The organism is Sphingobacterium alimentarium (genome assembly GCF_004342685.1).
Lineage (GTDB): Bacteria > Bacteroidota > Bacteroidia > Sphingobacteriales > Sphingobacteriaceae > Sphingobacterium > Sphingobacterium alimentarium.
The window spans coordinates 57672-173014 of sequence record NZ_SMBZ01000002.1; the positions used below are offsets into that span (position 1 = coordinate 57672).

A 115343-nucleotide genomic window follows, 5' to 3' on the forward strand; every position below is an offset into this window, starting at 1 on the left:
ATCCGTAGGTATCAATGCGATTCTGACATCGCTATTGTATAAAAAGCATCCTGCCGAACTAAAATTCGTACTTGTCGATCCTAAGAAAGTGGAGCTTTCGCTTTTCAAAAAAGTAGAAAGACATTTCTTGGCGAAACTGCCAGGTGAAGAAGATGCAATTATTACGGACACCAAGAAAGTAATCAATACTTTGAATTCGTTGTGTATTGAGATGGATCAACGTTATGATTTATTGAAAAACGCACAAGTTCGTAATTTAAAAGAATATAATTCAAAATTTGTCAATAGAAGATTAAACCCTGAGGAGGGTCATCGATTCTTACCTTTTATAGTTCTTATTGTTGATGAGTTTGCAGATTTAATGATGACAGCGGGCAAAGAGGTCGAAACACCGATAGCTCGTCTCGCACAATTGGCGCGTGCCGTGGGTATTCACTTAGTCATTGCGACGCAACGTCCTTCGGTAAATATTATCACAGGTACGATCAAAGCCAATTTCCCTGCACGTCTAGCATTCCGTGTGCTATCTAAGATAGACTCGCGGACCATCCTAGACACAGGAGGTGCTGATCAGCTAATTGGTCGTGGAGATATGCTTTTGGCATCCGGGTCCGATCTAATCCGTATTCAGTGTGCCTTTGTCGATACTCCTGAAGTAGAAGGAATATCCGATTTCATAGGCGGACAGCGTGGATATCCATCCGCCTTCCTGCTGCCTGAATATGTGGATGAGTCGGGCGAAGGTTCGGGATCAAGTGACTTTGATCTTTCGGATAGAGACCAACTTTTTGAAGAAGCTGCACGTCTTATCGTTATGCATCAACAAGGCTCTACATCTCTTATTCAGCGTAAACTGAAATTGGGATACAATAGAGCCGGAAGAATCATCGATCAACTGGAGGCTGCTGGTATAGTAGGTCCATTTGAAGGTAGTAAAGCAAGAGAAGTTTTATACCCCGATGAGTATTCTTTGGAACAGTTTTTAGAAACGTTAAGAAAGGAAAATTAGAATGAAAAAACTTTTATTATCATTTATCTTTATCGGTGGATCGATTGGAGCTTTTGCGCAAACAGATGCCGCTGCCAAGAAAATTTTGAATGATGTATCGCGCAAATACAATTCTTATCAGACTATTCAGTCTGATTTCACTTTGAGCATCCAAGATGCCAATAAGAAGACACATACCACCAAAGGGCTCATGTTATTCAATAAGCCTAAAAATCAATATGTAATTTCATTGCCGGAGCAGGAAGTAATATCTGATGGCAAGTCGGTGTGGAATATCTCCAAGGATATCAAAGAGGTGCAGATCTCCGAGAACGAAAATAATTCCAGTGCAATTGGTCCGAGCAATTTATTTACGTTCTATCAAAAAGGATATAAATATGTGCTTATGCCCGACGAAAAGATCATTCGTCAAGATAAGCCAGAAATGGCAAAAGTCATAGAGCTAACACCAGAAGATACAAAAACGAATTACTTCAAGATTAAGTTGAGAATAAACAAAAATAATCACATTCAAGACGTGACGATTTTTGACAAATCAAGCAATAGATACACGTATACTATTCATACCTTATATCTGGGCAAGAAGTTCAGTCCGCAGCTCTTTACCTTCTCCAAAGAGAAGTATAAGGATTACGAGATTGTAGATTTAAGATAAAAAAGAAAAAAGAACTAGTTTACGCGAGGGCACTGAAAAACTATCCAATAAAAAAGGGCTTATGAATTTTTATACTCATAAGCCCTTATCCTTTGTTTATTTGAATGCATTTAGCAACAACTCTTCAAATAAGAGATTCTCAATGGGTTAAATATGTGCTTTTTCCCTTTTTTTGATACTCAAATTTTTGAAGAGGACTTTTTCAGTGCCCTCGTTTACGCTAGTTCTTTTTTTTGCGTCGAGAATGACAGCTGTTATCAAGGCTATTGCAGTCTTTGATATTCAATACATACAATAGTTCAATAGTTCGTATAAAAAACAAGGGGCTTTCCAAAATGGAAAGCCCCTTGTTTTTTATAAAGAGAAGAAGATTAATCTTCTTCTTTAGAAGCTAATAATTGATCGTATTCCTCGCGAGAACCTACGATAATATTGCTGTATGAACGTAAACCTGTACCTGAAGGAATCAAGTGACCTACGATTACATTCTCTTTCAATCCTAATAAGTCATCACGCTTACCTGCGATAGCTGCCTCATTCAATACTTTAGTAGTCTCTTGGAAAGAAGCTGCTGAGATGAATGATTTAGTACCTAATGAAGCTCTTGTGATACCTTGAAGCATAGGGCTTGAAGTAGCTGGAACAGCATCTCTTACTTGTACAAGTTTCAAATCTTGACGTTTCAAGTTGGAGTTTTCTTCACGTAATCCACGTAAAGTAACAATCTGACCTGGACGTAATACATTTGAATCACCTGCGTCTACAACTACCTTCTTATCAAACAATGAATCGTTTTCTTCCATGAAGTCCCATTTGTTCACTGCTTCTTTTTCTAAGAAACGAGTATCTCCTGGATCTTCGATGTGAACTTTTTGCATCATTTGGTGTACAATAGTTTCGAAGTGCTTATCGTTGATTTTTACACCTTGAAGACGGTAAACCTCTTGAATACCATTTACGATATATTCTTGTACAGCAGCCGGACCTTTGATAGATAAAATATCACCAGGAGCGATTTGACCATCTGACAATGGCATACCTGCTTTTACGAAGTCATTATCTTGTACTAAGATATGCTTAGAAAGTGGAACCAAGTATTTTTTCACTTGACCGTCACGAGACTCGATAGAGATCTCACGGTTACCACGTTTCACACCACCTAATGTTACAACACCATCGATTTCAGTTACTACAGCTGGATTTGAAGGGTTACGAGCCTCGAACAACTCAGTTACACGAGGAAGACCACCTGTGATATCTCGTGTCTTACCTGTAGAACGAGGGATCTTAACAAGGATAGCACCTTCTTTCAATTTTTGACCATCTGAAACAGCAACGTGAGCTCCTACTGGAATGTTGTATGAACGAATTACCTCACCTTTATTGTCAAGGACTTTAATAGTAGGGTTTTTCGTTTTATCACGTGTTTCGATAATAACTTTTTCTTTGTGACCTGTTTGCTCATCAGATTCTTCACGGAAAGTAACGCCTTCGATGATCGCATCGAATTCTACTTTACCCGCAAATTCAGAGATGATCACTGCATTATATGGATCCCAGTCAACAAGTTTAGTACCTTTTTCAACTTTCTCACCTTCTTTCACGTATAAATTCGATCCGTAAGGAATGATTTGTTGGTAAAGAACTTTACCGTTGTTAACGATTTTGATCTCACCTGAACGACCTAATACAATGTTGAAAGGACCTTCTTCACCTTCTTTTTCTACTGTACGTACATTTTCGAACTCTATAGTACCTTCGTATTTAGCAATGATTGCTGAATCAGAAGCGATGTTAGAAGCCGTACCACCCACGTGGAACGTACGAAGTGTCAACTGTGTACCTGGCTCACCGATAGATTGTGCTGCGATTACACCGACAGCTTCACCTAATTGAACACGTTTACCAGATGCCAAGTTACGACCGTAACAACAAGCACATACACCACGTTTAGACTCACAAGTCAATACCGAACGAATTTCTAAACCTTCGATACCCGCTTCGTCAATAGTTTGAGCTACTTCTTCTGTAATATCATCGTTAGCTGCTACGATTAATTCGTTAGTCTCTGGGTGGTACACATCATTCAATGGTGTACGACCTAAGATACGATCGTATAATGGCTCAACGATATCATCATTATCTTTTAATGCTGTTGTATAGATACCTCTTAAACCTCCACAGTCAAAATCAACAACGATCATGTCTTGAGCTACGTCATGTAAACGACGAGTCAAATAACCCGCATCGGCTGTTTTCAACGCTGTATCGGCAAGACCTTTACGCGCACCGTGGGTAGAGATAAAGTATTCTAATACGGATAGACCTTCTTTGAAGTTGGATAAAATCGGGTTTTCGATAATCTCACCACCTGATGAACCAGATTTTTGAGGCTTAGCCATCAAACCACGCATACCAGCCAACTGACGAATTTGCTCTTTCGAACCACGAGCACCTGAATCCAACATCATATAAACGGAGTTGAAACCTTGGTTATCATTCGAAAGAATATCCATTACGTGTGATGTCAACTTATTGTTGATACGTGTCCAGATATCAATGATTTGGTTGTAACGCTCGTTGTTCGTAATGAAACCCATGTTATAGTTATTCATCACATCTTCTACTTCAGCAGTAGCTTGAGCAATCAAATCAGTTTTAGCAGCTGGAATTTGAACGTCTTGCAAGTTGAACGATAAACCGCCTTTGAATGCTGTTTGGAAACCTAATTCCTTCATATCATCCAAGAATTGAGCAGCACGCGCCATACCTGTATTCTTCACGATTTCACCGATTACATTACGTAATGATTTTTTCGTTAAGATTTCGTTGATATAACCAACTTCTTCTGGTACGATTTGGTTGAAAATTACACGACCTACAGTAGTTTCGATAATTTTTTGAACCAACTCACCGTTTTCATTCAAGTCTTTAGTTCTTACTTTGATCCAAGAGTGAAGATCTACTTGTTTCTCATTCAAGGCAATGATTACCTCTTCTGGAGAATAGAAAGTACTTCCCTCCCCTTTCATCTTACGGTTTTCATCCGATTTGCGGCCTTTAGTGATATAGTAAAGACCCAATACCATATCTTGAGATGGTACTGTAACTGGAGAACCGTTAGCCGGGTTAAGGATATTGTGTGCCGCCAACATTAATATCTGGGCTTCCAAAATTGCAGCATTACCTAAAGGTAAGTGAACTGCCATCTGGTCACCGTCAAAATCGGCGTTGAATGCTGTACACACTAATGGGTGTAATTGAATCGCTTTACCTTCTACTAATGTAGGTTGGAAAGCTTGGATACCCAAACGGTGAAGCGTAGGAGCACGGTTAAGTAATACCGGGTGGCCTTTTAATACATTCTCCAGGATATCCCATACGATAGGATCTTTACGATCTACGATTTTCTTAGCCGATTTTACAGTTTTTACAACACCACGCTCAATCATCTTACGAATGATGAATGGTTTGTAAAGCTCTGCAGCCATATCTTTAGGTAGACCACACTCATGTAATTTCAAGTGAGGACCTACAACAATTACCGAACGAGCAGAGTAGTCAACACGTTTACCCAATAAGTTTTGACGGAAACGACCTTGTTTACCTTTCAAAATATCAGATAATGACTTCAACGCACGGTTACCTTCTGTTTTCACAGCGTTAACTTTACGTGAGTTGTCAAACAACGAGTCAACAGCCTCTTGAAGCATACGTTTTTCGTTACGTAAGATTACTTCAGGAGCTTTGATTTCGATCAAACGTTTCAAACGGTTGTTACGGATAATCACACGACGGTATAAGTCATTCAAATCCGAAGTAGCGAAACGACCACCATCCAAAGGCACTAAAGGACGTAACTCTGGTGGAATAATAGGAACAATCTTAACAATCATCCATTCTGGTCTGTTTTCGATACGTGTATTAGCACCACGGAATGCTTCTACAACGTGAAGACGCTTTAAAGCTTCGTTTTTACGTTGTTGAGAAGTTTCATTAGCCGCTTGGTGACGTAAATCGTATGATAACTGATCTAAATCTAAACGTTTTAATAATTCTTCTAACGCCTCAGCACCCATTTTAGCAACGAATTTTTGAGGATCGTTATCGTCTAAGTATTGGTTTTCTTTTGGTAAAGTATCTAAGATGTCTAAATACTCTTCTTCTGTCAAAAAATCCATGTAAGAAATACCATCATCTTCTTTGATACCCGCTTGGATAACTACGTATCTCTCGTAGTAGATGATCATATCTAATTTCTTAGTAGGAAGACCCAATAAGTAACCGATTTTATTAGGAAGAGAACGGAAGTACCAGATGTGTGCTACAGGAACTACCAAAGAGATGTGTCCCATACGCTCACGACGTACTTTTTTCTCAGTAACTTCAACACCACAACGGTCACACACGATACCTTTATAACGGATACGCTTGTATTTACCACAGTGACATTCGTAATCCTTTACAGGACCGAAGATACGTTCACAGAATAAACCATCACGCTCAGGTTTGTATGTACGATAGTTGATCGTTTCTGGTTTAGTAACCTCACCGCTTGAACGCTCCAAGATAGTCTCTGGAGAAGCTAAGCTAATCGTGATTGAAGTAAAGTTACTTTTAATTTTATTATCTTTTTTGTAAGACATACGTTGTATAACTTAAAGATGTATGTTAGAGCATAAGAGGCTCATCACCTCCTATGCTTGAATATTACTTGATTAATCTAATGTGATATCTAAACCTAAACCACGCAATTCGTGTACTAATACGTTGAATGATTCAGGAACTGATGGTGTTGGTAAGTTGTTACCTTTTACGATAGCTTCGTAAGTTTTAGCACGACCTACTACATCATCCGATTTCACAGTTAAGATCTCTTGTAAGATGTTAGATGCACCGAATGCCTCAAGCGCCCAAACCTCCATCTCACCGAAACGTTGACCACCGAATTGAGCTTTACCACCCAATGGTTGTTGTGTAATCAAGGAGTAAGGACCGATAGAACGAGCGTGCATTTTGTCATCTACCATGTGACCTAATTTCAACATATAGATAACACCTACTGTTGTCGGTTGGTCAAAACGCTCACCTGTCAAACCATTGTACAAGTATGTACGACCAGACTTAGGTAATCCTGCTTTCTCTACCCACTCTTCTACTTGATCCATTTCTGCACCGTCAAAGATTGGTGTTGCGAACTTCATTCCTAATTTTTGACCAGCCCATCCAAGAACTGTTTCATAAATCTGACCTAAGTTCATACGTGATGGTACCCCTAGAGGGTTCAATACGATATCCACTGGAGTACCGTCTTCTAAGAATGGCATATCTTCATCACGTACGATACGTGCTACGATACCTTTGTTACCGTGACGACCCGCCATCTTATCACCTACTTTCAACTTACGTTTCTTAGCGACATAAACTTTAGCCATCTGTACGATACCAGAAGGAAGTTCATCACCTACAGACACCGCAAATTTCTCGCGTTTGAAAGCTCCTAGCTCTTCGTTCAACTTGATGTTGTAGTGGTGAAGAGCTAATTTGATCAACTCGTTTTTATCTTCGTCTGTAGTCCATCCAAACGGATTAATGTTTGCATAGTCTAAGTCAGTTAAGATTTTTTGAGTGAATTTAGCACCTTTAGCTACCAACAATTCTTTGTATACATTGTAGACACCTTGGCTAGTTTTACCATTCACGATAGTGAATAACTTCTCTACCAAACGCTCTTTCAATACTCTCACATTCTTATCATGTGCTACTTCTAATTTTTCTAAAGCTTTTCTTTCGACTTCTTTAGACATTTTCTTAGCACGTGAGAACAATTTCGTATCGATAACCACACCTTTGATGGAAGGAGGAGTTTTCAAAGAAGCATCTTTTACGTCACCCGCTTTGTCACCAAAGATGGCACGTAATAATTTCTCCTCTGGAGATGGGTCAGATTCACCTTTAGGTGTGATTTTACCAATTAAGATATCACCTTCACCTACTTCTGCACCGACACGGATAATACCGTTCTCATCCAAATCCTTAGTTGCTTCTTCGGATACGTTAGGTATATCAGCAGTCAATTCCTCTTCACCACGTTTTGTATCACGCACTTCCAATTCGAACTCTTCGATGTGAAGAGAAGTGAAAATATCTTGAGACACTACACGCTCAGAAATTACAATCGCATCCTCAAAGTTGTATCCTTGCCAAGGCATGAATGCTACTTTCAAGTTACGACCCAATGCCAATTCACCATCTTCAGTTGCATAACCTTCACATAATACCTGACCTTTAGTCACTCGTTGACCTTTCTTAACGATTGGCTTCAAGTTGATACATGTATTTTGGTTGGTTTTCTTGAATTTGATTAATCTATATGTTTTGATATCATCATCAAATGATACTAAACGCTCATCTTCATTACGTTCGTAACGGATTTTGATTTCTTCAGCATCAACGTACTCTACCACACCATTACCTTCAGCATTGATCAAAGTACGTGAGTCAGAAGCTACACGACCTTCCAAACCAGTACCTACGATAGGTGCTTGAGGGCGTAACAATGGCACCGCTTGGCGCTGCATGTTGGATCCCATCAATGCACGGTTGGCATCATCATGCTCCAAGAAAGGAATCAATGAAGCCGCGATAGAAGTAATTTGGTTAGGAGCAACGTCCATATAATCCAATTTCTCAGGCTCGATAATCGGGAAGTCACCCTCGTATCTTGCTTTTACTTTTGGATCTTCGAAGTTACCTTTATCGTCATAATAAGCATTTGCTTGCGCAATTGTCTTACTATCTTCATCCTCCGCTGATAAATAAACAACAGGCTCATCAACGACTACTTTACCATCTCTTACTTTACGGTAAGGAGTCTCGATAAATCCTAAGTTATTAATTTTAGCATGTACTGCTAAAGATGAAATCAAACCAATATTTGGTCCCTCTGGAGTTTCGATAGTACACAAACGACCGTAGTGCGTATAGTGAACGTCACGAACCTCGAAACCAGCACGCTCACGTGATAGACCACCTGGACCTAACGCCGATAGACGACGTTTGTGCGTGATCTCAGCCAATGGATTCGTTTGGTCCATAAACTGAGAAAGTTGGTTTGTTCCGAAGAACGAGTTAATTACTGATGATAATGTACGTGCATTGATCAAATCAGTAGGGGTGAATACTTCGTTGTCACGAATGTTCATACGCTCACGAATAGTACGTGCCATACGAGCCAAACCTACACCGAATTGAGCATACAACTGTTCACCAACAGTACGTACGCGACGATTTGACAAGTGGTCAATATCATCCACCTCAGCTTTAGAATTGATCAAGTTGATCAAATACTTCACAATAGCGATGATATCTTGACGAGTCAAGACTTTAGTTTCAGAATCTGTATCTAACTTCAATTTACGATTAATACGGTAACGACCTACATCACCTAAATCATAACGTTTGTCTGAGAAGAATAAACGATCGATGATACCACGAGCAGTTTCCTCATCAGGTGGTTCAGCGTTACGTAATTGACGATAGATGTGCTCCACCGCTTCTTTCTCGGAGTTAGAAGTATCCTTCTGTAAAGTGTTATATATAATGGAATAGTCCGCATTGTTAGACTCATCTTCTTTTGCTAAGATAATCGACTTAACACCAGCTTCGATGATCAAATCAATGTGGTCTTCTTCTAATACAGTTTCACGTTCAAGGATAATTTCGTTACGATCGATAGATACTACTTCACCAGTATCCTCATCTACGAAATCCTCCGTCCATTTATTCAATACCCTTGCCGCCAAACGACGACCTACGAATTTCTTTAATCCAGATTTACTAACTTTTACTTCATCCGCTAGATCGAACAATTCTAAGATATCCTTATCCGAATCATAACCGATAGCACGTAACAAGGTAGTAACTGGGAATTTTTTCTTACGGTCGATATATGCATACATCACGTTGTTCACGTCAGTAGCAAATTCGATCCAAGATCCTTTAAAAGGAATTACCCTTGCAGAATAAAGTTTTGTACCATTTGTGTGTCTACTCTGACCAAAGAAAACGCCAGGAGAACGGTGTAGCTGAGATACGATTACACGCTCGGCACCATTGATAACGAAAGTACCCTTTGGTGTCATGTATGGAATTGTACCTAAGTATACATCTTGTACGATAGTTTCGAAATCTTCGTGTTCTTCGTCATTACAAGACAACTTCAATTTTGCTTTCAAAGGCACGCTATACGTTAAGCCACGCTCAATACATTCTTGGATATCATAGCGAGGTGGATCAATGAAATAATCCAAAAACTCTAGCACGAAAATGTTTCTTGAATCAGAAATAGGGAAGTTTTCCGCGAAAACCTTGTACAACCCTTCCTGATGGCGGTTATCAGAAGTAGTTTCTAATTGAAAAAACTCCCTGAAAGACTCCAATTGCACATCCAAGAAATCCGGGTAATCGATTACCTTTTTACTTGTAGCAAAATTTACTCTTTCGTTTTGAATATTATTGTTTGCCAAGGGAATAAGATTTTAGTTTAAAAAAACTGAACTTAAATTTTTGCTGTTTGTGAGTGCTCATACATGCGACAGCATACACATGAAAAGCTTATTATATATTAAAACGGGAATAGACTCTGATAAAATATCAGAGTCTAATCTCGTTTTGGTGGTATTTGAAATTATTTAATCTCAACTACAGCACCAGCTTCTTCTAATTGTTTTTTCAAAGCTTCAGCTTCGTCTTTAGAAACACCAGCTTTCAATTCTTTAGGAGCACCGTCCACTAAATCTTTAGCTTCTTTCAATCCTAAACCAGCTAAGTCTTTTACTAATTTAACTACAGCTAATTTTTGACCACCAGCTTCTTTCAAGATAACGTCAAATGAAGTTTTCTCTTCAGCAGCAGCAGCGCCACCTTCAGCTGGAGCAGCAGCAACTGCAACAGCAGCAGCAGCAGGCTCGATACCGTACTCGTCTTTTAAGATATCAGCTAGTTCTTTAACTTCTTTTACTGTTAAGTTAACTAACTGTTCAGCAAGTTGTTTTAAATCTGCCATTTTATTTTGATTTTTGAATGTTCTTTTAAAAAATATTGTTAATTAAACTACGATTTTTTTTATCTAGAAGGTTTTCGTTAACCTCTTTGTTCTAAAGCTTTTAATACGCCAGAGATTGTATTTCCACCCGATGAAAGAGCAGAGATAACATTTTTCGCTGGAGATTGAAGTGCCGCGATAACGTCTGCTATAAGCTCTTCTTTCGATTTAAGACTTACTAATGCATTCAATTGATCATCACCAACAAAAGCTGTCTCTTGAATATAAGCTGCTTTTAATACTGGCTTGTCACCTGCTTTACGTAATTCTTTAATCAATTTCGCTGGAGCATTACCTGACTCAGAGAATAATAATGTAGAAGCACCTTTCAATACACCTACTAATTCTTCTGATTCGATACCTGCTTCGATTAGGGCTTTCTCAATTAAAGTGTTTTTAGCCACTTGCATGATAATACCTGCGTCGAAACATTTACGGCGAATTCCGTTGATTTTTTCAACAGTTAAATCAGCAGTATCAGTAATATAGAAGTTACCGTAAGATTTAATCTGCTCTGCTAAAGCTTGAACAATTTCTTGTTTTTCTTCTTTTCTCATGATTAAATACCTGCTACTGATTTAGTTTCTACATGAATACCCGGACTCATTGTTGATGAGATATGGATACTCTTGAAGTATGTTCCCTTAGCTGCTGAAGGTTTTAATTTTGAGATTACTTGCAATACTTCTAATGCATTCTCATAAATCTTCTCCGCCGGGAAAGACACTTTTCCTACTGAAGTATGGATGATACCTGTTTTGTCAACTTTAAAATCGATCTTACCGCCTTTTACGTCTGTTACAGCTTTACCTACTTCTGTAGTTACTGTACCAGTCTTAGGATTTGGCATTAAGTTTCTTGGACCTAAAATACGACCCAATTTACCTACTTTAGCCATTACCGAAGGCATAGTGATGATAATGTCAACGTCAGTCCAACCACCTTCAATCTTGCTGATGTACTCATCTAGACCTACGTAATCTGCACCTGCTGCTTTAGCTTCTTCTTCCTTGTCAGGAGTTACTAATGCTAAAACGCGAACAGTCTTACCAGTTCCGTGAGGTAATGTCGCAATACCACGAACCATCTGATTCGCTTTACGTGGATCTACGCCCAAACGTACGTCGATATCCACTGAAGCATCAAATTTAGTTGTAGTAATCTCTTTAACTAATGCCGCAGCATCCGCTAAAGTATACGCTTTACCAGCTTCAATTTTGGATAGTGCCGCTTTTTGATTTTTTGTTAATCTAGCCACTTTCTTAAACTGATTTCGTTAATTAATTTTTCCAAGGAGCGTCACCTGCAACAGTGATACCCATACTACGAGCCGTTCCAGCCACCATACTCATTGCCGCTTCAACAGTGAATGCATTCAAATCTGTCATTTTATCTTTAGCGATCGTCTCCACTTGCTCCCATGTAATAGAAGCAACTTTCTTACGATTTGGCTCGCCTGATCCACTTTTCAATTTAGCAGCATCTTTTAATTGAACTGCTACTGGTGGAGTTTTAATGATAAAATCAAATGATTTATCAGCATAAACAGTGATAACAACGGGCAATACTTGTCCTGGTTTGTCTTGCGTACGAGCATTGAACTGCTTACAGAAATCCATGATATTCACACCTTTAGCACCTAAAGCAGGTCCTACTGGAGGAGATGGATTTGCTGCACCGCCCTTTACTTGTAATTTTACTAACGCACTGACTTCTTTTGCCATTTTGTTTTGAATTTAATTTGTTAAATGTTTGTTAGTAAGTTGGAAGCAATAACGTAACATTTACTTTTTCGTCAGCTACTAAACTAGAGTTTTCGCAACTAAACGAGGTGCAAAGATAATAAGAATATTTGAATCACAAAATAGTACAGCATAAATATTTTTTTATTCAAATAAATCCTAGGTCCTACACCCTCACAGTTTCAGACGAATATTGATTTTCGACAGGCCCACGGCCAGCCAAAGCATCACATATGACCATACTAATGATCCTACAATACACCAAATAGGATTACCCAAATATTTGTAGAAAAATATGGGCAGACCATAGGTCCAAATAATTAAATAGACTATATCCGGAAGAATGTATGTCGTTAAGGAATTCTGTCCAGCACGCTCAAACAACTTCAGCCCGCTATAATTTTGTTTGACATCTACGATATAATAAAATAAAGCAAACAACAGTAAGCTAATCCCTGTACAGATCAATCCCCAGCTTGGCGTTGCATAGATCTTTGATATAACAAACCAATTGCGTAATAAAAAACCTATGACTAGGCATAAAATACCTAACACAATTACATTGCGCAAAAGAACGGTTGGAAGAGTTTTTGCTTTTTTGATTAATAAACCAACAAGAACACCCATCAGTACAATAAATGGAATATTACCTTCGATAATAACATTAAATACAGGCATCAGAAAATCCACAAAACCTAGAAGCTTTGCACAATAAAGAATATTAAGACCTAGAAAAAACACAACCAGAATACCACACTTAAATAGACTATCTCTACACCAGAGACTCGCCAATGCTCCAACGAGATACCCCCAGCCTATCAGTCCCAATATACCCCACCATCCACGTTGCATCCAACCGACCTCCTCTATTGTTCCTGACCGGAAAAACAGCAGCACACCTGCTAAGAGCACTATACCTATCCCTTGGAGTATGGTAAATAGCTTATTATACTTCTCACTCCTGGGATATTGATTCCATACCAAAAAAATTACCACAAACAACAACAGTGCCCAAGCAAACTTGCTCACACCTACTACTTCGACATTCAAGGATCCCTTATTGAATAAGAGCAAGCTGATTAGGATCAAACTACCTGCCCGCAACAGTATATGTCTGGTAATTACAGATAAGGACTCACCTATCTTCTGACGATTAGCAATAGCAAAGGGAATAGAAATTCCGACCATAAACAAAAAGCCCGGAAAGACCCAATCTGCCAAGCCCATTCCGTCCTCATGCGCCTCTGTATGCAGGAGCCATTTCGGTACACCGGGAATATAGAGATCGTTAACAAACAACATCAAAAAAAGGGTAAAACCCCGCATCATATCAATGGAAAGCAAACGTGTCTTAGGAGAACTCATGCAACTGGATAATTTAGGTTGGGTAAATATACTCATTCCCATTATAAATGAGAAAGGCTTCTTATTTGGAATAAGAAGCCTTGTGTATTTTTATAAATAGTATTTATGTTATTCTTTTTCTACTTGCATGTAGTTTAGCTCAAGTGGAGTCTTACGACCGAAAACCTTAACCATTACCGTTAATTTTTTCTTATCCTCGTGTACTTCTTCGATTTCACCTGTGAAACCGTTGAAAGGACCGTCAGTTACTTTCACCGATTCTCCTACATAATAAGCAACGTTGATAGACTCACCTTGCTCGGCCATCTCATCGACCTTACCTAAGATTCTATTTACCTCCGCTGGACGCAAAGGAATGGCTACGCCTGATTTATCACCTAAGAAACCTATTACACTATTCAAATTTTTGATAGCGTGCTCGATCTCTCCATCCAATGCAGCTTCAATCAACACATATCCAGGATAGTAGTTACGCTCTTTAGCTACTTTCTTACCGTCGCGCATTTGGTAATACTTCTCCATGGGAATTAAAACCTGAGGTACTAAATTTTGGATACCTAATCTGTTTACTTCCGCTTCAATATATTGCTTTACCTTCTTCTCTTTACCACTTACAGCACGTACTACGTACCATTTTAAACTTTGATCAGCCATAATATCTTTTGAGATAAAACTTTAGTTAGTTCCGTAAAATAACTCCAATACATTACTTGAAGCCTTGTCCATTACCAATATTAATAAAGCTATGATCAACGAAGCTACAAGTACTACTATTGCATGATTTTGCAACTGAGCCCAAGTAGGCCAGGTAACCTTCTCAGTAATCTCTTGATAAGACTCTTTAAAAAAATCAAGTACTTTAGCCATTGTATGATTATTTATTTAAGTTATTTAGCACGGGCACCAGGACTCGAACCCAGACCAAAGGTTTTGGAGACCTTCGTTCTACCTTTAAACTATGCCCGTGTATTTCTTATTTTGTGATGCAAATATAGTGTTCTAAGTGCATTAGACCAAATATTTTTTGCTTTTTTTTATTGTATAAAGAACAGTATTTGTCTTGAAAAAAATAAGCTAATCAGCATCAGCTAATTAGCTTATTTTATATTTTATTATTTAATCAATAAAGACTAGATAATTTCAGTTACCTGACCAGCACCTACTGTACGACCACCTTCACGGATAGCGAAACGTAGACCTTTTTCCATTGCGATTGCGTTAATCAATTTAACAGTGATTGTAACGTTATCACCTGGCATAACCATTTCAGTACCTTCTGGTAAAGAGATTTCACCTGTTACGTCAGTTGTACGGAAATAGAATTGAGGACGGTATTTGTTGAAGAATGGCGTGTGACGACCACCTTCTGCTTTTGATAATACGTAAACCTCAGCTTTGAAGTGATCGTGAGGAGTTACTGTACCTGGTTTAACGATAACCATACCACGTTTGATATCAGTTTTCTCAATACCACGTAACAATAAACCTACGTTATCACCAGCCTCACCGTAATCTAAGATTTTACGGAACATCTCAACACCAGTTACTGTAGATTTTAAGTTCTCAGCACCCATACCTAAGATTTCAACTGGATCACCAGAGTTGATTACACCTCTTTCGATACGACCTGTAGCAACTGTACCACGACCAGTGATTGAGAATACGTCCTCGATAGGCATCAAGAAAGGTAAGTCAGTCAAACGTGGAGGAATTGGAATGTAGTTATCTACAGCATCCATTAATTCCATGATTTTTTCAACCCACTCAGGCTCACCATTCAATGCACCTAAAGCAGAACCTTTGATTACAGGAATATCATCACCTGGGAATTCGTAGAATGATAATAATTCACGAACTTCCATTTCAACTAAGTCTAATAATTCTGGATCATCAACTAAGTCAGTTTTGTTCATGAATACTACTAACGCAGGAACACCTACTTGGCGAGCCAATAAGATGTGCTCACGAGTTTGAGGCATAGGACCATCAGTAGCAGCAACTACGATGATAGCACCGTCCATCTGAGCAGCACCAGTTACCATGTTTTTCACGTAATCGGCGTGACCTGGACAGTCAACGTGTGCATAGTGACGGTTAGCTGTTGAATACTCAACGTGCGCTGTGTTAATAGTGATACCACGTTCTTTTTCTTCAGGAGCAGAGTCAATTGAATCAAATGAACGAGCTTCTGATAAACCTTTATCAGCTAATACTTTAGTGATAGCTGCAGTTGTAGTAGTTTTACCGTGGTCAACGTGACCGATTGTACCTATGTTTAAGTGCGGTTTACTACGGTCAAATTTCTCTTTTGCCATGTTTATGCGAATTAGTAATTATTAAATATTTCTTATTAAATTCTTTACAAAAATAATAAACTTATTGTATCGAGCCAAAGATGGGATTTGAACCCACGACCTCTTCCTTACCAAGGAAGTGCTCTACCCCTGAGCTACTTCGGCTTTTATAAAAGCTTATTTACGGAATTATGCCTCCACCTTACACATTTTGACCATGAAAGATAGAGACTGAAAAACCTTGAAAATTAAGAGCGGAAGACGAGGTTCGAACTCGCGACCTATAGCTTGGAAGGCTATCGCTCTACCAACTGAGCTACTTCCGCTTTTGTTTACAATCTCAATTTTTTATGACTTAAATTGTAAACAACAATTTAGTGTGGAGGGAGAAGGATTCGAACCTTCGAAGCCGAAGCAACGGATTTACAGTCCGTCCCATTTGACCGCTCTGGAACCCCTCCAGACCTGTGATGTCTCACATTTGAGCCTCCTATCGGAATCGAACCAATGACCTACTGATTACAAGTCAGTTGCTCTACCAGCTGAGCTAAGGAGGCTTTTATTTCTTTGTCTTATCAAACTCTCGAAGAACATCTACTCTCCCGGAGTAGCTGGTGCAAAGATAGAAAAATTCATTTCAAATTTGCAAGAGAATTTATTAAAAACTTTTTCTTACTTATTTCTTAAAGAACACAACCAAAAAACCCCGTTAATCTGACCGATACTGTTCGTTTTTGATGATGCAAAGATAGACACAGGATTTACATTTCAAAAATATTTACTTAAAAAAATACACCTCTAAAAGTCATTAACCTGATATGCAGAACAATAATTTTTTGACAATAAATAAATCAGCCCGGTTAAAATGTTTTAATTTATATTTGAAACGTTGATTTTTAGCAAATGTTATATGAAAAAAGTTTTAATATTTTTTTTTAGCACAATCCTACTATTGCCCGCACAAGCGCAGCAATCCGATAATTTAATCCAAAAAATCATCAAAAAAGCATTTTCTACGGAGAAAGACAGCACACGTAAAGCCAGCTTTTTCATACTTCCCGCCTTTGCTTACGCACAAGAGACAGGAGCCGAATTCGGTGTCGCTGCCACCTACGACTTCTATCTCGACAAACAAGATATAAACAGCCGTACCTCCAACATCACCCTCATCAGCACCATTACCACCAAAAGCCAAAAGAAAATAAATCTCAATGCCGACCTTTGGACTAAAAACAATGATTACCACGTCTTATTGGAATTGCGTGCGCGGGACTGGCCCTTTAATTTTTATGGCTTAGGTAACGAAACTTGGAAAGCCGACGAAGATTATCTAGACCAAACCTTATATAGAGCCAAGGTAGATGTGGAGAAAAGAGTTATACCAAATCTGTATCTTGGGGTGAATGCCAGCTATGACAATTACAAAATCAAAGACGTAGAAGCTGGAGGCATATTCGAATCCCACAGTATCTTGGGCAAAACGGGAGGCCAATACATGACTTTCGGAGTTTCCGCTTTATATGATACGCGCGATGTGACTACTTACACCAATAAAGGAATCTATAGCCGACTCAAATATGCATTGGCTCCTGACCTATTTAGCGAAACAGATTTTACAGGATCATTATTTGAAGCAGATGTAAGAGCGTTTCATCCTTTGCACGAAAAGATCAATCTTGCGGCACAGGCGGTATACCGAGGCACATATGGTACGCAAACACCTTTCTATGCTATGCGCGACTTAGGAGGGGACATGACTATGCGCGGTTATTACCTCGGACGCTACAAAGACAAAAATTACTTCGCGACGCAAGCCGAGTTGCGCTACCGTTTTCACCCGCGATTTGGCATCATGGGTTTCCTCGGTACAGGCACCACTTTTTCCGAACAGCACAAAGCGCGTTTTGTGCCGACATATGGAGGAGGATTCCGCTACTTCTACAGCATACAGCATAGCAGCAGCATCCGATTAGACTATGCATTTGGCGAAAAGAGAGCCGGCGAGGAAAGACAATCTGGATTTTACCTAAGTATAAGCGAAGCTTTTTAGAATTTAATACAATCTGTAAGGATAACGCAATTTAAAGGTTTCTTTGGGTTGTTCGGTCCGCTTGCACAGCACCCCAAATTCAAAGAAGTCAATCAGCACAATGAATCGTTGGTCAGCCTGCATAGCAGCCCAAAGGTTCTCCGCTTCTCCCCTATGTACATCTTTCAAAAAAATCATAAAGTAATCTTCTTGCAGTACGGCTATTTCATCTACCGATATATCCTTTAAGCTTAACACCAGAAAATCTTCTTTCTGCTTATGCAATTGCTGCATATAGTACCACTGTATATCATCTATCAACGAAAAGCTGCGCGAAATGTTCTTATTATAAATTAACTCATCAGCAAGTGTATACACAAAAGGCGAATGGGTCCCATGTCTACTATTGGCCGTCAAATAATGAGCTAGTTTTTTAAGCAAATAAAACATGGAAGCAAAAATACAAATATTGTCATGCTTGATTCAAAAACCGCATATTGTTTTTTAAGTTAATCTATTTTATTAAATTTATATAATGAATGAACAAGAACTTAAAGCGATAATATCCCTCTTAGATGATCCAGATATGGAGATTTTCAACCATGTTGAGCAGCAGCTTATTACTTTTGGTCCGGAAGTTATTCCTCAATTGGAAGCGTCTTGGGAGTCTTCGTTTGACCCATTATCCCAAACAAGGATTGAAAATATCATTCATAAAATCCAATTTGATCAAATCAAAAACGATTTACAATTATGGGATTTAAAAAACAGTGAAGACTTATTGGACGGACTGCTGATCGTCAATCGATATCAATATCCTAACCTGGACGAAAGTAATGTATTCCTGACCTTGGCTGACCTCAAGAGAAATGCGTGGTTTCAGCTCATGTATGATATGAGCCCCGTAGAAAAGGTAAAATTACTCAACAACATCCTTTTTAGAGAGTATGGCCTTTCAGGCAACACAACAAATTATCACGACCCTCAAAACTCATTCATTCATAAAGTGCTGGAGAGCAAACGCGGTAATCCCATTTCGCTTTCGTGCATCTATAGTATCATTGCCCAGCAATTGGATATACCGATCTATGGCGTCAATCTGCCCAAGCATTTCATCACTGCATATGTGGAAGACCTAAGTCAGCCACCATTGTTCTATATCAACCCTTTCAATAGAGGGCAGATCATGCATGAGAATGATATATATTCCTTCTTGAAACAATTGGATCTGCCACTGAGCGAAGAATATACGATGCCATGTACGAATAAAGCCATTATCAAACGCGTGCTTCGCAATTTAATAATGGCTTATGATAATATGGGAAATCCTCAGAAAAAGGAGGAAATCGATATCTTGTTAAAAATTATAGAAGAATAATCTAATTCCGCGAATCCAAAGATAATCCGGCAGGGGTTGCACCATTCAAATTAAGTGATTTATTCGGCGCCACATTACCTTCGTCTGTAATTTCAAAGCGCAGGACCAACTTGGCTTGTGAATCTGCTACATATATATACTTCCCATCCTCGAGTGGATCGATAGCGATATCCATCGGTCGCGTGAGGTTTGTTGCTACACCGCTAATCACACGAGTAGGTACAATATTTTTATTAGATACATGCGATGAAAAATTCTCAAAAATCAAAATACGACCATCACCAACAGCACTTCCGGTACCCTCGTAGTCTGTCAATACCATTATATCCTTTATTTTGGAATACGCCATGCCACGTAGATTTCTCGATCCGGTCACGGTCAGTGTGTATGATGGTGTGATATTCAGAATAGAGTCCGTTTTTTCTACAAATTGATTGGTCATATTATTAAACACGACTAAACCGCCTTCATTACCCGTCTTCACCATTAAAACATCCTTCTCATCAATATACATCCCCCATGGAACGAAATTTAAGGGCACTCTAAAGTTTGGAACTTTAAATCCTCCTGAGTTCCGTGGATTCAGAAAAACGAATAAATCGCCGAATTGATTCCCAGCACCTTGATTCAAGGCCAGCAAAAATTCAGAACTTGCATTAATACCACTATTGACGATGGTGTGAAACAATCCACGTACGTTATCAAATTTTCTGTTTGCTAGCCTGCCAGATGGTGAGACTACCCCGGCATCATTAATACGCAACACGTGGATAGCTGTATCATTCAATCCTGGCGTGTTGATACCAGCCTGAAATAGTGCACCACTATTCAACGGTGAAAAATGAATAGTGCGTCCTCCCCGCACGGTAGAGCCATAAGATGTTAGCGCAGCAAATGAATTCTCACTAGCAGCAGAGTCAATTACCCAGATGTTATTAACCTGCGTAGCGGCCCCCGGCTCATAATCCGAAGTCGACACATATAATCTGGAGATAATTTTATTTGGATTCACAGCAGGCTCATCGTCGTCACGCTGACAAGAAGCGAAACCTATGAATAATAAGGGTACAATATAGAATAAAATATTTCTGCACATATAATTAACCTAAGTTCAATGAATACAAATGTATAATTTTTGCGTGTAACAATTCATACGAAAATACTAATCTAAACGCGACAATATTGAAATAACTTTTAAAAGCCATAAGATTTCCGTAAAATTGCAAAGGAATATCATAATCGATATGGATACTAAAAAAGAATTAGTAAGAGAAAAACTGGAACTTCCTAACGAAGGCAAAAAATTGCTTTTGCACTCCTGCTGTGCCCCCTGTGCGGGCGAGGTGATGGAGGCTTTAATCTCTTCGGATATAGATTTCACCATATACTTCTACAATCCGAACATACATCCACGCAAGGAATATGACATCCGTAAAGAAGAAAACATACGTTTTGCGGAGAAACACAATATTCCTTTTATAGATGCAGACTATGATGTGGATCATTGGTTCGAATTGGCCAAAGGTATGGAGCACGAGCCTGAAAGAGGAAGCAGATGCACAATGTGCTTTGATATGCGCTTCGAGAAAACAGCAGAGTATGCTGCAGCCAACGGATTTGACGTAATATCGAGCTCATTAGGTATTTCAAGATGGAAAAACATGGAGCAAATCAATGACTGTGGTCTGCGTGCTGCTTCGCGTCACCCTAATATGGAATATTGGACATTCAACTGGCGCAAAAAAGGAGGTTCTTCTCGCATGCTTGAAATCAGCAAGAGAGAGAAATTCTATATGCAAGAGTACTGTGGCTGTGCATATTCCCTTCGCGACACCAATAAGTGGCGTATGGCAAATGGCCGTGATAAAATCGAATTGGGTGTCAAATATTATGGGGATGAAGAATAATTATTTCATAAAATAATTGCATCCTTAAATTTAAAACATTAATTTTGCAGGCTCAAATACAAGATTGTGAAGTATCTAAAACAATATAGAATTCCCTTTTCGGGACTAGCGGCGGGAAAACACGATTTTGAGTTTGAGATAAACGATAAGTTCTTTGACTGCTACGAGCATTCATTAGTAAAAAAGGGTGAATTGACAGCAAAAGTATCTCTTCAAAAACAAGAGGGTATGCTAATTGTCAATTTTGACATCAACGGTACGATCAAACTTACTTGCGATGTATGCTTAGCCGAATTCGACGCCCCAGTTTCATTTCAAGAACGCTTGATAGTGAAATTTGTAAATGAAGAATGGGACCAAGAGACAGATGAGGTTATTATCTTGAACAAGACAGATCACGAGCTAGATATAGCGACGCTGTTGTACGAGTACATCAATGTTCAAGTACCTTATTACGCTAAGTGTTCTGAGCAAGGTGTAAACATCACCTGCGATCCTGAAATGCTGGCAAAAATCAGTACAGAAGAAGATACTCAATCGGATATTGAGACAGAAAACATTGACCCGCGTTGGGCAGCACTAAAGAATATTAAAAACAATTAAAAAACATAATACGAGATGGCACATCCAAAACGTAAAACTTCGAAATCAAGAAGAGACAAAAGAAGAACGCACTATAAGGCTGAGAGACCTACATTGACAGTATGTAAAGAAACAGGTGCTGTACACGTACCACACAAAGCGTACGAAGTTGATGGCAACTTATATTACAACGGTAAATTAATCGTTGAAAGCGCTACAGCTGTCTAAAAATATCTTTAGATAAAACATCCCAAATTAAGTGAAAAATTTATTTTTTTGCTTTACTTTGGGATGTTTTTGCGTATTATTGAAGTAGAAAAATAATAACGGATGAAGATAGGATTAGACGTTCTTGGAGGGGATTATGCCCCTAAATCAACTATTTTAGGTGCTATTGAAGCACAAAAAAGTCTTTCGGGAGACCAACGATTAGTTTTGTTTGGAGACCAAGAAGACACCATTAAACGCATAGCAGAGGCCGGAGCAGATCCTTCATTATTTGATTATGTACATGCTCCCGAAGTAATCTCTATGCACGAGCATCCCACCAAAGCTATTACACAAAAACCTAACTCGAGCATAGCTAAAGGTTTTGAACACCTTAAAAATGGTGAAATAGACTCTTTTTCGTCCGCAGGTAATACAGGTGCTATGCTGGTCGGCGCCATGTTCAGCGTGAAAACAATTCCAGGAGTGATACGTCCTGCTATTGCCACGAATGTTCCCAAACTCAAAGAAAGCTTCGGTATTCTTTTGGATGTAGGCGCGAATGCTGACTGCAAGCCCGAAATGTTAAACCAATTTGCACTACTGGGAAGTCTGTATGCCGAATACGTATACGGCATCGAAAATCCAAAAGTCGGATTATTAAATATCGGCGAAGAAGAAGAAAAAGGTAATGCTCTTACCATCTCAACCTACCCTTTACTCAAATCTAACCCTAAAATTAATTTCATAGGCAATGCCGAAGGCCGCGATTTATTTTCGGATCATGCTGATGTATACGTCTGTGATGGATATACCGGCAATGTGGTTCTAAAATTAGCCGAATCATTTTATGTAGTTACTTTGAAAAAAGGTTTTAAAGATGATTTCTTTGATAGATTCAACTATGAGCAATATGGTGGAAGCCCGATCCTAGGTGTAAATGCACCTGTAATTATAGGTCATGGTATCTCCTCGCCTCTTGCAATTAAAAATATGGTATTACTATCTAAAGGTATGATCGAATCGAAATTTATCGATAAGATGAAAACTGCTTTTAACTAACATTATATGTCTAAAATTCACGCAGCTATAACGGCGGTAAACGGATATGTTCCTGATTACATATTAACAAACAAGGAACTCGAAACAATGGTAGATACGAATGACGAATGGATCGTCACTCGTACTGGTATTAAAGAACGTCGTATCCTAAAAGGAGAAGGATTAGCTACCTCAGATCTTGCTGTACCTGCAGTAAAAGGTCTACTTGAAAAGAGAGGTATTTCCGCAGATGAAATTGAATTAATCATCTTCTGCACCAGTACTCCAGATATGTTGTTTCCAGCAACGGCAAACATTCTAGCAGACAAAATTGGCGCTACAAAAGCCTACGGATATGACTTGCAAGCCGCATGTTCAGGCTTTTTATTTGGCTTGACGACAGGCGTACAATTCATCGAATCAGGCAAGCACAAGAAAGTACTTGTAGTGGGCGCAGACAAGATGTCTTCAGTAGTAAACTACGAAGACAGAAATACTTGCATCCTATTTGGTGATGGATGTGGAGTTGTATTGTTAGAGCCGAATGAAGAAGGTTACGGTATACAAGATACTTTATTAAAAACAGATGGTTCAGGCGGACAGTTCCTTAATATAAAAGGTGGTGGCTCGTTAAATCCTGCTTCCCATGCGACGGTAGATGCTGGATTGCACTACGCATACCAAGAAGGACGTACTGTTTTCAAATTTGCTGTTACAAACATGGCAGATGTGGCACACGAAATCATGGTACGCAATGATCTTACAGCAGATGATGTAGCCTGGTTAGTACCACACCAAGCCAACAAAAGAATCATCGACGCTACAGCAGAGCGTGCAGGATTACCAGAAGATAAAGTAATGGTAAATATCCATAAATATGGCAATACCACGAGTGCAACTATCCCAATGTGTCTTTGGGAATGGGAAAATCAGCTTAAAAAAGGTGACAATTTAATATTGGCAGCTTTTGGTGGTGGATTTACTTGGGGGTCTGTTTATTTGAAATGGGCTTACTAGCATACATCATTTTTTACTATATTTACCGACTAATTTCTAATTAATAATTAACATTTTGAAAAAACCTACTATCATGAGTATGGACATTAAACAAATTCAAGACTTGATTAAATTCGTATCCAAATCAGGTGTGAATGAAGTATCGATCGAGGAAAAAGATTTCAAAATCACGATAAAGACAAATCAAGAACCAACCTATGTAACGGCAAGCATTCCAGCAGCTATTCCTGCTACAGCGCCTGTACAAGCGGTTCCTGCACAACCAGCAGCGGTATCTACACCTGCGGCTCCAGCGGCAGCAGATGACGAGTCTAAATTCATCACTGTGAAATCACCAATGATTGGTACTTTCTACCGTTCACCAGGTCCAGACAAAGGTTCATTTGTCAACGTAGGTGATGAGATTTCGGCAGGTAAAGTGTTGTGTATAATCGAAGCAATGAAATTATTCAACGAGATTGAATCTGAAGTATCTGGTAAAATCGTTAAAATATTAGTGAACGACGCACAACCAGTGGAATACGATCAGCCATTATTCTTAGTTGATCCAAGCTAATCTCTAGCTGCTTAGGCAGCTTTTTGAGTTTAATAGTACTAGCTGTCATCACCTAGTACATTGGTATAATTAGTCATTCATTATGTTCAAAAAAATATTAATAGCCAACAGAGGAGAAATCGCTTTACGTATCATCCGCACATGTCGCGAGATGGGCATCAAAAGTGTAGCGGTATACTCTACTGCTGATAAAGACAGTTTGCACGTACGCTTTGCAGACGAAGCGGTATGTATCGGTCCTCCGGCAAGTAAAGATTCTTATTTAAATATCCCTAATATCATTGCTGCTGCTGAATTAACCAATGCAGACGCAATACATCCAGGCTATGGTTTCCTTTCGGAGAATGCTAAATTCTCGGCTATCTGTGCTGAATATGGTATCAAATTCATTGGTGCTACAGCCAATCAGATAGAACGTATGGGAGACAAAGCATCGGCTAAAGAAACAATGAAAAAAGCAGGTGTCCCTACGGTACCTGGCTCAGAGGGTCTTATCCCAGATGTAAAAACGGGAATCAAATTAGCCAATGAAATCGGTTATCCAGTGATCATCAAGGCCACTGCAGGTGGTGGTGGTCGTGGTATGCGTATCATTTGGAAAGATGAAGAATTCGAACCTAATTGGGATTCTGCGCGCCAAGAGGCTGCTGCAGCATTTGGCAATGATGGTATATATCTTGAAAAATTCGTTGAAGAACCTCGTCATATCGAGATCCAAGTAATCGGTGATCAATATGGTAAAGTATGTCACCTTTCGGAGCGTGACTGTTCTATACAACGTCGTCATCAAAAATTAGTGGAAGAAGCACCATCGCCATTTATCACGCCAGAATTGCGCGCGAAAATGGGTGAGGCTGCTATCAAAGGTGCAGCTGCCGTGAATTACGAAGGTGCTGGTACTATTGAATTTTTGGTGGACAAGCACCGCAACTTCTACTTCATGGAGATGAATACACGTATCCAAGTAGAACACCCTGTGACGGAAGAAGTCATCAATTTTGATCTTATCAAAGAGCAAATCAAGGTGGCTGCAGGTATTCCGATCTCCGGTAAAAGTTACGAGCCGACTATGCACGCCATAGAATGCCGTATCAATGCCGAAGATCCATTCAACAATTTCCGTCCTTCACCAGGAAGAATCACCAATTTCCATTCACCAGGAGGTCACGGTGTACGGGTAGATACGCACGTATATGCTGGATATACAATTCCACCAAACTACGATTCGATGATCGCTAAACTAATCTGTGTAGCGCAGACTCGCGAAGAGGCTATTGCAACCATGGAAAGAGCATTAAGCGAATTCGTGATTGAAGGTGTGAAAACAACGATCCCATTACACTTAAGGTTGATGCGTGATCCGAACTTCAGAGCAGGTAACTTTACAACAAAATTCATGGAAAGTTTCGATCTTTCGGAATATCCGGAAGAAGAAGCGTAAAAATTTTGTGTTGATATTTAATTAATACCATTCTTATCCCAAAGAATGGTATTTTTGATTTCCGTTACTTATAATTGCATATGTCAAATAAAAAACTCATTGAGGCTATAAAGAATAAAGGAAAAAGTATTGAGGCAGAAATGTCTTTCTTTGAACATCTCGAAGTATTGAGATGGCACATCATCCGCTCGGTCATAGCTATATTCGTATTTGCACTCCTTGCTTTCTCATTTTATGATTTTGTCTTTAATCAGATAATCATGGGACCCAAAAATCTAGATTTTTGGACGTATAGAATGATGTGTAAAGTAGGTGATCTGCTTAATCTTGATGGTTTTTGTGTCGAGCGCATTCCTTTCAATATTATCAATACGGAGCTGGCGGGTCAGTTTATGTTACAGATCAACTCCTGTCTGCTGATGGCTGTAGCTATGGGATTCCCTTATTTATTATTTGAGATATGGTTATTTATTAAACCTGCATTGACAGATATTGAACGTAAATCAGCAAGCGGTTTTGTTTTTTACGCAACGATATTATTCGTTTTAGGGGCATTATTCGGTTACTATATCGTAGTTCCTCTATCAGTGAATTTTTTGGCAAATGTGTCCTTAAGTGAAGAAATCACCAATCAAATTACGATAGATTCCTATTTGTCGACTATTGCGACATTGACTTTGGGTTGTGGTATTATATTTTTACTACCAATCCTTATCTTTATCCTATCAAAATTGGGATTGATGACGCCACAGTTTATGCGTGCCAGTAGACGATATGCTGTCGTGATTATCCTTATTATCGCAGCTATCATCACGCCAACTGCAGATGTGATTACGTTATTAACAGTGAGTGCGCCGATGTTTATCCTCTACGAACTGAGTATCTCGGTATCGGCAAATGTACACCGCAAAAAACTGGCTAAAGAAAAAGAATTTTACAACAACTAATATTTTATAATATGAAAATTGCAATCGGTAGTGATCACGCGGGCTTTGATTACAAAACCACATTAGTGGAATATTTGAGGGAATTGGGACATGAGGTTCAAGATTTCGGTCCAGTATCAGCGGATTCTGTGGATTACCCTGATTTTGCACATCCTGTTGCTTCTTCGGTAGAATCTCAAGAGAACGAATTGGGAGTCTTGATTTGTGGCAGTGCAAATGGTGTGGCTATCACAGCCAACAAGCATCAAGGTATCCGTGCGGCTATTGCTTGGCAAAACGAAATCGCTGCTTTGGCGCGCCAGCATAATGATGCGAATGTATTGTGTATCCCTGCTCGTTTCATTGATTTGGATTTAGCAAAAAAAATCACACAGACATTTACTACAACAAATTTTGAAGGTGGCAGACATGCTACTCGTGTAAATAAAATTGCTTGTAATTAATTATTATATATACCTATTATGAAAAAAATCTTTTCGTTATTATTCATCTTGCCATTGGCATACAGCTGTACGGTAGCACAAAATCCGTCGAAGTATGCTAATATCATCACGGAGCAATCCTCAAAAGATCATTTGACTATCCTAGCGAGCAAAGAATTCGCTGGAAGAGGAACAAATCAAGAAGGTGGTAAAAAAACTGTTAAATACTTAGCAGAACAATTTGAGTCTTTCGGCCTTAAGCCAGTAGTGAACGGCAGCTATTACCAACCTGTTGCTTTAATGCAGGTCGCTTACAAAGTAGACTCTTTCCAATTGGCGGGTCAATCTTTAATCAATGGCCAAGATTTCTATATACAAGGAGATAATACCAATGCGACTTTTCATGGAGAGGAAATTGTCTTCGTGGGTTACGGTATCCAAGACGAGAAATTCAACGAGCTTAAAAATACAGACCTAACGGGCAAAATAGTGCTTGTTATCAATGAAGGTGAGCCAAAAGATGCGGATGGCAAATCTCTTATCACCGGCACAACAGATAAGTCTACTTGGTCTACAAGTCGATTCAAAAGAATTCAAGAATTGACAAAACTCAATCCAAAATTAATCTTGGCAGTCAATTCGCAAAATGAAGCGATGATCACACGCATGAATAATCGTGGAATGATGGGACGCGTAGCTTTGGACAGAGGCAATGCCGCTCCAAATCAAAGACAATCGGTGCCTGTAGTGCATATCAAAAAATCTATTGCAGATCAATTATTAGCGAAAGTAAACACTAGTTTTGATCAATTTATCGCAACAAAATCTGCAGCACCATCAACTGCTAAAGTTATTAAATCAGCATTGCATGCATCTATGGGTGTGAAGCAAGAAAAATTCACTGACCCTAATGTTGTTGGTTTCTTAGAAGGATCTGACTTAAAAGACGAAATTATCGTCGTATGTGGTCACTGGGATCATGATGGAATATTGCCAGATGGAACTTATTTTCCAGGTGCCGATGATAATGGTTCTGGAACTGTTGCTGTCGTAGAATTAGCTAAAGCTTTTGCTCAAGCAAAAAAAGACGGTAAAGGTCCACGTCGTAGCATTTTGTTTATCGCATTAGCAGCAGAAGAAAAAGGATTATTAGGCTCGCAATTTTATGTAGAGAACCCAATCTTTCCTTTAGCACAAACTGTTGCTTGTATAAATATCGATATGATTGGTCGTATTGATGACAAACACTTGAATGGCGATCACAATTATATCCACGTAATCGGTGTAAACAAGTTAAGCACAGACTTAAAGCCTATCGTAGAAAAAGCGAATGCTGAAATCAAAATGAAATTAGACTATGACTATGATCATCCTGAGGAGCCAATGCGTCTGTACTACCGTTCGGATCATTACAATTTCGCGAAGAATGGAATCCCTTCTTTATTCTTTTTCTCAGGCTTACACCCACATTACCACACACCAGAAGATACAATCGATAAGATTGACTTCACTATGATGACAAAACGTGAGAAGCTAATTTTCAACACAACATGGGAAATTGCTAATCGTGATAAAAAACCCGTAGTCGACATGCCTCTTGAAGATGCACAAGGCACAGGAAGATAATACATATAAAAAAAGCTAGCGAATATTGAGGGCACTGAAAAAGTCCTCTTCAAAAATTTGAGTATCAAAAAAAGGGAAAAAGCACATATTTTAGCCCATTGAGAATCTCTTATTTGAAGAGTTGTTGCTAAATGCATTCAAATAAACAAAGGATAAGGGCTTATGAGTATAAAAATTCATAAGCCCTTTTTTATTGGATAGTTTTTCAGTGCCCTCCGAATATTGCTAGCTTTTTTATTTATAGCTTCACCTGAATGGTATCCCGGTAAATAATCTGACGCTGTTCATTCTCATACTCTAAGAAGTAGCGATTGGGCGGTAACTTCACCTTGACTATGCTATCCTTACTTTTTGCATCCAATATATGGAAGTAATTGATTCCCGTTTGCGTCTCATACTGGGCAAATAGCTTCAGAAAGATTTTACCTTGGTTATAATCTAATCCCTCGGGGACTTTTATATCCGTATCTGCAATTGTGTCAGATATATTCTCAGCGATTAACCAATTATCTCTATACTGCTTTTTCGAATCTTGAAGGTTTGAAGTATTGATTTTGGCCAAATATTCCAACTTACAAAACCGACAATTTTGATGCTCTTCCTTGTTAATGTAATACACGAGGCTCAAAGTCTTTTTCCCTTTCTCAAATGGAATCACCACATGCCGAATGTCCAATTGACCTAACACATAATCTTTCTCCAGATAAAATTGCTCATCATTCACTTCCCGACGTTCAAATTCTTCTGTGCGCGGTAAAGGCTTATTATGAACCAAAGCCAATAGATTATAATGAGGAAGACCAGAGGGAACCGCAGAAAACAAGACTTTTGAACCTTTAGATTTTAAACCAGTTTTCTTCAGAACTTCTACATCATTTTCATAAAAATCATGTAGTCTAACTCCGGTACGCTCACCATCCTGATGAGGGTAGAAATTCATATAGGTCCAGACATTCAGCTTTAGCGAATGATTAAAATATTCATCAACATCATTTACAAATACACTTTCTTTCGCAAACTTATAGGATGAACATCCTGATAATACACAACAGAACAATAAAACAAAGCAATACTTCATCGTTACCTTTTAGTCAAATCCAAACGAATCGGTAAAGCATATGCCACCCTTACAGGCTTTCCATTTTGTATACCTGGAGACCATTTTTTTGAAGTTTTTAAAACTTCTACAGCAGCCTCACCTGTGCCATGCCCTAAATCCCGTGTGGCCTTGATATCGCTAAGCGCGCCATCTTTCTCCACAACAAACGTAACGGTAACCGTTCCCTTAACTTCTGCATCAATAGCGGCTTTAGGATACTTATAATTATCAGCGACCCATTTACGGTAAGCAACTAACCCACCTGGTGGCTCAGGCTGAATTTCAGCTTGAGAAAAGGTTTCTTTCTTTTCCTTATCGTCAAGTATTAATTGACCACCACTTTTACCACGAATCGTATCTTTTGCGATGTCTTGTGTATAATCCGAGACTCTATCCATGCCTACTAAATTTATTCGTATTGGCATTTCAAAAGCAAAACGAACTTTGCGACCATTTTGAATAGCAGGCGACCACTTAGGTGCTTTTTTTAGAACATTTACAGCAGCTTCACCTGTACCATGGCCGATATCTTGTACAGCTTTAATATCTGACAATGAACCATCCTTTTCTACTACAAACCGCACCCTAATCGTTCCTTTAGCACCTGCATCAATAGCAGCTTGGGGATATTGATAATTATCACCAATCCATTTGCGAAAAACACTCATCCCTCCTGCAGGTTCAGGCAATATTTCTGTCTGTTTGAAAATTTCATTTCCACCTTCTTTTATTGTGTCCTGCGCTATTGCGTTACTACTATGTTCAGCATTTTGATAAATATTCGATTGAGAAGTATTTTCATTATCAACTGCTAATTTTAAATCCTCCATTTTTGATTCCACATTAGCGACTACTCCTTTTGCTCTAGAAGTATTAAATACAACAGTAGACAATCCAACAATTAGTGCCGCAGGGACAATTCCCAAATACAGAAAACGTTTATTTTTTGATGATTTATTTTTAAATAACATCATGATTCTTTTCTTTAAAAATGATTGATTGGAAAACTCATGCACCAGTACATTTTGGGGTACTTTCATCGCATGGGCTACTAATAACTCGGCATAAGCTACTTTATCTTCCGAACTCAATTCGTCTTCAATACATTCATGCTGGAATTTGATTTCTTTTACCAAACGGTAGACGATAGGATTAAACCAATTGAACGCTTTAAACAGTTCCATAAAAACAACATCATAACTATGTCCTTGTTCCATATGGATTTGTTCATGACGTTCTACACTCGCATATTGCTTTATCTCTTTTCCTAAGAATATTTTGTTGAAGAAGGAAAACCCCAAATAATTGGAGTTGCTGCGAAACATCTCCCTTACTTGCCATAATTGCCATCCCAGCAACCCTAAACTTATCAATAGGCCGATGGCATAAATCCATATTAAAAGGTCTAAGAGTACAAGGGACGTGCGCTGTGCAGTGCCCACCACCACAGATACATCTATGATCTCTTCCATATTGACAATCGGAATATATACCTGATCATCAAAATAAGAAGACAAATCAATAAATAATCCTATAGGGATGAGTAAAGCAAAAATCACAGTTCCTAATAAGTACAGCCTATTCCATTGGAAAAATGTCAATTTGCGTAGCGTGAAATAATAGATCATATAGCCTAAGCTTACAGCTACATTGACCAATAGCAGATAAATTACCATAACGAAAGTTTATAAGTAGTTTATAATTTTTTATTTATGCTTATTGATAATATTCAAAATATCATCCAGATCTTTTACATCCAATTTGCTTTCTTCCAGAAAGTAGGAAAGCATCTGCTTGGGTGAATTTTCAAAATATCCACTTAACAGTTTATCAGCGACTACTTTTTTGTAATCTTCCTTGCTGATTGCGGGAATGTATTTGTGACTTTTACCATAAGTTTGATGATTCACAAAACCCTTGGTTTCGAGAATACGTATAATCGTAGAAACAGTATTGTATGCAGGCTTTGGTTCGGGTAATCGGTCGATTACTTCTTTTACGAAGCCCTCGCCCATCTCCCACAGTTCGTGCATAATTTGCTCTTCCGCCTTTGTTAGTTCTTTGATTTCGTCCATGATTCTGTTTATAATAAATAAATGGCACGTCTGCCTATAATCGATTACAAGAACTAATTTAAAACTAAATTTTTAGTTACACAACTATTTCTTTAGTTGACAGAAAAAAAACTAACACGATTACTCCATTCGCCATCTGCGATTGGATTTTTTCTCGGCGTGTTTGGACTTCCGATCGAGGCGCGCTAATATCTTAGAACGCGGTATTTTGGTTGCTACGCGCTTTTTTGAGGGCTTAAGGGATTGTTGCAGGACGTATACCAACTTTTTGAAAGCATTCTCTTTGTTGGCCAATTGACTCCTACTTTCCGAAGACTCTATTTGTAACAATCCATCAGCTTGCAGTCGGTTTTGGAGTTTTTCTTTGAGTAATATTTTTTGTTCTGGATTCAGCAACGAGGAATTTTCAAAATCCCAGAGTAAGGCTACTTTGGATTCTACTTTATTCACATTTTGACCACCAGCACCCGAGGAGCGTGAAGTCTTGTATTTTATTTCTTTTTTTAATTCTTCAGAATAGACAATCATAACATAAAGATTACGTTTTTATTGCAAAACGAATGTAAAACCTTCCTTACCTTTGCTTGTTATAAAATTATAAATAATTCTTCATGAAAATTGGTATTGTTTGTTATCCTACATTTGGTGGTTCTGGCGTTGTAGCGACAGAATTGGGAAAAGGTCTAGCCTCAAAAGGACATGAAGTGCATTTCATCACTTACAACAAGCCTGCACGATTAGATTTCTTTTTAGAAAATTTATATTATCATGAAGTTTCTATTTCGCAATATCCTTTATTTGATTTTCCTCCTTATGAATCCGCGCTGGCTAGCAAGTTGGTAGACGTGGTGCGCTTTGAGGAATTGGATATCCTGCACGTACACTATGCCATTCCCCATGCATCGGCAGCCTATTTAGCCAAACAGATTTTAAAGACTTATGGCATCAATATTCCTGTTGTCACGACCTTGCACGGAACGGATATTACACTAGTAGGCAAAGACAAAACCTTTAAGCCGGTGGTTACTTTTTCAATCAATGAATCAGATGGAGTGACTACAGTATCCGAAAATCTAAAAAGTCAAACTTTAGAATTCTTTGATATTACTCGGGAAATCCAGGTAATTCCCAACTTTATCGACTTAAATCGTTTTGTCAATAAAAATAGATTACATTTCAAAAAAGCTATTGCTCCTGATGATGAACGCATCCTGGTGCATACATCCAATTTCCGTAAGGTAAAAAACACCCAAGATGTGGTGCGTATATTCCATAAGGTATCACAGACAATCCCTAGTAAATTATTGATGGTGGGTGATGGTCCCGAACGCAGTAATGTGGAGGAATTGTCCCGTCAGTTAGGCATTTCGAATTCTGTACGTTTCTTGGGTAAGCAAGATGCTGTAGAAGAAATTCTTTCTGTTTCTGACTTGTTCTTGATGCCATCCTCATCCGAAAGTTTTGGTTTGGCAGCCTTGGAAGCGATGGCTTGTCGCGTTCCAGTCATTTCGTCGAATATAGGGGGCCTTCCGGAGCTGAATGTTCCTGGTGTGACAGGTTTCTTGAGTGACGTAGATGATATTGAAGATATGGCTAAAAATGCCATTTATATCTTAGAAGATTGCGAAAGATTAGAAACATTCAAACAAGCGGCTTACGAGCATGCGAAGAAGTTTGAAATCAGCCAAATTTTGCCTCAATATGAAGAGTATTATCAACGCACGATTGATAACAGCAAAAAATTGTAACTCATGTATGTTGATTAAGTTTGCAACGGCGCTGCATAAATTTAAACATACACATAGATAGCAGGAAAAAAATTATATCTTTGTCTTTTGGAAATCTTCCAAAGAAATAACTATATGAAATATAAACGTATCCTACTCAAACTTAGCGGAGAAGCCCTAATGGGTGAGCAAAATTATGGTATTGACATCAACCGTGTGGCTCAGTACGCTAACGACATCAAAGAAATTCATTCTCAAGGTTTAGAAATTGCAATCGTCATCGGTGGTGGAAATATCTACCGCGGACTAAGTGCAGAAAAAGCGGGAATGGATCGCGTGCAAGCGGATTATATGGGCATGTTGGCCACAGTAATTAACAGTATGGCTTTGCAAGATGCGTTAGAAAAAGTAGGATTGAAAACTCGATTACTTACAGCCATCAAAATGGAACAAATCTGCGAACCGTTTATTCGCCGTAGAGCTGTTAGACATTTGGAAAAAGGTAGAATAGTAATCTTCGGAGCTGGTACGGGTAACCCTTACTTTACGACAGATACTGCAGCTTCACTTCGTGCCATCGAGATTAATGCAGATGCAGTGCTGAAAGGAACGCGTGTAGATGGTATTTATACTGCCGATCCGGAAAAAGATCCTACAGCTACGAAATACGAACATATTTCATTCAACGAAGTATACCAAAAAGGTCTCAATGTCATGGACATGACTGCCTTCACTTTGTGTCAAGAAAATAATCTTCCAATCATTGTTTTCGATATGAACAAACCTGGTAATTTGAAAAAATTGGCCGATGGTGAGCACATTGGTACAGTGGTAAGTTAAGCATAAAACATTAAACATATGAACGAACTGATTTCTATAGAATTGGACGACTGCAAAGAAAAAATGACTAAAGCAGTTGCTCATACCGAGTCAGAACTTACAAAAATCCGTGCTGGTAAAGCGTCACCTTCAATGTTAGACGGCATCCACGTGGATTATTACGGTTCTTCTACTCCACTTTCTCAAGTAGCAAATGTGAATACTACAGATGCGCGTACTATCGTGATTCAGCCTTGGGAAAAATCAATGTTAGGAACAATCGAGAAAGCGATCATTGATTCAAACATCGGATTAAATCCCCAAAATGATGGTGTCATTATTCGTTTGGCTGTTCCTCCTCTTACGGAAGAAAGAAGACGCGATTTAGTGAAAAAAGCGAAAGAAGAAACGGAAAAAGGACGTATTGCGATCCGTAACATCCGTAAAGATGCAAATGAGTCCATCAAAAAATTGAAAAATGATGGTGCTTCAGAAGATGAGATCAAAGTAGGTGAAGCAGAAGTACAAAAATTGACTGACGCGTACATCGCTAAAGTAGATCAGCTAGCAGAATTGAAAGAGAAAGATATTATGACAGTATAAAAGCAGCTGATTGCGCTATAAAAAATAAAAAAGGATTCTTGACAAGAATCCTTTTTATATTTTTGAACAATATGTATATTTAATCAAGGATCTGACGAATAGAAAGGTTCGGCTCAATAAATCCAAGACTTATATTATGCAAAACTCAAGAAGAAAATTTTTAAAACAGGTTGGAATTGGCGCTCTTAGTGCTTATGTAGGCTCATCATTGCTTTCCGCTTGTGATTCAGGCACTAAAGTCGCATCTGCTACAGGCCCAATCAAAAATATTGGTTTGCAAATATTTTCGCTTCGCGATCTGCTTTTCCAGGATCCTAAATTGACCTTAGAAACGGTAAGCAAAATCGGATATTCTCATATTGAAACCTTTGGCGTAGATGTAGCCAACAATGCATTTTGGGGTATAAAAGTTCCCGATCTCAAAAAATTACTCGCAGACAATGGGCTATCGACTCATAGCGGGCACTACGATATGAGTAAATATCTGGATAGAAATAGTACAGAAAAAGAAAGCATCGAAAAGTATATAGAGGTAGCGCAAGCATTGGGTCAAAAGTACGTAATAGCCCCAGTGAATCCTATGCATGATTTGAATAACCTAAAGGTTGAAGATTATCAATATGCTGCGGAGCAATTAAATAAAGCCGGCGAATTGGCCAAACAAGCGGGTATCAAAATCGGTTATCACAATCATTTTTGGGAATTCAGACAATTTGCCAATAATACGCGTGGATTAGATATTATGTTGGCTTTCACGGAGAAAGATTTAGTAGCTTTCGAAATGGATTTATTTTGGATAGAAAAAGCAGGACTTAATCCCCTAACCTATATCGAGAAATATCCGGGAAGATTTGAAATGTGGCATGTCAAAGACATGGACAAGCAGTTTACGAAAACAGTAATAGGTGAGCAATACGATCAAGCACCATTAGATTCCATCTTCAAAGAGGTAAAATATACGGAAGTAGGGACTGGCGCTATAGATTTTGCAAACATTATACAAGCAGCCGAAAAATCAGGACTTGTACACGCTTTTGTGGAGCAGGACGATATTTACCTGCCTAATAAATTTGAAAGCGTAAAGAAAAGCTACGAATACGTACAGAAATACTTAGCAAAATAGAAAAAGGGACCTTAGTGGGGCAGTGCATAGCGGTCCCTTTTTCTATTTAGAATTTCATATTTTCTACTTCTGTCGCGGTCTCCTCCACCTTTTCTTTTAACCCTTTTTTGAAAGTCAAAAGATTGGCAGCGATTTGCTCATCAAAGGTTCCAATAATCTGAGCAGCCAATATGCCGGCATTCTTTGCGGCATTCAGAGCTACTGTTGCTACAGGAATGCCATTAGGCATTTGCAGTATAGACAATATCGAATCCCATCCGTCTATAGAATTGGAAGACCTCACTGGAACACCTATAACAGGCAAATGGGTGATTGATGCCACCATACCTGGTAAATGCGCAGCACCACCAGCACCAGCGATAATCACTTTCAGACCACGCTCGGCAGCTTGCTCTGCATACTCAAACATACGGTGAGGTGTACGGTGAGCAGAAACGATAGTCACTTCGAATGCTACACCTAATTCTTTTAATACATCTACAGCATCCTGCATTACTGGAAGGTCGGATTTGCTTCCCATTATAATGCCGACTTGTACACTTTGTGAACTCATAAACTTCTATGCAATAACTTTTAAAATTTCTTGAACCTTACGGGCATTGCTGATAGCTAGCTCCCTTTCAGGATTAACGATGCATACGTGTCCCATCTTACGGAACGGCTTCGTATACTTCTTACCATATAGATGTATATACACACCATCAATAGCTAACGCCTCCTCTACTCCTTGGTATTTTGCTAATCCTTCATATCCATCCTCACCCAACAAATTGATCATCACGGCATTCGAAATGGCACTGGTATCACCTAATGGTAGATTGAAGATAGCACGTAGATGTTGCGCAAACTGAGAAGTGATATTTCCTTCTATTGTCTGGTGTCCCGAATTGTGCGGTCTTGGAGCCAATTCGTTAACTAGAATTTCGCCCGATTTTGTTAAAAACATTTCCACAGCCAACAGACCTACTATCTGTAGATCATTCGCAATTTTCTTAGCCAATTCTTCGGCTTGCTGTTGGATTTCAAAACTGTAGGTGGATGGAGAAATTAAAAACTCCACGAGATTAGCTTGCGGATTGAATTCCATTTCCACCATAGGAAACGTTTTGATATCACCACGGTCATTTCTCGCCACGATAACAGCTATTTCCTTTTCAAAATCTACTATTTCTTCTATGATCGACGGCTCTGTAAAGGCATTTGGTAGATCATCTTCTGTACGAATCATCTTTACGCCCTTGCCGTCGTACCCATCCTTGCGCAGTTTTTGCACATACGGAATAAGCAGATTAGCGGTTTTCAAGGACTCCGCATTCGAAATAAATTGAAATGCCGAGGTAGGAATATCATTTTGCTTAAAGAATTGCTTTTGTAAACCTTTGTCTTGAATAAGACGGATTACACGAGATTGTGGATATACGATCACACCCTCTTCTTCCAAAGCTTCCAAAGCTTCTACATTTACTTTCTCGATTTCGATCGTGATCATATCCAGGTTTTTACCAAAGTTATAAACCGTATCATAATCACTCAATGAGCCACATTCAAAGTGATTACATAGTTTGCGACACGGTGCATTTTTGTCCGGATCTAGTATATGTACATTCACATTGAAATTGATAGCTTCTTGGATCAGCATACGCCCGAGCTGGCCGCCACCAAGAATCCCTAATTGTAACTCACCATAAAAATCTTTTGCCATATTTATATCTAACTATTAAACAGTTTCCTCAAAATACTTATCGTGAAGAATTTGTTCATTTTCTATTTTCTTTTGTAATTCTAAAAAAGCGCCAATGAGTGCTTCAGGTCGCGGTGGGCAACCTTGCACATACACATCCACTGGAATAATTTTATCTACCCCCTTTACCACATGATAGCCGTGTTGCCAATAAGGTCCTCCACAATTCGAACAGGACCCCATGGAAATCACATAACGTGGCTCCGGCATTTGTTCGTAAAGTCTTCTGATGCGATCTGCCATTTTGAAGGTCACTGTACCCGCAATAATCATTACATCGGATTGACGAGGCGAAGGACGGGGGAACACCCCAAATCGGTCCAGGTCGTAGGTAGATGCCATCGCGCCCATCATCTCAATGGCACAGCAGGCAATACCAAAACTCATAGGCCATAAGGATGATAATCTAGCCCAATTCAACAGGTCGTCAATCTTAGCGATTACGACCCCATCTGATTTAAGTTGTTGCTCTAGATTTGTCATACGTTCGGTTTTTTGAATCGCGGCTTAAAGCCTATTGAAGTTGTGGAGCCAGGAGATACTTTCTTTTCCTCATCATCTACTAAGGAGGATGCTCTATAATCCTTTACAGCATATTCTTTAGCATTCAATGACTGGTAAGCATCCGAAGGAATCCCAATCTGAACAGAAGGTATTGTATGTTTGGGTTTAATCCAGTTCAAATCTCCTCTCACCCATACGTACACCAGCCCCAACACCAAAATAGATAAGAAAACACCCATCTCTACTAAGGTAAACCATCCCCATCTCGCATCCGCAGCAATCAATTCCGACTGACCAAAGACTGTAGCCCATGGAAAGACAAAAATAAGTTCTACATCGAATAACAAGAATACCAATGCAATAACATAAAATCGGGGATTGAACTGCACCCACGCACTTCCTGTGGTTTCTTCACCACATTCGTAAGTACTCAGTTTGATGGGATTAGGTTTGTTGGGCGCAAGGACTTTAGCCAACAACATCGTCACACTAACCAATAGGACTCCTATAATTCCTATAAGGAGAATATTTCCATATGCAGACAGCTGTGTGGGGTGATCGTCCATAGTGCAAAATTAAGAATTAATTCTTTCCTTATAAAATTAAGCAACAAAAATCATTTTTAAAACAAATCCAAGCCGTTTTAGGGGCTTGGATTCTATATTTACATTTCTATTATATCTACTAAAATGGCTTACCAGGCATCTTTGGCATATTGCGCATCATCTTGGCTGCCATCGCAGGATTAGACATCTGCTTCATCACCTTACGCATATCCATGAACTGCTTGATCAGTTTATTCACCTCATCAATATTTGTTCCCGATCCTTTGGCAATACGATTACGGCGACGTTGATCGATCACATCTGGATTTTCTCTTTCGAATGGTGTCATCGAATCAATAATTGCTTCAATAGGTTTGAAAGCATCATCTTCGATTTCAATATCCTTCAACGCTTTACCTGCTCCTGGAATCATTCCGATCAAATCTTTCATGTTACCCATTTTCTTGATTTGCTGAATTTGAGAACGGAAATCGTTGAAGTCAAATTTGTTCTTGCGAATTTTCTTTTGAAGCTCTGCAGCTTGCTTCTCGTCAAATTGCTGTTGTGCACGCTCTACCAAGGAAACCACGTCACCCATACCCAATATACGGGATGCCATACGATCTGGATAGAACACATCCAATGCTTCCATCTTCTCCCCTGTTCCTATGAATTTGATAGGCTTGTTTACAACAGATTTGATCGATAAGGCAGCACCACCACGAGTATCACCATCCAACTTGGTCAATACCACACCTGTGAAATCCAAACGATCGTTGAATGTTTTGGCAGTATTCACCGCATCTTGACCCGTCATAGAATCCACCACGAAGAGAATCTCTTGAGGTTGAGTTGCTTCTTTGACAGCTGTGATCTCATTCATTAATGCCTCATCGATAGCTAGACGACCCGCCGTATCGATGATGATAACATTGTTACCATTTCTTTTACCTTCTTCTACACCCGCTCTAGCAATCGCTATTGGATCTGTAGAATTACGATCGGTATAGACTGGAACACCTACTTGACCTCCTAATACTTCCAATTGATCAATAGCCGCTGGACGATACACGTCACCCGCTACCAACAAAGGTTTTTTACCTTTTTTGTCTTTTAAGAAGTTAGCTAACTTACCAGTAAATGTAGTCTTACCCGCACCATTCAATCCCGCAATAAGGATTACTGTAGGATTGCTGGATAAATCAAGATCTGTAACCGTTCCCCCCATCAATTCGGTCAACTCATCATTCATGATTTTTGTCAACAATTGACCTGGCGAGATACTTGTCAATACATTTTCACCTAAAGCTTTTTGTTTTACATCATCTGTAAAGCTTTTGGCTGTTTTATAATTCACATCGGCGTCTAATAATGCCTTGCGAATCTCTTTCATCGTCTCAGCGACGTTGATTTCCGTAATATTTCCTTGTCCCTTTAATACCTTAAAGGCTCTATCTAATTTATCTTGAAGATTTGAAAACATAGTTAATCTTTTGAAATTCTTATGTTAAGCTACAAAGCTACGAAATTGCCACGAAAGGATATTCATCCAAAATGCAATAACACCAAAAAAAGGGGACAATAATATCCCCTTTTAATTTATAAATGTTCTAATTCGACTAATCTTTGCGTCCAAATAAAATACTTGCATAATATAATAATGTAACCAAAGCAGATAAAGCAGCAATTACATAGGTCATAGCAGCCCACTTTAACGCATCTTTAGCGCCATCATGCTCATAACGGCTGTGGGTGATATTCGCTGAATCTAACCACACTAAAGCACGTTTAGAAGCGTCAAACTCTACCGGTAAGGTAATGAAACTAAATACCGTGGTGACCGCTAAGGCAGCTACACCGATTTGAAGTAATAGATAGTTGTTTGACCAAATAGCCAGCATCACACCTATCATCAGTGTAAAAGATACCACCTTCGACGATACATTTACTAATGGCACCATTGCCGAACGAAACTGCAACCACGAATAAGCTGTAGCATGTTGTATAGCGTGGCCACATTCGTGCGAAGCCACTGCTGCTGCTGCCACACTACGACCGTGATATACTTCAGGGCTCAGATTGACCGTGCGATCAGCTGGATTGTAATGGTCGGTTAATTGACCTTCTACCGAAATAATACGCACATCGTAAATGTTGCTATCATTTAGCATCTTCTGTGCCACTTCGGCACCTGAGAGACCCGATGTCAGCGGCATCTCCGAATATTTCTTAAACTTATTCTTAAACCTTGATTGTACAATCATGCTGATTATACCAATTCCAATTAGCAAAAACCAAATCGTCATATCGTAATTTTATAGTATTTTAAAATGTTATATTAACCATCTATCAAAACCGGTTCCAAACCCAGAATCGGCCGCTGAAGTCTGTCATCTTGACAAATCCCAACTTCAAATATAATAAAATCCGCCAAATATTCCGCAAATCCGGCTTGTCAAAGGTTCAAAAATTAAGTGAACGCATCATTATTGAAATTGAAAAGAAAGATTATTTTCCTCTATCATTTTGCGCAGATTATGCAAAGCATAGCGCATACGCCCTAGAGCCGTATTGATACTGACATTCGAAATCTCCGCGATATCTTTAAAGCTCATCTCACAAAAGTGACGCATAATGAGCACCTCTTTTTGATCATCGGGAAGAAGTTGAATTAATTTTTTGAGGTCTACGTCCATCTGTGTCCGCACCATTTTACGTTCGGTATCATCATCCGCAAAATCCATGACCTCAAAGATATCGTAGCCATCATTGTTTATCACAGTGGGGCCTCGCTTCTCCTTACGAAAGTGATCTATAACCATATTGTAGGCTATACGGATTACCCAAGGTAGGAATTTACCTTCTTCATTGTATCCGCCAGATTTGATCGTATTAATTACCTTGATAAAAGTTTCCTGAAAAATGTCTTCGGCTACGAAATCATCTTTTACACGCATGTATATTGAAGTATATATCTTACTCTTGTAACGATCAATCAATACACTTAAACCGTTTTCATCCCCTGAAGCATACAGATGAATGAGTTGTTCATCGGTCATGTTATTTAAATCTTTCATAACAATTTCCTATTTAAGTTTTAAGTTGCAGCAAAAATTAAATTTAGAGTAAGCGTGTTTCGATAGGCTTTAAAATTTATGTTCTATTTTTTTAATTATTATATCTGTCCGAAGATTCAAACTTCCGGAGACCAAAGTAGATGAAAAAAAAAGTAAATTCAAACTGATTAATTATATTTTAACATTAATTCACAATCGCACTTTTCATAAAAACACAAAAAAAGCTCCAAAGTTTTTCTCTGGAGCCTTAAATTTATTTAATTACAAATGGATTACTTGTACAATGGGAATTTGGCCATCATTTCTTTCACTTTACCGTGAATTTTATCCAATTGTGCTTCATTACCACGATTTTGTAATGCTTCATCAATCAATTCACCGATTTGAATCATCTCTGCCTCTTTCAATCCTCGTGTCGTAATTGCAGCAGTACCAAAACGTACGCCTGAAGTTACGAATGGTGAGCGTGTATCGAATGGCACCATATTTTTGTTTGTCGTGATACCAGCTAGACCCAATACAGCCTCAGCTTCTTTACCTGAGATATCTTTGTTGCGTAAGTCAACCAACATTAAGTGATTGTCTGTACCGCCAGAAATGATTTTATAGTCACGATCTGTGAAGTATTTTGCCAATGCTTGTGCATTTGCACGTACTTGTTTTACGTATGTCAAGTATTCGTCCGTCAAGGCTTCACCGTAAGCAACCGCTTTAGCAGCAATAGTATGCTCTAAAGGACCACCTTGTGTACCTGGGAATACCGCTAGATCCAATAATTGAGTCATCGTACGGATTTCGCCTTTTGGAGTTTTGATACCCCAAGGATTTTCAAAATCTTTGCCCACCATGATCATACCACCACGAGGACCACGTAAAGTCTTGTGTGTCGTTGTAGTCACGATGTGACAGTGAGGAAGAGGATCTGATAATAAACCTTTAGCGATAAGACCTGCAGGGTGAGAGATGTCAGCCAATACTAGCGCACCAATCTCATCAGCTACCTTACGGATACGTGCGTAATCCCAATCGCGTGAGTAAGCAGAAGCACCACAGATGATCATTTTTGGTTTTTCGCGTAATGCTGTTTCCTCCAAGGATTCGTAATCGATAAGTCCAGTATCTTCTTTTACACCATAGAATAAAGGTTGGTAGATTTTACCGGATAAGTTTGCTGGAGAACCATGTGTCAAGTGACCACCATGCGACAAGTCTAAACCTAGAATCTTATCCCCTGGCTTTAATGTTGCTAAAAACACGGCTGCATTTGCTTGTGCTCCAGAGTGTGGTTGCACATTAACCCATTCAGCACCGAATAATTGTTTTGCTCTATCAATAGCAATAGTTTCGATAGTATCCACTACTTCACAACCGCCATAATAGCGTTTTCCTGGAAGTCCTTCTGCATATTTATTTGTCAACACAGAACCCGCAGCTTCCATAACTTGTTTACTTACAAAGTTTTCCGAAGCAATTAATTCGATACCCTCTTCTTGGCGTTTTAGCTCGTCAGCGATAAGATTAAAGATAGCTTGATCTCTTTCCATTATACTTAATTATTGTTGGATGTGCGTAATATTTATTAGTTGCAAATATACGATTATCTTACCTTTTCTTTAAATTGTTTAATACTTCTTTTTCAAAAGAATGAAAGAACCATAAATTCTTCATCAAACGCAGGCAAATCTTTGAAAAAATAAAATTTAATTAGGCAGATAGTTCTTTTTTAAGAATTATTTGCGCAGCTGTGTAGGGATTGGTTTCGAGCTCCGCCATATGCTCTAAGATTAAAGCGATGTAATCATCCACTGCAGCTTCTGGCGATATAGTGTGAGCCGTATTCTTGAATAAAGCTACTGTATCTTCTTTGAGTCTTTGTATAGTCAACCACGCATTGTCCGATACGTACAATTGCTGGGTGAAGTTGTGCTGGAATTCATTTTCTACATCATTAATTAAAGCTTGTTTGTAATGCTGTATCGAAAGGTTGGCATTATGGTTGCGCAACATCACTTCATACGGTGAAATACGATGTGCAAACAGCAGTAATCTTTCGTATGCTGTGAATACAAGTTGCTGTGTATCCTTCATCAATTCTTTGTGCTGATTGTGGTTGTTAAGCCGCAAGACGAGGGATTCAATTTTTGGCCAAACAGTATACACCGCCAATACCAATGCCGCCAATACCCCAAATGCAATAATGAACAACTGCTTAAAAAACTCTAATAATTCCATGTATGTAGTGTTTATATTTTGTCAAAAAATAGAAGGTCTTATTTAAAAGGCTAAAAATATGTAATTTTGTTTAACAAACAATCTGGAAAGGCAATACTATGAATACTGAAAATATAATAACATCGGCTCCTGTTACATTAACGGGAGGCGCAGTTGCAGAATTAAAAAAATTAATTGATCAACAAGAGCTAGGTCCAGACTTTGGTCTACGCCTAGGTGTAGAAGGTGGCGGTTGCTCTGGAATGAGTTATATTTTGGGATTTGACCAAAAGAAAGAAGGTGATTCGGAGTACGAAATCGCAGGCATCCGCATTTTTATGAATAAAGCACATGGCATGTATTTGGCTGGTATGGAAGTGGATTTCAAAAATGGTCTAGATGCGCGTGGCTTTACATTCAATAACCCCAATGCAACTAGCACTTGTGGTTGTGGATCAAGCTTTTCAGCGTAGTTATAATCAAATTAAAAATCATTCAATGGCAAAAAATGAGTTTCGATAAATAATCGAGCTCATTTTTTTTGTAAATATACTTCCCTTCGTATTGTAAAAGAAAGTCTACACCTTTAGCTTAATTAATTTTCACAAAATTAACTTGTAATATATTTACATGAAAATTAATGCAATATTAAATTGAAATTATTTAAAGGAATTTTAATTTATGCAATAGCATTAATATTCTTGGTTTGGCTATTTTTCTATGGTATACCCAACGATTTCCTAATTCAATATCCAATATTATGTGCGCTAGCTGGAGTAATCTGTATCGCTTCCCTTTATTTATTAATGGCGATACTAAAAAGTTTTATCGGACCTCAACCCGAAGTTGATAAAAATACTGAGGTTAAACATCGAAAACTATTATGTTATTTGTTCATTACTCTCTCTCTTGCTGTTCTTTTAATTTCTTTTTTTGGCACCACTATAAGTTTAGTATCAAAAGGTTCCAAATTAAAATCAATAGAATTTGAAGAGAATGGTATTTTTACTACTGGGATTGTAGTTAGTGGGAAAATTTTAAAATCTAGAAAAGGAGATCTTTCAAAACTTACCGTTAAGTATAATGTTGATGGCAAAGAATATATTGAAGACGCTCAAATGCCCGCTTCTAGTGTAGAAGAATATGCCATAGGACAAGAAGTACCGCTCGAATACTCTAGGAGAAAAACCTCACTTATTCAACGTTTTAAATTTACCTAAAAAGAAACTTAGAATTAATGATTTAATCAATGTTTTAGCTTTACAAACCCCCAACGAACCATTAGATCACCTCGATTCAATTTGTCAGAAGTGGACGTTTGAAAATAATAATCCTGACGAACATATCGTTTATAAAAACAACATACAAGAATCAATAATAAAAGTGATTAAAGACAAAGAGTTACAGTACGCTATGTCTGATAAGATTGTAATTCATGACGATTCAGATCTTAAGGAATTAAATTTCCAACCTATTAAAATCACCCCATTAAAGGGAAAATCTTATCAGAACAAAGATTACATCCTAAATATCCAAAAAGAAATGCCAAAACTAGAAGAAGATGAATCTTATAAGATATATTATATTTTCACACTGCTAAAGAAATAATAAATTCAAAACACGAATCTATAATACACGAAAAGCACTTCGCAAAGAAGTGCTTTTCGTGTATTTAGGCAGGAAGTCGTCCCCTTACATATATTCTGCTAGAGTAGCAATCACTATCCCCATAATGGTCACCGTAGATAACACAAACAAGATAACATTCAACCTGCTTTTATTTTGCTTAAAAACAAGTTGAATAAAGGATATCCCGAACGCAACAACCGTAAATAATAAGGATGGAATAGTCAATAGTTCTTGGAAAACACCCACAATCGTACTCAGTATATCTGGAAGGAGGGCATAAAAAAGACTATACAAAATTATGCTTAACAGAAATACTGTGGCAATTATTTGCACCAAGCACAAATACCTTAGATTTTTTGAGGATATCATAAGCAGTTTTCGATTTATTAAAAATAATAAATGATTTGTAGTAAAAAAAAGGATTATCTGGCGGGTATATTTTTCACTTTCCATTTTCCAAGTTAATTGATTAAATTAGCGACCTTTGAAAAAATGATATAAAATACGTGATGTACAAGGAATATAAGCAGTTAAATTTACCGGAAATCGGCAAGCAAGTTTTGAATCGTTGGGGTGCAGAAAACATCTTTGCTAAGAGTATTTCGAACCGTCCTGCAAGCAAACCATACACTTTTTATGAAGGTCCTCCTTCGGCGAATGGTATGCCAGGCATTCACCACGTGATGGCTCGTACGATTAAGGATATTTTCTGTCGTTATAAAACCTTGAAAGGTTACCAAGTAAAGCGTAAGGGAGGTTGGGATACACACGGATTACCTATTGAATTGGCTGTTGAGAAATCTTTAGGTATTACTAAAGAAGATATCGGAACAAAGATTTCGGTAGAAGATTATAATAACGCATGTCGCAAAGAGGTCATGAAATACACAGACGTATGGAATGACTTGACAGAAAAGATGGGCTATTGGGTGGATCTTGAAAATCCATACATTACTTATCAAAATGAATATATTGAGACCTTATGGTTCTTGTTGAAAGACTTATACAAAAAAGGTCTTTTGTACAAAGGATATACTATACAACCCTACTCTCCTGCTGCAGGTACGGGATTGAGTTCGCATGAGCTTAACCAACCTGGCACGTATAAAGATGTAAAAGATACTACTATCGTTGCTGAATTCCGTATCGATAAATCACAGGTACATCCATTGATCAATACGCTCGTGGAAACAGCAGATGAAGATGTAGCTTTTATCGCTTGGACCACTACACCTTGGACATTGCCAAGTAACTCGGCATTAGCTGTAGGACCAAAAATTGAATACGTAAAAGTTAAAACTTTCAACCAATATACAGGCTCACCTGTCTCCGTTGTATTGGCTAAAAACTTAATCAGCAAACATTTCAAAGCTGAAGGTCAAAACGCTTCATTCCAAGATTACAAAGTAGGTGACAAGATCGTGCCTTGGGAACAAGTAGCAGAATTCAGCGGTGCTGAATTGGTTGGCTTACGTTACCATCAATTGTTCCCGTATATTACTTCCGAAGAATTATTGGAAAAAGCGTTCCGTGTAATTCCTGGCGACTTCGTTACGACTGAAGATGGTACGGGTATCGTACACATTGCGCCTACTTATGGTGCCGATGACTTTAGAGTAGCCAAAGAAGCAGGTGTTCCAGCTATTTTGGTAAAAGACGAAAATGGCAAAGAAGTTCCAACAGTAGATCGCACAGGTCGCTTTGTGGAAGAAATTACTGACTTCGCTGGCCGCTTCGTAAAAGAAGAATACTATTCGGCAGAAGAACGTGCTGACAAAGATTTCCGCCCGACGGATGTATTGATTGCTATCAAATTAAAAGAAGACAACAAAGCATTTGACGTTAAAAAATACGAACACACCTACCCACACTGTTGGCGTACTGACAAACCGGTATTATACTATCCATTGGATAGCTGGTTTATCAAAACTACTGCTGTAAAAGAGAAATTGGTGGAATTGAACAAAACGATCAACTGGAAACCAGAATCTACAGGTACTGGTCGTTTTGGCAACTGGTTAGAAAACTTAGTAGACTGGAACTTGTCTCGTTCGAGATATTGGGGTACACCGCTTCCTATCTGGAGAACAGAAGACGAAAACGAAGAAGTCTGTATCGGTTCTATGACAGAATTGAAAGGTTTATTAGAAGCTTCCTTGGCATGTGATATTCTTTCGGCAGAAGAGAAAGCAGTTAACAAAGAGTACTTAGATAAATTCGGATCGGATAAATTAGACCTTCACCGTCCATATGTGGATCACATTGTGTTGGTTTCTGAGTCAGGACAGAAAATGTTCCGTGAGCCAGATCTGATTGACGTATGGTTTGATTCAGGTGCTATGCCATATGCACAATGGGGCTTAGACTACGATAAATTAGCGGCGGGCGATCCTCTTCCATTCAAAGCAGCTTATGATTCGGCTTTCCCAGCGGACTTCATCGCAGAAGGTGTTGACCAAACACGTGGTTGGTTCTTTACATTGCATGCGATCTCGACGATGGTTCGTGGTTCTGTAGCCTTCAAAAATGTAGTTTCTAACGGTCTTGTACTAGACAAAAACGGCAACAAAATGTCCAAGCGTCTAGGCAACGGTGTTGATCCATTCGCTACGATTGAAAAATACTCGGCAGATGCTACCCGTTGGTATATGATCAGCAATGCATCGCCTTGGGACAACTTGAAATTCAACGAAGAAGGTTTGGATGAAGTACGTCGTAAATTCTTCGGTACATTATATAATACATACGCATTCTTCGCGTTGTACGCGAATATTGATAAATTCAGCTACGCTGAACCTGAAATCGCTATCCAAAATCGTCCTGAAATCGACAGATGGATTATTTCTTTATTGAATAGTCTTAGCCAAGAGGTGGATGGATTCTACGCAGATTACGAACCTACGAAAGCGGCTCGTGCTATCCAAAATTTTGTGGATGAGCATCTGAGTAACTGGTACGTACGTTTGTGCCGTCGTCGTTTCTGGAAAGGTGAATATTCTGAAGACAAAATTTCTGCTTACCAGACGTTATATACTTGTTTAGATACGATTGCTAAGTTGATGGCTCCTGTTTCGCCATTCTTTGCCGATCAATTGTATTTGGATTTGAATAATGCGACTAAAAAAGAAAACTTTGAGTCCGTACATTTAGCAGACTTCCCTGCTTACCATGCAGACTTGGTAGACAAGGCGTTAGAAGAAAGAATGGCTCTGGCACAAGATATTTCTTCGCTTACATTATCGCTACGCAAAAAAGTTGGCATAAATGTACGTCAACCATTAAGCAAAATATTGGTTCCTGTATTGGATTCAGCCTTCCAAGAGAAAGTAGAGAAAGTAAAAGATCTAATCTTGTCAGAAACGAATATCAAGGATATAGAATTTATTTCGGACACGACGGGAATTATTAAGAAAAAAATCAAACCAAACTTCAAAGCACTCGGTGCCAAAGTAGGTAAAGATATGAAAGCTGTGAGCACGGCTATCCAAGCATTTGGAGCCGAAGAAATCAGCGCACTAGAGAAAGATGGATCTATAGTGTTAGTAGACACTGGCTATACGATAGGTTTGGAAGATGTAGAAATCATTGCTGAAGACGTAGCAGGATGGCAAGTAGCCAATTTGGGCAACCTGACAGTAGCATTGGATATACAAATCACCGACGAACTAAAACAAGAAGGTATCGCACGCGAACTTATTAACCGTATTCAAAATTTACGCAAGGAAAAGGGATTTGAGGTCACAGACCGCATTCGTGTCCAAGTAAGTAGAAATAATGAGATCGAAGAAGCTGCCAAAAATAATTTATCGTATATTTGCACGGAAATACTAGCTGATTCATTTGATTTTGTGGACGTTGTTCACACCAATGACAACATTGAGATTAATGAGATTAAACTTGAGGTATTAATTGCAAAAAATTAGATTATGGGAGAAAACACAGAAAAAACACGTTACAGCGACGTTGAACTTCAAGAGTTCAAAGGTATTATTCTTGAAAAATTAAGAATTGCCCGCGAAGAGCTTGATGCATTAACCAAAACTTTGAGCGGAGGTAATGCCAACGGCACGGATGATACCGCAGGTACTTATAAAACACTAGAAGATGGTTCAGCTACGCTCGAAAAAGAGCAAACGAACCAATTGGCTGCCCGTCAGAAAAAGTTTATTGACAACTTAGAAGCGGCACTCGTACGTATAGAAAACAAGACTTACGGCATCTGTAGAGAAACGGGTAAATTAATTCAAAAAGAACGTTTGAAAGCTGTACCTCATACCACACTTAGTATAGAGGCTAAAAACAAACAATACTAAACAAACAGAATTTAAAACGAAAAATAGCCTTTGCAATTTTTACTATTGTAAAGGCTATTTTATGAGATTGATATGAAAGGCTACACGAGACCCATTACATTAATTGCGATTATACTACTGATAGACCAAATCTCTAAGTTTTGGGTAAAATTGAATATGACCATTGGTCAAGATTTTAAAGTTTTAGGCGATAAATTCTTGATTCACTTTATTGAGAATCCCGGCATGGCCTATGGCATGGAATTCGGTGGTGAATATGGAAAATTATTCCTGACGCTATTCCGCATTATCGCTGTGGCAGGTATTGGTTATGGATTGCATTATATGATTCAGAACAAATACAACCGTGGCTTTATTTTGAATGTAGCTCTGATTTTTGCAGGTGCGGTGGGTAATATTATCGATTCAGTGTTCTATGGTGTCATCTTTAGCGAGAGCACATATTATACGACTGCAACTTTGTTTCCTGAAGCTGGTGGCTATGCCTCTTTACTTCACGGCAAAGTAGTCGATATGTTATACTTTCCTCTTATCGAAGGAAACTTTCCTGATTGGTTTCCAATCTGGGGAGGTGAGCATTTTTTATTTTTCAGACCCGTATTTAACATTGCTGACTCTGCAATCTCAGTAGGGGTATTTTTGATATTAATCTTCCAGAAAAGATATTTTAAAGAAGAACATAAAGAGAAAGAAACTCCACACAGTGAAATTCTTGAAGATTAGAAATAAAGGGCTAGACATAAAAATCTAGCCCTTTATTTTTATATTTACTTATCCACTTTTACGACAATATGAAAAGACAACTTTTATTTTTTGTACTATTTCTTTCTTTTATAAGTTTCAAGCTTTCAGCGCAAGAAATTGAAATCAATAGACTAAAAAAACACATTTATTTCTTGGCCGATGACAAAATGAAGGGCAGGCCTACAGGCTCACAAGAATTAGCTAAATCCGCAAAATACATCGAAAAAGAATTCAGAAAATACAAGCTTAAGCCATTAGGCACAAAAGGCTATAGACAAAAGTTCGAAGCCAAAGTACGCCGAGTGCCTGTGCCCGATAGCATTCGTCAAACCGAAAATATCATTGGATTTTTGGACAATGGGGCGCCATATACCATTGTCGTAGGTGCACACTATGATCATTTAGGTCATGGTGATTTTGGTGGCACAAGGGACACTTCACATATCGGACTGATTCATAATGGCGCAGATGACAATGCTTCGGGTGTAGCTGGACTATTGGAATTGGCAAGGTATTACAGCAGCAACAAGATCCCAGAAAAATACAACATCCTATTTATCGCGTTTTCGGCAGAAGAATTAGGTTTATTGGGTTCGAGATATTGGACCGAAAACCCTACCCTACCTTTGGACAAAATTCATTGGATGCTCAATATGGACATGATTGGTCGATACAATCCGGATAACGGATTAGCCATCATAGGCTATGGCACGAGTTCAAAATTCCCCGCTATATTTGAAAACATCAGTAGCACGATCAAGTTCAACAAAAGTAAAGATGGGAATGGTGGTTCGGATCAAACCTCTTTTTACAAGAAAAATATTCCGGTTTTATTCTTTCACACGGGCGGACATGATGACTATCACAAAGCGACCGATGATGCGGATAAAATCGATTATGAAGCTTTAAAGGCCATCTTGGAATTGGAAGTAAAAGTGATTAATAATTCCATGTTGCAGGACAAAATGGATTTTATCTGGACTAATTAACTATGCGTGTACTACTTACTGGTTCTAATGGTTTTTTAGGACAAAAATTTTGTGAAAGACTTTCTGAATACAGCCAAATAGAAAGCATACTGGGGCTATCGAAATCCGAAAACCGAAATCCGTATTTGGATGAAAATAGTTTTCTACAAGTGGATTTATTGGATTTTGAAAAATTGGAAGCAATTATAGTAGGCTTCCAACCCACCCACATCTTACATACCGCAGCATTGACCAGCGTCGAAATGTGTGCCGATCAGCCTCATTTGGCCCAGCAAATAAATGTGGAGCTCTCCGCTAAATTGGCTCAAATCTGTAAAGAACAGAACATCCATTTCACCTTTATCTCTACGGACTTTGTCTTTGATGGACAAAATGGTCCATATCAAGAAACGGATCCTGTCAAAGCGACAAATGCCTACGGCCAAAGTAAAATCGACGCAGAAAAGGCTATTTTGACCACCTATCCGGAAGCATCTATATTGAGAACTATACTCGTGTATGGCGCTATTCCGGACAAGAATCGGAATAATCTGGTCTTATGGGCAAAAAAACAATTGGAACGCGGTGAAAAAATCAATGTGGTATCGGACCAATGGCGTATGCCCACATTTGTAGATGACTTGGCCGATGCCTGTTATTTAGCTATGCAGCAGAAAGCATCGGGTATTTTTCATATCTCGGGAAGCGAAATGATGACCGTATGGGAGGCGGTCTACTTAATCGCTGACACGTGGAACTTCGACAAATCCCTCATTCAGCCTATTACTGCAGCCGAAATTGGCCAAGCAGAGAATAGACCGCACAAGACAGGGTTTATTTTAGACAAAGCCAAGACAATACTTAACTACGAGCCAACTTCTTTTGTTGTATCTTTGCAAAAAATTGAAGCGCAATTAAAAAAATATAATAGCTAAATGGAAGCAAAGAAAGCACACGAATCCTATACCGAGATGAACGAATTGGTTCTGCCCAATGACACAAATACATTTGGCAATCTGATGGGAGGACGATTATTATACTGGATGGACATTTGCTCCGCGATGGCAGCACAAAAGCACTGTAGCAATGTGGTGGTAACGGCTTCGGTGGATAATGTATCGTTCAAGCGTTCGATCAAACTCGGTGAAGTGGTCACTATTCAGGCTCAAGTAACCCGTGCTTTCAATACTTCGGTCGAAGTGCGAATGGAAATATTTGCACAAAATTTACCTAAAGGCACAAAAGAAAAAAGTAATGAGGCTTACTACACTTTTGTAGCACTGGACGCTGACGGCAAACCCAAAGCAGTACCTGCACTTATACCCGAAACGGACAAAGAGAAACAATTGTATGATGAAGCGCAGCAACGTCGTGAATTGCGCCTCATATTGGCGGGCAAATTAAAGCCTGAGAACGCCACCGAATTAAGACATGTAGTCGGTCTTTTTGATCATAAAGGATAAACAAAATGGGACTTCTAGCGAAGTCCTGTTTTGTTTATTGAAGTCTGACCATTACGGATTTCGAGGCATCTTTATAAACTGCCCGTATTCCATAATTCTTCGCATCATCCTTCCCTAGATTATACTCCAAACTTCCGTCGACGGAATCGAACTGCTCTAGTCCCGCGCCGGTATCTTTATACAAAATATAATGATTGACTTCTGTACGGGACGGACGGTTCCAGCTCAATAATCGGACTTCGCCTTTGGTAGATATTTTGAATCCCTCCGGAGCTGGTTTTGCTGTAGCATACACAAAAACGGAGAGCGGATAGCTTATTACGGATTGGTGGCCATCGAAGTCAAGAGTAGCCAACGCATATTCATTGTAGGCCGTAACAAATATGACCTCGAAATCAAAACTTCCTAGCTTTTCCAAAAATTGAAAACCATTCAGTTTAGGCATCTCAACATCCAGGAATAACACGTCGATTTCGAGCTCTTTAATTTCAGCTAATGCTAATTCAGGGTTGCTAAAAATCTTTACAACGGAAAGTGATTCGTCTAAACTATTAAGTTTGTGTTCAAGCAAAGAGCTACCTTTGGTTTCATCATCTAGTATGACAGCTCTTATCATAATCGGCTAAGTTTTAATGTACAACTACATAAACTTAAAACTAAGTTAAGAAATTATTGATGACAATTAGCAAGTTCACCCTATTAATGAGTAGGGATACCACAATGAGGAGCGAACAAAAAAAATCCTTAGCTAAAGGGGCTAAGGATTTTATATTTTTAAGAATTACCTAACTCGACAATGCGGTCAAACTCTTCAGGCTTGAGCGGCATTACCGATAGCCGTCCTTGCTTGACCAAAGCGACATCTTGCAGCAGTTCGTCAGCCTTAATTGCTTCCAGTGTTACAGTCTTCTTGAATGTTTCTACCGGAGCCAAGTCTACGACCACCCAGCGTGGATCTTCTGTAGTTGGATCTTGATAAAACTCTTTGACCACTTTCGCTATGCCCACCACTTCTTTGCCTTCATTGCTATGATAGAATAATACCAAATCACCTTCTTTCATAGCTTTGAGATTATTACGTGCCTGAAAATTGCGTACGCCATCCCAAAATGTCTGACCATCTTTATTAAACTGCTCCCAGCTATATTTGAATGGTTCTGATTTTACCAAAAAGTAATTCATATTTACGTTTAAATAGCAAGTTAACCTTGTTGTTCTAACACTTCCATTTTTTCTGCAAAATGCGCACAATAATCACGCAAGTCACCGATTACCTTGTCGGCCATTGGGTCGCCGCCTGAAGCTCTTAAAAAAGAATCTCCCATAGTCTGTAGTGTCTCATAGAAAAAGCGCTTCATCTCATCGTATGGCATATCCTTGGTCCACAAATCTATACGTAATGAGTTTTTGTATTGGGCATCCCACAAGGCTAAGAACATTGCTTTTGCAGGAAGAAATTCATCATTCTGTCCATCTGTAGAGGACCAATTAATCGTTTCCGGAACATTGCTTTCATCCAATGCCACATTTAATTTTATTTCTGCTGTCTTCATTTACTGTATTTTCAATATAATCATCAACATTCCTACAATCAATATAAATGCGATCTGTAGAAACCATATTTTCTTTAAATCTTTAAATAACAATCGAAAAGCGACATCAACGAGGCTGATGACCACGATCCAGACTATTAACCACCCCAAAGAAAAAATCTGCTCCTGATCCATCTGCCATTCGGAAATGACCCAGACCAAAATCACGGCTAATGTGATATTAAGGGGTGTTAGTTTCAATTTTATGAATTTTTAAATTTTTTACCCTTTTTCTTCACTCCATCTTTACCAATAGGAGCTCTTCGTGCTTTGCCTGCCTTTTTCTTTGCATTGATTCTTCGGGTTTCCTCGATCTTCGCCGCATGTTTTTTCTCATGAAAAGCACCTTGATAATCCGGATTGTCCTTTTTCTTCTGGTTGTCTATCTCTCGTGCTATAGCCTGACGTTCTTCAAAAGGAGTTTTTTCAACAAAAACCTCTTCAGGCACTTCCGCCACCGGAATAGACTGGCGAATCAATTTCTCGATCTTAGCGATATAATATAGCTCACTCTCATTGGCAAAAGTAATCGCATCCCCCGTGCTGAAAGCACGTCCAGTACGTCCGATACGGTGTACATAATCTTCGATAATGATAGGCACATCAAAATTAATCACATGACTGACGTTAGAAACATCCAGCCCGCGTGCAGCCACATCTGTCGCTACCAAAAAGCGAATTTCTCCCGATTTGAAAGCATTAATAGAATTTATACGGGTGTTCTGACCTTTATTGGCGTGAATCACACGTACATTCTCTGGCCCATATTTACGTTCGACGAATCCATAGACATTATCTGCCACCTCTTTAGTTTTACAAAAGATAATGACACGATGAAAGATTTCATCATTCTTGAATAAATGCTGTAATAAGTTAATTTTAGTCTTCAGATTAGGCACATGATAAAGCACCTGCGTTACCGTACTAGCTGGAGTAGCTTGCTCCGAGACCTCTATCAATGTAGGGAATGCCAAGAAATCACCGGCTATCTTACGCACCAATTCACTCATAGTAGCCGAAAACAATAGATTTTGGCGCTTACGCGGCACGATTTCTAAAATACGGTGTATCTTAGAAATAAATCCCATATCCATCATTTTGTCGGCCTCATCCATTACGAGGAATTTTAGCGACTTGGTGTTAATATGTCCTTCTAAATATAGTTCCAGAAAACGTCCGGGAGTAGCGACGATAATATCGCAACCTTTTTCAAGTTGCTCCTTTTGTGTTTTTGGTCCTAACCCACCAAAAAGCAACACCGTACGAATATCCAAATACGTGGTGAATTGCTTGATATTTTCATCGATCTGCATAGCCAGCTCGCGCGTCGGAGTAATAATCAATGCACGCGGATCTGTACCTTGAGCATACTTAAGCTTCATCAGCATAGGAAGTACAAATGCCGCCGTCTTTCCAGTACCCGTCTGTGCGATACCCATGACATCTTGGCCAGCCAAGATTGGCGTGATGGCCTTTTTCTGGATTTCAGTAGGTACTTCATACCCAGCTTCGGTTATGGCATTTAATATCTGTTTATTGAATTTGAAGTCTTCGAATGATGCTTGCATTTGACAAAGATAGGCAAAACCTCGGACTATCTTTCCTAAAGAAAATCCGTGAAAAGTAAATATTCATATAACAAATTTTGTTTTACGCTCGATTAAAACCAATTTTGTTTTATTAAATAAAAAATACGATGAAAAAAATAGTATTATTAGTAGTGCTATGTGTGAGTACTCTGGCCACTATGGCAGACGAAGGCATGTGGTTCTTAATGCATCTAAAACGTCTCAATGAGGCTGATATGCAGAAAAAAGGTCTAAAATTGACCGCAGAAGAAATCTATAGTATCAATAACTCCAGCCTGAAAGATGCTATTGTACAATTCAACGGCGGATGTACAGCCGAAATCGTGTCTTCTACAGGGCTGGTATTCACCAACCACCACTGCGGATATGGCGCTATCGCTGAACTTTCCACAAAAGAAAATGACTACTTAACAAATGGTTTCTGGGCAAAGAATCATGCCGAGGAGCTAAAGCCAAAATCGTTGTATGTTCGTTTTTTCGTACGTATGGACGATGTATCCAAACGCATCTTAAGTTTGGTGAATGATAAAATGTCTGAAAAAGAACGTAATACCATCATTCAACAAGAGATTGCAAAAATTGAGAAAGAAAACTCTGAAAACGGAAAGTACGTCGTGAATGTACGCTCTTTCTACAATGGAAATGAATACTACTATTTCGTGTATCAAGACTATCATGATGTACGTTTGGTAGGCACTCCTCCAAATAGTATTGGTAAATTTGGTGGTGACACTGACAACTGGGAGTGGCCGCGTCATACAGGTGACTTTTCTATTTTCCGTGTTTACGCTGATGCCCAAGGTAATCCCGCAGCTTACTCAAAAGCTAACGTACCTTTGAAACCAAAATACCATTTGCCAATCAGCCTAAAAGGAATTAAAGAAGGTGACTTCTCGATGATCTTGGGCTATCCGGGACGCACAAACCGCTGGATGCCTGCTGCCGGTATCGATCAAAACGTGCAGTATGCTTACCCAGCATGGGTGGAAGCTTCCAAAGTAGGTATGGACGCCATGAAACGCCATATGGACAAAGACCAAGCTGTAAACATTAATTATGCATCCAAATACTCAGGCGTAGCCAATTATTGGAAAAACCGTCAAGGTATGATAGATGCACTTACGAAGCACAAAACTTCTGCAACTAAACGTAAAGCAGAAACAAAATTCAATAAATGGGCGAATAAGGCCGCAAATAAAGAACAATATGGTGATGTAATCAAAACCATTAACGACTATTATGCAGCGACCAACCTGAAAGCAAGACACGATAATTACCTTACTGGTATGCTTCGCTCCTCTACTTTCGCAATGCTTCCATATTCATTAGGTAATGGATTGGTACAATATGCACAAGCCAATGAAGCCAAACGCCAGGAGCTTAAACCACGTTTAGAAGCTTTTATCGCGGACAATTACGAAAAGATCTACATCCCACTAGAGATTGATGTATTGGCTGAAGAATTGAATCTGTATTCGAATAAAGCAGGTGACAATATTGCTCCATATATCGCTGAATTAGCCAAACAAAATAATAATCAGTTTTCTGGTACAATTAAAGCGGCATTTGAAACAAGTGTATATGGCTCTAAAGAAAAATTAGCGGCATTCTTAGCAAATCCAAATGCTGATAAGATTCAGAATGACCCATTATTCAAAATTTCTAAAGCTGTAGCTGACAAATATCGTGAAAAATCAGAAGCTGATCAGTTAGCCGATGACAATTTCCAAGCTGCACACCGTAAATACATCGCAGGATTCTTAGCGCAAAATCCAAAGGCTAAATATTATCCAGATGCTAATAGTACTTTGAGATTGACGTATGGTACTATCCGTGCATTGCCAAAAGACCCACGAAATGACGCTAAAATCAACAATTACACGACATTAGATGGTACGATTGCGAAGTACAAACCGAATGATGAGGAATTCGATCTTCCAAAAAAACTAATGGAACTGCACGAAAAGAAAGATTATGGTATATATGCGGACAAAGCTGGTTACATGCCTGTAAATTTCCTTTCGGATCAAGATATCACAGGAGGTAACTCTGGGTCGCCTGTATTGAATGCAAACGGAGAATTAATAGGTCTTGCTTTTGATGGAAATATTGAAGCAATGGCTGGTGATGTCATCTTCGATCCGAAATTACAACGTACTATTTCGGTAGACATCCGTTATGTGCTTTTTGTCATTGACAAGTTCGCTGGCGCTCAAAATATTATAAACGAGTTGACAATTAGAAATTAAAACACTACAAAATCACCTTTTTTTTGCTAAAAAGTGTGATTTTGTTGTTTTTATGTTTTTTTGTTTTGTATATTTATTACATCTTAGTAATACAAAATAGAAAACTAAATTATATTTAATAAAAATGGAAAACTACACTAAACTAAAAGATCTAGTAGCTTCAATCGAAGGTGATGCTGAAAAATTCTTTAACAACGGTAACTCTGCAGCAGGTACTCGTGTACGTAAAGGTTTACAAGAAATTAAAACTTTAGCACAAGAAATCCGTAACGAAATTACAGCTACGAAAAACTCAGCTAAGTAAGCTGCGTATACAGTATGAACAATAAAGGCTCACCAATTTGGTGAGCCTTTGTCATGTTTAGGCACTTCCTTATAGAAGTGCCAATTTCATTATATACTTTACAGTTTCTACATTCATAAAATTCCCCATTGCTTCGACAAACTGTTTTTCCATTTCTGCACGGGTCATTCGTTTTATCTTTTGGTTGTCTAACAACTTCTTGTCCAAGACTACAGCATTGCTGATCTCGACTTTGGTCGCAAAATACGATACGTGTTGACTAGGTACTACCAAACCCAAGATCAATCCTGGTAAGCCATTTATAGACTCAGGACCACCATCAATCGGAATCTCTACCGCATAGTAGCCTACCACATAAATTGAGTCTGGAGTGATACCATTCGCACGACGGCAGTTGTATCCCGCTATTTCGCGATACTCATCTGTGATTTTCCACTTGATATTCTTTACGCTATCTTTTATGATAATTTTTTGGCCTACGATATCATTATAACGCTGAAATTCTTTGGTTTTCAAATTAGAGAATGTAGTGGCTTCGAAATCCAAGGCCAATTGCATGATGGTCTGTTTCAATTTCATGTCCAATTCTTGCTTCACAGGACCAAACACAGTCTCATCGCCTTTGAATCTTAATTCTTTTTTCAGTACGGCATTCTCTGGAAGATTCGGAATCATGGCCTGAAAAAATGGTCTTGAACGCTCGTCGGATTTCTCTACATACTGTTTGCGGACGATATTCTTCATGTACATGGTCTTATCATAACTCACCACACCTGATTCTGCAAACATGGCATATTGTGCTTCGGCTTTAAAAAAGACGCCCAATACCAATGCTACTACGATATATAAATATTTCATGTTATTATTCTCCTTATAAATTATTTTACAAACATCTTGTTAAAGTCCCATGATAGTTTCAACATATAATAACGTTGAATGGTATCGAATCTACGTTGTACAAAGACAGAGTTGTTTTGCGATCTAGAGTACCCAATATTTTCGTTTAGTAAATCATTGATCGTAAAGTCAAGCATCAACGATTCATTCTTAAAGAATTTTTTGCTGATACCTGGATGAATCAAGAAACGAGACAAATCTTCGTTGAATGCTTCTGTAGCTGCTTCGAATGAATAGTCGTAATTCGTATAGATTTTGAAAGTCTTCGTTACAAAATATTCTACCGAGCCATTTGAGCCAAACACAAAACCATTGTTATTTTGATCCGGTCTCAAGTTAGAAGTCATTTTTCTATACTGAGGACTGAAGTTCAAATTAAAGTTTAAGCCTGTTTTTGTATCGCGCGTGATCTGATAAGTAAAATTATAGTTTGCTGTTTTCACCACATTTTCTTGGCCATCAAAGAAGTTGTAATTTTCTGATAGGTTGACACTCACTTGCGGCGAATTACTTAATCCTAAGTCCTTGCTAAGTTTGAAATAGTTACCTCCCCATAAGCCCAAAGATTTATTCGTGCGGCCATCTATATTTGCCCAACGGTATATATTCTTACCTTCATTTTGGGTAATATTTTGTGCAATAGGATCTTTAGTCATCGAAGCATTTAAGCCTACATACATATAGTTACCCGATAATACTTGGAAGGAGTTGTAACCTACATTCGCACTATTGATAAACGATGGCTCCAAGTTCTCATTACCTTCGTATTGATTCAATTCATCGGTATTATTTCTCAATGGTTGGATCTGTGACAAAGAAGGCAATTGGTTGCGTCCATTGTAGTTGAACCACAAGTGCTTGTTTTTCGCAATGCTATATGAACCATTAATCCTTGGATTGTACGTGAAGAACGAGCGTTTCAAAATATTGGATGTATAATTATTCTTTTGCTCTAGCGCATCATCATTCAGATTGTTAACAAAGCTACCGCGAAGTTTTTCGGTCACATAGCTTAATGTCACATTGTAATTATTGCTTCGACGATTGAAGTCATAGTTGTTACTGAAGTTTTCATCCAATATATCATAATTGTCTGTCGTGCTCTTATTGAATGACTCCAATAATGAAGCATTATCACGACGGTCAATATTGTATCCCAAAGACAAATTCAAGACGCTGCTAAGCGGCTCCGTATAGCTAATACCTGCTTTTACATTGGTCATGTTTTGGTCTCTGTTCTTAAATTGATCTGTAATTGTATCCGGTAGACTCACCAAAGATCTTGTAGAATACAATGTACCAAAACCATACGTTCTATCTTTCTCCGCAGCTGCTGTAAGGGATAACGAACGTCCTTTTTTCATAAACTTCTTCGTATACAATAAGTTCATAATGTAATTTTCGACATCGTTATCTTCTACTTGTCTACTTCTGTTTGAAGCAATTAAATTTTCATTGTTGTTAAAATTGGCAGAATTTAACCTATTATCACTCCACAGCTTTTTACGTGTTACACCACCGCGCACTAACACGGAGTTTAGAGAGTCTAATTTCAGATCATAACGCAAATTGATACGGTGTTGCTCATTTTCAGTGTCAACAATTTTGCTGGAATTACTATTGACTACGCCAGACATGATCGTTGATTCTGTACCATCTGCCTGCAGATTTCCATATTTGTAACTCAAATTAATGGTATGCTTGTCTCCTCCTAATTTATCATTGAAGTTGACACCCGAATTAATAGCTCTTGGGATACCAACTACACCTTGTCCTGAAAATGGATCTTGGAAAGAACCATCTACAAACATGCCCCCTTCGTCATTAATAGTCACACCAGAGTCGCCACCAAATTTCTGCGCATCTTCCCAGTTCATACTGGTGGTACCATTGTTACCAAATAGACCATAAGCAGAAATCTTTTGTGAACCTTTGAATTTGTTGAACATCAACTGCCCCATATAATATTTGTCCGTGCCCGCGCCAGCAAGTGCTTTACCAAAGATGCCATTTTTAGCGTCTTCTTTCAGTTGTACGTTGATCGTCTGTTCACGCACGCCATCATCCACACCAGTTCGTTCGGCTTGGTCCGATCTTTTTTCATACACTTGTACTTTATCCACCATATCCGATCGAAGATTTCGGGTCACTAAAGTAGGATCATCCCCAAAGAATTCTTCGCCATCTACCAATACTTTTTTTACAGTTTTACCTTGAGCGGTAATATTACCTGCTGCATCCACCGTGATACCGGGAAGGACTTTCAATAAATCCTCTACCTTGGCATTCTTCTCTACAGTAAATTGTGAGGCGTCATATTCTGTTGTATCGCCTTTGATTGTGATAGCTGCTCGCCCGCGGACCACAACTTCCTCGATCAGATGTGCGACACTTGTCAATAACACTTCACCAAGATCATTTTGATTATCATCGGCCTTTAGTTCCTTGTAGAAATCTGCATATTTGGGATAGGAAACAACCAGCAAATGATCTCCCGCAACAGGTTTCGGAAATTCGAAATATCCATTTTCATCTGCTCGCGTATAATCGATCAAGATCGAATCCTGCGCCTGCAATAGCATAATGGAAGCGTTTTTAAGTTTTAATTTATCCGATATGTCTAATACCTTACCGGAAATCTTACTTTGTGCAAATGTATTTGATAGTAAACCAAATAGTGTAAATAAAAAGAGGAAAGAACCCTTCATATAATTTTAAGTTAAAGAATGTTTAGTTTAATAAGCGCTATTTACAATAGCCTTCCCATAATCAGACACAAAGAAAAGATTCTTTGCGCATTAATCCATATAAAAAAACGTTAATCCATGCAAAAACTCGGTAGATAGCACTTTTTTGTCGGTAAAAAATCCATTCTCAGATTTATTGTTTTATGCTAATAATTAAAATATACCACTGCTTGGCGCGTGAAATTTACTTTACTCCAACACATAAAACTATTATTAAACAAATATTCCCTATTTTTGCTAAAAACCATTTTTAAAATGCAAAACATCAAAGAATATGTAGAAGCGAACAAAGATCGTTTCTTAGATGAATTATTTGAATTATTGCGCTTTCCATCAGTTAGTGCTGACCCTCAATATAAAGAAGGCGTATTAAATACAGCAGAGTTCGTAGCTCAAAAATTAAAAGACGCTGGTGCTGACAATGTGGAAATATGTCCTACTGCAGGATATCCAATCGTATACGGAGAGAAGATTTTTGACGCTTCGCTACCTACCGTATTGGTATATGGTCACTATGATGTACAGCCAGCTGACCCACTAGAGCTATGGCATACACCTCCATTCGAGCCTACTGTACGTGATGGCAAAATCTATGCGCGTGGTGCTGCAGATGACAAAGGTCAATTCTACATGCATGTGAAAGCCTTTGAATACATGGTTCGCGAAAACCAATTGGCTTGTAATGTTAAATTCATGATAGAAGGTGAAGAAGAAGTAGGTTCAGAAAACCTTGGTATCTTCGTAGCCGCGAATAAAGAGCGTTTGAAAGCAGATGTTATCGTGATTTCGGATACATCTATGATTAGCCTGGAGCACCCATCTTTAGAGACTGGTTTGCGTGGTTTGTCATATGTAGAAGTAGAGGTTACTGGTCCTAACCGTGACTTGCACTCTGGTGTCTATGGTGGTGCTGTAGCAAACCCTGCTACTATCCTTTCCAAAATGATTGCATCTCTTCACGACGAGAACAACCACATCACTATCCCAGGATTCTATGATGATGTCGTGGAATTGACTCCAGAAGAAAGAAAAGCTTTGAATGAAGCTCCTTTTGATATCGAAGAATATAAAACAGATCTAGGCGTACAAGATGTATGGGGCGAAGAAGGATTTTCTTCTATCGAACGTACAGGTATTCGTCCTACATTGGAGGTCAACGGTATTTGGGGAGGTTATATCGGCGAAGGTGCCAAAACAGTATTACCTTCCAAAGCATTTGCTAAAATCTCTATGCGTTTAGTACCGAACCAAAATTCGGAACGTATTACGCAATTATTCAAAAACCACTTCGAAGGCATAGCACCGAAATCTGTAAAAGTAGAGGTAAAACCTCACCACGGTGGCGAGCCTGTAGTTACACCTACGGATAGCATCGCTTATCGTGCTGCCGAAAAAGCGCTGGAAGAAGCATTTGGCAAGAAACCAATCCCTACACGCGGCGGTGGTTCTATTCCAATTGTAGCGTTGTTCGAAAAAGAATTGGGTATCAAAACCGTATTAATGGGCTTCGGTCTGGATAGCGATAATCTTCACTCTCCTAACGAAAAATATGGTATCGAAAACTACTTAAAAGGTATCGAAACAATTCCATTGTTTCACAAATATTATGCGGAGTTAAGTAAATAATCTGCTACTCCAGCATTAAGAATAATAGGTCTAGTTGTGCTAGACCTATTATTTTTTCTATATATTCGTCCTTATTAGTCTAAGCTTGGAATTGATTTATGACAAGGATATTAAGAAGAACACATACCATTCTCTATCTAGGAGCTGTTCTGCTCTTTTTCATTCCTTTCTATCCCTTTTTATATTTTTTTACGAGAAATCCGCACAAATATTACAATCAGATCGTTTTCTGCCGCAAGTGGATTAGTCTGCTAGCCACCAGTATCGTGGGAATCCGTTTCAAAGTCGAATACGAGAGCAACATAGACTGGTCTGAACCCTATGTAATTTGTCCTAATCATACTTCCATCCTAGATATTACCGCACTCACCTACCTCTGCCCACAGCCGTTTTCGTTTATGGGCAAGATCGAATTATTAAAAAACCCCGTGACAAGGGTCTTTTTCAAAAGTATTGATATTGCAGTGGATCGAAAAAGTAAAATTTCAGCATTCAGGGCGTTCAAAAAAGCCGACGAAATGCTGAAGGAAGGAAAATCTATTGTCATATTTCCCGAAGGAAAGATTGACGATGAATATCCTCCACGGCTGCATGAATTCAAATCAGGCTCCTTTCGATTGGCAATTGATAATAAAGTCAAGATTCTTCCTGTAGTCATCCAAGATGTGTGGCGAGTCTTGTGGGACGACGGTAGCACCTACGGATCAAAGCCTGGAGTCGTGCACATAAAAGTGCTCGAACCCATAGATACACAGACGCTTACCCAAAAAGAATTTGATGAATTACAGCACTATGTGTATCAGAAAATGAATCAACATTGGCTACAAGTGAATGCTTCGTAATTTAATAAATGTGACCACATGTGACATTAATGTAATTTCGATGAAATTAAACTTGCTTTTATTAAATATTATATTATTTTTGCGAAAAGTGAAATTTAAATTGTTAGACTATGTATTGGACTCTAGAATTAGCATCACATTTAGAAGATGCACCATGGCCTGCAACTAAAGATGAATTAATCGACTATGCAATTCGTTCTGGTGCTCCTGTAGAAGTAATAGAAAACCTTCAAGCTTTGGAAGATGACGGCGAGCCTTACGAAAACATCGAAGAGATTTGGCCAGATTACCCAACAAAAGATGATTTCTTTTTTAATGAAGACGAGTATTAATCTAGAATAAAAATCGCACTTAATAAGTGCGATTTTTATTTTTATCCTATTCCAGTTTATTCTTATTTCGGTTAAACGATTTTCAGTTACCTTTGTCTTTACTTCAAAACATATGGTATGAATAAATTACTTTTCCTTGGCTTATCTTTCTTTTGGGCAAATTTCTGTTTTGCACAATCCCCTAATTCCATCCATGAGCCAGACGTAACATCCATTACCATTCAACCCAAAATCGGCTATTCTATCTCCAAATCCTCTTTCAATATAGCGGGTAATGAGTTAGGACAAAATCCTACGGTACTCTCGGAGCTGATTTGGGATCCGACAAACGCGCTGGAATATGGTATAGAATCCACTCTTTCGCACAAAAAACTATTTCTTCGCACAGATATCGCACTGCAAAGCACCTTATACGGCAATGTTTCTGATATTGATTATGACGGTGACAACCGCACCTCACCCTATAGCACATTATATCTTAGCAATCATAAAGGCCTAGGATATTCCCTAAAAATCCAACCCGGATACTATTGGACACGATCGAATAAAACGTCATTTGCGACCTATGCGAGCTTGGATTATTCGGGTCGCAAACTGTATTTACTCAATGATAAGGACTGGCAAACCAACAATACAAATTACATTCCCGGTCTAAATTCTTATTACAACTATAGATTCCCCAGCTATGGCGTCGGTGTCCTTTTGGATCAACGACTCTCCAATACTTTGTCTACACAGATCGCTTTGGAAGGATACGTATCGCAATACGCAGCTTATGGCAACTGGAACCTTATCGACGATTTTGAAAAGCCCAAAAGCTATGAGCACAAAGGCACAGGGAAAAAAATCAATGCGCGATTGGGACTCTCCTATCACCTTACAGCACGCACGAGCCTTGGGATAGAATATAACCTTAATCACTTTGGAGTGAGCAATGGTAAAGATTACCTGTACAGCAAATCATCGGGCTTATTGAAAGCTAGATTGAACGATGCCAACGAAACTAGACAGGCTTTCTTATTTAATTTACGCTATTCACTACCATTTGTCCATAGCAATTAATCTTTTGCCTTAATTTAAAGTCATAATTCAAAATTATAACTATGCGATTTATTTTCTCTTTTATCATTCTTATGCAAAGCTGGGCTGTATTGGCGCAGAATAATTCCTCTACTTCCAAAGATGATTTACAAATCATCCGTAACTTTGTAAATGATATGGTCAATGAGGATATCAAAACAGATGTTATCCTCAGTCAATATATTATCGTAGAGAATCCCAATGACGAACTTTACGATTACTTACAAGTCAGCCTGGATGAAGTACGCATCAACCTATGGAGCAAAAAAATAGACGATATACGGTACACGGCATATGCTAATATGCCACGCAAAGATGTACGCGACATTGATATAGAAAATATAGACCCAAACCGTGTTTATTTCCTACATTATAGAAATCGACAAGTATTGGCGGTATATCTAGAACACGACAAAATCGCATCCTTTACCTTAGTTTCCAAAGGAGACAACAAAGCACATTTTGTATTGTATTAAAAGTCACTAATATGTTGGAAAATTGGTAAACCAATAATTTTTTACAAAAACTCTTGACATTATTAAAAAGATAATTGATATTTGTTAACAACAATAAAGAGATGAATCAATTTGTATCAAATAACGCATGGTGGTGGCACAACAGTTAACGTTGTGGCAGTCCTCTATTGCATAAATTTGTATACAATCAAAAATATAATGGGCTTGCCAATAAGGTAAGCCTTTTTATTTGGCATCAACCTAAAGACTGAATTATTAATTTTTTACATTGACCCAGCAGAATGAAAGATATATTAAAGCATTTATTTGAGTACAAATCGTTCACGCGCCAAGAAGCATATGAGATCCTGACAAATATTGCGACCGGAAAATACGACAATCACCAGATTGCAGCTTTTATGACGGCCTATGGAATGCGCAGTATTCGTGTGGAAGAGTTGGGCGGGTTTCGCGATGCGATGTATGATTTATGTCTTAAAATGGATTTCAAAGGCTATGATCTCATCGATATGTGTGGCACGGGTGGTGATGGCAAGAATACATTTAATATTTCAACGTTGGCGTCTTTTGTTGTGGCGGGTGCGGGCTACAAAGTGGCCAAACACGGTAACGTCGGTGTATCTTCAGGCTGTGGGTCATCGAATGTGATGGAACATTTAGGCTATCAGTTTACCAACGATAAAGATAACTTACAAAAGCAGTTGGATGAAGCCAATATCTGCTTCCTACATGCTCCCCTATTTCATCCAGCAATGAAAACCGTAGCACCTATCCGTCGTGCCTTAGGGATCAAAACGTTCTTCAATATGTTAGGCCCATTGACAAATCCTGCGAATCCCAAATTTCAATCTGTGGGCGTATTTTCTTTGGAATTAGGGCGATTGTATGGTTATTTATATCAAAACACAGAAAAACAATATAGCATTATCCACGCTTTAGATGGATATGATGAAATATCATTGACAGGAGATTTTAAAGTCATCAACAATGAAGGAGAAAGTTACTATGCGGTAGATGAATTGGGGTTTGAAACTGTAGAGGCAGAGGCGCTTGCCGGAGGTGACAACGTAGAAGAAGCTGCTCAGATTTTCAGAAACATCATCGAAGGAAAAGGAAATTCCGTTCAAAACAACGTGGTGTTGACGAATGCAGCATTTGCTATAAAGACTTTCCATCCCGAAAAATCTTTTGGTGACTGTTACTATGAGGCTGAAGAATCCTTATTGGGATTAAAAGCTTTAGATAGTTTGAAGAAATTGACCACTGAGTAGGCTGATTGAAGGACTAATTGACAGATGTTTCATTCCGGTAAACATGACATAATAAATTGTCTTTCTAGCGATAGGAAGAGTCTAAAAGATAGAATGCTCGAAACCTCTGAACGACCAAGTGGCATATTGTGGAAAGCGAAATATCTTTCGATAGTTGAATAGATACCTCCTTGCGTGGGAATGACAAGAGAATGAAAATATGAACAAAACATTAAAAATAAAAGTTTGTGGAATGCGAGAAACTGAAAATATTCAGCAGCTTGCACTGCAGCCTATAGATTATATGGGATTCATTTTCTATAAAAAATCAGCTCGCTTTGTCAGTCAAAATCCTAATATAGATCTTCCCGAAAGCATCAAAAAAGTTGGAGTTTTTGTAAATGCGGATAAAGAAGAAATTGAAGCAAAAATACACGATTTTGATTTGCAAGTGGCACAACTGCATGGAAATGAAACCGCAGCTTTTTGTCAAGAAATCAAAAATTTGGGGATAGAAACCTTCAAAGCATTTGGCATTGATGAGGCGTTTGATTGGACTCCATTGTCCGAATATGTGGGTAAAGTGGATTATTTTTTATTCGACACCAAGAGCAAACAATTTGGCGGAACCGGCCAGACATTTGATTGGTATAAATTAAAAGAGTATCCGTACGATACACCCTATTGGCTAAGCGGAGGTGTTTCTTTAGAAAACATCCAAGAAGCGGCCAATTTTGATGATAATAGATTATATGGTTTAGATTTGAATTCGAAATTCGAAATCGAGCCCGGATTAAAAAATATAGATTCGTTAACACAAGCATTCTCAATTATAAAATGAGCAAATATCAAGTAGACAAGAGGGGTTATTATGGACCATTTGGTGGTGCATATATTCCCGAAATGCTTTATCCCAATGTGGAAGAATTGCAAAATCAGTATTTACAAATCATGGAAGACCCGTCGTTCAAAGCAGAGTTTGAACAACTTCTGAAAGATTATGTGGGTCGTCCATCCCCGCTTTATGAGGCTAAAAGATTATCCGAAAAATATGGTGTTAAAATATTCTTAAAGCGTGAAGATCTAAATCATACAGGCGCACACAAAATCAATAATACGATCGGGCAAATCTTATTGGCGCAACGCTTAGGCAAAAAACGTATCATCGCCGAAACTGGTGCCGGCCAACATGGTGTCGCTACAGCTACAGTATGTGCATTGAAAGGTTTGGAATGTGTGGTATACATGGGTGCGATAGACATCGAACGTCAAGCGCCAAATGTAGCACGTATGAAAATGATGGGCGCTACCGTCGTTCCAGCGACTTCGGGCAGTAAAACACTAAAAGACGCGACAAACGAAGCGTTGCGTGATTGGATCAACAATCCTGTCGATACGCATTATATTATAGGTTCGGTGGTAGGACCGCATCCGTATCCGGATATGGTAGCACGTTTTCAATCGATTATTTCCTTCGAAACAAAAAAACAGCTTTTAGAAAAAACAGGCAAGGAAACTCCTGATATTGTGATGGCTTGCGTGGGTGGTGGATCGAATGCAGCAGGTATGTTTTATCATTTCTTGGATGAAGTAAATGTAAAAATAATCGCTGTAGAAGCGGCTGGTCATGGAGTTGAATCGGGAGAAACGGCAGCAACTACCGCACTTGGGAAAGAAGGCGTGCTTCATGGTTCTCGTCAAATTTTGATGCAAACTGAAGATGGTCAAGTTATAGAACCCTACTCCATTTCTGCGGGTCTTGATTATCCTGGAATTGGTCCTCAACATGCTTGGTTATTCAAATCTGGTCGTGGTGAATATGTTTCTGCTACAGATGATGAGGCGATGCAAGCTGGTTTGAGATTAACAAAACTAGAAGGCATTATCCCTGCAATTGAGAGTTCACACGCCTTGGCACATTTAGAAAAAATGAATTTCAAAGGCGATGAAACGGTAGTGATTTGTCTTTCTGGGCGTGGTGACAAGGATTTAGATAATTACATGAAGTATTTTAATTTATAATAATGCAACTGACCAAACATTCAAACGGATTGTTGTCCATATATTTCACAGCGGGTTACCCAACTTTAGATAGTACGGTGGCAATTGCGAAAGCTTTGGAAGAAGCAGGTGCCGACTTCTTGGAAATCGGCTTCCCCTATTCGGATCCTGTTGCCGATGGCCCTACGATTCAGCATGCTTCGGAGGAAGCCTTGAAAAATGGAATGACGCTAAAAGTTCTTTTTGAACAATTGAAAGATTTACGCAAGCATGTAAGCATTCCCGTTTATTTGATGGGCTACGTGAATCCTGTTCTTCAATTTGGTGTGGAAAATTTCTGTAAAGCCTGTGCAGCAGTGGGTGTAAATGGCACTATAATTCCGGATTTACCTATATACGAGTATGAAGAATTGTACAAAACAGTTTTCGAAGAAAATGGAATCAGTAATATCTTCTTAGTAACTCCCCAAACCTCGGAAGCGCGCATTCGTAAAATCGATGATTTGACTACGAATTTCATCTATTTACTTTCGTCGAATGCAACGACTGGTAAAAATCTAGAAGTTAAAGATCAAGCAGAAGCTTATTTCAAACGTATCAAAAAGATGGAATTGAAAAATCCATTTATCATTGGTTTTGGTATTTCTAATCAAGATACTTTCCAAAAAGCGACTACATATGCAAATGGTGCGATTGTGGGAACAGCTTTTGTAAAATTGCTAGGTGAGGAAAATTATTCAGAAAAGATTCCAGCATTTATAAAAAGCATCAAGGGAAAGACAAATCATAGAGTCCAATAATATTATTCGACTCTATGGTTAATATCGAATCTTATTTAAATTGATCATTATACGCAGAATATTTTTCTAGGTATAGGAGGATCTTTGAAAAACATAGCTGCCAGTTTTAAATTAGGTTATAATCCTAAAAAGCTGCCTTAAGTCATTATTATAAGGAATCAACATCATTCTTTAAAATCCTAAAAATCGTTAATTTGTCTTCATACTTAAAACAGACAATTATGAAACAGTTAGAAAATAAAGTAGCAATTGTTACAGGTGGAGCCTCAGGTATTGGAAAGGCAATTGTTGAGCTATTTATCAAAGAAGGTGCTAAAGTTGTAATCGCAGATTTAAATGAAGACTTGGGGATTAAATTATCAGAATCATTAGGTGATGCTACTACTTTTGTAAAGGCAGATTCTTCTTCTCCAGAAGATAATAAAAAATTAGTGGATACTGCTGTTGAAAAATTTGGTGCACTACATATTGCAGTGAATAACGCTGGTATTGGTGGTGATGCCGCTATTGTTGGGGACTACAGCCTTGAGAGTTGGAAAAAAGTTATTGATATCAATTTGAATGGAGTATTCTTTGGTATGCATTACCAACTTCCAGAAATCGAGAAAGTAGGTGGTAGCATTATCAATATGGCTTCTATCTTAGGATTGGTTGGCTTTGCTAATTCTTCGGCATATGTAGCAGCAAAACACGGCGTCGTTGGATTGACTAAAACTGCTGGTTGGGAATACGGTACTCGCGGTGTTCGTATTAATGCAATAGGTCCAGGATTTATATCCACACCACTCATAGACAATAATCTAGATAAAGACACTTTAACATACCTTGAAACCCAACATGCTATGCAACGTCTAGGTAAGCCGGAAGAAGTTGCAGAATTAGCATTATGGCTAGCTTCCAATAAGTCTTCTTTTGTAACTGGATCATATTACCCAGTGGATGGTGGCTATCTAGCAAAATAAAACGGGGTGAAAATTTAAGATTGCCTTCCCTAAATGCGTGCATTAAGATAATTTCTATTTTTCATGCATTAGGGAGTGCTCTCTTTTTGTTTTATCCTTTTTTCCTATTTACACTTTCCTCTTTCATGCCTTCTTCGATTATCTCTTCGACTTCTTCTTTCTCTTCTGTGTCTAGATGTTTCACGTCTTTATCCTGCTCATGATTAGCTTTGTCAATATAGAATGTACAGCACATAGGAAAATGATCGGAACCTATAGAAGGCAAAATTTTCAAATCTTCAACAAACACGTTCGCGCTATGGTATAATAAATCCAAAGGAATGCGAAAGAACCAATACTTGGCATGGAAAGTCGCCAAATAACCGCGTCCATATCGTGCATCTATTAATTCACTCGCCTTTTTGAACAATCTGGAAACGCGCGACCAAGCCACTGTATTAAAATCTCCCGTAATCACTACCGGCAATTTTTGCTTTTTAGCACGCTTTGCTACACTCAATAGATCGCCATCGCGTTCTTTTGATGTGTCTTCTTCCGTGGGACTCGGTGGTGGCGGATGTACGCCAAAAAACACAAATCGGTAGCCATCCTCCGTTTCCAATTCAGCTTCTATGCTCGGCAAATCATCCACTACAAAGTAATGTACATGCAACTTATGTACTTTCAACTTCGTGTAAAAATGCATGCCATAGGTATTTTCTAAAGCGATTTCCTCATAATGTGGATAAACATCTTTTAATTCTTGAAAAGCATTTTCCCAATCCTGATTGCTTTCCATGGTGAGCAGGATGTCTGGATGCTCCTGGTGCACTAATTTGATTAACCGATGATACTCCGTATTGAATTGATAGACATTCACAGAAATTATTTTTACTATATCGGAATGTTCGTTTGAAACGCCGTGCTTGGTACTTCTCCAAAATTTGGTGAAGCGCACGAATATATAACAATTATAAATTATGCACCCCAATACAATCAACAACATCCAGATACGAAAGTCCAATTCTGACCAATACAAAAATGCTAAAATTAATGTCAGCAACTGCAAAAAAAGCAATTGTGGACGTATAAAATCAGGAACACGAAAAATCCAATGCTGATTTCTTACGAAAGGCAACAGATGCAATATCAAGAATAAAACAGTACAAACCCAAAGTGTTGTAACCATATAGTGATTGAGTAAAAAAATGGACAGAATGCATAGTCGTAACAATTCTTAAAGCATTAAGTTTTATTAATTTTTAATAAATGAGACGATAGATTTGTGACGATGGACTTTATCTGCTATTTCATAGGTCATGAAATACTATTTTCAATTATTACGATATCAACGTATAATACGGCAGACTGGATTACCATTATTGCTATTTGTCTTATTTGCATTGGTAGTTTATTATTTTGCATATCACGCTGTACAAAAGTTTTCATACGCGCCCTATGTGTTGATAATCATAGTAATTTTTATATTGGAAAGAGCACACAAACGCGATAGGGTTGAGAATCTTAAAATACTTTTTGTTGATCGAAAAAAATACTTTCAAGTGAGGACAATTGAAAATGTAATTTTCATATTACCTATTTTACTGTTAGCCACTATATCGGGGATCTATTGGATACTTCCAATTTTGATTGCTATCAGCATTTTTTACGCCGTAATTAAATCCACAATCCTTTTCACTTCCAATACAGCTATACCCACTCCTTTCGGAAAATATCCATTCGAAATGATTCGCTATTTCCGCACCTACTTATTAGCAAATTGTATTGCCATTTTTCTATTTGGGATCGGAATAATAGTTAGCAATGAGAATCTGGCTATTTTTGGAATAGCTTTAATACCTTTTTTCACAATTAATCATTTAGAAAATTTGGAACCACTAGAAGTTTTATGGAACTACAGCATGAAACCAAGTCGATTCTTATTCCATAAGATCAAAAGAATCACCTTGAAACCTATGTCTTGATAAGTCCCCTTAGTGCGGTATTGGTTATACGCGAATATGCTCATCAAGTTTTACTTCTCGTAGGCGCTATCTACCTTCTTACCTTTCTACTTATCTTGTCATATCAATTTATGAAGTATAGCGTCTTTCCTCGCAAAATAGGCATTTTCGAGGGAATTATTTTTGCTTTGAGTGGATTATTTCCACCAATAATACTAGGACTATTTCCATACTTCTACACGAAAGCTATCAGAAATCTAAACGAATATTTATGATTACAATCAATAATTTAACTAAAAAGTTTGGATCGATTACCGTTTTAGACGACATAAGTATTCATTTTGGAAAAGCCAAAGTCTATGGTATCGTCGGAGAGAATGGTTCGGGCAAAACGACATTATTTCGTTGCATCGCTGAATTAGAAAAATTTGAAGGGACAATTGTCAGTGAGTTAATCCCCATAAGACAGCAGCTGGGCAACATTATGGCGGAGCAGTTTTTTATCAGCAAAATAACAGGAGAAGAATATATTCGGTTATTGCTGGAAGCTCGAAGTAAAAAAGGTATCGATATTAAGTCAAGGAATATTTTCGACTTACCTCTCGATAGGTATATAGAAAGCTATTCGACGGGTATGAAGAAAAAATTAGCTATTACAGCCAGCATATTACAAAACAATGAATTTATTATCATGGACGAACCTTTCAATGGTTTGGATCTATCGAGTTGTATAATCTTGACTGAATTAATCAAAATCTTAAAAAACAAAGGCAAAACGATTATTTTATCATCCCACATATTTGCTTCATTGACAGAATGTTGTGATGTAATTATCAAATTAGAAAATGGAAAATTATCCAATATTATTCATCGAGAGTACTTTAAATTATTGGAGGAAGAGTTGAAATCGAAGATATTACCGCAAAATATTGCTGATTTTTTATAGCTGTAAATTTTAGGATGAAAAGCCTGAAAATTAGCTTTTATAACACAATTTAATAGCGTATTTTTGTACTTCAAAATAAGCAATATAAATTCCTAACATATAAAATGGAACATACACGAATAAAAGAATTATTAAAGTCCGAAGAATTTGGTAAAGAGATAATTGTAAAAGGATGGGTTAGAACTTTTCGTAATAATCAATTTATAGCGATCAATGATGGTTCTTCAATTAATAATATCCAAGCTGTAGTTGATTTTGAAAATACGCCAGAGGATATTTTAAAAAGAATCACTACGGGTGCTGCTGTTCGTGTAAAAGGAAATTTGGTGGAGTCGCAAGGTAAAGGCCAGCGTGTAGAAGTAAAAGCTATTGAAGTTTCAATTATCGGCGATTCAGATCCTGAAAAATATCCATTGCAACCCAAAAAACACAGCTTAGAATTTTTGCGTGAGATAGCACATCTTCGTGTCCGGACAGGAACTTTTAATGCCATATTCAAAGTACGAAATGCATTATCATTTGCAATACACAAGTTTTTCCAAGAGCGTGATTTCGTATATTTCCACTCCCCTATTATCACTGGATCAGATGCAGAAGGCGCAGGTGAAATGTTCAGAGTGACGACTTTGGACCCTATCAATCCACCATTGACGGACGATGGTAAAGTAGATTTCAAAGAAGATTTCTTCGGAAAATCAACGAACTTGACTGTTTCTGGTCAGTTGGAAGGTGAATTGGCAGCCTTAGCATTTGGAAATATCTATACTTTCGGTCCGACTTTCCGCGCGGAGAATTCAAATACGACTCGCCACTTAGCAGAGTTTTGGATGATCGAACCCGAAATGGCGTTCTACGAATTGGAAGACAACATGGATTTGGCGGAAGGTTTATTGAAATACGTTATTAAATATGCTTTAGATACATGTCCGGAAGAAATTGAATTCTTGAAAAACCGTCTATTGGAAGAAGAGAAATCAAAACCGCAAGCTGAACGTTCGGAATTGAACTTAGTTGATAAATTGAATTTCGTATTAGAAAACAACTTCGAGCGATTGACATATACCGAGGCTATCGATATTTTGAAAGCTTCAAAACCAAATCAAAAGAAACAATTTAAATACTTAATCGAAGGTTGGGGCGCTGACTTGCAGTCCGAGCACGAAAGATATTTGGTAGAGAAACACTTCAAGAAACCTGTTATCTTGACCGATTATCCACGTGAGATTAAGTCATTCTACATGAAACAGAATGAAGTAGATGCACAGGGCCGCCACACAGTACGTGCGATGGACATTTTGTTCCCAGGTATCGGCGAGATGGTCGGCGGATCGCAACGTGAAGAAAACTTAGAAAAATTGTTGGCTCGTATGGCTGAAGTGGGTATCCCTGAAGAAGAGATGGACTGGTTCTTGGATACACGCCGCTTTGGTTCGGTGCCTCACTCCGGTTTTGGCGTTGGATTCGAACGATTGGTATTGTTCACCACAGGAATGACAAATATCAGAGATGTAATTCCTTTCCCACGCACACCGAAAAACGCAGAGTTTTAAAAAAAGAACAAATAAAGCAAAAGAGTTGTTATTCATTAAACAGCTCTTTTTTTGTAGTTCAAATTTTAGTTTTTACTTTTTAATTTTGACATTTTACTTCTTAGGTTATGCTTATTAAAATATATAACGACAATCCGAATCCCAAAGCTATTGATCAAGCTGTGGATATATTGAAAAAGGGAGGTGTGATCATTTACCCGACGGATACCGTTTATGGTATTGGCTGTGATATCACCAATCAAAAGGCAATAGAAAAAGTGTGTCAGATACGAGGACTGAAAACCGATAAGGCGAACTTATCGTTTATATGTCATGATCTGACGGATATTTCGCAATACACCAAACCCTTCGATACGGCGGTTTTTCGTGTTCTGAAGAAAGCATTGCCAGGTCCATTTACTTTTATCTTTAATGCTAGTAATCAAGTACCCAAACTATTAAGTTCAAAGAAGAAAACTGTAGGTATTCGTGTGCCAGATAATGCTATCGTGCGTGAAATTGTCAGACAATTAGGCAATCCTATTGTAACTACCTCCATCCGCGACGAAGATGAAATCATCGAATATTCGACCGATCCGGAATTGATATATGAAAAATATCAAGATCAGGTCGACTTGGTTATCGATGGCGGGTATGGTGACAATGTTGCCTCTACTGTTATCGACCTGACGAATGGCGAATTTGAAGTGATCCGTGAAGGAAAAGGTGACCTGGATTTATACTTATAGGAAGATAATACTATTATATAAAGTAGCAAACGTCATTTCTCCATACGGTCAAAATGACGAAAAAGGGCTTGTAAATAAAATACAAGCCCTTTCTTTTAAATATGATAGCTTTGATTTTGAAATTCCATAGCTGCATAATATTCATACTTTTTCTTATCCAATGGATAATCCCAACAGCCCATTCGGTGAAATATCTGTCCTCCGAATCCCGATTTGAAACGATAAAGTCCATACATCGGATGGGCGCTGTCTGCTTCAGGCGATATTCCAAAGAAATCATATTCCGAACAGCCCTTTTCCCGCGCCAGTTGCATCGCTCTCCACTGTAAAGCATAAGTGCCCATATAATTTCTATTCTCCGTAGATGAAGCTCCATACAAATATGTTGCTCTATTCGCCGAGATCACCAAAAACATGGCCGCTAATGGTTTGTCATCGACATACGCCACCAACATATACACGTCCGCTGGGGAATCTGAATTATTTGCACGAGCCGATAATACTATTCGGAAATAATTGATATCATGCAAAAAGAAGTTGTTGCGCTTCGCAGTTTGACGATACAGATCATACCATATTTCTAAGCTCTCCAGTCCATGAGATTCAATACGGACACCTTTTCGCTTCGCGAGGTTGATGTTGTATCGGGTTTTAGGTTTCATCTGACCCAATAGCATATCATCACTGTTCTTTAGATTCATGAAGATGGTATTGGAGGGCAAAATATCGGTATTTGCTTTACGCAAGTTACCATATTCCGTATTAAAATTGACGCGCATCTCTTGTACACGCTTGGAAGGTAAACCAATCCAGGTGCCGTGCAGGTCATAACAATCATCTTCATTGGCCCACTGCGACTGCCATGACAAATCATAACGAATCAAGATACAAGTCGGTGGCAAATATTGCCTCAAAGCTTCAGATAGCTGTTCCAAAAAATATCCTTGCTGCTCCGGCGAAGGTTCTATCTCTGGACCATAAGGGACATAAGCAATACAATGGTCAGCATCTAGATATTGAAGCATAATCAAAAAATCTCCTATCACATAGATTTCATCTGATTCGCTGCAAAAAAGATCCGCTGACTTGGTTTTAAAATTATACGCCAATGTATCAATTCCCTGAAGTTTTTTTACCGTCGACCAATATGCCGTCTGTTGAATAATTCCTGTTTTATAAAGGTGACTATTGTCTTTCTGTTCTAAATCCGCAATCATTATAAATGATTTATTATCAATTATTTATTAAATTCACAAATGGCACAAACTTAGCCAAAATAGCATAATCAAAACAGACCGATTTGTCATAATCGGGTAACAAGAAAATATTGGAATGATTCTAAAGAAGGTCGAAATACCTTATTTTTTAAGATATGAAATATTGAAAACAACGACAGCAACAAAGATTAATCCATAAGCTATACCTTGTAGTGAAGTGATATTTTCATTAAAATAAAATACAGCCAATAGGAATGCAATAATAGGATTAATATAGAGCAGGACGCCGACTACAGAAGAGTCTAACCCCTTGAGCGCATACATATTGAGGAATAATGGTATAATCGTAAACAATACAGCAATTAGTAATACATACTGAAAAAACAAATCGGAATGCATCACTTCACTACTTGAACTTAATCCCATTGGAATCAATAGTATTGCACTGATTAGAATGTGTAAGGTTAGCGTGAAAAATCTATCCAATTGTGTATTGGCCTTTTGCAGCACCAAATATATGGCATAGGATAAAGCGATGATGACACTATAAAGCATATCCATAAAGTGTCCGTACGATAGCATTATACAGCTCAAGATGCTCATCCCTACGGCGACCCATTGCCCCGTATTCAATCGTTCTTTTAAAAATATCCCGGCTAATACGGTGGTTAATATCGGACAAATCAAATACGCCAATGAAGTTGCATTTACGCTGACTGTATTCATCACATAGATATATAAATACCAATTCACAGCCAACATAATCGCACTAAAGATAGTCGTGCCAATAATTTTATTACGTGCCGGAAGAGTCAATGAGCGAATATAGGACAGGTTGGCTTTGGTGACTTTATAGCGAACAGTTAAGCTAACTATGGCAATAATTATGGCGGCAAATGCGACGCGGTAGGTTAATATATCTAAGGCAGCGTAATCACTGAGCGGTTTCAGAACAAGACTAAACATGCCCCACACTACAAATGAAAAAAGTGCAGCGGCGTAATACTTGAGTTGCATGGAATAATGAATATTTTTTTTAGAGAATCACAAATTCCTCGACAATGACATGGCCGACATGCTCATTGACACGACCAATAATTTGTCGACGATTGATGGCTAATTCATGTTTTACGACAGCAGATTCTACTTTGACATAGAGCTTTTTGTCTTTGATGTAAATGTGCTGTGTGCGTTTGGCAATATAGGGGCCGATAATTTCTTCCCAAAAGCTTACAACCGAGGATTCCTCATATTTGCGTCGCAATCTATATACTTCCAACCACTTCTCCACAGCTTGCTTCATGCTGATGTCGTCACGGGTCGGTATTTCATCCACTTTCTTCTTATATAGCATGAGCTTGTCCTCCTTCGATATCAAAGATACGGATAGGTTGTTGTATTTCGTCAAATATTCGTTGGATTCTTAAGGCATCGGTATCCGTAATAAAAATCTGCCCGAATTCCTCATTTGAAACCATCTGCATGAGTTTTCTGGTACGCTGATTATCCAATTTATCAAAGATATCATCCAATAACAGCAAGGGTTTGAATTTATTTTGCTCATGCAGATATGTATACTGCGCCAGCTTCAAGGCGATCAAAAATGACTTCTGCTGACCTTGCGAACCAAATTTTTTAAGTGGCATCTCGCGATGAATGGTAAACAACAGATCATCCTTGTGAATACCTTTGGTGGTTCGTTCGAGGATACGATCTTTTTCTAACGATGACTCCAATAATTGGGTGAAATCAGCGCCGTGCAATTGGGAGTCATACACCAAAGAGACCTCCTCCGCACTATCACTCAGGTATTGGTAATGACGCTGAAAAGAAGGTGTAAATTTTTCCATGAAAGCTTTACGCTTGTGGTATATCACCTCGCCTACTTCCACGAGCTGCATATTCAAGACCTCCAACAGTCCGATATCAAATACTCCCTTTTCCTTGATGTTTTTTAATAGGACGTTACGTTGCAGCAAAACTTTATTGTACGCAATTAATGTATCCAGATAGCGGTTGTCAGTCTGAGAAATAACATTGTCCACAAACTTGCGGCGCTCTTCGGAACCTTCCAAAATAATGAGTGTATCATTCGGCGATATCATCACCAAAGGAAATTGACCGATATGATCAGCCAGACGCGGATAATCCTTTTTGTTGCGCTTGAATTGTTTTTTCTGATTTCTTTTTAAGCTGCAAGATATTAAATCCGGCCTGTCGTTTCTTTCAAATTCACCCTGCACCATGAAATACTCCTCGCCACTTTTGATATGTTGCGAATCAATGGGATTAAAATAAGACTTGCAGAGCGAAAGGTAGTGAATAGCATCCAGCAGATTCGTCTTACCTGCACCATTAGAGCCTGTAAAAGCATTCACCTCAGGCAAAAAATGCAAATTAGAATCTGTATAATTCTTAAAATTTAAAACGGAAAGCTGCTTCAACCACATAGTACAAAGTAAAAACTAAAAAAGAACAAGTCAAAAAAATAGGTTGATTAGTTTTGAACACCAATCAACCTATCATAACAATGAATATGAAAATCTACTTTACCTCCTCAAAATCAATAAATTCACCTGCATTTGCACCTACCTTGCGCTTTTCCTGACGGGGTGGTACATAATCAATTTCTATTTCGCCTTTTGGAGTATTGTCTTGTTGATTATAATCACGGTATGTGGATTGCTGACCAAATGGATTGCCTGAAGTGTATGTATAAGTAAAACCACCTCTACCTTGTTGCGCTCTCTTCATCATACGTTCTGTTAATTTTTTCATGGCATAAGGCAACAGCAAACGCATTGAAAATTTTAAAGCATAATAAGCGGCAATAACAAATAAAATAAAATATAAAGCTGTCATGTAGTATGTTCTATTTATTCAAATATATCAAAATCGCGAAAAAATAAAGTCAAGTAAATGTCAGACTGAAACGACTTAACAATTTTTAAGATTTCGACTTGAGAATCGCATTATAGAGTTCCTCTTGTCGATGTGTACCGATAATATAGATCAATCCATCCTTATCAGTGAGCCATACCGCATCTTTTCCCCCAGAATAAAACCGAATCTTTCCATTCTTATGCAGATTATAGACGGGGTTGTTAAACACATAAGTGCTGTATGGTTTCTTCTCTATTTTGGTGATGGAAGCCAAGTCGATTTTGACCAAACGTGTGGACCACAATCCGCTCAATACCACATTGCCGTTGTATACATCGGTCTTATAATGTACCAGATACATCATGATAATGGAAACCAAAATAATACAACTACCTACGATAAAGAACAATTGCCTCGAAGGCAGATGATCTACATTGAGATAATATACTATGAAACAAAAGAGCGCTAAAGTCATACGGACACTGATCCAAGACTTATCTCTACCTAAATATTGTCTCTCGACAAAATGCTTTTCTTGACTCATATTACTTTAAATTGCAAACTAATTTAAGCACTTTCTGTGTATTATCCCTAATCTTAAATCTTTCATCCAAATGGTAATTGACCACCCAGATGATTTTGCCGTCACCATTTACCAATATCGGCACTCTTTTTTTATCAAGAATATTGATCTTTTTTTGGATAAAATAATCACTCAGTTTCTTTTTTCCATTCATCCCTAAGGGCTGAAAAGTATCCCCCTCCTCCCACTGACGAATAGTCAAAGGATAAACGAGAGATGCCGTGTCAATTTTGGCTATTCCGGCTCCATTCTCTATAGCAAGATCCGAATTTCCCGTTATTTCAATCTGAAATGCGCCCCACTCCACACGCGTGGTGGCTAGATCGATGTGCACAGGCTCCAGGTCCATATTCTTTTTGGATAATATTACATCTTCTCGATCCGTGACGATAATATACGTATCCGAGGCAAATTGTTTACCGGAATCTTTATGCAAGCTTTCCAGCAAATCTTGTAATACGGTCTTGCTAAAACCAAATGGTTCAAACATAAAATACAGCTCACTCAGCTGCAGGTGCTCCAATTCTTCTTTGGCGATACGCCAAGAATGATCACTTCGCGCAATCATAATCTGGGATCGTAACTCTTGCATATGGTTGTTTATGACCTCCTGCGCATCCCGAAATCGTGCTATATTATCCGCCATGATACGAATAAAATGTGGATTCAGCTGCTCGAATTCGGGTATAATATCCAACCGAATTTTATTGCGGGCATATTTATTGGAAAAATTAGAAGAATCATCGCGATAAGGAATACCTTGATTTTGCACAAAATCCGTGATTTCTTCACTGTGTAGAAACAATAATGGACGTACAACATGTGAATCATCACGCAACGGTAGAATGCCTTGCAGCCCCTGTAGTCCTGTTCCACGTGACAAGTTAAACAATACCGTTTCTACAGAATCATTCATATGTTGAGCCACCGCAATGACTTTACAGCCACGCTCCATGCGCAATCTTTCGAACCACCCGTAGCGCAGTTCGCGTGCTGCGATTTGTATAGAAACTTTGTGTGTAGCAGCATATCCTGTAGTATCAAAGCGCTGCACATGAATCGGTATTTCATTAGCCACAGCAAATCCGCGCACCAATTGCTCATCGGCATCGGACTCTTCCCCTCGTAATTGAAAATTACAATGTGCTATTTCGACGGGATAATAAAGCTGATGAAGCAGCCACAGAAGCAACATCGAATCCCTCCCACCACTGACCGCTACAAGGATTTTTTCGTCCTTGCTAAACAGCTTATTATCTTCCACATAGCGTTCGAAGCGCTTAAGAATCTCCATAATTCAAAAGTAATCATTAAAAATTGATTTTATTTAACACGAAAAATCATCCCTTAACATTTTTTTGCTATTTAATTATCTATTTTTGCCAACGTGAAGCAGTATTGTTTTTTATTACTATTTATCCTTAGCGGACAATTTTTGTTTGGGCAGGTAACTACTCCATCCAACGAATCCGCGCGTATGAATTTGGTGTCTTCCAATTCGGGGAGAATCAATGCCAAAACCGGACATATGACATTCTACCATCCGGTATACGAGCACAAAGGAAATACCTTATCCGCTGATAGTGGATATATCTACGAAAATGAAATTAAACAACAGTTTTTTGAGGCTTTTGGAAATGTAGTAATTACGCAGCCATCAGGAACTGTGATATATTCCGATTACTTGCATTATGATGCGTCATCACAACAAGCTCGCCTACGCGGCAATGTGAAGATGGTGGATAGAAACTCGGTGCTTACGACCAATTTTCTGACCTACAACATGCGGTCTAAGGTAGGGACCTATACGGGAGGTGGCCGGATTATAACGCAGACGGATACCATTACCTCCAGAAATGCTTATTATTTCGAAAACACGGGCGATGCCTATTTTAGGCACAAAGTCATTGTGCGCAACCCCTCTGTGAAAGTATACACAGATACGATGCGCTATAATAGTCTATCTAAAAACACCTATTTCTTTGGACCCACAAATATAAAAGGCAATAACCAGGAAAATTTATACACCGAAAGAGGTGTCTACAATACCGGGACGGGTGTTGCCAACTTCAACAAACAAAATTTGTACACTGAAGGAAGTAGATTATTAAAAGGTGATAGTCTGCATTATGACCGCGATTCAGGCATTGGCAAAGCGTTCCGCAATGTAATATTTGTAGACACAGTAGACAAGTTTTATGCTTATGGTGGTAAAGGTGAATACCGACAAAGTGAGGAATCCATCTTGATGACTGAAAAACCGTATATCATCACGGTGGTCCAGAATGATTCAGACTCAACACAAACGGATTCTGCCGCAATCAGCCCGCCGGTAACAGCTCCCATTGAAGAAAAAAAGACGAAAAAGGAAGTCACAAAAACAGTTGATCAAAGCTCGTCCGTGACAAATACCGCGCAAAATCCTGATGTTGTAAACAAGCCGCTTCTTGTCAACAGCAAGCCAGAGCCGAAAGTAGATTCCGTATACATGACAGCAGATACCCTATTTTCGAGAATGATTTTAGCAAAAGAATATGTTCCTTTGAATCTGAATCTGGATAGAAATGGTGGACAATTGATAGAAGAGGCCGAAGAGGACTATGGCGAGGACGAAGAAGACACCATACTAGCTGAAGGAACTGAAGGAGCAATCCAAGAGGAAGGCTTACAGGTAGTAGGAAAAACGAATGAAAAAGTCCTTCAAAAGCCTAATGAGACCACAAAAAAAACAACTGCTCCAAAAATTACAAGCAACAATACGAGCGGTAATAGGCACGGCGAAGGAAGAAAAGAAATTGATAATACGCTGAAAGCAGATTCTATTCTGCGGCAGCGTGCAATCATTCCAGAAGCAGGACACGCGGATAGCGCCATTAATAAAGCGTTGAAAATTGCGCAGCAGCCTACCAGCAATGATTCGAGCACGACAGCTGTTTCGGACACATCACGCACCCGTATTGTCAAAGCCTATTATAATGTTCGCTTATACAAATCGGATTTGCAGGCTGTAGCGGATTCCGTGTATTATGGCATGCAAGACTCCATGTTTAGATTTATGGGAAGACCGATGATCTGGGCGGAAAATTCGCAGATATCTGCAGATACCATTTATATGCAGATTCTGAATCAGAAAATGGACAATGCGCTACTCAAAGAAAATGCTTTTATGGTCAATGCATTGACTGACTCCACCAAGTTCAATCAACTCAAAGGAAGAAAAATCACGGCATTCTTTGCAAATAATAGTATAGAAAGGTTATTCGTCGATGGAAACGCAGAAAACCTTGTTTTCTCAGTGAATGATAAAAACAATATCGTTACGGAGATGTTTCACGATCGCGGTGGTCGGATTAAAGTCTTCATGGAAGACAAAAAAATCAAAGATTATTTTACTATCAAAAAAGTAGATCAAAAGGTTTATCCATTCAACCTTGTTACCCAAGAGAATGAGATATTGCCTGGATTTATTTGGCGACCTCAAGACCGACCAAAATCCAAAGAAGATTTGTTAAATCGAAAACGCGAACTGCCGAAGGATACCGAAGTGAAGGGCGAGAAGGAGGATTCCGATGAAAATAGCAGTACCAGCAAACCTATAGAAAAGAAAGTGGAGGAAACACAAGAATCCACTGAAGAAAATAATTAAAACAAAAAGGAGCTCCATTGGTGAGCTCCTTTTTGTTCTAATTGTATCTTTTATAATCCTTTTAAGAATTCCGCCAATTTGCCAACAGCTATGGCACGATGGCTAATCGCATTTTTCTCCTCTGCAGACATTTCTGCAAAAGTCTTGTCATAACCATTGGGAATAAAAATCGGATCATAACCAAAGCCCTTTTCTCCCCTTCTTTCTTTAATGATTTGACCTTCGATAGTTCCTTCGAAAAAATGTTGTTGCTCATTTAGATAAAGCGAAATAACAGTTTTGAAACGTGCATTGTTGGGACTGTCTCCCAATTTTTCTAACAGCAAATCAATATTTTTTTCCATATCGCGAGAACCAGAATAGCGCGCAGAATATACACCTGGTTCGCCATTCAAAGCATCCACCTCAAGGCCCGAATCATCCCCAAAACAGTATAATCCATATTTATTCACCAGATAATCGGTCTTCTGCTGTGCATTCTCCTGGAAGGTAACACCTGTCTCGGGAATATCATCCTGGCAATCAATATCGCTCAGTGATTTCAATATAAATTTATCGCCTACAATAGCTTGTACTTCTTCAAGCTTATGCGCATTATTCGTCGCAAATACTAATTCTAACATGTAGCAAAGTAAAAACTAAAAATTAAAAAGTCAAAAAGTTAGAAGGAAAAAGGAAAATATAAATAAGTCGAAAAACTTATTTTTAAGAAGCAATAAAAGTCTTAAACTCTCCCCAAAAAAGTTTCTTTTTGCTGATATCAGCAAACATTTCTTCGAACGAGAACGTATTGAATACAGCCGCTGCGCGACCTTTTAAATAAGAATTGTGTGGAATTTCAGGAAGAACTAACGATTTGGGTTCTACGCCAAGCAATGTGATTTTCGTCGGCGTGAAGAAATCTCTGATGCGGCTGAATTCGTTGGGATTTTGAGGGTTTGCAAGATTGACTACAGCCACATTTTCCAGCGTCAATCCTAATGCAGCAATTGTCTTGACAAAAGCTTCTTCCGCTTCGGGTGAGAAATAAGGATAATCTGGATAACGCAGAATAAACAATATACCTGCAGACTTGTCTCCCTTGTACACGAACTCTTCCGTGGAAGAATCCCAATTTACTGAAGGTAAATTCTCCGAAGAAGAATTTTGAGCATTATCCATAACAAAACCAGCAGAAAACAAAGTTTCATTCATCAGTGCTTGTAAGGCTATTGGATTATCTGTTAATAGATTGCTCATAGAAAGGTGATAAATGAGCAAAGAGAAAGGCTAAGACCTCGCTCTTTGCTCTTTATTAACAATATTATTGTCCTAAAATCCAAGCGAATACCAATGGCGCAACGATAGTCGCATCCGATTCGATCATGAATTTAGGTGTATCGATATCTAATTTACCCCAAGTGATTTTCTCATTGGGAACCGCTCCTGAGTACGAACCGTATGAAGTCGTAGAATCAGAAATCTGGCAGAAGTAAGACCAGAAAGGAACATCTGTCCACTCTAAATCTTGATACATCATCGGTACTACACAGATTGGAAAATCACCAGAAATACCACCAGCGATTTGGAAGAAACCTACTCCTTTACCGCCTGAGTTAGCACGGTACCATTCTGTCAAATAAATCATGTACTCGATACCTGATTTTACAGTTGAAGCTTTTAAGTTACCTTTGATTACATTAGAAGCGAAGATATTACCCGTAGTTGAATCTTCCCATCCTGGACATACGATCGGTAAATTTTTCTCTGCTGCAGCAACAATCCAAGAATCTTTAGGATCAATTTCGTAGTATTGCTCCAACACACCTGAATTCACCACTTGGTATAAAAATTCATGTGGCAAATAACGCTCACCTTTAGCCTCTGCTGCATGCCAAACATCTTCTAAATGCTCTTGAAGACGACGGAAAGCCTCCTCTTCAGGGATACAAGTGTCTGTCACACGGTTGAAGTGTGTATCTAACAATTCGCGCTCTTGCTCTGGTGTCAAATCTCTCCAGTTAGGAATACGTTTGTAGTGTGAATGTGCAACTAAATTCATCACATCCTCTTCTAAGTTTGCACCTGTACAAGAGATAATATGAACTTTATCTTGACGGATCATTTCCGCTAAAGAAACACCTAATTCTGCTGTAGACATCGCACCACCTAATGATATCAACATTTTACCACCTTCTAGTAGATGCTGCTCATATCCTTTAGCTGCATCAACTAAAGCTGCTGCATTAAAGTGACGGTAATTGTGCTCAATAAATTGACTAATTGGACCTTTTTGTGTACTCATCTTTATCTATTTTTAATAAGTAGTACAAAGGTACTGATTTAAATTTATTTTAGGTTGTTTACCATGCTATTGCCATACGTCAACATCTATTTTTTAACAAATGATAAAAAGTCATCTTACTGCTATGGAAATATTCAGCGCTATACCCTTAAACTTCCTATGATACACCGTGATACACGGGCCCTCGAAATTATTTATGGCACTATAAAAAATAAAATTATTTTTGCATATTAGACTATTAACCATAATTAAGAAATGAAAAATCCTGTACTTGTTGATAAAATCACTATCGGAACTATTGAGTTTGCCGCTTATATTGTAGAATACGAAAATAATTTAGAGGCCTTTACTATCTATTACCAGCACGAAAAAGAACCCCTACTGATGTTTCAACAGATTGACAGCGGTGCAAATGAGGTGGAAATAAAGGTAAATCAAGAAATGGTCGATAAGTTGCAGCTTCTAAAATCCAAAGATCCACAACAACGTAAAGCGCATTACATCGCATTCCGAGAATTTGCGTTGAATGCAGAACAAAAAGCTAAAGAAATAGCCCTAAAAGACAAAAAATTGTACTATCTCACGGATGTACAATTGATCAAATGCCTGGAACAAGCTTATTTGGTGGATTAAAAATAATGGATTATTTTCTTTTCAATAATTTTGAAAAGAATAAATAGGACGCAATCAAAAAAGTGACGAGAACAATAAGGACAACAACTTCCTCCTTACCGATTCCCCAAGACATTGTATTCATACTACCAAAATAAATAAAAAAGGGTGATTATTCATCACCCTTTTTCTAAAAATTATTTTTTCTGAATAACTGCTTTGTAAGCTCCTGGAGTCAGATCCAGAGAGATATCATACGTACCTGCAGCTGTAATTTCCAAATCAGCACCTCCATGGGTGATCTCGCTTGGAGTGCCACCAAAGTTGATCGGCCAATCATCGTTAGCTCTGAACTTTATTTTACCCGGTACTAGATTAATAGTGATTTTCCAAATATAAGTTCCTTTGCCACCAGCAAAAGTCATATCCGTATCCGCATCCCAACCTGTAGGTGTTGCGTCACCGATAATACCCATCTTAAGTTCAAGAACTTCATACGTTAACGCTTCTGAATCCATGCGCACACGGTAAAAGCCATTTTTCTCTACCGTAAGATTATCCGCCTCTTCGTCTTCAGAAATCGTTCCTGCAGTAGTACCTTTACCAAAACCACCTGCCCAATCTATGTTAGTAGGCAAGAATTTGAATCCCCCGTCTGCTGTCAAATACTCAAAGATTTCGAATTTTGTTTTACTCTCGGCATCGTACAGTGACATCAATGTGGCATTAGAAGGCTCCCATCCAGCTCCCGTAGAGCCACCTACGATATACATCGCCGGGGTGCTTTCTAAGAATGTAATAGGATGCTTCTTGGTAATAGTCTGCCCACCAGATTGGTAACTCACGATAAGATTTGCTTCACCAATGTAACTCTCGTCCAATGGAATATCAAATTCTCTTTCGGTGATTTTTTGATTTCCTTCCAAGGTTACAGCTTCAGTCATCAGGGTTTCTCCATCTTTCTCAATCGCGAAATCAAAAGACTTCACGTTATTAGTGATAAAACCAACTTTAAGTTTCTTACCAATTTGTAAGGATGCAGCTGTAGATTCATTGATCGAAACAATTTCATCGTCAATCGTATGTTCTACCTTCTTGCAGGCATTCAGTCCGCCCACAAAAAGGACACATAGACAAATTGCAATATATTTATGTAGTGTTTTCATGAGATCATTAATTAATATCCAGGATTTGGTGTTAGATTTCCATTATTAGCCAGAGCTGTTGCTGGTATTGGGAAAAGTCTTTTGTGCGTTTCCGAAGGATTAGCAGGCTTGAACAACATGGCATCTTCCCATTTACCAAAACGAATCATGTCGGTACGTCTTGTTACTTCAAAGGTAAATTCCAAACCTCTTTCTTTGTAAATAGCATCTAATGTCAACGTTGAAGTAGTGAAGTGCTTCTCCGGATTAATAGGGAAAGCTCTTTTACGAACTTCATTAGCCGCTGTCAAGGCTTCTGCAGCAGTACCATTTGTAGCACCACGCAAGATAGCTTCTGCTTTCATCAATAGCACATCAGCCAATCTTAATACAACCACATCATTACCTGCATCACTGCCTATATGATTTTTATCGGGTTGGTATTTAACACAACGTGCGCCTGCAAGACGACCACCATCATCAGCACCACCAATATCAAAGTCAGATCCTGGCAACAAATTATAGCCATTAGGATTGATCACGATATTCATACCGTTATAGATTAATGGTTGTCCTGTCGAATTATACTGTTGGCCGTACAACCATTGCTGCTTACGATTATCTTGGTCTTCAAACAAGTTAAAGTACGCTGGTTGAGCACTCCAGCCATTCCAAGGGTTACCATTCAATTCAAATGTCTGACGGTGCGCATAATGCAACACTTTATTGAATAAAGCATTTCCTTTAGCACGAGAAGCGTCAAACGGAATGGAGAAAATTGGTTCTGGACTATCAGCCCCATTATCCGGCTTAAATTGAGCCAAGAAATCATTTTCTAGAGAATATTTTCCCGAAGCAATCACAGCATTCGCATTTTCTACTACTTTATTCCATTGTGCTGTACCGGTGTACACCTGTGCATTGAGGTATGCTTTTGCCAATAGCGCATGTGCAAACCATTTTGTAGGGCGACCATACGTCGCTAAAGATTTATCTTCACTCAATAAAGCTAGATTTTCTTCCAATTCAGATACAACAAATGCAAATACCTGTGCGCGTGGAGTAGTAGTTGGCAACTCTGTACCTGTATCAAAGGTCGTCACCAAAGGTATATTTCCATAGGCATCCATCATCAGATAATAATACCAAGCACGCATGGTTTTAATTTCTGCTAATGTTTGATTTTTTTGCTCTGATTCTTCAGATTTTTCCAATACACTGAGTACACGATTACATGTACCTATGGCATTAAAACCCCAATTCCAGGCATTACGAACCACCTCGTGCGAAGGAGACCAGGTGTGATAATGCATATCACGCCATTTACCACCGTCAAACCAGTCACCACCACGTGTTGGGATGATTACCTCATCCGAACCAGCAGTCTGTAAATCAAAGTAATCTCCAAAAAAACCACGTGCAGAAGTATACACGGGACCTGTTACGGCCACAAATTGCTCCGGTGTCTTTGGAAATGTTTCTTCTGTATAAGAGGAATATACTTTATCGTCAAATTTTGTACATGAACCACCTCCAAATAAGGTAACTCCTGCCAGAAGAAATATATATAGTTTATTATTTTTCGCTTTCATATTATCTACGTATTAAAATGTTAAATTGACACCTAGGATAAATGATCTAGTCTTAGGATAATAACTTCTATTATCTATACCTGGAGACAATCCGCCAAGGCTTAACTCGGGATCCACCCCTGTATAATCAGTCAATGTAAATAAGTTTTGCGCTGTCAAGTACATTCTTGCTTGTTTGAAATACTTCGCTTTACTAGTGTCAAAACGGTATCCGAGCGTCATATTATCTAGACGCAAGAAAGAACCATCTTCCAAGAAACGGCTTGATGCAATCAGTGGAGTCTCGAAAATACCTTCTTTCAAGGCGTCATTCGAAATGTTGGTCACATTAGCTTGTTGCAATCTGGATAAGTCCGCACGTGTAGCGTTGAATATTTGGTTACCGTACACCCCTCTCAAGAAGATGTTTAAATCCCAGTTTTTGTATGCAAAATTGTTGTTCCAACCGTAAGTGAATTTTGGAAGTGCATAGCCCATGATTTGGTAATCATCCGGTGCGGAGATCTGATCTTGCGTCACCAATTCTCCCGAAGGCTTTTGGTAAATAGTACGTTTACTTACATCATCATAACCAATGTATTTGGCTACATAAAATGTACCCAAAGGTTGACCAGGTAATACGATGGAAGCAGTTTGGCCTGTCCATCCTTCTAGCCCAATATCTCCTTCATAACGTTGGGATACACCGATATTCTCGATATTAGAAGATAAGGAACCTACTTCATTGACGTTTCTAGCAAAATTCACGGTAGTAGAGTAACGGAAATTGTCATTTTTATATACATTCGCATTCAACACTACTTCTACCCCTTGATTGTTCATGCTTGCACCATTTGCCAATAATCTGTTGAATTGATAAGGAGGCGAAGGCACATCATACTCATACAATAAGTCTTTGGTTTCTTTGTTATAATACTCGATGGTACCGCCAATTCTGCCACCCAAAATTTCAAAGTCCAATCCCACATTGAACATAGAAGTGCTTTCCCATTTCAAATCTGGATTTTCATTTTGGTTAACACCATAGGCATTCACCCATTTACCGTTGTAGAAGAATTGTCCATCACGAGGACCGAACATGATAATACTACGGTATGGGTCGATATTTTGGTTACCCGACACACCATATCCTGCTCTTAGTTTTAATTCGGAGAACAATTGCTGATCCTGCATAAAGGACTCACGCGTCAAACGCCATGCAGCAGAGATAGAAGGGAAAGTTGCCCATCTGTTGTTCACCCCAAATTTGGATGATCCATCACGACGAATAGAAGCACTGAACAAATATTTTTCATCATAATTATAACCTATACGGCCATACGCTGAGATCAATAAAGATTCTTTGATATGAGGGAAATCACTATAAGGATTATAACCATCTGGCAAAGCACCCAAATTCAAGTTATTGTCAAGAAGATCATCAGACATGAATCCCACAGCTGTACCACGTAGTCCATCATCATTTTTGGTGCGTTGGTAAGAATAACCCGCCATTGCATCAAAACTGTGTAAATCTCTAGTGAAATTGTAGTTCAAGTAAGATTCTAAAATCTTGTCGATATGCTTTAATGCCGTACGATCCGCAAAACCTCTACCCAAAGCAAAAGAATCAAAATCCGTACGCGCCATATAATAACTCCTATCCCAATGCGTACGTTGGTAAGATAATACATTCGACCAGATCAAACCGTCGATGATTTTTAAATCCGCTTTGAAGTTTCCTAACAACGTATTGTTGCTGCGGGTTTCATCACGTTGATTGAGCATTCCTACTGGATTCATGTATCCGGTACGACCTACTACTTGAAAATATCCACCATATTGTCCATATTGAGGATCGTCTGACATAATAGGTGATGTAGGCACAAAACGAGCTGCACCATTGAAGATACCGTAATCTATATGTTGCGAAGTATTGATACTATTTGCCAAATTGAAGGATAATTTCAATCGGTCGTCAAATGCATTTTGATCCACACCCACACGTGCTACGATTTTTTCGACACCACTACGCTTCACAATACCTTGATTATTGAAATAATTTAATGAAGCATTGTATCGTGTGCCTTCACTTCCACCTGTAAGGGACAAATTGTGGTTGTGCGATACACCAGGTCTCGTGATAGCCTTTTGCCAATCTGTTTCGTATCCAGTTTCGTTCGGTGCTACAGTCAGCCCATTTTCTTCTACAAAAGCTTTGTGCTCGGCTGCAGTAAGTACATTCACACGATTGGAAACTGTTTCAGTCGCTGCATATCCACTGTAAGAAAGTACAGGTGCTCCCGCTTTACCACGTTTTGTTGTTACAAAAATAACACCGTTGGCGGCTCTAGAACCGTAGATCGCTGTCGAAGAAGCATCTTTCATCACATCCATAGACACGATGTCATCCGGTGCAATCAATTCGATATTTGCGCCAACAATTCCATCAATTACATACAGTGGAGAAGAACTTGCTGTCAATGAAGAAGGACCACGCAATTGCATCGTAGATCCCGCTGTCGGGTCACCCCCCGATCTATTGACCGTAAGACCAGCAACTTTACCGGCTAATAATTGATCCGGAGAACTCACCACCCCTCTGTTAAACTCCTCAGGAGTAACACTGGAGATGGAGCCTGTCACTTGTTTACGTCGCGCCGTACCGTAACCGATTACGACCACTTCTTCCAATTCATCAGAAGCACCTGTCAACGTAATGTCTAACTTATTCTCACCCGCCGCAACGGTAAGAGTGGTTTGGAATCGTTCATAGCCAATCATATTGACTACAACAGTTTTACTTCCTAATGTTTGATTAGAAAGAACATAATTACCATTTGCATCAGTAGATGTAGCCGATGAAGTGTTGAGAATACTAACAGTAGCTCCCACTACGGCCGCGCCTTGCTCATCGGTGATTCTACCAGAGATAGAATTTGTTTGGTCTGCTGCAAAAGCAAAATTAGCCATTGAAAGAAAGCTAAACAGCCAAAACAAACCATAGAGCAAAGAATTACGAAATGTAAAATTGTGCATAATTTGAGTTTTTGGTTTATTAAAAGAGTTTAATTTAGGTGCTTATACTCCTATAAGTACAATCATCTTATAATTTTTGTTTGTTTGATATAATGGTTATCCGTATTTTGGGAACGTTCCCAAAACACGAATTAAAGATAAATATAAAATTTCACTACTTCAAAAATTAATTTGAATTAATCATCCACAGAACTTTAAAAATAGTTTTCTATCTTAACCCTTAAATAGCCCTAGGTATGCAAAATCAAACACCAAAATCACTATTCCAAATCACTAATTTGTGTGCTGGTTTTTTGGGAATTCAAATTGGTTTTGCGTTGCAAGCAGGGAATGTAACACGGATTCTTCAAAATTACGGGGCAGACTTGACCGAGGTATCACTCTTTTGGCTGATAGCTCCGCTATCTGGAGCAGTGGTGCAACCACTCATTGGCTATTGGAGTGACCGCCGAATGAACAATGGCACATCAAGAGTTCCTTTTCTCCTCATCGGCGGAATTCTAAGTGTACTCGCACTCTTGGCACTGCCGAATGCCAATGCGCTATTAAATGTATGGTCACCGTTATTGATAGGTGCTATCCTGCTGGTGGTAATAGATATTTCCTTCAATGTCAGTATGCATCCTTTGCGGGCAGCAATCTCGGATTACCTACCCATATATCAACAGCCTCGAGGTTTCGCTATACAGACTTTTTTGATTAGTATTGGTGCTATACTGGGTTCTACATTACCTTATATCTTACATCGGTTTTTTTCGGTTGAAACCATCAGCAGCGATGAAGGAATACCTCTCAATGTGAAATGGGCCTTTAACATCGGAGCTTCTATATTATTGATTACCATACTTATTACTTCCAAGACGATCCTGAAACAAACAATAGAAGTAAAAGCAATCGCTTCCAGTCAGAAAACATTTTATTTACCCTCCATACCCATCAATATGTGGAAACTGGGGGTCATCCAATTTTTTAGTTGGGCAGGCTTCTTCCTGATCTGGATATTTATGACTCCTGCCGTCGCGCAACATATCTTTGCGGAGTATAATTATGACCCAAAATCATATTCCTATTCCGAATCGGCAAATATTACAGGCGTGTTATTTGGTTGTTACCACTTGTCAGCAAGCATTTTTTCCTTAGGCTTACCTGTGCTCTACAGAAAATACAACATCATTACGACACATCTTATCGCTTTGTTAATGGGAGGATTTGGGCTAATATTGGTATTTCTATGTACTGAGATTCATCAGCTCTATCTCCCTATGTTACTGCTGGGGATAGCATGGGCAAGTATTTTAGCCTCACCTTTTGCATTACTGAGTCGTTTAATTCCACAATCCAAAGTAGGTTTATATTTCGGTGTATTTAACCTTTTTATCACTCTTCCGCAGATAGCAATAGGACTTTTTAGCGGAGTGATCATTGAAAAGCTATTTGGTGGGGAAGCGATCTATGCCATTATGATAGCTGCAATTTGCTTGATTATAGCCGCTATCAGCTGCTTGATATATCGTAAATCCTTATCCTTGTGATGATTTTCGAATTTTTAGTTCTGACTTCAATACAATTTGATCTGTGCTCGGAGTGAGATTGGGGTTTTTGAGATTTTTGAGCAGTAAGCGCGCTGCTTCCCGCCCTATCTGTTCAGCGGGCTGAACAATAGTAGACAGCGGTGGAGATAACAATTCTGCAATTTGCAAACTGGAAAACGCCACGACTTTCACCTGATCGGGAATGGACACTCCAAGATGATTACACACGTAGTAAGTCGAAAAAGCCAAGCGTTCTACAGATGCAAAAACCGCATCCGGCTTGTCCGTAGTCAATAAATCCGTGATGATCACAAAATTTTCAGTGTACGAATTTGAACAATTAACGATCAATTCTTCCCGCACAGGCAGCTGATGTTTCTTGAGCGCATCCGTATAGCCCATGCAGCGCTCTTTACCAATAGAATGATCCTTGTCAATGACCAAAAATGCAATAGACTTACAGCCCTCTTGAATAAGATGCTCGGTGGCTTCAAAACTGCTTTGGTAATCATCCGTCGTAATTCCGGGAATCGCCACATCATCGTATAAGCGATCAAAAAATACGATGGGCATCTTTACTAAATCGATATTGAATAGGTAACTGTGGTCGTGCCCCTCACCTACTACAGACATGAGTACACCATCCACTTTTCCATTAGAAATACTTGTCACAAACTCACGCTCCTTGCACACATTATCGTCAGTGGCATAGACCAAGGTATGGTAGCCTGCTTCTTTGGCAATTTGCTCAGCACCCTTAATTATCTGCGTAAAATAGTTGTTTTCGAGTTCAGGAACGACCACTGCAATGGTTTTGCTTTTTTGTTCGCGCAGATTACTGGCATAATGATTAGGTCGGTAGTTGACCTCATTGGCATAGGCCAGAATACGTGAGCGTGTATTGGCATTTATATCACTATTGGATTGAAATGCACGAGAGACAGTGGACTTGGAAAGATTCAAAGCCTTAGCTATAGATTTTATATCTACTTTACTCATCCGGGTGACAAATTAATGATTTAAATAGCAATATAAATAAAAGTGTGTGATTAAATCATTTTTATTTATATCCAATAATTAGAATTAAATAATGTAGCAGAAACACAAACTGCTGGCTATATGATATAACCATTACAAAATTATGAAAAATCAATTTTATTTTATGCGCTTTTAGGACTTGTATCAGTGAGCTGCAAAAAGACAATAGTGTATCTTCTGAATTCCTACAGGGAAAATGGATAGAAAAAATTGAGGGGTTTAGAACGCACACCAATTATTTTTATTATACATTTAAGAAAGAGAATAAAGAATGTCAAATCTATATTCAAAGAGACAGATATTATTATGCAACAGATACTACAATATCCAAAAAATATATTTTTGACGAAAAGGAAAATATATTAAGCCTATTTGAAGCTAGTTCTAAAAATACGGATATAGAAAAATACAAAGTTTCACAAATAAACTCATCCACAATGCAATGGAAAGCATTGACAGGAGAAGACAATGGTTGGGATAAAAAAATGATAAAACAAAAAATGGGTGATTAAATCACCCATTTTTCACATTTATCTAAAAATTCTTTTCGAATATCAGCTCCAATACCAAGGCTATCTGAAATAGTTATCTCATATCCATTGTACAGAATTCCTCCGATTACAGGATCTTCTAAATGTCCTACCATACAGGTATCCAGATCATAAAATTTCACATTAGGGGCAGCATAAGCAAAGTGCACTTTTGCAGCTAAAGCTAATCGCGACTCCAACATTCCTCCTATCATACATGGAATATTGTATTCCGCTGCCACGGCTTGAATTTTCAAAGCTTCATAAATTCCCGAGGATTTTGAAAATTTGATATTAATATAATCACATGCATCTGCTTTGCATAGTCGCTCTGCGTCATAATGCGAGTATACAGACTCATCCGCCATGATTGGCACAATAGTTTGTGTACGTAATTCTGGCAACAAGTGATCATTGTAAGTACGCATAGGCTGCTCACAAAATTGAATTTTGTAAGGTTCTAAGCCTTGTAATGCTTCTACCGCCCCTTCGAAGGACCAGCCTTGATTTGCATCAATACGGACAGGAATATCAAATCCCACGGCTTGACGAATAGCTTTGATACGTGCAATATCATCTTGCGGATTTTTACCCAGCTTGACCTTTAGCGCAAAAGCGCCGCTTTCCTTGAGCGTGAGTGCTTTGGCGGCCATCTCCTCCGGAGAAGCTATTCCCAACGTAATATCGGTAACAATATCTCTTTTCTTACCGCCCAGGAATTGATATAAAGGTAATCCCGCCGCTTTAGCTGCCAAATCATACAAAGCCATATCAAAAGCCGACTTAATCGTGGCATTACCTGCAATATAAAGATGAAGTTCTGCGAGGCGAGCCGGAATATCTAAAGGATTCTTCCCTTTCCATATTTTGGCAAAATCCTGCGCCACTGCCAGACAGGTGTTTTGGGTTTCGCCCACAATCATCGGAAAAGCCGAACACTCTCCTACACCATATATTCCAGCATCTGTGCTAATTTTTACAAATGTATTTTGAGCATAATCCATTGTTCCTGTAGCAATAACAAAGGGTTCCATTGGGATGCTCAAGCGATATATTTCGATTTCTTTAATAATCATGATTCGTTTGTATAGAACAACAAAAAAACGAATGAAATTTCAAATAATCAATCAAACGCCGAAATAAATACAATCTCTTTAAAACTAAGTAGAAATCTAATTATTAATTAATCAATATTAATACATTTTTATTGAAATAATTTCAAACAATAATCGAAATTATTTTTATATTAGCAAACTCTAATTGGAATTAACATAATTAATATAAGACAATGCAGCAAGAAGGTCTTTACAACCCCGAATTCGAACACGACGCTTGTGGTGTGGGTTTTGTAGCGCATATAAAAGGTAGAAAATCGCATAGCCAGGTACAAGATGCTCTGATTATGCTTGAGAATATGGAACATCGTGGCGCATGTGGATGTGATCCCGAGAGTGGTGATGGCGCAGGAATAATGATCCAATTGCCGCACGAATTTTTATGGGAAGAATGTATTGACCTAGGCATTCAACTCCAAGAGCCGGGATACTATGGCGTAGGTATGGTATTTTTACCAAAAGAAAAATCACTCAACGACATATGCCGTCAGGTAATCATTGAAGCAGCGACCGAACGGAAAATGGAGTTTTTAGGCTTTAGAGCTGTTCCGGTGAATAAAGAAGGAATTGGACTCACGGCCTTGAGCGCCGAACCTGAGATCGTACAATTTTTTGTATCCAGACCCGAAGGCGTAACCAATACAGAGGATTTTGAACGGAAATTATACGTATTACGCAGACTTATCATTCAAAAAATCAAATCCGTCCAAGCTTATCCACTTCCACTTTATATTGCCTCTCTTTCTTGCAAAACAATTATTTATAAAGGTCAATTAACGACTTATCAAGTTGGCACATATTTTAAAGACCTGAGAGATCCACGCGTGGTATCCGCTTTTGGATTAGTACACTCGCGTTTCTCTACCAATACGTTCCCTTCATGGTCATTGGCTCAACCATTCCGCATGATTGCGCACAATGGCGAAATCAACACATTGACGGGTAACTTGAACTGGTTTTATGCGAATGTACGCTCCCTCTCTTCGCCCTATTTTACGGAAGAAGAGATGGAAATATTGCTTCCAGTAGTGGACAAAGGACAATCGGATTCTGCCTGCCTGGATAATGTCGTAGAATTGCTATTGCACAGTGGCCGTAGTTTGCCCCATGTGATGTTGATGTTGGTACCGGAGGCTTGGGATGGAAACACGCAAATGGATCCATTGAAAAAAGCGTTCTACGAATATCATGCTACGCTCATGGAACCATGGGATGGTCCCGCAGCTTTATGTTTTACAGATGGTAAAATTATTGGTGCAACCTTGGACAGAAATGGATTACGTCCATTGCGCTTTGCCGTGACTTCTGATGATCGCGTAATAGTGGCCTCAGAAGCAGGTGCATTGCCTATAGATGAGTCAATCATCATCAAAAAAGGTCGTCAACAGCCAGGCAAAATTTTCGTTGTCGACATGGAAGCGGGCACAATCCGTGCCGACGAAGAAGTAAAAGGCGAATTAATCCGTCAACAACCGTATGGCGAATGGATCAATAATTATAAAATAAAATTAGAAGAACTAGCTGACCCGCGTGTAACTTTCACTTACTTGTCAAAAGAGTCCGTATTCAAATACCAACAAGCATTTGGCTATTCACGTGAAGATATCGAGACAATCTTAACACCGATGGCTACAACGGGTTACGAACCTATCGGTTCGATGGGAACTGATGTGCCATTGGCGGTATTATCGGATCAAGCACAGCACCTTTCCAGCTATTTCAAACAATTCTTCGCACAGGTAACTAATCCACCGATCGACCCTATCCGTGAGCGGTTGGTGATGAGCTTAGCTACATTTATTGGTAACTCAGGCAATATATTAGTAGAAGATAAGAAATCTTGTCACTGTGTGACGCTAGATCATCCTATACTCACATCGAGTGAACTGGAAAAACTACGCTCCATAGATACAGGAATTTTTCAGGCCAAAACGCTACAATGTTATTTCCGTGCAGATGGCAAACCGGATTCTTTGGAAGCTGGTATCGAAAGGTTGTGTCGCTATGCAGACGATGCGGTACGCGATGGATTTGAAGTAATTATTCTTTCAGACCGTGCAATCGACTCACAGCACGCAGCAATACCTTCCATTTTGGCAGTCTCAGCAGTACATCACCATTTGATCAAAACCGGAAATCGTGGTGCTGTAGGTTTGGTAGTCGAAGCTGGAGATGCTTGGGAAGTACATCACTTCGCCTGTTTGTTAGCTTTCGGAGCCACAGCAATCAATCCTTACTTGGCATTAGCAAGCATCCGTACATTGAAAGCAGAAGGCTTGATAGATACGGATCTAGAATGGGAAGATTTGCGCAAAAACTACGTGAAAGCAGTATGCAGTGGCTTGTTGAAGATTTTCTCTAAAATGGGAATCTCTACGCTTCAATCTTACCATGGCGCACAGATATTCGAAGTGCTAGGCATCGATCAATCGGTAGTTGAGAAGTACTTCTGTGGTGCGGTATCACGCATTGGAGGTCTATCTTTGGATGACATTGCCCGCGAGGCACTGACCAAACATTGGCGATCGTTTGAAGCGCCACGCAATGTTAAACCTTTGTTACCTGAAGGTGGTATTTATCAATGGAAACGTCGTGGTGAAGGCCATCTTTGGAATCCTCAAACCGTCCACTTGCTTCAACAAGCTTGTCGTAACAATGATTATGAGTCCTTCAAAAAATATTCTGCACTAATCAATAATCAGAAAGAACGCATGTTTACTTTGCGCGGATTATTAGATTTTGCAAAACATAGAAATTCAATTGCTATTGACGAAGTAGAACCGGCAAGCGAAATCATGAAACGATTTGCCACAGGTGCCATGTCGTTTGGCTCTATCTCGCATGAAGCACATAGCACATTGGCTATAGCCATGAACCGCATCGGCGGAAAATCCAATACAGGTGAAGGTGGAGAAGATGAGATCCGTTACCAAAAATTACCTAACGGGGACTCCATGCGATCGGCCATCAAACAAGTCGCGTCTGCTCGCTTTGGTGTGACATCCAACTACTTGACGCAAGCCGATGAGATTCAAATCAAAATGGCTCAAGGTGCAAAACCGGGAGAAGGTGGACAGTTGCCGGGACATAAAGTAGATGACTGGATTGCTAAAACTCGTCACTCCACGCCGGGTGTAGGGTTGATTTCCCCTCCTCCACACCACGATATTTATTCCATCGAGGATTTAGCGCAATTGATATTCGATTTGAAAAACGCTAATCGTGATGCACGTATCAACGTGAAATTAGTGTCTAAAGCTGGCGTAGGAACCATTGCTGCGGGGGTAGCAAAAGCACACTCTGATGTCATCCTGATCGCTGGTTACGATGGTGGTACAGGAGCATCGCCTATCAGTTCGATTAAGCACGCGGGTCTTCCGTGGGAACTTGGTTTGGCAGAAGCGCATCAAACTTTGGTACAAAATAAACTAAGAAGCCGCGTCGTATTGCAAGCGGACGGACAGATGAAAACAGGTCGCGACTTAGTTATTGCGACACTGTTGGGTTCCGAAGAGTGGGGTGTCGCTACTGCAGCATTAATCGCTGGCGGATGTATCATGATGCGCAAATGCCATCTGAATACCTGTCCTGTAGGTGTGGCAACACAAGATCCTGAATTACGTAAATTGTTCTCCGGAAAACCAGAAGATATCGTTAACCTATTCCATTTCTTAGCGGAAGAAATGCGCGAGATTATGGCGCAATTGGGTTTCCGTACCATTAACGAAATGGTAGGCCGCGCACAATTCTTGAAAAAACGTGAAGACGTAGGCCATTGGAAAGCGCAAAAAGTTGATTTTTCTGGAATTCTACATGTAGCACGCAATGAAGTAGGTCAATCACTCTATAATACCGAAGAGCAAGACCACGGCATGAGCATGATCTTGGATTGGGGATTATTAAAACAAGCTAAAGAAGCCTTAGAAAATAGAACACCTGTATTCGGAACCTTTAAGGTTAAAAATACAGACCGTACAATCGGAACACTACTGTCTAACGAAATTTCTAAAATATACGGTTCGGAAGGATTGCCGGACAATACCATCAATTTTAAATTCGAAGGCTCCGCAGGTCAATCATTCGGTGCATTCAACACAAAAGGTATCTCTTTTGAACTTGAAGGCGAAGCAAATGACTACGTAGGTAAAGGCTTGTCTGGCGCACAATTAGCAATTTATCCCGCTAAAGAAAGTGCATTAACACCACACGACAATATCATTATAGGTAACGTAGCCTTATATGGTGCCACTTCGGGTCACTTATTCATCAATGGTATGGCAGGGGAACGATTCGCTGTCCGCAACTCTGGCGCGACCGCTGTGGTAGAAGGCATCGGCGATCATGGCTGTGAATACATGACTGGTGGGCGCGCACTAATCTTAGGGGACACCGGAAGAAATTTCGCTGCTGGTATGAGTGGTGGTATTGCATGGATTTACGACTTGAGCGGCAAATTCAAAGAAAATTGCAACCAAGAGATGGTGGATCTGGATCCGTTGGAAACGGAAGATGAAAATGAAATCATTGCCTTACTCAAACGTCATATCAACTTAACCAAAAGTGCTAGGGCAACCTATATCTTGGACAATTGGGCAAGTGAGAAGCACCGCTTTATCAAGGTATTTCCGCGTGAGTACAAAAATGTGTTATTGAAAAAAATGGTTGTAGCTTAATTTAAGGAGGAAATAAAATCATGGGAAAAGCAACTGGATTTTTAGAATTTGATAGAGTACTTCCTCAAAAAGAGGCTGTAGAAAATAGAAAACAAAATTACCAAGAATTTGTCCAATCGTATTCAGACGAGGAACTGAACCATCAAGCAGCACGTTGTATGAATTGCGGCATTCCATTCTGTCACTCAGGATGTCCTCTAGGCAATGTTATTCCTGAATTCAACGATGCGGTTTACGACGGCAAATGGGAAGAAGCATACAATATATTGTCCTCGACAAATAATTTCCCGGAGTTCACGGGGCGTATCTGTCCGGCACCATGCGAATCGGCATGTGTATTGGGCATCAACAAAAACCCGGTGGCAATTGAGGAAATCGAAAAACATATTATTGAAATAGCCTATAAAAAAGGATATGTAAAAGCACATAAATCTGCGATCAAAACAGGAAAAAAAGTTGCTGTAGTAGGTTCAGGTCCGGCAGGTTTGGCCGCAGCGGCACAGCTTAACAAAGCGGGCCACGATGTCGTGGTCTACGAACGTGATGACAAAGTCGGCGGGCTGTTGCGCTATGGTATTCCTGACTTCAAATTAGACAAATCTGTCATCGACAGACGTGTGGAAGTGATGCAAGAATCTGGCATCGAGTTTCGCACAAATGCTGAAGTGGGAAAAAATGTACCGGTTACAGAACTGGATCAATATGACGCTGTGGTATTATCCGGAGGGTCGACTATTCCTCGCAACTTAAACATCCCGGGACGCGAATTGAAAGGTGTTTATTATGCCATGGAATTCTTGAAACAACAGAATAAACGTGTAGGCAACTCACCTATCGATACGGAGGAAATCTTGGCAACAGGCAAAAATGTGTTGGTAATCGGTGGTGGTGATACCGGTTCGGACTGCGTGGGTACTTCAAACCGTCATGGTGCGAAATCTGTTACTCAGTTTGAGTTGATGCCTCAACCTCCACAGACACGGACGAATGCTATGCCTTGGCCTACTTATCCGATGCTATTGAAAACTACTACTTCGCATGAAGAAGGCTGCCAAAGACATTGGAGCATCAGCACCAAAAAATTTTTTGGAGACGAGCAAGGTAATCTGCGAGCAGCATTAGTTGTAGACTTAGAATGGGAAACCGACGCTTTGGGAAGACCGACCAAATTCAAAGAAGTGGAAGGTTCGCAACGGGAGATCCCTTGTGAATTGGTGACATTAGCGATGGGATTTTTGCATCCACAATACGAAGGCTTATTGCAGCAATTAGGTATCACATTGGACGAACGTGGTAATGTGAAAGCTGCTGAAGGTTCTTATCAAACAAATTCGAGCAAATATTTTGCAGCCGGTGATATGCGTCGCGGCCAGTCTCTGGTGGTTTGGGCCATTTCAGAAGGACGCGAATGTGCGCGCAAAGTGGATGAATTCTTAATGGGTTCGACTGTATTAGAAAGCAAAGAAGCTATCTATACATACGCATAGTTACTAATCACCTATATATATATCAATCTAACCTTCTTACATCCCGGTGAGAAGGTTTTTATTTATTTTAAGAAAACAAAAATAGTGCATTCGAGTTAAAAAGACTACGGACTAAGAATGTATTTATTTTATTGTTTGAACACGGTCAAATTCATACTTTCCTGTGTCAGGATTATGGGTTTTTTATATCGCTTTTCAGGTGATTTTACGTATGTTTGTACATATTTTTCATTAATCTTAAAGTACATTGGGCGGAATTCTACTTTATATTCTAATTACTGCTGTGCTATTTGGCTTCATCGCCTTATTTGCTTTATTTGCCGTATATGCCGAACGCAAAATTGCGGGTTTTGTACAAGACAGATTAGGTCCTATGGAAACAGGTAGATATGGTTTATTACAAACCTTCGCCGACATACTCAAACTTCTTCAAAAAGAATTAATCAATCCATCTGCCGCGGATAAAATTTTATTTGCCATAGCGCCTGTTATTATATTTGGTGCGGTATTCATTGGTTATTCCGTCGTCCCTTGGGCGCCCGGTTTTGTTCCTGCCAATACACATACAGGCTTATTTTTCATCATGGCCGTTGTATCCATTGATGCACTGGGCATTTTGATGGCGGGATGGGGATCAAATAACAAATATTCGCTGCTAGGATCTATCCGTGCTATAGCGCAGATGGTATCTTATGAAATTCCGGTAGGTCTATCACTTATTGCGGCTGTTATGATCACACAAACGCTTAATCTAAATGAGATAGCGATCAATCAGGGCGTATTAAGCACTGAAAATTTACTTTTTTTAGGCTTTTGGGATGTATCCGACATTGGCGGAATACTCGCATGGAATATATTTCAAGCACCGCACCTGATAGTCGTTTACGTCATATTTTTCATTGCGACATTAGCCGAATGCAACCGTGCTCCATTTGACATTCCCGAAGCTGAATCAGAGCTTATTGGCGGTTTTCATACCGAATATGGTGGTGTCCGTTTCGCCTTTGTATTTTTAGCTGAATACGCAATGATGTTTTTGGTGGCAATGCTGGGTGTGGTTATATTTCTAGGAGGCTGGAATACACCTTTACCCAACATAGGATCCCTTCGATTAGCAGATTGGACAACGGGATTATTTTGGGGTTTATTCTGGACCCTGTCCAAGTCTTTACTGATTGTGGGTATACAAATGTGGATTCGCTGGACATTACCACGCTTCAGAGCCGACCAGCTCATGAATTTATGTTGGAAAATAATGATTCCTGCAGCATTTATTTGCATGGCAATTTCAGGTTTGTGGCGTATATTAATAATGAATTAAAGTGATTTTAAAAACAACCATACAAGGATTTTTGACAGCGGTGAAAGGCTTACTTTTGACCGTAAGTCACCTCTTTGGTGCCAAGAAATCACGAGAGAGCAGAGACATCCGTCAGAAAGACTATTTTGAGAAGCAAGATGGTGTCACTACCGTCCAGTTTCCGAAAGAAAAAATGCCTATACCCGAAATAGGAAGGTATCAATTGCATGTAGAAATTGACGATTGCATTGTCTGCGACCTCTGTGCAAAAGCTTGTCCGGTAGATTGTATTGCTATCGAAGCTGTAAAATCACCCGAAGTCATTGGCAAAACCTCAGACGGAAGCGTGAAGCGTCTCTACGCCGCGCAATTTGATATTGACATGGCGAAGTGTATGTATTGCGGACTATGTACCGTGGTATGCCCGACAGAATGCATCACTATGACCAATCAATACGACCGCAGCACCACAAAATTGACGGACCTGATCTACGATTTTGGTGAAATGTCGGATGAAGAAATAGCACAACGAAAACAAGAATGGACAAAATTTCAAGCTGAGAAGGAGGCAGCCAAAAAGAAATAATGAATCTAGAACTATTTCTTTTTTATGCTTTTGCAGCTTTAGCCATAGGCTCATCCCTTCTGGTAGTAAGCCTGAAGAATCCAGCGCGGGCTTTGTTTCTTTTCTTTATCACCTTATTTGCAATGGCGGGATTGTTCTTGTTTGCGTTAGCAGATTTTGTTGCCATTACCCAAATCATGGTGTATGTAGGCGGTGTGCTGATATTAATGATATTTGCTTTTATGCTTTCCAATAAAGAATTGTTGGCGGACATACAGCACATTTCCGGATCATTTTTGAGTTTACCGAGTTGGCAATCCATACTTTTGGCATTAGGATTTTTTGCGGTGTTCATTTTAGGAATTCGAGAATGGAATAATGATATGCCCGAATGGATGTTGAGCAATATACAAGAAGGCATGGTGATCACTCCTCATGACAACAATATTCAACAGCTTGGCATCAAGTTTATGACGCAATATGTACTACCTTTTGAAGTGATATCGATCTTTTTGTTGATGGCTTTAATTGGTGCAGCGCATCTATCCCGAAAGGAGGAAAGTCAATGATCACGCTTACACATTTTCTGGTCGTCAGCGCTTGTATCTTCTGTATCGGATTGTATACCGTTATCGCTAAGCGCAATGCCATCATGATATTGGTTGGAATAGAATTAATGATCAATGCAGCTATTTTGAATTTAGTTGCCTTTGGCAAATACGATAAACTTAATTATAGTGGACAGATATTCGCTTTATTTGCGATCGTCTTGGCTGCAGCTTCTGTAGCTGTAGGATTAGCGATTATTTTAAATGTGTACAGACATTACAAAACGATTAATCCAGATAATATAACAGATTTGAGAGATTAATGAATAGCCTATTGACCATATCGCCTATCGGAGCCAGTATATTAGTTGTACTGTTGCCTTTGCTTGCCTTCATCATACAGGCTGTATTGGGCAAAAAATCCACTTCCGGAATCTGGTCTCTCGCGGCTATAAGTATCAGCACCCTACTCTCTGGAATTTTCGTCTTCGCCCAAGTATGGAACGGCACAGCCTTGCAGGTGGATTATTCGTGGTTCACGATAGGGGAAAAAACATTCAACGTTGGCATTCTATTGAATAATCTAACCGTTCTGATGCAATTTATAGTCTGCATCATAGCCCTCCCTGTGCATATTTATTCCAAAGCATACATGAAAGGTGATGCGGGGATACATCGGTATTGGATGTATTTAAGCTTATTCTGCTTTGCGATGCTCGGGTTGACGATTTCTAAAAATTTACTGCTCATGTATATTTTTTGGGAATTGGTTGGATTTGCTTCGTACTTACTAATCGGCTTTTGGTATACCAAAGAATCTGCTGTACAAGCCAATAAGAAAGCTTTTTTGATGAACCGAATTGGGGATTTGGGCTTTTTAATAGGCATAGCCATTCTTTTCAACACCTTTGGCACTTTAGATATAGTAGATATACTCGGAAAAGATGGGTTATTGTATCAAGGTATTGTCGATCAAAATTCTGGGCTTATGACTGCAGCGGGCATTTGCTTTTTCTTAGGAGCAATGGCCAAATCCGCACAATTTCCCTTACATCTGTGGTTGCCAGATGCCATGGAGGGACCAACCTCTGTTTCATCCCTGATACATGCTGCCACGATGGTTGCTGCCGGCGTATTCTTGCTTAGCTCCATATTTCCCTTATTCAATGGCACTGTATTACTCATCATCGCCATTATAGGAACGATCACCGCAGTTACCGCAGCGATTTTTGCGTTGGCGCAATATGATATTAAAAAAGTATTGGCTTTCTCTACCATATCCCAACTGGGCTATATGATGGTGGCCGTAGGTATTGGTGCTTGGGACGCGGGTATGTTTCATTTAGCTACCCACGCCTTTTTCAAATGTTTGTTATTCTTGTCTGCGGGTGCCCTAATTCATGAAATGGCGCACTTGAAAGCACATAATAATGGGGATTTTGATCCACAGGATTTACGAAATATGGGCGGATTACGTCAGTACATGCCAAAGACTTTTGTCCTGATGACTGTAGCTTCACTAGCCTTGGCGGGCTTCCCTTTGACATCAGGATTTCTGAGTAAGGATGCTATCGTCATTTCGGCTTTCGAATGGGCCATGCAAAAAGGTGGAGTACACCTCCTAATTCCTATTCTATTGGTATTGGTGAGTATATTAACAGCTTTCTACATAGGACGTCTGATCTTTAAGGCGTTTTTCGGAAAATTGCGGGTGTCCAATTTAGAAGCTCCTGCCTTACACGAAGCTCCAAAAACCATGTTACTTCCTATGGCATTTTTGGCCGTATGTTCATTGTTTTTTGTATTCTCGTTCAATCCATTTTCGTATGCCAACAGCGGCATATTGAATGGTCTTGCCGTGCAGTACAGCTTTACCGAAATCCATGCTTTGCATACTATTATTCCTATTACATTAACATTGACAGCACTACTCAGTTGGTGGCTGGGATATAATTGGTACGTAAAGGGAACATATCCATTACAGGCAAATAGCTCCTGGATGCGTTTCGCACAGAATCAATTTGGCATGAATGAATGGATGGAGAAAACATTTGTAGCCCCTACCCTTTTACTGGGAAAGGCAAGTTATTGGTTCGACAAATACCTCGTAGATGGTCTAGTCAATGGCGCATCTTATGTGATTCGCAAAATAAGTGAAATTATCACTTGGATTGACAAACACATCGTGGACGGAATCGTCAACGCCGTAGCGCAATTAGCCTACGAATTAGGAAATGCTTTTCGTTTTGTACAAAACGGAAGGTTACAAAATTATCTCGGCTTCACGCTGACAGCAGTTTTGATTGGAATTATTTATTTGATATTACGATAAAATGGGATTACTCTCACTACTCATATTTTTGCCTTTGGTCGCTACAGCCTTAATTTTGCTGTTGCCAAACCGTATGCAATCCAACTACAAGTACATTGCGCTAGGCTTTACAGTGATACAATTCGCATTGGCAGGTTGGCTGTATGTACAGTTTGATAATAGCGCAAGTGGAATTAATCAGATTAGCGGATTTCAATACCTCGAACAGCTACCTTGGATACGATTGGATCTGGGCAGCTTAGGCCAGTTGGAAATCGATTATTTCTTGGGTGTGGATGGCGTGTCGATGCCACTTTTGGTTTTGAGTGCTTTTGTCATGCTTATGGCAATAGGTGCTTCGTGGAATATAACCAAAAGTACAAAAGGTTATTTCTCCTTACTTATGTTGCTTAATATGGCGGTGATGGGTATATTCTGTGCCTTAGACTTCTTCCTTTTTTACATATTTTATGAGGTGATGTTGCTTCCGCTTTATTTTCTAATAGGAATCTGGGGTGGCGCAAACCGAGAATATGCAGCGATCAAATTTTTCATCTATACCCTATTCGGTTCGGTATTTATGTTGCTAATTATTGTGGGATTATATTTCTCGGTTGTAAATCCGGACACAGGCGCGCATACGTTCAACATGCTGCATATGATGAATCCCAACAATTACGTGGATGGTTCTTTCTTTGCTTATCTAAATAATTATTATGAAGTGTTGGGTATCCCGGCGCGGATGTTAGGCTTTATCGTCTTGTTTGTGGCTTTTGCCATCAAAGTGCCTATTGTACCCTTACATACTTGGCTTCCAGACGCCCACGTGGAAGCTCCTACACCGGTATCCATTATCCTTGCAGGAATATTGCTTAAAATCGGGGGCTATGGAATCATTCGCGTGTGTTACAGCATTTTTCCAGATGCGGCGGTAGATGCCAACTGGTGGCTAGGACTTATAGGTGTGATTTCCATATTGTATGGGGCCTTGAATGCTTTAGCACAGAAAGATTTAAAACGTCTTATCGCCTATTCATCGGTATCGCACATGGGTTTTGTCCTATTGGGCGTAGCGTCATTGACGGCCGAAGGGATATCAGGTGCTTTATTCCAGATGCTATCTCATGGATTCTTGTCCGCAGCCTTGTTCTTTTTGGTCGGCGTAATTTACGACCGCGTACACGATAGGTATATCTATAACTTCCGTGGATTGGCTTCCCATATGCCCGCTTATACAGGATTTGTGGCCGTGGCATTCTTTGCTTCCTTGGGTTTACCTGGATTCTCCGCATTTATCGGCGAGGCATTTGTTATTATTGGGACATTCAACGCAGAATCCGTAGGTACGGGTATTCCACGATGGATGGCTATAGCAGGTTCAATAGGTATTTTGCTGAGTGCCGCATATTTACTTTGGACGCTGCAGCGCATGTTTTTCGGTCAGACTCGCTTCAAAGGTGGAGAAGCTTGGGCTTCTGCATTGACAGATATCAATACCCGCGAACGTATAATCTTATTCCCTACGTTAGCCTTAGCTTTAGTATTAGGTATCATGCCTTCATTGGTGTTTGACAAAATGAACGCAACAGTACTTAATTTGGTTTCATTGGTTTCACAGTATCTATAATGCAAGATATCAACGTACAATTACCGAACTTACTTGATCAAGTCATACAATCAATTCCGTACTTCAAAGCGGAACTAGCATTGATATTTGCTTTTCTGGGAAGTATTCTAGCGACGTTGTTTGTGGATAAATGGTGGAAACATGGTTCATTTGTCATTACGCTGACAGGCATCATTATCTCTTTTATACTTTCCACTCAACAGCTGGGCGCGCCACAGAACGGCTTTTTCGGCATGCTCATCGTGGATAATTTCTCGGTGTATGCGCGGGGTATATTGCTTTTAGCATTACTCTTATGTGTGGTCTTTATCCAACAGCACTTCAGAAATAAAAAGTTTAGTAAAAATCTTGGTGATATCTACAGTATATTATTAACAGCAGGTCTTGGATTAAATATCCTGACCATGACCAGCAATTGGCTATTGGCATTTATTGCGATAGAAACGGTGTCCATTAGCTCCTATATTTTAGTAGGCTTTTTCTCCGAAAACAAAAAGCAGGCAGAAGCTTCCATGAAATATGTACTCTTTGGTTCGGTATCAGCCGCGGTCATGTTGTATGGGCTTTCCCTTTTGTACGGATTCACTGGAAATCTAGACTTCACATCTTTCGAGCATATACAAGGGCTCATTGAAGCCCCTAAAATTTTACTTTCCTTAGCCCTACTTTTTATGTTTTCCGGGATTGGCTTCAAGCTCAGCTTTGTGCCTTTTCATGTATGGGCACCGGACGTATACGAGGGCGCACCGACTCCTGTGACGGCATTTTTATCGACAGTACCCAAAATTGGTGCTTTAGTCCTTCTCGCTCGATTATTCGAAGAGTGGACTTCTTCCTCTTTCTATTTCTCCGAATTGGTCTTAGTGCTGGTTAGTGTAGCTGCTATCGTGACGATGTTGGTCGGTAATCTTGTGGCGTTGCGGCAGACCAATATCAAACGTATGATGGCGTACTCTTCAATCGGTCATACGGGATTCTTGTTGATGGCCTTGATTGCCAATTTGGCGTCAGAGCCGCAGGTGTTGCTGTTCTATATTGCCGTTTATACCATTATGAATTTGGCGGTATTTGGATTAATTGATGTCTTAGAACAAAAAACTGGTTCGGCACAGTTGGAAAGCTACCAAGGGCTAGGTAGACAGTTCCCTATCTTATTTACTGTTTTTACTTTATTAGGTATATCCTTGGTGGGATTACCGCCCACCGCAGGTTTTATAGGGAAGCTATTTGTGTTCAGTTCTGTTTTTGATTTATTCCAATTCAACAATAATAAATATTACTTGATTCTTTTAATAGTTGGTGCACTGACTTCTGTCATATCACTGTTTTATTATTTTAAGATTCCTTTATTCGCTTTTCTACGCAAAGGCGAAGAGGTGAAGGTAGCTTACAGCAAATCAGCACAATTGGTTTATATTATTTCTATTTTGCTTGGAATTTCTACTTTAGTGTTAGGAATTTTTCCTTCAATTTTATTGTCTCTGTTCAAATAGAATCTTTCGGGTTATCTTAATTTGTATATTTGTATTATGATTAGTACTACTGCAAACTCTATTTTTCAACGTGCTATAGCAGATTATCACGTCAATGATGCAATTGATCATCCCATCTCGAATCCTTATGATTTAGATTCATTGGAGCATTTATTGTATTTGAAATGCTGGATTGACACGGCGCAATGGCATATGGAAGATGTAGTCCGTAATCCCGACATTGACCCCAAAGATGGTTTGTATTGGAAAAGACGTATTGATAAACAAAATCAAGTGCGTACGGATACGGTAGAATATATCGATAGCTATTACTTACAGAAATATGCGGATGTCGCTCCTATGGCCGATGCCAAAATCAATACAGAGAGTCCTGCATGGGCAATCGATAGGCTTTCCATCCTTGCTTTGAAAATCTACCATATGGAGCAAGAAACGCATCGTACGGATGTAGATCAAGCACATATAGAGGCTTGTCAGCAAAAACTGAATGTACTGTTGGAACAGCGTCAAGATTTGTCACAAAGTATCGATGAACTACTAGCGGACATCCAAGCCGGTAAAAAATATATGAAAGTGTACAAACAAATGAAAATGTACAACGATCCAAACTTGAACCCTGTACTTTACGGAGCACAAAAATAATACTCTATGAAGCGTATCATTGTCACTCGTTTTTCTGCAATGGGAGATGTTGCTATGGTCGCTTCAGTTCTCAAAGAATTTCAACAACAACATCAGGATACCGAAATCATTTTAGTGTCCCGAAAACTGTTTTCCGCATTTTTTGAGCATATCCCTCGAGTCAAATTTCATACGTTCGACCCGAAGCATAAACATAAGGGTCTCGGCGGAATATATAGCCTTTTTAAGGAACTAAAGACCTATAACGCAGACTTTGTCGCCGACCTACACAACAACCTACGCAGTCGTGCTTTAGGTTTTCTTTTTAAGATGGTAGGTTATAAAGTTGAGATATTAGATAAAGGGCGTAAGGAAAAGGCGGAGTTGACTCGAGCAACAAATAAAATCAAGAAACAGCTCAAACTGACCACAGAAAGATATGCAGATGTATTCAGAAAGCTCGGTTTTTCGATTCAACTGTCGCATCTGCTTGTTAAAGAACATCGACTGATTCCAACTCAATACCTTGGAATATTAGCTTCTGATAAAAAGAAAATTGGTATAGCTCCTTTTGCGCAACATAGATATAAAGTTTTTCCACTACAAAAAATGGAGGCGGTGATTCAATATCTTTCTTCACAGGATTACGAAACATTCATCTTCGGTGGTGGAGAAAAGGAAAAATCCATCGCCGAAAATTGGAGTCGCAATTATCCCGCTGTAAGAAATACGATTGGAGAATTTAGCGTTTCTCAAGAATTAGATATTATCGCACACCTGGACTTGATGATTAGCATGGATAGCTCGGGCATGCATATGGCCTCGCTGATGGGTACGAGATGTCTTTCCATTTGGGGAGCGACACATCCTTTTGCCGGCTTTTTGGGTTATGGACAGTCCATGGCGGATTGCATACAGGTCGAGCATCCCAATAGACCATCTTCAGCATATGGCAACAAGCCTTGTGATTGCGATGGGATTGAAGCTATAGATTTAGTAACTTCGGATATGGTTGTTAATCGAATCACTCAAATATGCGCATAGGCTTTGATGCTAAAAGATATTTTCTAAACAAATCAGGTCTGGGCAATTACAGCCGTGATTTGGTTCGGGTAATGGAACAGTATTATCCCGAAAATGACTATATAAAGTACACACCAAAAATCACTGGTACTGGATTTAGTGACAATAGTATTAAGCTACCGCAAGGCAGACTTAACACCTTTTTGCCTAGTATTTGGCGCAATAAGTGGATTGTTGAAGATCTCAAAAAAGATGATATCGATATTTATCACGGCTTATCGGGAGAAATCCCTATGGGATTAGCAAAAAATGGAATCAAATCGGTTGTTACGGTACACGATTTAATTTTCTTGAAATTCCCCGAACTCTACAAACCAGTTGACCGATACATCTACAACCGTAAATTTAAACGCGCGACGCAGGAAGCTGACAAAATAGTAGCAATCAGTCAACAGACGAAAAGAGACATTATGGAATTTTATGGTATTGATTCGCATCGAATTGATGTCATTTACCAAGGCTGCCATCCTGCCTTCAAAATCCAAAAAACTGCAGAACAAAAAGAACTGCTGCGTGCGAAATATAAGTTACCCCAAAATTTTGTGCTTAATGTGGGTTCCA

Annotated in this window: 106 protein-coding genes and 5 tRNA genes (2 of these 111 cut by a window edge); 57 read left to right on the forward strand and 54 right to left on the reverse strand. The window is 39.0% G+C overall.

Features of this window, described 5'->3' with window-relative positions; translation table 11 throughout:
• Both EDC17_RS01180 and EDC17_RS01185 read left to right on the forward strand, forming a co-directional pair.
• Positions 1–1009 carry the 3' portion of an FtsK/SpoIIIE family DNA translocase gene (locus EDC17_RS01180; protein ID WP_132776097.1) on the forward strand. Its footprint begins 1673 nt before the window's first position, so 1009 of the gene's 2682 nt are visible here — the last part of the coding sequence; its start codon lies beyond the left edge, outside the window; it ends in the stop codon at positions 1007–1009.
• A 1-nt stretch (position 1010) separates the two neighbouring features.
• Positions 1011–1664, forward strand: a complete 654-nt coding sequence (locus EDC17_RS01185; RefSeq protein WP_132776099.1) for a LolA family protein — start codon at positions 1011–1013, stop codon at positions 1662–1664.
• A gap of 371 nt (positions 1665–2035) precedes the next feature.
• On the opposite strand, the gene rpoC is transcribed toward EDC17_RS01185, so the two are convergent.
• The 15 genes from rpoC to EDC17_RS01260 form a co-directional block, all read right to left on the reverse strand.
• Positions 2036–6310: a DNA-directed RNA polymerase subunit beta' gene (rpoC, locus tag EDC17_RS01190; RefSeq protein WP_132776100.1), complete on the reverse strand. Its 4275-nt coding sequence runs from the start codon at positions 6308–6310 to the stop codon at positions 2036–2038.
• Positions 6311–6382: 72 nt separating this feature from the next.
• Positions 6383–10192, reverse strand: a complete 3810-nt coding sequence (gene rpoB, locus EDC17_RS01195) for a DNA-directed RNA polymerase subunit beta (protein WP_132776102.1) — start codon at positions 10190–10192, stop codon at positions 6383–6385.
• A 161-nt stretch (positions 10193–10353) separates the two neighbouring features.
• Positions 10354–10731 (reverse strand): 50S ribosomal protein L7/L12, encoded by a 378-nt coding sequence (gene rplL / locus EDC17_RS01200; protein ID WP_002992785.1) that lies wholly within the window; start codon positions 10729–10731, stop codon positions 10354–10356.
• A 77-nt stretch (positions 10732–10808) separates the two neighbouring features.
• Positions 10809–11327 (reverse strand): 50S ribosomal protein L10, encoded by a 519-nt coding sequence (gene rplJ, locus EDC17_RS01205; protein ID WP_132776104.1) that lies wholly within the window; start codon positions 11325–11327, stop codon positions 10809–10811.
• Between the two features lie 2 nt (positions 11328–11329).
• Positions 11330–12028 (reverse strand): 50S ribosomal protein L1, encoded by a 699-nt coding sequence (rplA, locus tag EDC17_RS01210; protein WP_132776106.1) that lies wholly within the window; start codon positions 12026–12028, stop codon positions 11330–11332.
• Between the two features lie 22 nt (positions 12029–12050).
• Positions 12051–12494, reverse strand: coding sequence for a 50S ribosomal protein L11 (gene rplK, locus EDC17_RS01215; protein ID WP_132776108.1), 444 nt, complete (start codon positions 12492–12494; stop codon positions 12051–12053).
• 192 nt (positions 12495–12686) lie between these two features.
• Complete coding sequence (locus EDC17_RS01220) at positions 12687–13877, reverse strand: DUF5009 domain-containing protein (protein ID WP_132776110.1); 1191 nt, start codon at positions 13875–13877, stop codon at positions 12687–12689.
• 108 nt (positions 13878–13985) lie between these two features.
• A complete protein-coding gene (nusG, locus tag EDC17_RS01225; RefSeq protein WP_132776111.1) occupies positions 13986–14531 on the reverse strand; it encodes a transcription termination/antitermination protein NusG in 546 nt (181 codons plus the stop codon).
• Between the two features lie 21 nt (positions 14532–14552).
• A complete protein-coding gene (secE, locus tag EDC17_RS01230) occupies positions 14553–14744 on the reverse strand; it encodes a preprotein translocase subunit SecE (protein WP_132776113.1) in 192 nt (63 codons plus the stop codon).
• Between the two features lie 28 nt (positions 14745–14772).
• Positions 14773–14843 (reverse strand) — tRNA-Trp (locus EDC17_RS01235).
• A 164-nt stretch (positions 14844–15007) separates the two neighbouring features.
• Positions 15008–16192, reverse strand: a complete 1185-nt coding sequence (gene tuf / locus EDC17_RS01240) for an elongation factor Tu (protein WP_132776115.1) — start codon at positions 16190–16192, stop codon at positions 15008–15010.
• 72 nt (positions 16193–16264) lie between these two features.
• Positions 16265–16336: transfer RNA gene (locus EDC17_RS01245), tRNA-Thr, on the reverse strand.
• 88 nt (positions 16337–16424) lie between these two features.
• Positions 16425–16497: transfer RNA gene (locus tag EDC17_RS01250), tRNA-Gly, on the reverse strand.
• 54 nt (positions 16498–16551) lie between these two features.
• Positions 16552–16632: transfer RNA gene (locus tag EDC17_RS01255), tRNA-Tyr, on the reverse strand.
• Positions 16633–16655: 23 nt separating this feature from the next.
• Positions 16656–16728: transfer RNA gene (locus EDC17_RS01260), tRNA-Thr, on the reverse strand.
• Positions 16729–17081: 353 nt separating this feature from the next.
• Between EDC17_RS01260 and EDC17_RS01265 the strand changes: the two genes are divergently transcribed.
• On the forward strand, positions 17082–18221 hold the full coding sequence (locus EDC17_RS01265; RefSeq protein ID WP_132776117.1) for a BamA/TamA family outer membrane protein: 1140 nt from the start codon (positions 17082–17084) through the stop codon (positions 18219–18221).
• 3 nt (positions 18222–18224) lie between these two features.
• On the opposite strand, the gene EDC17_RS01270 is transcribed toward EDC17_RS01265, so the two are convergent.
• Positions 18225–18641: a hypothetical protein gene (locus EDC17_RS01270; protein WP_132776118.1), complete on the reverse strand. Its 417-nt coding sequence runs from the start codon at positions 18639–18641 to the stop codon at positions 18225–18227.
• 94 nt (positions 18642–18735) lie between these two features.
• On the opposite strand from EDC17_RS01270, the gene EDC17_RS01275 reads away from it, so the two are divergent.
• On the forward strand, positions 18736–19578 hold the full coding sequence (locus tag EDC17_RS01275) for a transglutaminase-like domain-containing protein (RefSeq protein ID WP_132776120.1): 843 nt from the start codon (positions 18736–18738) through the stop codon (positions 19576–19578).
• Between the two features lies 1 nt (position 19579).
• Here the strand turns inward: EDC17_RS01275 and EDC17_RS01280 are convergent, their stop codons facing one another.
• Positions 19580–20674, reverse strand: coding sequence for an SMP-30/gluconolactonase/LRE family protein (locus tag EDC17_RS01280; RefSeq protein WP_132776121.1), 1095 nt, complete (start codon positions 20672–20674; stop codon positions 19580–19582).
• Between the two features lie 148 nt (positions 20675–20822).
• Here EDC17_RS01280 and EDC17_RS01285 point away from each other — a divergent pair, with 148 nt between their 5' ends.
• From EDC17_RS01285 to EDC17_RS01330, 10 genes are all read left to right on the forward strand, one after another.
• Entirely contained in the window at positions 20823–21485 is a 663-nt protein-coding gene (locus EDC17_RS01285; RefSeq protein ID WP_132776123.1) for an epoxyqueuosine reductase QueH, read from the forward strand.
• Positions 21486–21551: 66 nt separating this feature from the next.
• Positions 21552–22088 carry a YceD family protein gene (locus EDC17_RS01290; protein WP_132776125.1) on the forward strand — a complete coding sequence of 179 codons (537 nt, stop codon included), beginning with the start codon at positions 21552–21554 and terminating at the stop codon, positions 22086–22088.
• Positions 22089–22103: 15 nt separating this feature from the next.
• Complete coding sequence (gene rpmF, locus EDC17_RS01295) at positions 22104–22295, forward strand: 50S ribosomal protein L32 (RefSeq protein WP_132776127.1); 192 nt, start codon at positions 22104–22106, stop codon at positions 22293–22295.
• 102 nt (positions 22296–22397) lie between these two features.
• Entirely contained in the window at positions 22398–23336 is a 939-nt protein-coding gene (gene plsX / locus EDC17_RS01300; RefSeq protein WP_132776129.1) for a phosphate acyltransferase PlsX, read from the forward strand.
• Between the two features lie 6 nt (positions 23337–23342).
• The gene (locus tag EDC17_RS01305) at positions 23343–24332 is read left to right on the forward strand and encodes a beta-ketoacyl-ACP synthase III (RefSeq protein WP_132776131.1); all 990 of its coding nucleotides are present in this window, start codon (positions 23343–23345) and stop codon (positions 24330–24332) included.
• 73 nt (positions 24333–24405) lie between these two features.
• Positions 24406–24888 (forward strand): acetyl-CoA carboxylase biotin carboxyl carrier protein, encoded by a 483-nt coding sequence (gene accB / locus EDC17_RS01310; protein ID WP_132776133.1) that lies wholly within the window; start codon positions 24406–24408, stop codon positions 24886–24888.
• An 82-nt stretch (positions 24889–24970) separates the two neighbouring features.
• Positions 24971–26329: an acetyl-CoA carboxylase biotin carboxylase subunit gene (gene accC, locus EDC17_RS01315; protein ID WP_132776135.1), complete on the forward strand. Its 1359-nt coding sequence runs from the start codon at positions 24971–24973 to the stop codon at positions 26327–26329.
• 80 nt (positions 26330–26409) lie between these two features.
• Complete coding sequence (tatC, locus tag EDC17_RS01320) at positions 26410–27276, forward strand: twin-arginine translocase subunit TatC (RefSeq protein ID WP_132776137.1); 867 nt, start codon at positions 26410–26412, stop codon at positions 27274–27276.
• An 11-nt stretch (positions 27277–27287) separates the two neighbouring features.
• Positions 27288–27719, forward strand: coding sequence for a ribose 5-phosphate isomerase B (gene rpiB, locus EDC17_RS01325; RefSeq protein ID WP_132776139.1), 432 nt, complete (start codon positions 27288–27290; stop codon positions 27717–27719).
• Positions 27720–27737: 18 nt separating this feature from the next.
• Positions 27738–29324, forward strand: a complete 1587-nt coding sequence (locus tag EDC17_RS01330) for a M28 family peptidase (protein ID WP_132776141.1) — start codon at positions 27738–27740, stop codon at positions 29322–29324.
• A gap of 238 nt (positions 29325–29562) precedes the next feature.
• On the opposite strand, the gene EDC17_RS01335 is transcribed toward EDC17_RS01330, so the two are convergent.
• From EDC17_RS01335 to arfB, 4 genes are all read right to left on the reverse strand, one after another.
• Positions 29563–30402, reverse strand: coding sequence for a hypothetical protein (locus EDC17_RS01335; RefSeq protein WP_132776143.1), 840 nt, complete (start codon positions 30400–30402; stop codon positions 29563–29565).
• A gap of 2 nt (positions 30403–30404) precedes the next feature.
• Positions 30405–32099 (reverse strand): TonB family protein, encoded by a 1695-nt coding sequence (locus EDC17_RS01340; protein WP_132776145.1) that lies wholly within the window; start codon positions 32097–32099, stop codon positions 30405–30407.
• Between the two features lie 30 nt (positions 32100–32129).
• Positions 32130–32498 (reverse strand): BlaI/MecI/CopY family transcriptional regulator, encoded by a 369-nt coding sequence (locus tag EDC17_RS01345; RefSeq protein ID WP_132776147.1) that lies wholly within the window; start codon positions 32496–32498, stop codon positions 32130–32132.
• Positions 32499–32618: 120 nt separating this feature from the next.
• Positions 32619–33026, reverse strand: a complete 408-nt coding sequence (gene arfB / locus EDC17_RS01350; RefSeq protein WP_132776149.1) for an alternative ribosome rescue aminoacyl-tRNA hydrolase ArfB — start codon at positions 33024–33026, stop codon at positions 32619–32621.
• Between the two features lie 83 nt (positions 33027–33109).
• On the opposite strand from arfB, the gene bshA reads away from it, so the two are divergent.
• From bshA to EDC17_RS01370, 4 genes are all read left to right on the forward strand, one after another.
• Positions 33110–34246 (forward strand): N-acetyl-alpha-D-glucosaminyl L-malate synthase BshA, encoded by a 1137-nt coding sequence (bshA, locus tag EDC17_RS01355; protein ID WP_132776151.1) that lies wholly within the window; start codon positions 33110–33112, stop codon positions 34244–34246.
• A gap of 114 nt (positions 34247–34360) precedes the next feature.
• Positions 34361–35065, forward strand: a complete 705-nt coding sequence (gene pyrH / locus EDC17_RS01360) for a UMP kinase (RefSeq protein ID WP_132776153.1) — start codon at positions 34361–34363, stop codon at positions 35063–35065.
• 18 nt (positions 35066–35083) lie between these two features.
• Positions 35084–35647: a ribosome recycling factor gene (gene frr, locus EDC17_RS01365; protein WP_132776155.1), complete on the forward strand. Its 564-nt coding sequence runs from the start codon at positions 35084–35086 to the stop codon at positions 35645–35647.
• 136 nt (positions 35648–35783) lie between these two features.
• The gene (locus EDC17_RS01370; RefSeq protein WP_132776157.1) at positions 35784–36770 is read left to right on the forward strand and encodes a sugar phosphate isomerase/epimerase family protein; all 987 of its coding nucleotides are present in this window, start codon (positions 35784–35786) and stop codon (positions 36768–36770) included.
• A gap of 46 nt (positions 36771–36816) precedes the next feature.
• Here the strand turns inward: EDC17_RS01370 and purE are convergent, their stop codons facing one another.
• The 9 genes from purE to EDC17_RS01415 all read right to left on the reverse strand — a co-directional run bounded on the left by purE (position 36817) and on the right by EDC17_RS01415 (position 44869).
• Positions 36817–37323, reverse strand: a complete 507-nt coding sequence (gene purE / locus EDC17_RS01375) for a 5-(carboxyamino)imidazole ribonucleotide mutase (protein ID WP_132776159.1) — start codon at positions 37321–37323, stop codon at positions 36817–36819.
• Positions 37324–37329: 6 nt separating this feature from the next.
• Entirely contained in the window at positions 37330–38472 is a 1143-nt protein-coding gene (locus EDC17_RS01380) for a 5-(carboxyamino)imidazole ribonucleotide synthase (RefSeq protein ID WP_132776161.1), read from the reverse strand.
• A gap of 15 nt (positions 38473–38487) precedes the next feature.
• Complete coding sequence (locus EDC17_RS01385) at positions 38488–38994, reverse strand: NADH-quinone oxidoreductase subunit B (RefSeq protein WP_132776163.1); 507 nt, start codon at positions 38992–38994, stop codon at positions 38488–38490.
• The gene (locus EDC17_RS01390; RefSeq protein WP_132776165.1) at positions 38991–39581 is read right to left on the reverse strand and encodes an NADH-quinone oxidoreductase subunit A; all 591 of its coding nucleotides are present in this window, start codon (positions 39579–39581) and stop codon (positions 38991–38993) included. The genes EDC17_RS01385 and EDC17_RS01390 overlap by 4 nt, the downstream gene beginning before the upstream one ends.
• Before the next feature lie 118 nt (positions 39582–39699).
• Positions 39700–41043: a signal recognition particle protein gene (ffh, locus tag EDC17_RS01395; RefSeq protein ID WP_132776167.1), complete on the reverse strand. Its 1344-nt coding sequence runs from the start codon at positions 41041–41043 to the stop codon at positions 39700–39702.
• Between the two features lie 136 nt (positions 41044–41179).
• Positions 41180–41866: a zinc metallopeptidase gene (locus EDC17_RS01400; RefSeq protein ID WP_132776169.1), complete on the reverse strand. Its 687-nt coding sequence runs from the start codon at positions 41864–41866 to the stop codon at positions 41180–41182.
• 180 nt (positions 41867–42046) lie between these two features.
• Positions 42047–42637 carry an RNA polymerase sigma factor gene (locus EDC17_RS01405; RefSeq protein ID WP_132776171.1) on the reverse strand — a complete coding sequence of 197 codons (591 nt, stop codon included), beginning with the start codon at positions 42635–42637 and terminating at the stop codon, positions 42047–42049.
• Positions 42638–42909: 272 nt separating this feature from the next.
• Positions 42910–44181 carry a serine hydroxymethyltransferase gene (gene glyA / locus EDC17_RS01410; RefSeq protein WP_132776173.1) on the reverse strand — a complete coding sequence of 424 codons (1272 nt, stop codon included), beginning with the start codon at positions 44179–44181 and terminating at the stop codon, positions 42910–42912.
• A 160-nt stretch (positions 44182–44341) separates the two neighbouring features.
• Positions 44342–44869: a DUF7935 family protein gene (locus tag EDC17_RS01415; protein WP_132776174.1), complete on the reverse strand. Its 528-nt coding sequence runs from the start codon at positions 44867–44869 to the stop codon at positions 44342–44344.
• 98 nt (positions 44870–44967) lie between these two features.
• Here EDC17_RS01415 and EDC17_RS01420 point away from each other — a divergent pair, with 98 nt between their 5' ends.
• From EDC17_RS01420 to EDC17_RS01430, 3 genes are all read left to right on the forward strand, one after another.
• On the forward strand, positions 44968–45321 hold the full coding sequence (locus tag EDC17_RS01420) for a HesB/IscA family protein (protein WP_132776176.1): 354 nt from the start codon (positions 44968–44970) through the stop codon (positions 45319–45321).
• A 180-nt stretch (positions 45322–45501) separates the two neighbouring features.
• A complete protein-coding gene (locus EDC17_RS01425; RefSeq protein ID WP_132776178.1) occupies positions 45502–46068 on the forward strand; it encodes a hypothetical protein in 567 nt (188 codons plus the stop codon).
• A 193-nt stretch (positions 46069–46261) separates the two neighbouring features.
• On the forward strand, positions 46262–46456 hold the full coding sequence (locus tag EDC17_RS01430) for a hypothetical protein (protein WP_132776180.1): 195 nt from the start codon (positions 46262–46264) through the stop codon (positions 46454–46456).
• Between the two features lie 84 nt (positions 46457–46540).
• Here EDC17_RS01430 and EDC17_RS01435 read toward each other — a convergent pair whose 3' ends face one another.
• Entirely contained in the window at positions 46541–46771 is a 231-nt protein-coding gene (locus EDC17_RS01435) for a hypothetical protein (protein ID WP_132776182.1), read from the reverse strand.
• A 215-nt stretch (positions 46772–46986) separates the two neighbouring features.
• Here EDC17_RS01435 and ileS point away from each other — a divergent pair, with 215 nt between their 5' ends.
• From ileS to EDC17_RS01465, 6 genes are all read left to right on the forward strand, one after another.
• Positions 46987–50400, forward strand: a complete 3414-nt coding sequence (ileS, locus tag EDC17_RS01440) for an isoleucine--tRNA ligase (RefSeq protein WP_132776184.1) — start codon at positions 46987–46989, stop codon at positions 50398–50400.
• Positions 50401–50403: 3 nt separating this feature from the next.
• Positions 50404–50790 (forward strand): TraR/DksA family transcriptional regulator, encoded by a 387-nt coding sequence (locus EDC17_RS01445; RefSeq protein ID WP_132776186.1) that lies wholly within the window; start codon positions 50404–50406, stop codon positions 50788–50790.
• A 72-nt stretch (positions 50791–50862) separates the two neighbouring features.
• Positions 50863–51513, forward strand: coding sequence for a lipoprotein signal peptidase (locus EDC17_RS01450; RefSeq protein WP_132776188.1), 651 nt, complete (start codon positions 50863–50865; stop codon positions 51511–51513).
• Positions 51514–51581: 68 nt separating this feature from the next.
• A complete protein-coding gene (locus EDC17_RS01455; protein WP_132776190.1) occupies positions 51582–52523 on the forward strand; it encodes a M20/M25/M40 family metallo-hydrolase in 942 nt (313 codons plus the stop codon).
• 2 nt (positions 52524–52525) lie between these two features.
• On the forward strand, positions 52526–53437 hold the full coding sequence (locus EDC17_RS01460) for an SDR family oxidoreductase (RefSeq protein WP_132776192.1): 912 nt from the start codon (positions 52526–52528) through the stop codon (positions 53435–53437).
• Positions 53438–53965, forward strand: a complete 528-nt coding sequence (locus tag EDC17_RS01465; RefSeq protein ID WP_132776194.1) for an acyl-CoA thioesterase — start codon at positions 53438–53440, stop codon at positions 53963–53965. It abuts the gene before it with no gap.
• A gap of 34 nt (positions 53966–53999) precedes the next feature.
• Here the strand turns inward: EDC17_RS01465 and EDC17_RS01470 are convergent, their stop codons facing one another.
• From EDC17_RS01470 to EDC17_RS01490, 5 genes are all read right to left on the reverse strand, one after another.
• On the reverse strand, positions 54000–54581 hold the full coding sequence (locus tag EDC17_RS01470; RefSeq protein ID WP_132776196.1) for a LytR/AlgR family response regulator transcription factor: 582 nt from the start codon (positions 54579–54581) through the stop codon (positions 54000–54002).
• A 158-nt stretch (positions 54582–54739) separates the two neighbouring features.
• Positions 54740–55147 (reverse strand): EVE domain-containing protein, encoded by a 408-nt coding sequence (locus EDC17_RS01475; RefSeq protein WP_132776198.1) that lies wholly within the window; start codon positions 55145–55147, stop codon positions 54740–54742.
• A 20-nt stretch (positions 55148–55167) separates the two neighbouring features.
• Positions 55168–55518 carry a gliding motility protein GldC gene (gene gldC / locus EDC17_RS01480; RefSeq protein ID WP_132776200.1) on the reverse strand — a complete coding sequence of 117 codons (351 nt, stop codon included), beginning with the start codon at positions 55516–55518 and terminating at the stop codon, positions 55168–55170.
• Positions 55519–55758 (reverse strand): hypothetical protein, encoded by a 240-nt coding sequence (locus EDC17_RS01485; protein WP_243645935.1) that lies wholly within the window; start codon positions 55756–55758, stop codon positions 55519–55521. It abuts the gene before it with no gap.
• 2 nt (positions 55759–55760) lie between these two features.
• A complete protein-coding gene (locus EDC17_RS01490; RefSeq protein ID WP_132776204.1) occupies positions 55761–57125 on the reverse strand; it encodes a DEAD/DEAH box helicase in 1365 nt (454 codons plus the stop codon).
• A gap of 128 nt (positions 57126–57253) precedes the next feature.
• Between EDC17_RS01490 and EDC17_RS01495 the strand changes: the two genes are divergently transcribed.
• Both EDC17_RS01495 and EDC17_RS01500 read left to right on the forward strand, forming a co-directional pair.
• On the forward strand, positions 57254–59395 hold the full coding sequence (locus EDC17_RS01495) for a S46 family peptidase (RefSeq protein WP_132776206.1): 2142 nt from the start codon (positions 57254–57256) through the stop codon (positions 59393–59395).
• Between the two features lie 124 nt (positions 59396–59519).
• Complete coding sequence (locus EDC17_RS01500) at positions 59520–59699, forward strand: histone H1 (protein WP_132776208.1); 180 nt, start codon at positions 59520–59522, stop codon at positions 59697–59699.
• A gap of 69 nt (positions 59700–59768) precedes the next feature.
• Here EDC17_RS01500 and EDC17_RS01505 read toward each other — a convergent pair whose 3' ends face one another.
• Together EDC17_RS01505 and EDC17_RS01510 are read right to left on the reverse strand one after the other, a co-directional pair.
• Positions 59769–60557: a GLPGLI family protein gene (locus tag EDC17_RS01505; RefSeq protein WP_132776210.1), complete on the reverse strand. Its 789-nt coding sequence runs from the start codon at positions 60555–60557 to the stop codon at positions 59769–59771.
• 20 nt (positions 60558–60577) lie between these two features.
• Positions 60578–63304, reverse strand: coding sequence for an outer membrane beta-barrel protein (locus EDC17_RS01510; protein WP_132776212.1), 2727 nt, complete (start codon positions 63302–63304; stop codon positions 60578–60580).
• A 294-nt stretch (positions 63305–63598) separates the two neighbouring features.
• Here EDC17_RS01510 and EDC17_RS01515 point away from each other — a divergent pair, with 294 nt between their 5' ends.
• From EDC17_RS01515 to EDC17_RS01560, 10 genes are all read left to right on the forward strand, one after another.
• The gene (locus EDC17_RS01515; protein WP_132776214.1) at positions 63599–64969 is read left to right on the forward strand and encodes a dipeptidase; all 1371 of its coding nucleotides are present in this window, start codon (positions 63599–63601) and stop codon (positions 64967–64969) included.
• Between the two features lie 98 nt (positions 64970–65067).
• A complete protein-coding gene (locus tag EDC17_RS01520; RefSeq protein WP_132776216.1) occupies positions 65068–65811 on the forward strand; it encodes a lysophospholipid acyltransferase family protein in 744 nt (247 codons plus the stop codon).
• Positions 65812–65921: 110 nt separating this feature from the next.
• The gene (locus EDC17_RS01525; RefSeq protein ID WP_002996718.1) at positions 65922–66143 is read left to right on the forward strand and encodes a DUF2795 domain-containing protein; all 222 of its coding nucleotides are present in this window, start codon (positions 65922–65924) and stop codon (positions 66141–66143) included.
• Positions 66144–66260: 117 nt separating this feature from the next.
• On the forward strand, positions 66261–67205 hold the full coding sequence (locus tag EDC17_RS01530; RefSeq protein ID WP_132776218.1) for a hypothetical protein: 945 nt from the start codon (positions 66261–66263) through the stop codon (positions 67203–67205).
• 41 nt (positions 67206–67246) lie between these two features.
• Positions 67247–67699 carry a hypothetical protein gene (locus tag EDC17_RS01535; RefSeq protein ID WP_132776219.1) on the forward strand — a complete coding sequence of 151 codons (453 nt, stop codon included), beginning with the start codon at positions 67247–67249 and terminating at the stop codon, positions 67697–67699.
• A 281-nt stretch (positions 67700–67980) separates the two neighbouring features.
• Positions 67981–68970 carry an anthranilate phosphoribosyltransferase gene (gene trpD / locus EDC17_RS01540; RefSeq protein WP_132776221.1) on the forward strand — a complete coding sequence of 330 codons (990 nt, stop codon included), beginning with the start codon at positions 67981–67983 and terminating at the stop codon, positions 68968–68970.
• A 199-nt stretch (positions 68971–69169) separates the two neighbouring features.
• Complete coding sequence (locus EDC17_RS01545) at positions 69170–69790, forward strand: phosphoribosylanthranilate isomerase (RefSeq protein ID WP_132776223.1); 621 nt, start codon at positions 69170–69172, stop codon at positions 69788–69790.
• Positions 69787–70971: a tryptophan synthase subunit beta gene (gene trpB, locus EDC17_RS01550; protein WP_132776224.1), complete on the forward strand. Its 1185-nt coding sequence runs from the start codon at positions 69787–69789 to the stop codon at positions 70969–70971. Before EDC17_RS01545 ends, trpB begins: the two co-directional genes overlap by 4 nt.
• A 2-nt stretch (positions 70972–70973) precedes the next feature.
• The gene (gene trpA / locus EDC17_RS01555) at positions 70974–71750 is read left to right on the forward strand and encodes a tryptophan synthase subunit alpha (RefSeq protein ID WP_132776226.1); all 777 of its coding nucleotides are present in this window, start codon (positions 70974–70976) and stop codon (positions 71748–71750) included.
• A 221-nt stretch (positions 71751–71971) separates the two neighbouring features.
• Positions 71972–72712, forward strand: a complete 741-nt coding sequence (locus tag EDC17_RS01560; protein ID WP_132776228.1) for an SDR family NAD(P)-dependent oxidoreductase — start codon at positions 71972–71974, stop codon at positions 72710–72712.
• 91 nt (positions 72713–72803) lie between these two features.
• Here the strand turns inward: EDC17_RS01560 and EDC17_RS01565 are convergent, their stop codons facing one another.
• On the reverse strand, positions 72804–73880 hold the full coding sequence (locus EDC17_RS01565; RefSeq protein WP_132776230.1) for an endonuclease/exonuclease/phosphatase family protein: 1077 nt from the start codon (positions 73878–73880) through the stop codon (positions 72804–72806).
• A 1046-nt stretch (positions 73881–74926) separates the two neighbouring features.
• Here EDC17_RS01565 and EDC17_RS01570 point away from each other — a divergent pair.
• The 3 genes from EDC17_RS01570 to EDC17_RS01580 all read left to right on the forward strand — a co-directional run bounded on the left by EDC17_RS01570 (position 74927) and on the right by EDC17_RS01580 (position 77879).
• The gene (locus EDC17_RS01570) at positions 74927–75601 is read left to right on the forward strand and encodes an ATP-binding cassette domain-containing protein (RefSeq protein WP_132776232.1); all 675 of its coding nucleotides are present in this window, start codon (positions 74927–74929) and stop codon (positions 75599–75601) included.
• 104 nt (positions 75602–75705) lie between these two features.
• Positions 75706–77151 carry an asparagine--tRNA ligase gene (asnS, locus tag EDC17_RS01575; protein ID WP_132776233.1) on the forward strand — a complete coding sequence of 482 codons (1446 nt, stop codon included), beginning with the start codon at positions 75706–75708 and terminating at the stop codon, positions 77149–77151.
• A 107-nt stretch (positions 77152–77258) separates the two neighbouring features.
• Positions 77259–77879: an L-threonylcarbamoyladenylate synthase gene (locus EDC17_RS01580; RefSeq protein ID WP_132776235.1), complete on the forward strand. Its 621-nt coding sequence runs from the start codon at positions 77259–77261 to the stop codon at positions 77877–77879.
• Between the two features lie 95 nt (positions 77880–77974).
• Here EDC17_RS01580 and EDC17_RS01585 read toward each other — a convergent pair whose 3' ends face one another.
• The 7 genes from EDC17_RS01585 to tilS form a co-directional block, all read right to left on the reverse strand.
• The gene (locus EDC17_RS01585; protein ID WP_132776237.1) at positions 77975–79096 is read right to left on the reverse strand and encodes a lipid II:glycine glycyltransferase FemX; all 1122 of its coding nucleotides are present in this window, start codon (positions 79094–79096) and stop codon (positions 77975–77977) included.
• Between the two features lie 141 nt (positions 79097–79237).
• Entirely contained in the window at positions 79238–80113 is an 876-nt protein-coding gene (locus EDC17_RS01590; RefSeq protein ID WP_132776239.1) for an EamA family transporter, read from the reverse strand.
• A 19-nt stretch (positions 80114–80132) separates the two neighbouring features.
• Entirely contained in the window at positions 80133–80450 is a 318-nt protein-coding gene (locus EDC17_RS01595; protein WP_132776241.1) for a DUF721 domain-containing protein, read from the reverse strand.
• The gene (gene recF, locus EDC17_RS01600; RefSeq protein WP_132776242.1) at positions 80440–81546 is read right to left on the reverse strand and encodes a DNA replication/repair protein RecF; all 1107 of its coding nucleotides are present in this window, start codon (positions 81544–81546) and stop codon (positions 80440–80442) included. The genes EDC17_RS01595 and recF overlap by 11 nt, the downstream gene beginning before the upstream one ends.
• A 94-nt stretch (positions 81547–81640) precedes the next feature.
• Complete coding sequence (locus EDC17_RS01605; protein WP_132776244.1) at positions 81641–81958, reverse strand: DUF4834 family protein; 318 nt, start codon at positions 81956–81958, stop codon at positions 81641–81643.
• A gap of 85 nt (positions 81959–82043) precedes the next feature.
• Positions 82044–82523 (reverse strand): hypothetical protein, encoded by a 480-nt coding sequence (locus EDC17_RS01610; RefSeq protein WP_132776246.1) that lies wholly within the window; start codon positions 82521–82523, stop codon positions 82044–82046.
• A 1-nt stretch (position 82524) separates the two neighbouring features.
• Positions 82525–83856, reverse strand: a complete 1332-nt coding sequence (gene tilS / locus EDC17_RS01615) for a tRNA lysidine(34) synthetase TilS (protein ID WP_132776248.1) — start codon at positions 83854–83856, stop codon at positions 82525–82527.
• Positions 83857–83997: 141 nt separating this feature from the next.
• Here tilS and EDC17_RS01620 point away from each other — a divergent pair, with 141 nt between their 5' ends.
• Entirely contained in the window at positions 83998–86208 is a 2211-nt protein-coding gene (locus EDC17_RS01620) for an OstA-like protein (protein ID WP_243645936.1), read from the forward strand.
• 50 nt (positions 86209–86258) lie between these two features.
• Here EDC17_RS01620 and EDC17_RS01625 read toward each other — a convergent pair whose 3' ends face one another.
• The 3 genes from EDC17_RS01625 to EDC17_RS01635 form a co-directional block, all read right to left on the reverse strand.
• The gene (locus EDC17_RS01625; RefSeq protein WP_132776250.1) at positions 86259–86831 is read right to left on the reverse strand and encodes a non-canonical purine NTP diphosphatase; all 573 of its coding nucleotides are present in this window, start codon (positions 86829–86831) and stop codon (positions 86259–86261) included.
• Positions 86832–86913: 82 nt separating this feature from the next.
• Positions 86914–87447, reverse strand: coding sequence for a hypothetical protein (locus EDC17_RS01630; protein WP_132776251.1), 534 nt, complete (start codon positions 87445–87447; stop codon positions 86914–86916).
• A 64-nt stretch (positions 87448–87511) separates the two neighbouring features.
• Complete coding sequence (locus EDC17_RS01635) at positions 87512–88492, reverse strand: deoxyhypusine synthase family protein (RefSeq protein ID WP_132776253.1); 981 nt, start codon at positions 88490–88492, stop codon at positions 87512–87514.
• Positions 88493–88747: 255 nt separating this feature from the next.
• Here EDC17_RS01635 and EDC17_RS01640 point away from each other — a divergent pair, with 255 nt between their 5' ends.
• A complete protein-coding gene (locus EDC17_RS01640; protein ID WP_132776255.1) occupies positions 88748–89125 on the forward strand; it encodes a hypothetical protein in 378 nt (125 codons plus the stop codon).
• Positions 89126–89301: 176 nt separating this feature from the next.
• Here EDC17_RS01640 and EDC17_RS01645 read toward each other — a convergent pair whose 3' ends face one another.
• The 3 genes from EDC17_RS01645 to EDC17_RS01655 are packed head-to-tail and all read right to left on the reverse strand — an operon-like array spanning position 89302 to position 94859.
• A complete protein-coding gene (locus tag EDC17_RS01645) occupies positions 89302–90270 on the reverse strand; it encodes a SusF/SusE family outer membrane protein (RefSeq protein WP_132776257.1) in 969 nt (322 codons plus the stop codon).
• A gap of 11 nt (positions 90271–90281) precedes the next feature.
• A complete protein-coding gene (locus EDC17_RS01650; protein WP_132776259.1) occupies positions 90282–91841 on the reverse strand; it encodes a RagB/SusD family nutrient uptake outer membrane protein in 1560 nt (519 codons plus the stop codon).
• Between the two features lie 12 nt (positions 91842–91853).
• The gene (locus EDC17_RS01655) at positions 91854–94859 is read right to left on the reverse strand and encodes a SusC/RagA family TonB-linked outer membrane protein (RefSeq protein ID WP_132776261.1); all 3006 of its coding nucleotides are present in this window, start codon (positions 94857–94859) and stop codon (positions 91854–91856) included.
• A gap of 236 nt (positions 94860–95095) precedes the next feature.
• On the opposite strand from EDC17_RS01655, the gene EDC17_RS01660 reads away from it, so the two are divergent.
• Positions 95096–96391 carry an MFS transporter gene (locus EDC17_RS01660; protein ID WP_132776263.1) on the forward strand — a complete coding sequence of 432 codons (1296 nt, stop codon included), beginning with the start codon at positions 95096–95098 and terminating at the stop codon, positions 96389–96391.
• On the opposite strand, the gene EDC17_RS01665 is transcribed toward EDC17_RS01660, so the two are convergent.
• The gene (locus EDC17_RS01665) at positions 96380–97390 is read right to left on the reverse strand and encodes a LacI family DNA-binding transcriptional regulator (RefSeq protein WP_132776264.1); all 1011 of its coding nucleotides are present in this window, start codon (positions 97388–97390) and stop codon (positions 96380–96382) included. The genes EDC17_RS01660 and EDC17_RS01665 overlap by 12 nt on opposite strands.
• 547 nt (positions 97391–97937) lie before the next feature.
• Entirely contained in the window at positions 97938–99035 is a 1098-nt protein-coding gene (locus tag EDC17_RS01670) for a mandelate racemase/muconate lactonizing enzyme family protein (RefSeq protein ID WP_132776266.1), read from the reverse strand.
• A 212-nt stretch (positions 99036–99247) separates the two neighbouring features.
• On the opposite strand from EDC17_RS01670, the gene gltB reads away from it, so the two are divergent.
• The 12 genes from gltB to EDC17_RS01730 all read left to right on the forward strand — a co-directional run.
• Positions 99248–103747 carry a glutamate synthase large subunit gene (gene gltB, locus EDC17_RS01675; RefSeq protein ID WP_132776268.1) on the forward strand — a complete coding sequence of 1500 codons (4500 nt, stop codon included), beginning with the start codon at positions 99248–99250 and terminating at the stop codon, positions 103745–103747.
• A gap of 20 nt (positions 103748–103767) precedes the next feature.
• A complete protein-coding gene (locus EDC17_RS01680; RefSeq protein WP_132776270.1) occupies positions 103768–105234 on the forward strand; it encodes a glutamate synthase subunit beta in 1467 nt (488 codons plus the stop codon).
• A gap of 247 nt (positions 105235–105481) precedes the next feature.
• Complete coding sequence (locus EDC17_RS01685; protein WP_132776272.1) at positions 105482–106555, forward strand: complex I subunit 1/NuoH family protein; 1074 nt, start codon at positions 105482–105484, stop codon at positions 106553–106555.
• Positions 106556–106559: 4 nt separating this feature from the next.
• Positions 106560–107120, forward strand: coding sequence for a 4Fe-4S binding protein (locus EDC17_RS01690; protein ID WP_132776301.1), 561 nt, complete (start codon positions 106560–106562; stop codon positions 107118–107120).
• Complete coding sequence (locus EDC17_RS01695; protein ID WP_132776273.1) at positions 107120–107668, forward strand: NADH-quinone oxidoreductase subunit J family protein; 549 nt, start codon at positions 107120–107122, stop codon at positions 107666–107668. Before EDC17_RS01690 ends, EDC17_RS01695 begins: the two co-directional genes overlap by 1 nt.
• Complete coding sequence (gene nuoK / locus EDC17_RS01700) at positions 107665–107970, forward strand: NADH-quinone oxidoreductase subunit NuoK (protein ID WP_132776275.1); 306 nt, start codon at positions 107665–107667, stop codon at positions 107968–107970. The genes EDC17_RS01695 and nuoK overlap by 4 nt, the downstream gene beginning before the upstream one ends.
• The gene (gene nuoL, locus EDC17_RS01705) at positions 107970–109979 is read left to right on the forward strand and encodes an NADH-quinone oxidoreductase subunit L (protein ID WP_132776277.1); all 2010 of its coding nucleotides are present in this window, start codon (positions 107970–107972) and stop codon (positions 109977–109979) included. Before nuoK ends, nuoL begins: the two co-directional genes overlap by 1 nt.
• 1 nt (position 109980) lies before the next feature.
• Positions 109981–111585, forward strand: a complete 1605-nt coding sequence (locus EDC17_RS01710) for a complex I subunit 4 family protein (RefSeq protein WP_132776278.1) — start codon at positions 109981–109983, stop codon at positions 111583–111585.
• Positions 111585–113078 (forward strand): NADH-quinone oxidoreductase subunit N, encoded by a 1494-nt coding sequence (locus tag EDC17_RS01715; RefSeq protein ID WP_132776280.1) that lies wholly within the window; start codon positions 111585–111587, stop codon positions 113076–113078. The genes EDC17_RS01710 and EDC17_RS01715 overlap by 1 nt, the downstream gene beginning before the upstream one ends.
• 36 nt (positions 113079–113114) lie before the next feature.
• Positions 113115–113720, forward strand: coding sequence for a DUF4254 domain-containing protein (locus EDC17_RS01720; protein WP_132776281.1), 606 nt, complete (start codon positions 113115–113117; stop codon positions 113718–113720).
• A gap of 6 nt (positions 113721–113726) precedes the next feature.
• Entirely contained in the window at positions 113727–114743 is a 1017-nt protein-coding gene (locus tag EDC17_RS01725) for a glycosyltransferase family 9 protein (protein WP_132776283.1), read from the forward strand.
• Positions 114734–115343, forward strand: the 5' portion of a protein-coding gene (locus EDC17_RS01730; RefSeq protein ID WP_132776284.1) for a glycosyltransferase family 4 protein. The gene runs 494 nt beyond the window's last position; the window shows 610 of its 1104 coding nt (coding positions 1–610); the start codon lies at positions 114734–114736; its stop codon lies beyond the right edge, outside the window. Before EDC17_RS01725 ends, EDC17_RS01730 begins: the two co-directional genes overlap by 10 nt.

Excerpts from the sequence above, each read along its gene's own strand:
- EDC17_RS01345 (WP_132776147.1), bottom strand. The coding sequence starts at position 32,498 with ATGGACGAAATCAAAGAACTAACAAAGGCGGAAGAGCAAATTATGCAC.
- EDC17_RS01560 (WP_132776228.1), top strand. The coding sequence starts at position 71,972 with ATGAAACAGTTAGAAAATAAAGTAGCAATTGTTACAGGTGGAGCCTCA.
- EDC17_RS01185 (WP_132776099.1), top strand. The coding sequence starts at position 1,011 with ATGAAAAAACTTTTATTATCATTTATCTTTATCGGTGGATCGATTGGA.
- EDC17_RS01390 (WP_132776165.1), bottom strand. The coding sequence starts at position 39,581 with ATGGACGATCACCCCACACAGCTGTCTGCATATGGAAATATTCTCCTT.
- EDC17_RS01515 (WP_132776214.1), top strand. The coding sequence starts at position 63,599 with ATGCAAAACATCAAAGAATATGTAGAAGCGAACAAAGATCGTTTCTTA.
- EDC17_RS01670 (WP_132776266.1), bottom strand. The coding sequence starts at position 99,035 with ATGATTATTAAAGAAATCGAAATATATCGCTTGAGCATCCCAATGGAA.
- EDC17_RS01470 (WP_132776196.1), bottom strand. The coding sequence starts at position 54,581 with ATGATAAGAGCTGTCATACTAGATGATGAAACCAAAGGTAGCTCTTTG.
- EDC17_RS01510 (WP_132776212.1), bottom strand. The coding sequence starts at position 63,304 with ATGAAGGGTTCTTTCCTCTTTTTATTTACACTATTTGGTTTACTATCA.
- tilS (WP_132776248.1), bottom strand. The coding sequence starts at position 83,856 with ATGGAGATTCTTAAGCGCTTCGAACGCTATGTGGAAGATAATAAGCTG.
- EDC17_RS01610 (WP_132776246.1), bottom strand. The coding sequence starts at position 82,523 with ATGAGTCAAGAAAAGCATTTTGTCGAGAGACAATATTTAGGTAGAGAT.
- EDC17_RS01625 (WP_132776250.1), bottom strand. The coding sequence starts at position 86,831 with ATGTTAGAATTAGTATTTGCGACGAATAATGCGCATAAGCTTGAAGAA.
- EDC17_RS01420 (WP_132776176.1), top strand. The coding sequence starts at position 44,968 with ATGAATACTGAAAATATAATAACATCGGCTCCTGTTACATTAACGGGA.
- EDC17_RS01660 (WP_132776263.1), top strand. The coding sequence starts at position 95,096 with ATGCAAAATCAAACACCAAAATCACTATTCCAAATCACTAATTTGTGT.
- rpoC (WP_132776100.1), bottom strand. The coding sequence starts at position 6,310 with ATGTCTTACAAAAAAGATAATAAAATTAAAAGTAACTTTACTTCAATC.
- EDC17_RS01545 (WP_132776223.1), top strand. The coding sequence starts at position 69,170 with ATGAACAAAACATTAAAAATAAAAGTTTGTGGAATGCGAGAAACTGAA.
- EDC17_RS01455 (WP_132776190.1), top strand. The coding sequence starts at position 51,582 with ATGAAAAGACAACTTTTATTTTTTGTACTATTTCTTTCTTTTATAAGT.
- EDC17_RS01580 (WP_132776235.1), top strand. The coding sequence starts at position 77,259 with ATGCTTATTAAAATATATAACGACAATCCGAATCCCAAAGCTATTGAT.
- trpA (WP_132776226.1), top strand. The coding sequence starts at position 70,974 with ATGCAACTGACCAAACATTCAAACGGATTGTTGTCCATATATTTCACA.
- EDC17_RS01490 (WP_132776204.1), bottom strand. The coding sequence starts at position 57,125 with ATGCAAGCATCATTCGAAGACTTCAAATTCAATAAACAGATATTAAAT.
- EDC17_RS01340 (WP_132776145.1), bottom strand. The coding sequence starts at position 32,099 with ATGGTAATTTATCTGCTATTGGTCAATGTAGCTGTAAGCTTAGGCTAT.
- rplK (WP_132776108.1), bottom strand. The coding sequence starts at position 12,494 with ATGGCAAAAGAAGTCAGTGCGTTAGTAAAATTACAAGTAAAGGGCGGT.
- EDC17_RS01505 (WP_132776210.1), bottom strand. The coding sequence starts at position 60,557 with ATGAAATATTTATATATCGTAGTAGCATTGGTATTGGGCGTCTTTTTT.
- plsX (WP_132776129.1), top strand. The coding sequence starts at position 22,398 with ATGAAGATAGGATTAGACGTTCTTGGAGGGGATTATGCCCCTAAATCA.
- purE (WP_132776159.1), bottom strand. The coding sequence starts at position 37,323 with ATGAGTTCACAAAGTGTACAAGTCGGCATTATAATGGGAAGCAAATCC.
- EDC17_RS01635 (WP_132776253.1), bottom strand. The coding sequence starts at position 88,492 with ATGAGTACACAAAAAGGTCCAATTAGTCAATTTATTGAGCACAATTAC.
- EDC17_RS01220 (WP_132776110.1), bottom strand. The coding sequence starts at position 13,877 with ATGAGTTCTCCTAAGACACGTTTGCTTTCCATTGATATGATGCGGGGT.
- EDC17_RS01630 (WP_132776251.1), bottom strand. The coding sequence starts at position 87,447 with ATGAGCAATCTATTAACAGATAATCCAATAGCCTTACAAGCACTGATG.
- rpmF (WP_132776127.1), top strand. The coding sequence starts at position 22,104 with ATGGCACATCCAAAACGTAAAACTTCGAAATCAAGAAGAGACAAAAGA.
- EDC17_RS01285 (WP_132776123.1), top strand. The coding sequence starts at position 20,823 with ATGGATACTAAAAAAGAATTAGTAAGAGAAAAACTGGAACTTCCTAAC.
- EDC17_RS01655 (WP_132776261.1), bottom strand. The coding sequence starts at position 94,859 with ATGCACAATTTTACATTTCGTAATTCTTTGCTCTATGGTTTGTTTTGG.
- EDC17_RS01380 (WP_132776161.1), bottom strand. The coding sequence starts at position 38,472 with ATGGCAAAAGATTTTTATGGTGAGTTACAATTAGGGATTCTTGGTGGC.
- asnS (WP_132776233.1), top strand. The coding sequence starts at position 75,706 with ATGGAACATACACGAATAAAAGAATTATTAAAGTCCGAAGAATTTGGT.
- EDC17_RS01570 (WP_132776232.1), top strand. The coding sequence starts at position 74,927 with ATGATTACAATCAATAATTTAACTAAAAAGTTTGGATCGATTACCGTT.
- EDC17_RS01330 (WP_132776141.1), top strand. The coding sequence starts at position 27,738 with ATGAAAAAAATCTTTTCGTTATTATTCATCTTGCCATTGGCATACAGC.
- ileS (WP_132776184.1), top strand. The coding sequence starts at position 46,987 with ATGTACAAGGAATATAAGCAGTTAAATTTACCGGAAATCGGCAAGCAA.
- nusG (WP_132776111.1), bottom strand. The coding sequence starts at position 14,531 with ATGGCTGATCAAAGTTTAAAATGGTACGTAGTACGTGCTGTAAGTGGT.
- tuf (WP_132776115.1), bottom strand. The coding sequence starts at position 16,192 with ATGGCAAAAGAGAAATTTGACCGTAGTAAACCGCACTTAAACATAGGT.
- EDC17_RS01595 (WP_132776241.1), bottom strand. The coding sequence starts at position 80,450 with ATGCTATATAAGAAGAAAGTGGATGAAATACCGACCCGTGACGACATC.
- accC (WP_132776135.1), top strand. The coding sequence starts at position 24,971 with ATGTTCAAAAAAATATTAATAGCCAACAGAGGAGAAATCGCTTTACGT.
- rplL (WP_002992785.1), bottom strand. The coding sequence starts at position 10,731 with ATGGCAGATTTAAAACAACTTGCTGAACAGTTAGTTAACTTAACAGTA.
- EDC17_RS01645 (WP_132776257.1), bottom strand. The coding sequence starts at position 90,270 with ATGAAAACACTACATAAATATATTGCAATTTGTCTATGTGTCCTTTTT.
- ffh (WP_132776167.1), bottom strand. The coding sequence starts at position 41,043 with ATGTTTTCAAATCTTCAAGATAAATTAGATAGAGCCTTTAAGGTATTA.
- glyA (WP_132776173.1), bottom strand. The coding sequence starts at position 44,181 with ATGGAAAGAGATCAAGCTATCTTTAATCTTATCGCTGACGAGCTAAAA.
- EDC17_RS01520 (WP_132776216.1), top strand. The coding sequence starts at position 65,068 with ATGACAAGGATATTAAGAAGAACACATACCATTCTCTATCTAGGAGCT.
- EDC17_RS01725 (WP_132776283.1), top strand. The coding sequence starts at position 113,727 with ATGAAGCGTATCATTGTCACTCGTTTTTCTGCAATGGGAGATGTTGCT.
- EDC17_RS01335 (WP_132776143.1), bottom strand. The coding sequence starts at position 30,402 with ATGAAGTATTGCTTTGTTTTATTGTTCTGTTGTGTATTATCAGGATGT.
- accB (WP_132776133.1), top strand. The coding sequence starts at position 24,406 with ATGAGTATGGACATTAAACAAATTCAAGACTTGATTAAATTCGTATCC.
- EDC17_RS01405 (WP_132776171.1), bottom strand. The coding sequence starts at position 42,637 with ATGAAAGATTTAAATAACATGACCGATGAACAACTCATTCATCTGTAT.
- EDC17_RS01565 (WP_132776230.1), bottom strand. The coding sequence starts at position 73,880 with ATGGTTACAACACTTTGGGTTTGTACTGTTTTATTCTTGATATTGCAT.
- EDC17_RS01275 (WP_132776120.1), top strand. The coding sequence starts at position 18,736 with ATGAATGAACAAGAACTTAAAGCGATAATATCCCTCTTAGATGATCCA.
- gltB (WP_132776268.1), top strand. The coding sequence starts at position 99,248 with ATGCAGCAAGAAGGTCTTTACAACCCCGAATTCGAACACGACGCTTGT.
- EDC17_RS01530 (WP_132776218.1), top strand. The coding sequence starts at position 66,261 with ATGAATAAATTACTTTTCCTTGGCTTATCTTTCTTTTGGGCAAATTTC.
- EDC17_RS01465 (WP_132776194.1), top strand. The coding sequence starts at position 53,438 with ATGGAAGCAAAGAAAGCACACGAATCCTATACCGAGATGAACGAATTG.
- EDC17_RS01280 (WP_132776121.1), bottom strand. The coding sequence starts at position 20,674 with ATGTGCAGAAATATTTTATTCTATATTGTACCCTTATTATTCATAGGT.
- arfB (WP_132776149.1), bottom strand. The coding sequence starts at position 33,026 with ATGATTGTCTATTCTGAAGAATTAAAAAAAGAAATAAAATACAAGACT.
- EDC17_RS01720 (WP_132776281.1), top strand. The coding sequence starts at position 113,115 with ATGATTAGTACTACTGCAAACTCTATTTTTCAACGTGCTATAGCAGAT.
- EDC17_RS01525 (WP_002996718.1), top strand. The coding sequence starts at position 65,922 with ATGTATTGGACTCTAGAATTAGCATCACATTTAGAAGATGCACCATGG.
- trpD (WP_132776221.1), top strand. The coding sequence starts at position 67,981 with ATGAAAGATATATTAAAGCATTTATTTGAGTACAAATCGTTCACGCGC.
- nuoK (WP_132776275.1), top strand. The coding sequence starts at position 107,665 with ATGATCACGCTTACACATTTTCTGGTCGTCAGCGCTTGTATCTTCTGT.
- EDC17_RS01500 (WP_132776208.1), top strand. The coding sequence starts at position 59,520 with ATGGAAAACTACACTAAACTAAAAGATCTAGTAGCTTCAATCGAAGGT.
- recF (WP_132776242.1), bottom strand. The coding sequence starts at position 81,546 with ATGTGGTTGAAGCAGCTTTCCGTTTTAAATTTTAAGAATTATACAGAT.
- EDC17_RS01385 (WP_132776163.1), bottom strand. The coding sequence starts at position 38,994 with ATGACAAATCTAGAGCAACAACTTAAATCAGATGGGGTCGTAATCGCT.
- EDC17_RS01605 (WP_132776244.1), bottom strand. The coding sequence starts at position 81,958 with ATGACAGCTTTATATTTTATTTTATTTGTTATTGCCGCTTATTATGCT.
- pyrH (WP_132776153.1), top strand. The coding sequence starts at position 34,361 with ATGAAATATAAACGTATCCTACTCAAACTTAGCGGAGAAGCCCTAATG.
- EDC17_RS01475 (WP_132776198.1), bottom strand. The coding sequence starts at position 55,147 with ATGAATTACTTTTTGGTAAAATCAGAACCATTCAAATATAGCTGGGAG.
- EDC17_RS01715 (WP_132776280.1), top strand. The coding sequence starts at position 111,585 with ATGCAAGATATCAACGTACAATTACCGAACTTACTTGATCAAGTCATA.
- EDC17_RS01680 (WP_132776270.1), top strand. The coding sequence starts at position 103,768 with ATGGGAAAAGCAACTGGATTTTTAGAATTTGATAGAGTACTTCCTCAA.
- EDC17_RS01695 (WP_132776273.1), top strand. The coding sequence starts at position 107,120 with ATGAATCTAGAACTATTTCTTTTTTATGCTTTTGCAGCTTTAGCCATA.
- EDC17_RS01665 (WP_132776264.1), bottom strand. The coding sequence starts at position 97,390 with ATGAGTAAAGTAGATATAAAATCTATAGCTAAGGCTTTGAATCTTTCC.
- EDC17_RS01460 (WP_132776192.1), top strand. The coding sequence starts at position 52,526 with ATGCGTGTACTACTTACTGGTTCTAATGGTTTTTTAGGACAAAAATTT.
- EDC17_RS01710 (WP_132776278.1), top strand. The coding sequence starts at position 109,981 with ATGGGATTACTCTCACTACTCATATTTTTGCCTTTGGTCGCTACAGCC.
- EDC17_RS01495 (WP_132776206.1), top strand. The coding sequence starts at position 57,254 with ATGAAAAAAATAGTATTATTAGTAGTGCTATGTGTGAGTACTCTGGCC.
- bshA (WP_132776151.1), top strand. The coding sequence starts at position 33,110 with ATGAAAATTGGTATTGTTTGTTATCCTACATTTGGTGGTTCTGGCGTT.
- EDC17_RS01370 (WP_132776157.1), top strand. The coding sequence starts at position 35,784 with ATGCAAAACTCAAGAAGAAAATTTTTAAAACAGGTTGGAATTGGCGCT.
- EDC17_RS01400 (WP_132776169.1), bottom strand. The coding sequence starts at position 41,866 with ATGACGATTTGGTTTTTGCTAATTGGAATTGGTATAATCAGCATGATT.
- gldC (WP_132776200.1), bottom strand. The coding sequence starts at position 55,518 with ATGAAGACAGCAGAAATAAAATTAAATGTGGCATTGGATGAAAGCAAT.
- frr (WP_132776155.1), top strand. The coding sequence starts at position 35,084 with ATGAACGAACTGATTTCTATAGAATTGGACGACTGCAAAGAAAAAATG.
- EDC17_RS01265 (WP_132776117.1), top strand. The coding sequence starts at position 17,082 with ATGAAAAAAGTTTTAATATTTTTTTTTAGCACAATCCTACTATTGCCC.
- EDC17_RS01590 (WP_132776239.1), bottom strand. The coding sequence starts at position 80,113 with ATGCAACTCAAGTATTACGCCGCTGCACTTTTTTCATTTGTAGTGTGG.
- EDC17_RS01305 (WP_132776131.1), top strand. The coding sequence starts at position 23,343 with ATGTCTAAAATTCACGCAGCTATAACGGCGGTAAACGGATATGTTCCT.
- EDC17_RS01535 (WP_132776219.1), top strand. The coding sequence starts at position 67,247 with ATGCGATTTATTTTCTCTTTTATCATTCTTATGCAAAGCTGGGCTGTA.
- rplJ (WP_132776104.1), bottom strand. The coding sequence starts at position 11,327 with ATGAGAAAAGAAGAAAAACAAGAAATTGTTCAAGCTTTAGCAGAGCAG.
- nuoL (WP_132776277.1), top strand. The coding sequence starts at position 107,970 with ATGAATAGCCTATTGACCATATCGCCTATCGGAGCCAGTATATTAGTT.
- EDC17_RS01445 (WP_132776186.1), top strand. The coding sequence starts at position 50,404 with ATGGGAGAAAACACAGAAAAAACACGTTACAGCGACGTTGAACTTCAA.
- EDC17_RS01415 (WP_132776174.1), bottom strand. The coding sequence starts at position 44,869 with ATGGAATTATTAGAGTTTTTTAAGCAGTTGTTCATTATTGCATTTGGG.
- trpB (WP_132776224.1), top strand. The coding sequence starts at position 69,787 with ATGAGCAAATATCAAGTAGACAAGAGGGGTTATTATGGACCATTTGGT.
- EDC17_RS01430 (WP_132776180.1), top strand. The coding sequence starts at position 46,262 with ATGTCTGATAAGATTGTAATTCATGACGATTCAGATCTTAAGGAATTA.
- rpiB (WP_132776139.1), top strand. The coding sequence starts at position 27,288 with ATGAAAATTGCAATCGGTAGTGATCACGCGGGCTTTGATTACAAAACC.
- tatC (WP_132776137.1), top strand. The coding sequence starts at position 26,410 with ATGTCAAATAAAAAACTCATTGAGGCTATAAAGAATAAAGGAAAAAGT.
- EDC17_RS01640 (WP_132776255.1), top strand. The coding sequence starts at position 88,748 with ATGAAAAATCCTGTACTTGTTGATAAAATCACTATCGGAACTATTGAG.
- EDC17_RS01450 (WP_132776188.1), top strand. The coding sequence starts at position 50,863 with ATGAAAGGCTACACGAGACCCATTACATTAATTGCGATTATACTACTG.
- secE (WP_132776113.1), bottom strand. The coding sequence starts at position 14,744 with ATGGCTAAAGTACTTGATTTTTTTAAAGAGTCTTATCAAGAGATTACT.
- EDC17_RS01650 (WP_132776259.1), bottom strand. The coding sequence starts at position 91,841 with ATGAAAGCGAAAAATAATAAACTATATATATTTCTTCTGGCAGGAGTT.
- EDC17_RS01585 (WP_132776237.1), bottom strand. The coding sequence starts at position 79,096 with ATGATTGCGGATTTAGAACAGAAAGACAATAGTCACCTTTATAAAACA.